Below are 113,653 nucleotides of genomic sequence, written 5' to 3'. Positions count from 1 at the left end.
CGCCGATGACGTCGATCTCTGGCAGTCCTTTATTCATCCGGACGATCTTGCCCGCGCTTTGAAGGCAGATGCATCGCATGTCCGCGGTGAGGCGCCATTCTTCGAAGAGCAGTTCCGCATGCGCCACAAGGATGGACGCTGGATCTGGATTCTCGACAGGGGCCTGGTCACCGAAAGGGATGCCGACGGCAATCCCTTGCGCATGATCGGCACGCATATCGACATCACCGTCCAGAAGGAACAGGAGGCCGAGAAGCTGCTGCTGGGCGAGCGTCTGGCAATTGCCGCGGATAATGGCGGTATCGGTATCTGGGAAATCGATCTCGCGATGCAGCAGGCCACATGGGATCCGTGGATGTACCGGCTTTACGGCGTGGAACCGGATACCAGGGCGCCGCTTGTCGAATTGTGGAATCGCCTAACCCATCCCGACGACATTGAACGGATGAGCAATGCCGTGCGCGAGGCGATCGCAAACGATTCTCTGATGGAAGAGGACTACCGGATCGTCTGGGAAGACGGCTCGGTACACCACCTTCATACCACGGCACGCCTTGTGCGGGACGTCAATGGCGCGCCGCACCGTTTCATCGGCGCCAGCTGGGATGTGACCGAGGAGCGCGAGCTTGGCCTGGCGCTCGCCGGCCAGCACGAGCTGATGCGTGTCACGCTGGATTCAATCGGCGATGCGGTGATCAGTACGGATGACGAGGGCCGGGTACGCTGGCTGAACCCGATTGCGGAGATGATGACCGGGTGGAAGGCGGAGGATGCTGCCGGAAAGCCCTCTGACGAGATCTTCAACATCATCCACGAGGAAACCCGCGAGCGTGCGCTGGATCCGATCCGCGTCTGCCTTGAGCTTGGAGAGGTTGTCGGCCTGCCGGAAGACACCGTACTGATTTCCCGGCACGGAAAGGAGTATGCGGTCGAGGATTCCTGCGCGCCGATCCGGAACGAGGGCGGTGAGGTATTGGGTGCCGTGCTGGTATTTCATGATGTCAGCGAACAGAGACGGCTGGCGCGGGAAATGTCCTATCGCGCAAGCCATGACCAGTTGACCGGCCTGATCAACCGCTCGGAATTCGAGCGTCAGCTCCACGCGGTATCTGAAAATGCCCGCAAGGGCGGCGCGGAAGCAGCGCTCCTCTTCATCGATCTTGACCGGTTCAAGATCATCAATGACAGTTGCGGGCATGCGGTGGGCGATGAAGTGCTCGTCCAGGTCAGCAAGCTGATGAGCGGCGCGATCCGCTCCACCGATTACGTGGCACGGCTTGGCGGTGACGAATTCGCAGCGATCATCGAGAATTGCAGTGCCGAAGCCGCTCAGGTGATCGCCCAGAAGATCTGCGATCTCGTTGCCGATTTCCGGCTTGTGCACGATGGCAAGCAGTACAGCATCGGCGCCAGCATCGGGCTGGTGCGCATCGAGGAAAACTCTCCCAGCATGGCCGCCGTGCTTCAGGCTGCGGATGCCGCCTGCTATGCCGCGAAGGAGGAGGGGCGCAACCGGGTTCATGTCTGGCGCGACCATGACGAGGTCATCAAGTCGAGGGCTGGCCAGACCAGTTGGGTCACCCGCATCGAACGTGCGCTTGAACACGACGGTTTCGTGCTTTACGCCCAGAAGATCGTGCCTTTCGGGCAATCCGGCGAAAAGACCCATGTTGAACTGCTGGTGCGCATGGTGGGCGATCAGGGAGAAGTTATACCGCCAGGCGCATTTCTGCCGGCGGCGGAGCGTTTCAACCTCGCAGCCCGGATCGATCGCTGGGTGTTGTCGCGTGCGCTTGAATGGATGCGCGATGCCGGGGCAGGGCCGAAGAGTTTGGTTTCGGTCAATGTCTCAGGTCAATCTGTCGGCGATCGGGCCTTCCACCGGTTCGCTCTCGATCTGCTGGATGGCATGGATGCGACGTTGCGTGAAAGTCTCTGTCTTGAAATCACCGAGACCTCGGTCATCTCCAATATGGCGGAGGCTATGGAGTTCATACGGGTGCTGCGTGGCCGGGGCGTCAAGATCGCGCTCGACGATTTCGGCGCGGGAACTTCGTCCTTCAGCTACCTCAAGCGCTTCTGTATCGATTTTTTGAAGATTGACGGGCAGTTCACCCAGGGCCTGCTGACAGATCCGGTGGACGAGGCGACGATCCGCTGCTTCGTCGAGATGGCCAAGGTGTTGAAGATCAAGACCGTCGCCGAATACGTTTCGGATGACAGGATTGCCGACCGGCTGAAGGGCATGGGCGTCGATTTCGCGCAGGGCTATGTCTATCACGTTCCCGAACCTGCCTCCGGGGTGGTGCTCTAGCGGCCCGCGCCCCGCTCGTTTTTCATGGTCTTCCATGCCGATGCTCCCTGCCTCGCAAGAGCAAGGAGCTCGTTTGCTGTTGCTTGGTTGCAAAACATCCGTTGTTCTTCCAGCACCGTGACAATTCGCTTGACGGAGCCGGAATTCTGACTAAAAGGTACCGTACCGTACGTTACCCGCTGGAGACGAACGACTTGTCCGACGAAACCGAGATCGATGTCCATTTTTCGCCCCGCCAGCAGGCGGTGCTCGAGCAGGCGCTGCGGCTGCTGGTCGAGGGTGGCGAGAAATCCGTGACGACGGCCGGTATCGCGCGGGCGGCAAGCTGCTCCAAGGAAAGCCTCTACAAATGGTTCGGTGACCGCGACGGCCTTCTGGCCGCCATGGTTGCCTATCAGGCAAGCAAGGTGCGCACATTCGAGAGCGCAGGGCACCGCCTTGATGGTGACGAACTCAAGCGTCATCTGAAGGCCTTCGGCGAGGATCTTCTCGGCGTTCTTGCCGGTGATGTATCGCTCGCTCTGAACAGGCTTGCGATCGGCAGGGTGACGCGCGACGGGCAGAAGCTTGGACGCATGCTGCTCGAGCGCGGACGTGCCCAGATCGACCAACGCGCCCGCGCGCTGCTCGAAGATGGCAGGCGCTCCGGCGTACTGCTGTTCGACAATGGCGATGAAGCCTACCGCGTGCTCTACGGGCTGATCGTCGGCGACAGCCATGTACGGCAGTTGCTGGGCGAGGTGGCGGATCGCGGCATGTTCCAGCGCCGCGCAGAGCGGGCGGTTGAACGTTTCTGGCTGCTGTACGCGGCCAAATGAATGTCGGCCGCTTCAAGCGGCCGTGTGAATTGACGCCGCTTTCGGGCGGTCGATCAGAAGACAGGTTGTCAAGGGAAGGAAAGACAATGCGTGTTTATTACGATCAGGATGCTGATCTCAATCTCATCAAGGGCCGCAAGGTCGCGATCATCGGCTATGGTTCGCAGGGCCGCGCGCATGCGCTGAACCTGAAGGATAGCGGCGCCGAAAACGTCGTCATCGCGCTTCGTGCCGGTTCGGCAACGGCCAAGAAGGCCGAGGCTGACGGCTTCGAAGTCAAGACCGTTGCCGATGCTGCTGCATGGGCCGACGTGATGATGATGGCGACGCCTGACGAGCTGCAGGCCGGCATCTACAACAGCGAGATTGCTCCGCACATTCGCGACGGCGCAGCCATCGCCTTCGCCCACGGCCTCAACGTTCACTTCGGCCTGATCGAAGCCAAGTCGACCGTCGACGTCATCATGATCGCGCCGAAGGGCCCCGGCCACACCGTGCGCGGCGAATACCAGAAGGGCGGTGGCGTTCCCTGCCTCGTTGCCGTTCATCACGATGCTTCCGGCAACGCGCTTGACGTTGCGCTCTCCTACGCCTGCGGCGTTGGCGGCGGCCGTTCGGGCATCATCGAGACGACCTTCCAGGAAGAGTGCGAAACCGACCTCTTCGGCGAACAGGTCGTCCTCTGCGGCGGTCTGGTCGAGCTGATCCGCGCCGGCTTCGAAACCCTGGTCGAAGGCGGCTATGCGCCGGAAATGGCCTATTTCGAGTGCCTGCACGAAGTGAAGCTGATCGTTGACCTGATCTATGAAGGCGGCATCGCCAACATGAACTACTCGATCTCGAACACGGCCGAGTGGGGCGAATACGTCACCGGTCCGCGCATCATCACTGCCGAGACCAAGGCCGAGATGAAGCGCGTTCTGAAGGACATCCAGACCGGCCGCTTTACCGCCGAATGGATGCAGGAATGGCATTCCGGTGGTGCCCGCTTCAAGGCGACCCGCCGCCTCAACGACCATCACCAGATCGAGGAAGTCGGCGAGAAGCTGCGCGGCATGATGCCCTGGATCAAGAAAGGCGCTCTGGTCGACAAGGCGCGCAACTAGAGCATTTCTCTGATACGCGATTGCGAAAAGAAGCCGGAGGGTTCGCCCTCCGGCTTCGTTGTTTCAGACAGTCTGTGCGTCTCGGATCAGCGCTGCTACGGTTATGCCGAGGAACAGCAGCATTGAGGCGAGGGCGAGCAGCGCGCCGATAACGGCCGGAAGCTCGGTTCCCCCGAGATTGGCGATCACGATGCCTGGAATGAGCAGCACGATCGAGAACACCGCCAGTGACACCTGGGCAAGGGCAAGCCGGCGAGCGGCGATCTCCGGATGGGTCTGATAGTAGAGGCCATAGAGCGCCATCGAGACCCAGCCCAGCAGGTTCAGATGCGCATGCGCCGGGGCTAGGCTGTGATCGTGGCTTGCGGCCATGAAAATTCCCATCCCCATGCCGGTCACTGCGGCAAAGGTGGCGAACACAAAGCAATAGGAGGCAAGTCTCTTCATCTTTTTGCTGAGCCTCACGGGTGTTTACGCCTTCGGTGGCGGCAGGAGCGTGATGCCGAAGTTTTCTGCGGCGGCAAAAATGCGCGGCATGTCCGGTTCTCCCATTGCCGGAAACTGCTCGGTTTCCGGCGCAACGGCATCGCCGACGGCGCGGAAGAAGCCTTCATGCTGGCCGGCAGGCAGGTTGATGATCAGCATCCGCGCAACGACTTCGCCCGGATTGCGAAACGCATGGACGTCGCCGGCGCGCACGAACAGGAAGTCACCCTTGCCGCAGATCTTCTGCGTTCCATTCAGCAGGAATTCATACTGTCCCTCTGTCACCAGAAATGCCTCGGCATCTGTCTGGCTGTGCGGCGGAGCGCCGGCGCCGGGTGCTGTCAGGCATTCGGTGATCGAGAACTGGTTGTCAGTATCTGCCGCTCCGGCGCGGAAGGTCAGGAGATTGCCGAGGAAGTGAACAGTTTCGACGGGCGGCTTGTCGCTGTGAAATGCGGTTGAATGTTGCATGGCTAGGCCTTTCGGGTTAGTGATACGGTTGTACTGTAATGAGATTGTCGTCTCATAAAGGAATGGAAATGTCTCGTCAAGCGAAAAGCCACGAACGCGTCAACCAGAAGAAGAGAACCCGCGCTGAACTGCTGCGGGCCGCTCGGGAGCTTTCGGCCGAAGGCAGTTCGCTCGCCATTCCCGATGTTGCCGATCGCGCCGGTATTTCGCGCGCCACGGCCTATCGCTATTTCTCGACGCCGGACGAACTCATGCATGAAATCGCGCTCGACGCGGCGGCGCTTGCAATCCGTGTGCCCGATGATCCTGCGCTCGATGCTGGCGCCAAGCTGGAAATCGTCATCCTCCAGGTGCTGGCGATGCTGGAAGAGCACGAAACCACATTTCGTCACTTCCTGGCTGCGAGGATCGTGGAGAAGGGCGGCAAACGCGGTGGCCGCCGGCTCCATTGGCTTGACGAAACGCTGCGACCGCTCGCCGACGTCCTGCCGCGATCGCTTTATACGCGGCTGCTGCACGCGCTATCGCTCGTGATGGGTATGGAAACCATGGTGGTGATGAAGGATGTCTGCGGGCTTGATGCCAAAGAAAGTGAGGCCGTGATTATCTGGACCGCGCGTGCGATGCTTGGCGCTGCCCTTGAGGAGGCGAGGGACCGTTGAAGCGTTCGCAGGCACCGGGCGTGTCCTGGCCTGAAAAGCGGAGTATGTCATTATGTTGCTGCGATTGCCGTTCTAGGGACCGAAAATTACGCTGGAATGCAACTATTCGCGGTTTTATTGCCGGAAAATAGGTCAGCATTATTGACTTAAATAACGCCCTGTGGTGATGTTCACGGCACTAAAAAGACGTTTGAGGAAACCCCCATGCTTGACTGGGAAGCCATCTATGCCACGCGCGCCAAACGGATGGGCGCGTCTGAAATCCGTGAATTGCTGAAACTGCTGGATCAGCCGGATATCATCTCCTTTGCCGGCGGAATTCCGGACCCGGCACTGTTTCCGGCGGCCGCTTTCCAGAAGGCCTATTCGGACATTCTCGGCAGTTCCGAGGCCGGGCAGGCGCTGCAATATTCCGTCAGCGAAGGCTATGGCCGCCTGCGCGAATGGATCGTGCAGCGCATGAATGCGCGCGGCATCGACGCCGATATCGGCAATATCTTCATCACCTCCGGTTCGCAGCAGGCGCTCGACTATCTCGGCAAGCTGCTGCTGTCGCCCGGCGATACGGCGCTGGTGCAGTGGCCGACCTATCTCGGCGCGCTTCAGGCCTTCAACGCCTATGAACCGCGCTACGACCGGCTGGACCTTTCGCGCAATGCCGCCCCGCAAGACTATGCGACGGCCGCGAAGGACGCCGGAAGCCGGGTCAAGTTCGCCTATCTTTCCGCGGATTTCTCCAACCCGACCGGCGAATGCCTGACCCCCATGGAGCGCGAAAAGCTGCTCGATATGGCCGATGCGCTGGATATCGCCGTGATCGAGGATGCCGCCTACAGGGCTCTGCGTTACGAGGGCGAGCGGCAGCAGACGCTGCTCGCCATCGATTGTGCCCGCTCGGGCGGCATTGAAAAGACCCGTACGCTTTATTGCGGCAGCTTTTCCAAGACCCTGTCGCCCGGTCTGCGCGTCGGCTGGGTTTGCGCGGCGACGCCGGTCATCCGCCGTCTCGTACTTGCCAAGCAGGCTGCCGATCTTCATTCGCCAACCATCAATCAGATGGCGATCGCGCGCGTTGCCGAAGCCGGGTTTGATGCCCAGGCGGAGAAGATCACCGCCGTCTATCGCGAACGTCGGGATGCGATGCTGAATGCACTTTCCGCGCACATGCCGCAAGGGGTGAGCTGGACCAAGCCCGAGGGCGGCATGTTCGTCTGGCTGACCCTGCCAGAACACATCGACAGTGCAGCATTGCTGAAGGAATCGCTGAAGGAAGCCAAGGTCGCCTTCGTTCCCGGCAATGCGTTTTATGCCGATGGCAGCGGCAAGAACCATTTGCGGCTTTCCTTTTCCTGCTCGACGCCGGGTGCGATCGAGGAAGGGATGCGCCGGCTTGGCGCGCTTATCGGCAGCGAACTCGCCGCAGCCGCGTGAATTTCTGCGGGCGCAGGCCTTCGCGGCGGCGCTTTCCAGATATGTCAATCCGAGGACTGGCGGTACCCGCCGGGCCTTTTCCTTCAGGCAAGCGAAGAGCCAGCGTTGCTGTTGTCTGATGCGCTCATCCGCGGGTGTGCCGCATGGACCGCGCCCGAGCATCAAGGCGTGTGCCAGCACGACGGGCATGAGCGGGCGAAAGCGCACTCGGACAGAGACAACTGACGGCGGTTCTCAGAGCGCGCCGCGAGGCGCAGGCGGGCCTCGAACAGTCAGCCATAAAAAAAGGCCGGTCGCTTGGACCGGCCTTTCTGAAATCATCCGCTGAAGATCAGCGCTTGGAGATGTCGACGAAATCGCGTTCGGCAGCGCCGGTGTAGAGCTGGCGCGGACGGCCGATGCGCTGTTCCGGATCCTCGATCATTTCCGCCCACTGCGCGATCCAGCCGACGGTGCGCGCAAGCGCGAACAGAACGGTGAACATGGTGGTGGGGAAGCCCAGCGCCTTCAGCGTGATGCCGGAATAGAAATCGATGTTCGGATAAAGCTTCTTCTCGATGAAGTACTCGTCCGTGAGCGCGATCTTTTCCAGTTCCAGGGCGACGTCGAGGAGCGGATCGTCCTTGATGCCGAGTTCGCCCAGCACTTCATGGCAGGTCTTCTGCATGATCTTGGCGCGCGGATCGTAGTTCTTGTAGACGCGGTGTCCGAAGCCCATCAGGCGGAACGGATCGTCGCGATCCTTGGCGCGCTTGATGTATTCCGGAATGCGGTCGACGGTACCGATTTCCTGCAGCATGTTGAGGGCTGCTTCGTTGGCGCCGCCATGGGCAGGGCCCCAGAGGCACGCAATGCCGGCGGCAATGCAGGCGAACGGGTTCGCGCCCGAAGAGCCGGCCAGGCGAACGGTCGAGGTCGATGCGTTCTGCTCGTGATCGGCATGCAGGATGAAGATGCGGTCAAGCGCGCGCGACAGGATCGGGTTGACCTTGTATTCCTCGCACGGCGTGGCAAAGCACATGTGCAGGAAGTTCGCCGCATAGCCGAGATCGTTGCGCGGATAAACGAAGGGTTCGCCGACGTGATATTTGTAGGCCATGGCCGCGATCGTCGGGATCTTGGCGATCATGCGGATGCTGGCGATCTCGCGCTTGTAGGGATCGGAAATGTCGATCGAGTCGTGATAGAAGGCAGACATGGCTCCAACGGCGCCGCAGATGATGGCCATGGGATGGGCATCACGGCGGAAACCGGTAAAGAGCCTCGTGAGTTGATCGTGGATCATCGTGTGATGCGTCACACGGAAGTCGAAATCCTTCTTCTGCGTCGCTGTCGGCAGTTCACCGAACAGAAGCAGGTAGCAGACTTCGAGGAAGTCGGCATTTTCGGCAAGCTGATCGATCGGATAGCCGCGATGCAGCAGAATGCCGTTGTCGCCGTCGATATAGGTAATCTTGGACTTGCACGATGCCGTGGACGTGAAACCCGGATCGTAGGTGAACATGCCCGACTGCTTGTAAAGCGAAGCAATGTCGAGGACTTTGGGCCCGAATGTGCCCTCTTCGATCGACAGGTCGAATTCCTTGCCGTCGAGGTTGAGTTTTCCAGTTTCCGTCATCCTAATCCTCCAAGTTTCCGGCGCGGACGCGCAATCGAAGCCGATCGAGTTTTTCGTTAGCTATAGGATTGGCAGGATGTTGCCAAGCCAATGGCGCCGCAGGGCTGGTGATGAGTTATATCTGCGTTTAGCAAGTTTTCCGGGGTTTAGAAAAGGAAAATTTTGTCTGTCGGCGCTGCTGCTGCATTGCAATCGATTTACATTGGCCACAACATGCAAAGGTTGTGGGGCGGTGACTGCATATGCAATGGCGCGAAGCGGGCACAGACGAGACCAGAAAGGCGCCGTCGCGCGAGGGGCGCGCGCTTCGGTCGCCCTTTGGCGTGCAAAAGCGCACCCGTCTCTCGCTCTCGAAGCCGCGCGCGTTTCGTGCAGGAAAAGACGGCAGCGGACGGCCCAGCCTGGCAGCGCTCTGGCGCGAGGAACAGGAATTCGGCCGTCTGTTCCTGCTCGCGCCGGTGGCGCTTTCTGCAGGCGTTCTATGGTGGTTTTCGCTGGCCGCGACGCCGCTCTGGTGGGGGCTTGCCCTTTACTGGGGGGCGGCGATGGCCGCTGCCTTGGTTTTTCGTCACGCCCGCCCATTGCTGAAGCTTGCCAGCGCCGGGGCAGCCCTGTTCCTGAGCGGCGCCGGGCTTGCCGCAATCGAGACCGCGCGGCTCGATACGATCATGCTGGATTCGCCGGTCACCACCCACATTCAGGGCCAGGTGGCGGCGCGCGAGCCAACGGCGAGCGGCTGGCGCTACGTGGTGCGGTTGACCGCGACCGATGACCCGGTGATCCGCCGCCCGCCCGCGCGCGCAACGCTGGTTGCCCGCGGCAATTTGCCACCGGTTGCGATCGGTCATGAGATCAGCGGCCTTGCGCGCCTGCAGACGCCATCCGCACCCGTTTTGCCGGGCCTCGTCGATTTCGGCTTTCTCTCCTATTTCGATGGCGTGGGCGCGGTCGGCTTCTTTTATGGTCCGCCCGAAGACAGGGGCAAAATCGCCGCGCCGGGCCGCTTTGCCGCAGCGCGGCTTGCCATTGAGAGAATGCGCGATGCGATCGCCGGGCGCATTCGGGGCGTTCTTTCCGGCGATACGGGCGCCTTCGCGAATGCGATCATCACCGGCGAGCGTCGGGCGCTCAGCGATGAGATGCTGACGGCGCTGCGCAATGCCGGCCTTGCCCACATCATTGCGATTTCTGGGCTGCACATGGCGCTGGCGGCCGGAATCTTCTTCTCCAGCCTCAGGCTTGTGCTTGCGGCATCGCCAAGGGCGGCCGAAGCCCTGCCGACCAAGAAGGTTGCTGCCCTTTTCGCAGTTGGCGCCGCGCTTTTCTATCTGCTGATTTCCGGCATGCAGGTCTCTGCGGAGCGGGCGTTCATCATGCTGGCCGTCATGCTCCTGGCGGCTGTTTTCGACCGGTCCGCGATCAGCCTGCGAAACGTTGCTCTGGCAGCGCTCATCATCTTGATCGCGACGCCCTCCGAAGTGGCGGGGCCCGGGATGCAGATGTCGTTTGCCGCCACGCTCGCCCTGATGGCAGGCTATGGCGCCTGGCAGAGGCGTCCCGTGGCCGCCGGCCCCAGCCGCTTCAAGGCTTTGCGCTGGCTGTGGATCGCGGCATCCGGCATCGCGATCACCGCGCTGATCGGCGGCGTTTCGACAACCCCGTTCGCGGTCCATCATTTTTCCCGCATCGCAGGCTACGGTCTGATCGGCAACCTGCTGGCCATGCCGATCGTCACCCTTGTGGTGATGCCGTCGGGGCTCCTCGCGCTTCTCGCCATGCCACTGAACCTCCACGCTCCCTTCCTGACCGTCATGGGCTGGGGCCTCGAATGGGTGATGGCTGCAGCGATGCTTGTCGATGGACTTGGAGGGGCGGTGACGACCGGTGCGGTCCGTCAGGGATTCCTCCTCTCATTCATTTGCGGATTTCTCCCCCTGGTGCTGTTGCGTACGCGGTTGCGGCTTTTGGGCCTCATTCCGATCGGCGTATCGCTCGTGATGCTCGCATGGCCGAGGAGCCCGCAGCCCTCGCAGATCCTTGTCGACAGCGATGGGGCTCTGGTGGCGCTGATCCTCGGCGAAAGTGCCGCGCTCAATACCGCAAGACCGCCGTCCTTCGTTTACGAGCAGTGGGAAACGGCTCTCAAACTGTCCTCAAGCTTTTCCCCGGAACAACAGCCCGCACTGGAACTGGTGGAGGAGGACAGATTTGCGCGCCTTGGCTCCGAAGACCTCGCGCGGGCTGACAGGATGCTCCGGCAAACCATTGCCGATGCACACGAAATTACAAACAGGTTCCACTGTGTGAAGGACGCATGGTGCTATGCCGAATATCATGGGATCCGGATCGTCACGGTGGAGCGGCCGGCCCTTGCGGGGCTTGGCTGCGACCATGCCGACATCGTCGTCAGCCGCTACCGTCCCGGATTTCAGACATGCCGCTCAGGCGCATTTCTGGTTACGCCGGCAATGCGCAGGCAGCATGGCGCCTTCCGGTTTACGCTGATCGCGCCGCTGCCAATGACGTCACAGGCAGGCCTACCGTTTTCGGAGGAACCAGGCGCAGCGGAACAACGCATCGCTGTCGCACCGGCTCGAACCATGCCTGCAACAGGCCCTTCGCCAAACATCTCGGGCCGCGAAAACACTTCGGGCGGAAATGCTGCAGCCACAGTCGAAATCGAAGGAGAGAAGCCTGGGACGCCTAAAGGGCAAACGCCCACATTTGAACAATCACCGTCGCACCCATCAGCGCCGCCCCAGTCCGATGAACCCCGACCAGCCCCACCTCAATCAGCGCCAAGCCCTGAAGGCAGAGAATCGCGGGCATGCCTTCCGATCACGCTGTCCGTCGAAACCTCGGTGGAGGCGCCGGAGCGGGCCTGGAACCGCCATCGTCTCTACGACTGGCGGTCAGACACCTATCTGCCGCTCATCAGCCTGCCGGCGGAACTCACCTTCAGTGATAGCGGCGGATCAGCCCGACCAGCTTGCCCTGGACCTTGACCTGATTGGCCGCAAAGATCCGGGTTTCATAGGCGGGGTTTGCCGCTTCCAGCGCAATCGACGCGCCCTTGCGGCGGAAACGCTTCAGCGTCGCCTCTTCGTCATTGACGAGTGCGACCACGATATCGCCGGGGGAGGCGGTCGAGATATTGCGGATGATCACGGTGTCGCCATCGAAGATGCCGGCCTCGATCATCGAATCCCCCTGAACTTCAAGCGCATAATGTTCGCCCGTGCCAAGCATTTCGGCCGGAACCGTGATGTGGTGGGTGTTTTCCTGAATGGCCGAGATGGGGACGCCGGCTGCGATCCTGCCCATGACCGGAATGCCGGTTGAACCGCTATCGCTGTTGGCGGCCTGCGCCTTGGGTTCTTCCGGTTTCTTGCCGAGAGAACCCTCGATGACGCTCGGCGAGAAACCGCGGCTGCGCTGCTGGCCGATCACGCTGTCCGGCATGCGCAGAATTTCCAACGCGCGTGCCCGATTGGGAAGCCTGCGGATGAAGCCGCGCTCTTCAAGTGCGGTGATCAGCCGATGAATGCCGGATTTGGAGGCGAGGTCCAGCGCTTCCTTCATCTCGTCGAAAGAAGGCGGGATCCCCGTTTCCTTCATGCGCTCATGGATGAAGTACAACAGTTCCTGTTGCTTGCGTGTCAGCATTTCCTGCCCCTGGCCTTTCGAAACAAATCCAGAACGAACATACATGTTCCTACTGTGTTCCGCAAGTCCCGGCCTGCCGGTCGCACGCGGTGTTTCGGCGGCACTGCGGACGCAGGCAAGCGCGCGGCGGCGGTGCGATCGAGGGGACATGGGACGTACTGAACGAATCGTGCCTCTTGCGGGGTTGATGGGATGGGCTAACGCCGCTTTCTGCGCGGGGCGTAGGGTTTGAGCGGATGGGCATCGTAGATTGTCGGCCGGCCGAGCGCCATGGCGACCACGCGCGATGCCCTGCGATAGTTGAACAGCCCGCCGATGAAAAACAGCAGGCTTCCGACGAGATATTGCCATGCGAGAAAGCCGGTCAGCTGCCGCTCGTCCGCCGGATTTGCAAAACTCCAGAGATAGGGGATCGAAGCGACCGCAAACAGCGCAGAGCCGACCACGAATGTCAGCGCGGTCAGGTTCATCATCTGCAAGGTCACAAGATCATCGGCCTGCACGATCTGGATCACGTTGATCACGGCCCCCACGACGAAAAGGATGCTGCCGGTTATGAAGCAACCGGCGCCTGCGTTGACCATATCGAAGGCGGAGAGGAAGCAGACACTGCCTGCGACGAAGAGAAGCGTGCCGATGACATAGGCCCACGCCGCCCAGAATTCGAGCCGGTCCCAGACGGTTGCTTGCCCTTCGCGCTCGCGGGCGTGGACAAAGACTTCCAGAAGGTCATGTCCGGTGACGAGGAGATAGAGCAGCGACCCGAAGACGAAGATCCACGCACCGAGATCTGCGTAATCGGAGAGCGCGGGAAAGAAGCAGATGCTGCCGAAGATGAACACCGCGCCGCCGAGCTGATAGCAGATTGCGTTGATCGTCTCCCACCGGAAGTTCCTGCGCTCTTCCGGCGCGTCGGCGGCGACATCATGGTCTCGGGGTCGATTGACGAACATATGCGGCATGAGAGGACTGGTCCTTTTTCATGAGCCGGTCGAAGGCGGTGGTTGCTCCGAGTTTGCGGAAGACCACCCGGGAATCGCTTTTCCAGCCTGCAACAGGGCAGCCCCGAATGCCAGCATCGGGCGTTTTGGCGCAAGCGCAACGGCGCCGGCAGCATTTTTGATAGAAAGGCAGTCTGATGAAGAGGGTGGTGAGAGCGCAGGGGTTCGAACCCTGGACCTACTGATTAAAAGTCAGTTGCTCTACCGGCTGAGCTACGCTCTCCCGAGCCGGGTGACCGGCTGAAAGTGGGCGGAACATAGAAAGGGTCTTTCAGAAGGTCAACCCGGAATTTCGGTGCAGTGGCGATAATCCGGCGGTTTTCGGCGCGCGGAAAGGTGATTGGATTTGAACGTCCGTCTGGGCTATGACCGCCGGACGCTTTCCGGGGCATCGCGCTGCTGCCGGGTTCGGGGTGAGGGCGATGCCCTTGTCCGGTAAAATGACGTGTTGGAGCAGGTTTCTTGTCGATCGGCGATATTTCATTTCTCAGTGCGCTTCTCGCAGGCGCCCTGTCCTTTCTTTCGCCCTGCGTGCTGCCGCTGGTGCCTCCTTATCTCTGCTACATGGCCGGCATTTCGATCGACCAGTTCAAGGGCGGGGGCGAGGCGCGCCTGGCGCGTTCCCGCGCGGTCCTGCTGCCGGCATTCTTCTTCACGCTCGGCTTTGCCACCATCTTCGTGGCGCTTGGTGCAGGCGCCTCCAGCATCGGGCAATTGCTGCGCCAGTACATGGACATTCTGTCCAAGGTCGGCGGGGTGATCATCATTTTGATGGGGCTTCACTTCCTCGGCGTTCTGAGGATCTCGCTGCTGTCGCGCGAAGCGCGGTTTCATGGCGGCGGAAAACCCGCCAGCATCACTGGCGCCTATATCATGGGGCTTGCCTTCGCTTTCGGCTGGACGCCCTGCATCGGTCCGGTTCTCGGCGCGATCCTCGCGGTTGCGGCAACGAAGGACACGGTATCGAACGGCGCGGTGCTGCTTGCGGTCTACTCGCTCGGCCTTGCCGTGCCGTTCTGGATTGCCGCATTCTTTTCAGGCGCCTTCATGCGGTTTCTGGCGCGCTTCCGCCGTCACCTCGGCGCGGTCGAAAAAATCATGGGCGTGCTCCTGATTCTCACCGGGGTCGCCTTTCTTTTCGGCTTCATTGCCGATATGGCGATCTGGTTTCAGCAGACCTTCCCGGTTCTCTCCCAGATCGGTTAGCGCTGCGGCAAGCGGACCGGGATCATGGCCGATATTCTAGCGCTGCTCTTTCCATTTTTCGGGCTCATCGCCATCGGCTTCGGCGCGGCGAAGATCTTTCGCCATCCCGAAGAAGGCACGGCCTGGCTGAATATCTTCATCATCTATGCGGCGCTGCCCGCGCTGTTCTTCAAGCTCGTCTCGCGTACTCCGTTCGACCAGCTCACCCGCATCGATTTCGTGTCGATCGATCTGGCGGCGACCTATTGCGTCTTCGGGCTCGTCTTTGCGATCGGCTATTTCTGGAAGAGAAACGGCGTGCGCGAAACCACGATCCAGGCCTTCGCCGGCAGTTATGGCAATATCGGCTATATGGGGCCGGGGCTGGCGCTGCTTGCGCTGGGTGAGGACGCAGCCGTTCCGGTGGCGCTGATCGTCTGTTTCGAAAATGCGCTCCATTTCATGGTTGCGCCCTCGATCATGGCGGCGGCGGGCGGTGGCGGGCGCAAGGTTGTCGGCCAGATCGTGATGCGCGCCTTGCTGCATCCGTTCGTGGTCGCGACCGCGCTCGGCTTTGCCGTGGCCGCCACCGGCTACGGGCCGCCCGAGGCCTTCAACCGGCTGGTGGATTATCTCGCCCAGGCGGCGGCACCCTGCGCGCTGTTTGCCATGGGCGTGACGCTGGCGCTTCGCCCCGTCCGGCGCGTGCCCGCGGAGATCGGCTATATCGTGCCGGTGAAGCTCGTTCTCCACCCGCTTGTCGTCTACCTTTTCATGATGGCCCATGGAGGGTTCGATCCGCTCTGGGTCAAGGCTGCGGTGCTGCTTGCCGCGCTGCCGACGGCGACAAACGTGTTTGTGATCGCCCGCCAGTACGGCATCTGGTACGAGCGCGCCTCCGCGGCGATCCTGATATCGACGCTCTGTTCGGTTCTGACGCTTGCAGCGCTGTTCGCGCTGATCAACACCGATGCCCTGCCGCTCTGAACTCAGCCGGCAAACAGCGCCTTGATCCCGCGCATCGGCTGCACCCCTTCGCGCATGGCGAACTGGCGCAGAGGCGGAACGGCCGAGAGCACGTACAGGCCGGCGGAGCGCGCAAGCTGCGCCGGCAGGAAATCGGCCAGCAGCGAGCGGTTCAGGAGGTCAACGCTTGCCGTGCGGCTCAAGACGTCTGATCTGCGCAGCATGTCGTAACGATCGCCGGTGCGCGACGAGATTTTCCCGCCGTCAATGCCGTCCAGCATGCGCTGAAGCCGCATGATGTCGCGCAGGCTGAGGTTCAGTCCCTGCGCGCCGATCGGCGGAAAGGCGTGGGCTGCCTCGCCCACAAGCGCAACCCGGCCCTTGCCGAAACGGTGCGCGACAAGCGAGGACAGCGGCCATTTCTGCACCTCGCCCTCCACCTTCACTGCGCCCAGCAGAAACTGCATGCGCTCTTCGATGGCGCCGGCAATCTCCTCATTTGTGCGCGCGGCCATCGCCTCCGCCTCCGCCGCATTCATGACCCAGACCAGGCTGGAGCGGTTGGAATCGGGCAGGGGCACCTGCGTAAACGGACCGCCCCGGGTGTGAAACTCGGTCGAGATATCGTCATGGGGCAGGCTGTGCTCGAAATTGAGCACCAGGGCCGATTGCCTGTAATTCCACTGCCCGGTTCCGATCCCGGCGCTTTCGCGCACCCTGGATCCGCGTCCGTCCGCGCCGATCGCAAATTCGGCTTCGAAGCGCTCGCCGGCGGCAAGGGTGACGGCGACGGCGTTTTTTCCGGTCTCGATATTGGCCGCTGCCTGATCGAATGCTGTGATATTTGCTTCGTTGGCGACGGCGTCAGAGAGCTTGCCGACCAGCAGGCTGTTCGGAATATTGTAGCCGAAGGCTTCGAGATCGATTTCCGCCGAGCGGAAGCTGACGGTCGGCGCGCGAAGCAGGCGGCCGGTGCCATCGATGATTCGCATCGTCTTCAGCGGTGCTGCCTGGGGCTTGATGTCCTGCCAGAGGCCAAGGCGGGCGATGAAGGAAATCGAATGATCCATCAGCGCCGTTGTCCGGTGGTCTCCCTTCGTGGGTGCCGGCGCCACAAGCGCAACCCTGCGGCCGGCCCGGGCGAGTGCCAGTGCCGTAATCATGCCGGCGGGTCCGCCGCCGATCACTGCGATTTCAAACTCAGCCATTGTCTTGCCCCATCGTCTGTTGCCATAGGGATATAATGCCGCAAGCTTGTTTCTGCTTCGAAAAATTCTGGAAATTTTCGTTTTTTTTGTGCCGAGCGCATCGTTCTGGTGCATTCTGGCTCAAACTTCGGTAGGCCTTGCGGCACTTGCCGAACAGGGAGGCCGGCGTAAGCCGAAAACGGACGGGATGCGAATGGGATTCTTCAGCCAGCGAAAAGTGCCTTATGCGGAAATCCGGGCGTTTTCCGTCCATATCCTGACGGCGTCTGGTTCTTTTCTGGCGTTTCTGGGCGTTGTCGCTGCCGCCGAAGGCCGATTCGTCTCGATGTTCTGGTGGCTGGGGCTGGCGCTTCTGGTGGACGGGATCGACGGGCCGATCGCGCGCCGCCTGCGGGTCAGCGAGGTTCTGCCAAGCTGGTCGGGCGTCATGCTCGACAATATCATCGACTATGTCACCTATGTCCTGCTGCCGGCCTTCGCCCTTTACCAATCCCACATGATCGGCGAGCCGCTGTCCTTTGTCGCTGCTGCCCTGATCGTCGTCTCCAGCGCGATCTATTATGCCGACAGCGGCATGAAAACCGCCGAGAACTTCTTCTCGGGCTTTCCCGTTGTCTGGAACATGGTGGTGTTTTCCTTCTTCGTCATCGAGCCATCGTCGGCGGTGGCGATGACGATCGTGATCGTGTCAGTCGTGCTGACCTTTGCACCGATCAACTTCCTCCATCCGGTGCGGGTCAAGCGGCTGCGGCCGCTCAATCTGACGGTCTTCGCAATCTGGTGTGCAACCGGTTTCTATGCGCTTCTAGCATCTTTCGAAGCGCCGAAACTGGTGGAGGCGCTGTTCGTTGCAAGCGGTATCTATCTTTATCTGATTGGCGCGGTGCTGCAGTTCCTGCCAAAGCTTGGCGCACGGGCAGCGGCAACGCGGGCGGAGTTCTGAGGCAACAAACTCTTTGGGTAACATCCAAAAATCATTGCGCTTCAAACATGGTTTGTGCTTCATTTGTGCGCAGGACAGGGGACGTCCTATTTTTTAGTCAATCCCGTGGCGGCAGGGATGCTTTTGCATTCGGGTGCAGTGCCGGCGGCCGGAGGGCGGTTTGGACGAAGTAAAGCAACCGGCGGGTGATACGCTTCTGGCGGTCTCCGGTCTCACCAAATATTTTGGTACCTTTGCCGCATGCAACGGCATTGACCTCGAAATCGCGCATGGCGAAATCCACGCCCTGCTCGGCGAAAACGGCGCCGGAAAATCGACTCTCGTCAAGATGCTGTTCGGCGTCCTGGAGCCTTCTGCGGGCCAGATCCTGTGGAAGGGCGAGCCGGTCACGATCGAGGCGCCTGCACATGCCCGCAAGCTCGGCATCGGCATGGTGTTCCAGCATTTCTCGCTGTTCGAGGCGCTGACGGTTGCAGAAAACATCGCGCTCTCGCTCGACCCCGGCATCTCGCTTGCCGAAATTGCGGAGGAATCGCGCAGGCTCTCCGTCGAATACGGACTTCCGCTCGATCCGCGCGCCCATGTGGCCGATCTTTCCGTCGGCGAGCGCCAGCGCATCGAGATCGTTCGCGCGCTGCTGCAGAACCCGAGTCTCATCATTCTCGACGAGCCCACCTCCGTGCTGACGCCGCAGGAAGCGGACCGTCTGTTCGAAACGCTGTTCAAGCTGAAAGCCGAGGGCCGCTCGGTGCTTTATATCTCTCACAGGCTCGAGGAAGTGCAGCGCATCTGCGACAAGGCGACCGTTCTGCGCCACGGCAAGGTGACCGGCGCCTGCATCCCGCGCGATGAGACCGCCGGGTCGCTCGCGCGCATGATGGTCGGCGGCGAGGTGTCTGAGATCAAACGCCCGGAAGCCATGACCACCGGGCGTGCGCTGATCGAGGCCAAGGGGCTCAATGCGCCGGCGCGCACGCCGTTTGCGACGGCGCTGAAGGATATCTATCTGGAGGTGAAGGCTGGCGAGGTTCAGGCGATCGCGGGCGTTGCCGGAAACGGGCAGTCTGAGCTTTTCGATGCGCTCTCCGGCGAATATCCCGTTACGGATGGCCAGAGCGTGCTGATCGACGGCAAGGCCGTCGGCAGCAAGGGGATCAATGTCCGCCGTGCGCTTGGCGCAGCCTTCGTGCCGGAAGAGCGCCATGGCCATGCCGCCGTTACCAGCATGCCGCTTTCCGAAAATCTGGTTCTGGCCCGCAACGAGGCTGAAGCCGATACATTTCTCGCCGGCGGACCGCTGAAGATGATCCGCCGTGCCGTGGCAAAAGCCCGCACCGGCGAGATTTCCGGCTTCATGGATGTCCGCAAGAGCGGAGAGGACCCCGCGGCCGGTTCCCTCTCCGGCGGCAACCTGCAGAAATTCATCGTCGGCCGCGAGCTCGACCGCAAGCCGAAGGTGATCATTGTCAACCAGCCGACCTGGGGCGTGGATGCGGGTGCTGCCGCCCATATCCGCCAGGCGCTGGTCGATCTCGCGCGCGAGGGGTCTGCCGTTCTGGTGATTTCGCAGGATCTGGATGAGATCTTCGAGATCGCGACGCGCATTGCCGTGATCTCCGATGGCCGGCTTTCCGATAGCCATCCCGCCGAAACCATGACGCTGGAACGCATCGGCCTGTTGATGGGCGGCGTTCACGGCGAGGAGACTGCCGATGCGCATTGAGCTTGAAAAGCGTCCCGGCGCATCGCCGGTGTTCTCGCTCCTGTCGCCGGTGATTGCGCTTGCGCTCACCGTTCTGTTCGGCGCGATCATGTTCGCCGCACTCGGCAAGGATCCGCTGGCGGCGCTCTATGAGTTCTTCATTCAGCCTCTGCTCGATTCCTGGTCGCTGAATGAACTGATGATCAAGGCGGCGCCGTTGATCATGATCGCCGTCGGCCTTTCCGTCTGCTACCGCTCGAATATCTGGAACATCGGTGCTGAAGGCCAGTTCACGGTCGGCGCGATCGTCGGGTCGATCGTGCCTGTCTATTTCTACCAGTGGTCTTCGCCGCTGCTTCTGCCGATCATGCTGGTCATGGGCGCCGTTGGCGGCGCGCTCTATGCCGGCATCCCGGCGCTTCTGAAGAACTACTTCAACACCAATGAGATCCTGACCTCTTTGATGCTGGTCTATGTGGCGCAGCTTTTCCTCGACTGGCTGGTGCGCGGTTCCTGGCGCAATCCGGAAGGCTACAACTTTCCGCAGACCCGTGATTTCGTCGATGCGGCAAGATTGCCGGAAATGGTGTCTTCCGGTGCCCATTACGGGTTTGCGCTTGCCATTCTGGCAGCTCTTGCCGTCTGGTTCATGATGCGTTTCACGCTGAAGGGCTTCGAGGTGAACGTCATCGGCCAGTCGCCGCGGGCAGGGCGGTTTGCGGGCTTCTCGTCGCGGCGCATGGTGTGGTTCTGTTTCCTGCTGTCCGGTGGCCTTGCGGGCCTTGCTGGCGTCAGCGAGATATCCGGTGCGCTCGGCTATCTGCAGCCGCAGATTTCGCCCGGCTACGGCTTTACCGCCATCATCGTTGCCTTCCTCGGCAGGCTGAACCCGCTGGGCGCCATCATTTCCGGCCTGGTGCTGGCGCTGACCTATATCGGTGGCGAGGGCGTTCAGTTTACCATGGGCGTCTCCGACAAGGTCACCCGCGTCTTCCAGGGCATGCTGCTGTTCTTCGTGCTCTCCTGCGATACGCTCATTCTTTACAAGATCCGGATCATCTTTTCCGGAAAGCAGGCCGAGGGGAAAGCGTCATGATCGTCGAAGCGATACTGCTGACCATCATCACCGCGTCCACCCCGCTGGTTCTGGCGGCAATCGGCGAACTGGTCTGCGAGCGTGCTGGCGTGCTGAATCTCGGCGTCGAGGGCATGATGGTGATGGGCGCGGTCGGTGCCTTCATGGCGGCTCATGCGACCGGATCGCCCTGGATCGGCATGCTGGCAGGGCTTGTGACGGGTGCCTTGTTTTCGCTGCTGTTCGGTTTTCTCACGCTCACCCTTGTTGCCAATCAGGTGGCCACCGGTCTGGCTTTGACCATTCTGGGGCAGGGGCTTTCGGCCATGATCGGCGAGGGACTTGTCGGCAAGCCGGGCGTGAAAATGCCCTCGCTCGACATCCCGGTGCTCTCGGACATTCCGATCATCGGCCCGCTGCTGTTTGATCAGGATATCTTTTTCTACCTGTCGATCGCGGTCGTTGCCGGCGTCGCATGGTTCCTGTTCAAGACCCGCAAGGGACTGGTCCTGCGTTCGGTCGGCGACAACCATTCCTCCGCCCATGCGCTTGGCATCAATGTCATCGGCATCCGCTATCTTGCGGTCATGTTCGGCGGCGCCTGTGCCGGTCTTGCCGGCGCGCAGCTCTCGCTCGTCTATACACCGCAATGGTCGGAAAACATGGCGGCCGGGCGTGGCTGGATCGCACTGGCCCTGGTGGTGTTTGCCTCCTGGCGGCCCTGGGGCGTGCTTGTGGGGGGCTATCTGTTCGGCGCCGTCACGATCGGCCAGCTTCATGCGCAGGCCTTCGGGATCGCCATTCCCTCCCAGTTCCTCTCGGCACTGCCCTATGTGGTGACCGTGATCGTCCTCGTGATCATCTCCCAGAACCGGCGGATGACGCTTATCAATACGCCCGCAGCACTCGGGAAATCCTTTGTTCCCGACCGCTAGGCGGATTACACTGAAACCTTCAAACCATTAGAGGTGAACGATGAAAACGTTGAAATTCGCACTGGCCGCCTCGGCGGCGATCATGGCCGGTCTTGCAGCCACCGGCGCCAGCGCCCAGGAAGACGTCAAGGCCTGCTTCATCTATGTCGGCTCGGCCACGGACGGTGGCTGGACCCAGGCGCACGACGTGGCCCGCCAGGAGCTTGAAAAGACGCTCGACATTGAAACCGCCTATATCGAAAACGTTCCCGAAGGCCCGGATGCCGAGCGCGCGATCGAGCGCATGGCCCGGTCCGGCTGCAGCATCGTCTTCACCACCTCCTTCGGCTTCATGGAACCGACGCTGAAGGTCGCCGCGAAATATCCGGACGTGAAATTCGAACATGCAACCGGTTTCAAGACCGCCGACAATGTCGCGACCTACAATTCGCGCTTCTATGAAGGCCGCTACATTTCCGGCGTGATCGCAGGCTCGATTTCCGAGTCCGGCATCGGCGGCTATATCGGCTCGTTCCCGATCCCGGAAGTGGTCATGGGCATCGATGCCTTCACGCTCGGCGCGCAGTCCGTCAATCCGGACTTCAAGACCAAGGTCGTCTGGGCCAACACCTGGTTCGACCCCGGCCGCGAAGCCGATGCCGCCAAGGCGCTGATCGACCAGGGCGTGGACGTTCTCGCCCAGCACACCGACACCACCGCGCCGATGCAGATCGCTGCCGAACGCGGCATCAAGGCCTTCGGCCAGGCCTCCGACATGATCGAGGCCGGTCCCGAAACCCAGCTGACGGCGATCATGGACACCTGGGCGCCCTACTACATCAAGCGCGTCAAGGCAGTGCAGGACGGTTCCTGGACATCGGAACAGAGCTGGGATGGCCTCAAGGACGGCATCCTGACGATGGCGCCCTATACCAACATGCCGGACGACGTGAAGAAACTCGCCGAAGAGACCGAAGCGAAGATCAAATCCGGCGAGCTGAAGCCCTTCACCGGTCCAGTGTCCCTGCAGGACGGCACGCCGTTCCTTGCAGAGGGTGAAGTGGCCGATGACGGCACCCTGCTTGGCCTCAATGTTCTGGTTGAAGGCGTGGAAGGCTCGCTGCCGAAGTCCGAGTAATCGCAGCGATTGCTGATGGATCAAGAGAGGCCCGGCGCGATCACCGCCGGGCCTCTTGTGTTTAAAGGGCCGTGCGCGGCGATGCGCACGATCTGGCGCTCTGCCTGATCTCTTTTCACTTCCAATCGTCCGCAACGCACAATAGCCTGAGCTTCCGCAGTCATGACCCGGGTTCATTCGGTTTCCGAAACTCGTTGTCTGAGAATTTGAGAATACGATGCAAACAGGTTCACTCATTCCCTCTGACTGGCCGCCGGAGGGCCGGCTATTTCCTGTCGCCTCTGTCGATATCAAGGTCGAGGACGGCGACAAGGCACAGATCCTCCGGTTCGAGGAGGCGGTCCGGGAAAACTGGGAGCGGGAGGTCGCGGCCAATCCGCATCTCTTCAACGGCCGGCTGATCACGCTGAACGCGGTTTGTCTGGATGACGGGGCGATCACGGCGACGGGCCAGATTGTTCCCTACGCCTATCATCTCTGGTGGCGTCGCCAGGCACCGCGCCCGCCAACCTTTCATTCCTTTGCCATGCCTGTCATCGTGTCTGCGGACGGCGCGATCATGGCGATCCGCATGAGCAGGACCACGGCCAATGCCGGTAAGGTCTACTGCGCTTCGGGCTCTCTGGAAGTCGCCGACATCGTCGACGGCCACGTCGATATCGATGCCAACATGGCGCGCGAGGCGGCAGAGGAAACCGGGCTCGATCTTTCCGCCATGCGCGCCGAGCCGCAATATCACGGCGCACATTTCCAGCAGGCCGTCATGTTTTATCGCTTTTTCCATGCGACGCTTGACGCTGATCGGCTGATTGCCAAAGTGCAGGAACATATGCGTCAGGACGCCGAGCAGGAGATTGACGCGGTGATCGCGATTACAAGGGATAACAGGGACAATTTCGAATATGCCTATTCGATGTTCCCGGTGCTTGACTATTACTTCGGCTGAGGAAAAAAATGACCATGCTCGAATACGCAATCTACGACGTTTTCACGGCGGAACGTTACCAGGGCAATCCGCTTGCGGTCGTCTTCGGAGCGGACGGGCTCAGCGATGACGCGATGCAGACGATCGCGATCGAGTTCAATCTTTCCGAGACGATCTTTCTGCTGGCGCCGGAACACGCCTCGCATTCGGCAAGCGTGCGCATCTTTACGCCGGGCGGAGAGCTGCCCTTTGCCGGTCATCCGACGGTGGGTGCGGCGATTGCCCTGGCAGAGCGCCAGCACGGCATGGACACCGAACGCGACATGGTGACGGTGCTTTCGGAAAAGGTCGGGCCGGTGCGCTGCGCGGTCAAGCTTGTGCCGGGTGCGGTGAGCTTTGCCGAGTTCGATCTGCCGAAGCTCTCCCGCAAGGTGGAAGAGACGATCACGCGTGAAAAGCTCGCCGATTCGCTCGGCATCTCTCCGGGGGATATCGGCTTCGAGAATCACGTGCCGATGATCTGGTCGGCGGGCGTGCCTTTTGCGCTCATACCGGTGCGCAACCTCTCGGTGATGGAGAATATTGCCTACGACAAACGGCTCTGGCTTTCCTTTGCACCGATGGTCGATGGTCTTCCTGTGTGGGCCTATCCCTATACGCGCGGCGGCGTGCGCCATGATGCCCAGTTCCATGTCCGCATGTTTGCCGCTGAAACGATCGAGGAGGATCCGGCGACCGGCTCTGCCGCTGCGGCCTTTTCCGGTGCGATCCAGCATTTCGATGCCCTTGGCGAGGGCTCGCACAGCCTTGTCATCGAGCAGGGCGTGGAGATGGGACGGCCGTCCTATATCCGGCTCAATCTGGAGATCGGCAATACCGGTCACATCAGTGCAGCCCGTATCGGCGGTCAGGCGCTCTGCGTTGCGCGCGGAACTTTGCTTCAGGCTTGAGCTTTCCGGCGGGTGCGTGAGGGCATTTCGGGCTGGTTCGACAGGCAGAAGCGGCTGTCTGTCGACTTCGCATCAGGAAAAGCTGAAAAAATTTGCTGCAGCGCTGGACACGGTCGCGAATCCTCGTTATACGCCCATCCAACGACGCAAACGCGCCGTTCTCGTGGGTGATTAGCTCAGTTGGTAGAGCAGCTGACTCTTAATCAGCGGGTCGTAGGTTCGAACCCTACATCACCCACCATTCTCTTTCTTATCAAATAGATCCGCCTTGGAAGCTTCGCGGTAGGATCGCCGTTGGGATTTGTTTCGGACCGTCGTGATGGCGGTCGGCAGCGTTTCTGCGGGTGAAAAATTTCCGGTCGATTTTTCTCTTTGGAAGCGGCGAACGCTGCAGCATGGATCGCGCACCATGCCTGCTGCAAGCGGTGTGGTTTCCGCGCCGGTTTTCCGTGTCTACGAGCGGCCCTCCGGAGGGGGGCGGCTCGGCGGCCAGAGCGTCTGACGAAGGGCAATTCGGAAGCGTGCCGAGGTCTCAGTCGAGATGCCGCCCGACGGGCGCGCCGCCCTCTTTTGAGGGGGCGAAGGGACTTCGGTAAACTATGCGGCGGTTGCTTACGCAGTACCTGAAACGGCACTCCCGGAAACGCGAGACTGATAAGTCCGGGAGTTCTTTGCCGTGCAACCGTCCGCTGAAACGAGTGATATCGAAAGATCGTTACCGGTTGGTTAGCGGTCGCGCATAAATGCGAGAAAACTCCGAAATCGCACCGGTCACCCACGTAAAAACCGGGTCTTGCAGTTTGTCATTTTCCTGAAGCGGACGTATCGTGGCACGGGTCGGCAGCCGCCGCAATTTCGCCGGGACCGCGGTCCATAGGGGAGGTAAGATCGGAGGAATGACCCACATGAAGCTCAGTCTTGCAGCCTTTCTGCTGGCGACAGCAGGCACCCTTGCCGCAGGTGGCGCGCAGGCGGGCGAGGGGTGTTCCGACGTGACGGTCGCCGAATTGAACTGGCCCTCGGCCGGACTTGCAGCCTGGGTCGACAAGTTGATCATGGAGGCGGGCTACGGCTGCAGCGTCACCTTGATCGAAGGTGACACCAACAGCGCGGTCGACGGCATTGTCGAGGAGGGCGTGCCGCAGATCATTCCCGAATTCTGGTTCGAGAGCATTTCGCCAGCGCTTGAAGAAGCGGTCGCCGACAAGCGTGTGGCCTTCGGCGCGGCGCTTTTGGGCGAAGGCGGGGTCCAGGGCTGGTGGATGCCGAAATTCATCGCCGACGCCAATCCGGGTATCACCACCGTGCAGGACGCGCTGAAGCATCCCGAACTGTTCATGGCGGCAGAAGATGGCGGCAAACCGGCGGTATTCAACTGTCCCGAGGGCTGGGTCTGTCGCGTCTCCACGGAAAACCTGTTTCGTGCGCTCGACGGAGAGGAGAAGGGCTTTGCGCTCTATGATGTGAAGGATGCGTCCGAGCTCGATGACAGCATTCGTCGCGCCTTTGCGGAAAACAAGGGATGGCTCGGCTATTACTGGGCGCCGACGGCGCTTCTCGGCGATCATGACATGGTCAAGCTTTCTTTCGGGGTGGAGTTCAGCAAGCCGCAATGGGACAGCTGCACCATTGTAGAAGGTTGTCCGGATCCGAAGCTCAATGCCTATCCGGTTTCCGCCGTCTACACGCTGATCGACAGCGACATCGTCACCGAGGAGCCCGAGCTGACGGCCTATCTGAATGCGCGCTCCTGGAGCAACAGGACCGTCAGCGAAGTGCTGGCGTGGATGAGTGACGAGAACGCCGACAACGAGGCCGCTGCGCACCATTTTCTGAGTGAATACCCCGATGTCTGGAAGGCGTGGCTTCCGCAAGACATTGCCCGGAAGGTGGAGCAGTCCCTCGAACCGAACGGGTGATTGCGCGGGGCGTCACCGCGCGCTATGATCCTTTCGTGCCGGCGAGGGCGGTGGACAGTCCACGGGGATGGTCTCCGTGTCTATCGTCAGTGTCTTGCGATCAACACAGCGGACGCCTCTATTGATCTACGAATCGTTCGCTTTCGCAATACGTCCGCCCGCCGGCACATTTTCCTGCTCCCTTTCCAGATGGTGACGCCGATGCGTGAGACGACGCTCGTTCTGGGAGGTGCGCGCTCCGGGAAATCGCGTCATGCGGAAATGCTGGCGCGCGCAAGCTGCGGCCCGCACCACTACATTGCCACTGCCGAAATCCGCGATGATGCGGAAATGGCGGCACGCATTGCCAGGCACAGGGCGGAGCGTGGCGGAGGCTGGACGACCCACGAGACGCCGTTCGCGCTTGTGGAGCGTCTTGAGGCGCTCGTTGCGGCGCCATCGCCCGTCGTTGTCCTCGACTGTCTGACCCTGTGGCTCACCAATCTCATCCTGGACGATCGCGATATCGCAGCCGAATCCCGGCGCCTCGCCGGTTTCGTCGCGCGCTGTCCCTACCGGCTGATCATGGTCAGTAATGAGGTTGGACTTTCGATCGTGCCGGACAATGCGCTGGCGCGGCGGTTTCGCGATGAGGCCGGTATCTTGAACCAGACGATCGCAGCCGCGTCCTCAGAGGTAATCTTCATGGCCGCGGGCTTGCCGCTCCACCTTAAAAATGGCTCACAAGCCACTGATACATAGGATTGTTCGGGTCTACGAAAACCTTGATGGCCATTGCCATGCAGGAAACCACCAGCAGCGGCCGGATGATCTTCGCCCCATTCTTCATGGCGAGCTTCGACCCGGTCTGGGCTCCGATAAACTGACCTGCTCCCATCACCAGGCCGACCTTCCAGAGGATGGCGCCGCCGAAGATGAAGACGGCGAAAGCACCGACATTGGTCGAGAGATTCAGGAACTTGGTGCGCGCGGTCGCCTTCAGCAGGCCCAGCCCGCCAAGCGTCACGAAGGCGATCATGAAGAACGATCCGGTTCCGGGGCCAAACAGCCCGTCGTAAAAGCCGATTGCGGGGACAACCAGGACCGCAAACAGCGGCGCGGACAGGCGCTCATGGCGGTCGCTGTCATCAACGCCGCTACGCAGCGCAAAGTAGAGGCCGATTGCGATCAGCAGAAAGGGCAGGGCGGCGCGCAAGGCATCGCCCGAGATCAGCGTCGCGACCAGTGCACCGGCAGCCCCGCCTGCAAAGCCCAGAAGCGCCATCGGCCACTGGGTTCTCGGATCAACCCTGCCAGCGCGGGTATAGGAGATGGTCGCGGACGCCGCGCCGAATATCCCCTGCAGCTTGTTGGTTCCGAGCGCCTGCAAGGGCGGAACGCCGGCAATCAGCAGCACGGGAATGGTGATCAACCCGCCGCCACCTGCAATCGAATCGATGAAACCGGCGATGAAGGCGGCGAGAAACAGGATCAGCAGCAGTTGGATGGTTGCTTCGAACACGCAGATCACCGGTTACAATTGGGTGTGACACCACCGCTGGGACGGGCGGCGTTTCCTTTTTTCTCCGGATCGTGTAGGCCCTTTCTCAACCCGGCGCAAATGCCGTATTTCGATTTATGAGAGCAGGATGCTTTTTCATGCACAAGGTAATTTTCGACACGGATCCCGGTATTGACGATGCGATGGCGCTTCTGTTTCTGGAGCGGCATCCCGATATCGAGCTTCTCGGCATCACGTCTGTCTTTGGCAACGCCTCTGCCGATACCACCACCCGCAATGCGCAGTTCCTGAAGCGCGAATTCGGCATCGGCGCGCCGGTTTCCCGCGGCGCGGACGTGACCTTCGATCCGGCCCGCCCGATGGCGCCCTGGCCGACCTTCGTCCACGGCGTCAACGGTCTCGGTGATATCGACGTGCCGGAGACTGTCGACGATGTGCCGGTCGATCCGCGGCCGGCCTTCCAGTTCATCATCGATACGGTGCGCGAGCATCCGGGCGAGGTCGAGATCGTGGCTGTCGGTCGCATGACCAATCTGGCGATGGCGCTTGCGCGTGACCCGGAAATTGCCGGTCTGGTCAAGCAGGTCGTGGTCATGGGCGGCGCATTCGAGACCAATGGCAATGTCACGCCGGCTGCCGAAGCCAACATCCATGGCGACCCGGAAGCGGCCGATGTCGTGTTCACCGCGCCGTGGAAGGTCGTGATCATCGGCCTCGACGTCACGCTCCAGACCGTGATGACCCGTTCGACGATGAAGGAACTGGCAGCCAAAGGCGGCCCGGCGGTCGAACTGCTCGCCCGGATTTCCGATCCCTATATCGATTTCTACAGCCAGCAGGTTGATGACGGCATGGTGGTGCATGACAGTTGCGCCTGCGCCTATGTCGTCGCGCCGGAGCTTTTCGGCCTGAGGTCGGGCGCGGTGCGCGTCGTCTGCGGCGGGATCGCCGACGGGCTCACGCTCCAGAAGCCTGCGGGCCAGGCCTTCGGTCCGAGCCAGTGGGATGACAGGTCCGAGCAGAAGGTCGCAATGACGATCGAGGCCGAGAAGGTCGTGGATCTGATCGCCAGGACGCTCGTCGCCTGAAACAGGCAGAACACGCGGCCGTTTTCAGCCGATGTGTTTACCTTAATGACAGTATCGCGTTGATTGGCATCCCCGTTACACATACCGTTCTTCAGGGACTTGTGTGTAGCGGGGATTATCATGCGTGCAATACTTCTGGCACTTGCCATATTGCTTGGGGCGTCTTCCGTGGCGGAGGCTGCCCGCAAATCCGGCGACGAGATATTCGAGCCTGGCCAGGTCGTGGCTGCGGTGAGCCTGTCGACCCAGACCATGAAGGTCATCATCGACGGCTATCCGCGCTATGTCTGGCCGGTCTCGACCGGTGCGGGCGGCTATGCGACGCCCTATGGCGTCTATGGCGCGGAATGGTTTTCGAAGAACCATCGCTCGCGCAAATATAACAATGCCCCGATGCCGTATGCGATCTTCTTCCATCATGGCTACGCCGTGCATGGAACGGACCAGCTGTCGCGTCTCGGCAGGCCAGCTTCCCACGGCTGCGTCAGACTTCATCCGGAAAATGCGGCAGTTCTGTTCGATCTTGCGCGCAGCATTGGCGTGGAAAACATGACGGTCGTGATCGGCGACTGACGGCGCGTGCACTTTGCCGCCGTCGGCTGCCGCGCGTCCTTTGATGGCCGCAGATGTCGGAACAGCTCAGTCGTTGCCGGCCGCCGCGTTCAGTCTCTCGATATCCGGCACTCTGACGTGGCGGTTGTTTTCGATGATGACAATCTTCTCATTGCGAAGCTTGGTCATCTGGCGGCTGACGGTCTCGATGGTCAGTCCCAGGAAATCGGCGATGTCGGCGCGCGACAGCGGCAGATCGAAGGTGCAGCCATCTTCGGCCAGCGGATCGATATGGGTCGCGATCAGATGCAGGAAAGAAGCGACCTTTTCCTGTGCCGTCTTGCGGCCGAGCGTCAGCATCCAGTCGCGGGCTTCGTCGAGTTCCTTCAGCGACTGGTCGTAGAGCTTGTGTTCAAGCTCGGGCGACTGGGCAATCAGGCGCTCGAGTGCTGCCCGCGGGAAGGCGCAGATCTCCGTCTCGGTTGCTGCTTCCGCCGTAAGGGCGCTCTCCCGAGAAAACGGACGCCCCATGAAATCGGGTGCAAACTGCAGGCCGACGATCTGCTGACGGCCATCCGCCATCATCTTCGAAAGCTTGACCACGCCGCGCAAGATGTTCGAATAGGCGTCGACGCTCTCGCCCTGGCCGATGACTTCGGCGCCGCCATCGATGGTACGCCTCGAAGAATGCTTGTTGAGCTGCGCCAGCTGCTCCGGAGAAAGGACACCACAAATCCCGCCATGGCGCGCCTCGCAAGCCTTGCAGATCTGCGGGATCTGGCCTTCTTCGACGGAAAGGTGGGGCTTGTTGCTCATGTCATTCTCCCGATCCGCCGGACGCGGATCCCAACTGCTTGAATTGCGAATTCGCAAATGGATGTAGACGGGCGATCCTCTCCCGACAACCGTATTCATGCAAAGTTCGGCGCGTGCGCTCCGATAGTTGATTAAAGTCAAAGCCAGCGCAAGGCCCTCCGTCTAAGCCGGTTCCAAGCTCAAACTCGGAGGGACGCGTCATGACGTCGCAACGCCAATTGCTGCAGAAGTTCTCGGAGCCGGTACCGCGCTACACCAGCTATCCCACCGCGCCGCATTTTCACGAAGGCGTGGACGCGCAGACCGTCAGCACCTGGATTTCGGGTTTGGGGGCTGGCAAGACCCTGTCGCTCTACATCCATATTCCCTATTGCGACCGGCTCTGCTGGTTCTGCGCCTGCCACACCAAGCACACGCTGAAATATGAGCCCTTGGCCGCCTATCTCGAAAGCCTGAAATGCGAGATCGAAACCATGGGCCGGCTGGTGTCACGCGATGTCGTGGTGACCGGGCTCCATTGGGGCGGCGGCTCGCCAACCATGCTGAACCCGGGAGACATGCACCGCCTCATGGGCTGGCTGCGCGCGGCCTTCAATTTCGCCGAGGACGCGGAAATCAGCGTGGAAATGGACCCGAACGACCTCAGCGAGGCAGGCTATGACGCGCTTGCCGAGATCGGCGTTACCCGCGCGAGCCTCGGCGTACAGGATTTCGACCGCAAGGTTCAGGAGACTATCAACCGCCTCCAGACATTCGAACAGACGGCGGACGTGATTGCCGCGATGCGCGCGCGCGGCGTCAAGTCGGTCAATTGCGACCTTCTCTACGGTCTGCCCTATCAAACGATCGACACCATGGCGAAGACGGTCGCTGATATCATTTCGCTGCGGCCCGACCGGATCGCGTTGTTCGGCTATGCCCATGTGCCGTGGATGAAGAAGCATCAGGCGCTGATCCCCCAAGAGGCGCTTCCAGATGCCGACGAGCGCTTCCGCCAGATGAGCCATGCGGCAGCCATGCTTGGCGAGGCGGGCTATGTCGCTATCGGCATCGACCATTTCGCGCTTCCAGGCGATACGCTTGCAAAGGCGCAGCGCGGCGGCAGGCTCCGTCGTAATTTCCAGGGCTATACCGATGAGAGCGCCGATGCGCTGATCGGTCTCGGCGCCTCGTCGATCAGCCAGTTGCCGCAGGGCTACTGGCAGAACATGCCGGCGATCGGCGAATACCGGCGTCAGGCGGAAGCCGGCAAGCTTCCCGTCGTCCGCGGCATCGCGCTCCAGCCCTGCGACCACGTCCGCGCCTTCGTGATCGAGCGAATCATGTGCGCCTATGGTTTTTCGGCCTGCGAATTGAAGAGCCGGTTCGCCGGCGATGCCGATCCGGTAATCGCGGAAGCTGAAGCCTATGCCCGCGCTAATCCCGACCTGTGCCGTTATGACAGGTTCGGATTTCACTTGAAAAATGAGGTTTTTCCCTTCGCCCGCTCTGTTGCTGCGGTTTTCGATACCTATCTTGGGCACGGAAAGGGCCGTCATTCATCTGCGGTCTAAGTCGTAAAAATTGCCCTCTCTCGCCTTGCGGCCATTGGCTTTTCGCCGATCTTTGCCTATGAGGAGGGCTGAATTGAAAGATAAGAGGTATTTGGCGTGAGCGCTACATTTGATAAAGTTGCCGATATCATCGCGGAAACGAGCGAAATCGATCGCGATCAGATTACGCCGGAAAGCAATACGATCGACGATCTCGGCATCGACAGCCTCGATTTTCTCGATATCGTCTTTGCGATCGACAAGGAATTCGGTATCAAGATTCCGCTCGAAAAGTGGACGCAGGACGTCAACGAGGGCAAGGTCGATGCGGATGAGTACTTCATCCTGAAGAATCTCTGCGCCAAGATCGACGAGCTGAGAGCGGCCAAGCAGTCTTAAGGGCAAGATCAGCCCGCCTGGCTTCATCGCGAAACTGTTGCAGGGGCTGGATGCACAATGCTGCTTGAATATTTCCAGATGATCGACCGGATCGTGTCGGCGGATATTTCCGCCGGTACGGTCGTTGCGCGTTCGGTGGTGCCTGAAAAGAGCCCGGTTTTCGAAGGGCATTTTCCGGGCATGCCGCTGGTGCCTGGCGTGCTTTTGATCGAGACGATGGCGCAGGCCTCGGGCATGATGCTGCTCGGCGTCAACAATTGTACGGCCATGCCGTTTCTGATGATGGTCGACAGCGCCAAGCTGCGCGGCTTCGTCGAGCCGAACGCTGTACTCGACATCGAGGCGAGCCTCGAGCACGAGGGCTCCGGCTTTGCGGTGACCAAGGCGAAGATTGCTTCCGACGGAAAGCCGATCGCCAGCGCCCAGCTCAAATTCCGCACCATGTCCTTCGAAGATAATGAACTAGCGCCGATCGTGAAGCGGCGCGCCGAGGAAGTCGGCCTGTTTGCGGCGATCGCCGGGCAGGTCGCTGAAAGGTCCTGAAATGACGAAATCGGCCAATGATGTAGTCGTCACCGGTATCGGTCTTGTTACGAGTTTTGGCGTCGGCCGCGTGCCGCATGTGTCGATGCTGACCGGCGAAAGGCCCGAGATCCGGATCGACAGCGAAATCTGCGCACCCTATCCGGTGCATCCGCTGCCGGAGATCGACTGGAAGGACCAGATCCCGAAGCGCGGTGACCAGCGCCAGATGGAAAACTGGCAGCGTCTCGGCGTTTATGCCGCTGGCCTCGCGCTCGACGATGCCGGCATGAAGGACAGTGAAGAGCTGGTCGCGACGATGGACATGATCGTTGCAGCCGGCGGTGGCGAGCGCGATATCGCCGTCGACACGCTGATCGCCAACGAGGCGCTGCAGCGCAACGACCGCGAGGTTCTGCTCAACGAGAAGCTGACGACCGAACTGCGCCCGACGCTGTTTCTGGCCCAGCTTGCCAATCTCGTCGCCGGCAATATCTCGATCGTCCACAAGGTCGCGGGCTCTTCGCGGACCTTCATGGGCGAGGAGGGTGCCGGCATTTCTGCCGTCGCCACCGCTTACGCCCGCATTCTGGCGGGCCAGTCCACGCATACGCTGGTGGGCGGCTCCTTCATCGCCGAGCGCCGTGACATTCTGCTGATGATGGAATCGTCACACGCGCTTTCGCGCGGTGAATGGGCGCCGCTCTGGGACCGTCCCGAAGACGCCGACGGCGGCATGATCATGGGCACGGCCGGTGCCTTCCTGGTGCTGGAATCGCGTGAACATGCCGAAGCGCGCGGCGCGCATGTCTATGCCGTCCTTGAAGGCGTCGAAGGTGATCGCGGCAAGCGCGACGAGGGCCGTTTCGAAAAGCGCCTTGCGCGCCTGTTTTCTGACGCCGGGTTTGAGGGCAAGGCCGGCGAGGCGGTGTTCTCCGGCGCAACGGGTCTCAGCGAGATCACGGCACGCGAGGCGGGCTTCCTGAAGGAGCATTTTCCGGAAGCGGGACTTCGCGGCTATACCGGTATCACAGGGCACGCCATGGAAGCCAATTTCACGCTCGGTATCGCGCTTGCAGCGCTTGCGCTTGACGGCAAGGCGAAGGTTCCGGTGTTCAACGGCGGCGCCGAGCAGGCAATGTCGGCCCCCGCCGGGAAGATTGCGGTTACCACCGTCGGGCATCAGCGCGGCGAAGGCGTCGCTGTCTTGACCTCTGAGAAATAAGGAAGGACCGGCAGATGACGAATGCCTACACAGATCATCTCGGCCGCCCGCTCGTTGCCGTAACAGGCATGGGCGTGGTGACGTCGCTCGGTCGCGGTATCGAGGACAACTGGAAGAAGCTGACGGCTGGCGTTTCCGGGATCCATGCGATCTCGCGCTTTCCGACGGATCATCTCTCGACGCGGATTGCCGGCACGGTTGATTTCATTCCCTCCGAACCCAATGCCGTTGCCCGCTCCTACGCCTTTGCGGAAGCAACGATCGAGGAGGCCCTTGCGGCCTCCGGCCTTTCCGGCGATTTCGATGCGCCTCTGTTTCTGGCGGCGCCTCCGGTCGAACCCGAATGGTCAATGCGCTTTGCCCTTGCCGACCGATCGGGCCCACCTGCCGAGGAAAACGATGCCTATATCCGCTTTCTCGCCGCGATGCGCGAACGGGGTGATCGTGAATTCCACGAGGCGGTGCTGTTCGGCTCGATTTCGGAACGGATTGCCGACAAGTTCGGCACGCGCGGCTTGCCGGTGACCACGTCCACGGCCTGCGCCTCGGGTGCGACCGCGATCCAGCTTGGCGTCGAGGCGATCCGCCAGGGGCGGACCGAGCGGGCGATGACGGTTGCGACCGATGGTTCGGTCAGCGCCGAATCGCTGGTGCGCTTCTCGCTTCTTTCTGCGCTTTCCACCCAGAACGATCCGCCGGAGAAGGCCTCGAAGCCCTTCAGCAAGGATCGCGATGGTTTCGTGATCGCGGAGGGCGCGGCAACGCTGATCCTCGAATCGCTGTCCTCGGCTGTCGCCCGCGGTGCGAAGGTTTACGGCATCGTGCGCGGCTGCGGCGAAAAGGCCGACCATTTCCACCGCACGCGTTCGTCTCCCGATGGCGCGCCGGCAATTGCCACCATCCGCGCAGCGCTCGATGATGCCGGCCTCGACATTGACGGGATCGATTACATCAACGCCCACGGCACCTCGACGCCGGAAAACGACAAGATGGAATATTCCTCGCTCAATGCCGTGTTCGGCGAGCGGCTGAAGTCCATCCCGCTTTCCTCCAACAAGTCGATGATCGGCCATACGCTGACGGCGGCTGGCGCGGTCGAGGCGGTGTTCTCGTTCCAGTCAATGCTGACGGGCGTGCTGCCGCCGACGATCAATCACGTCAATCCGGATCCGGCGATCGAACTCGACGTGGTGCCGAATGTGAAGCGCGAGGCCGATATCGGCTCCGTGATCTCCAATTCGTTCGGCTTCGGCGGACAGAATGCCTGCCTGGTGATGACGCGCGAGCCGAAGTGACGGGTAGCGCGGCACGTCACCTTTGGCTATAAACGCCGCACGCGAGAACAATACGAAGGAAAACCGATGCGCGCCTTGCAGCTGACCGATGACCGCAAGATCGAACTGCGGGATGTGGCCGAACCGGATGCCCCGGCGCCCGGCGAAGTGACGCTGAAGCTGAAGGCCGTCGCGCTCAACCATATCGATGTCTGGGGATGGCGTGGCATGGCCTTCGCCAAGCGCAAGCTGCCGCTGACCATTGGCGCGGAAGCTTCCGGCGTCGTCGAAGCGATCGGGGCAGGGGTTTCCAACGTCCTGCCCGGCGATCTGGTCGCCATCTACGGGGCGCGGATTTGCGGGCGTTGCAAGGCCTGCCGCGAAGGCCGCGACAATCTCTGCGAGCATGTCGGCGGCGTGCACGGCTTCCACCTCGACGGGTTCGCTCAGGAAAAGATCAACATTCCCGCCCGTCAGCTCGTTGCGGCACCTCCGGGCGTCGATGCGATCGGTGCGGCGCTCGCGCCGGTAACCTTCGGCACTGTCGAGCACATGCTCTTCGATAATGCCAAGCTGCAGCCGGGCGAGACCATTCTCGTCCATGCCGGCGGCTCCGGCATCGGTTCGGCGGCGATCCAGCTTGCCAAGAAGATGGGCTGTACAGTGATCACCACGGTCGGCTCAGAAGACAAGATGGAAAAGGCCCGAGCACTCGGCGCCGATCACGTCATCAATTACCGCGAAGACCGCTTCGAGGGCGTCGTGCGCAAGCTGACGAAGAAGAAAGGCGTCGATGTCGTGTTCGAACATGTCGGCGCCGATACCTGGGCTGGCTCGATGCTGTCGATGAAGCGCGGCGGCCGTCTGGTCACGTGCGGATCGACCTCCGGCGTTTCCACCAATGTCAATCTGATGATGCTGTTCCAGCAGCAGCTGAAGCTTCTCGGCTCGTTCGGCTGCCGCATGGAGAACATGGCCAACGCGATGCAGAAGATGGCGCAGGGCGTGGTTCACCCGGTAATCGATACGCTTGTCGATTTCGACGGCATCGACAAGGCGCTGGAGCGGATGGAATCGCGCCAGATCTTCGGCAAGATCGTGCTTCAGATCGACGCGTGAAAACGGGTTTCGTTGTTGGCGAGGCTGGACTTCGTCGGTAAAAGACAGGCAGCGGCGCATGCGCGTCGCAAACCTGCAATTCTGGGCTGAAGCCGTTGAAGTTATTCATTACCCGCATCGTTCTTAAATCCCGGCAGTATCGCCAGTGGCTCGTTGCCTATCTGATCTTTGCGCTGTTGTCGGTGCTCAAGCTGTTTCCGACGGATGGGTCCATCCGGTTTGCAGACTGGGCGATGCGCAAGATCGGTCCCCATACCGGGCGGCACAAGCTGATTCTCGAAAACCTCCAGAAGGCCTTCCCTGAAAAGGACGCGGCAGAAATCGAACACATTGCGGTGGCAAGCTGGGGCCATATTGGCAGGCTCGCCGCGGAGTATGTGTTTCTCGACGATCTGTTCGATTTCGACCCGAATGCGCCGACGCCCGGCCGAATCGAGGTTGAGGGCGTCGAACGTTTCCTGACCCTGATGGAGCGCAATCAGCCCTTCATCGTCTTTACCGCCCATACCGGCAATTTCGAGCTTCTGCCGGTGGCTGCAGCTTCATTCAATCTGCATGTGTCCGTGCTGTTTCGCCCGCCCAACAACCCGTATATCGCCGAAAAGGTGTTCCGCTTCCGGCGCAAGCGCATGGGCGATCTCGTGCCCTCGCATGCGGGCTCCGCTTTCGCGCTGGCGGGGACGCTGGAAAAGGGCGGCGGCGTCGGCGTGCTGGTGGACCAGAAGTTCAAGCGCGGCACGCAGACGACCTTCTTCGGTCAGCCGGTGCATACCAATCCGTTGCTGGGAAAGCTTGCGCGCCAGTTCGACTGTGCGATCTATCCCGCGCGCTGCATCCGCCTTCCGGGCAACCGTTTTCGTCTGGTGCTGGAGGATGAGATCACGCTTCCCTTGAACGAGAAGGGTGCCATCGACGTGCCGGCCACCGCCCAGATCCTGAACGACAAGGTGGAAAGCTGGGTGCGGGAATATCCCGAGCAGTGGCTGTGGTACCATGATCGATGGAACCGCCGGAAGCCGATTTATTGATCTATCTTACGAGCTTCCTGATTTAATATACTGGAAATACAGGATTTTTTTGCTCTCTGTCGCGCTGTCAGGCGGTCGTCTCCGGTTTGCGCGGTCACTGCGGCGGTTTGAGCCCCGAGACGAACTGACTTTCGAATGCGATATGGCGCCGGAGCATGGTAAACAGGCCGCGCAGCAGATAGCCGGCAGCTTCCTTGTTCACCTCTTCATCGCGCGCAAGCCGTGCCAGCACTTCGCTCGCTTCCTCGGCGACGCAAAGGTCCTCGAAATGCTCGTTCTTGAGCCGCTCGAACGCGCTTGCCGGTGCGGATCGCAACCTGACCGTCGGAAAGACCTGTCGCTCCTCCCGTTGCTGGGCGCGTTCCAATAGCGGGATCAGGGTTTGCGAGAGGCAGCGGCAGCTTTGCCTGTCGACATTGCCGGGCAGCGAATCGGCGACCGCCTCCAGCGCGTCGCAAAGACCGTTGATCGTGTCGTGGGTTGAGGACAGGGCCGAATAGGGCGCCAGGTTTTCGGCCAGGATCGGTTCGCGCACGTCTGTTTCCCATTCTTGCTGTCGTGGGTCGGCCCTCTGCCGTAACGCCCATTGTGGTGCGAAATGTGGGGCTCGTTCATTGACTTGAGTCAACGGAGGCGCGCTTCGGGTCAGCGAGGGGTGGGGACGGAGCGAAAGGCCGCATTTTCCGGGCCTGCGGATGAAATTTGTTCATAAATCTTGAATAGGACTGGTGCAGGATTCGGCTAAAAGCAATGCTTTGAGAAGAGCGGTAGAGACGGAAGGATAATTCATGTCACGCAGTGCATTGGCGATTGTTCTGGCGGCCGGCGACGGGACGCGGATGAAGTCGTCGAAAACGAAGATGTTGCATGACGTGGCAGGCCGTCCGATGGCGGCGCATGTGGTTGATACCGTATCGCGCTCGGGCGTTGATGCCGTGGCGCTGGTGGTCGGGCGCGACGGCGACAAGGTCGCTGCAGCCTGCGCGCTCCCGGGCGTTGCCCTTGAAGCCTTCGAGCAGACCGAGCGGCTTGGAACGGCGCATGCGGTGCTTGCTGCGCGGGAGGCGCTTGCACGCGGCTATGACGATGTGATCGTGACCTATGGCGATACACCGCTTGTGACGGGCGAGACGCTTGCACGCGCCCGGGCAGCCCTTGCCGAGGGCTATGACGTGGTGGTGATCGGCTTCGAAACGGCGGAGCCTGCAGGCTACGGGCGGCTCTTGACGCGCGACGGCGCGCTCTATGCCATCCGCGAGGAAAAGGATGCCAGCGCGGAAGAACGCAAGGTAACGCTGTGCAACAGCGGACTGATGGCCTTCAATGGCCGGCGCGCGCTCGAATTCCTCGACGCGATCGGAAACGACAATGCCAAGCGTGAATTCTATCTGACCGACATCGTCGAGGTTGCGCTTTCCAAGGGCGGCCGGGCCGGCGTGGTGATGGCAGATGCCGATGAGGTTCTGGGCTGCAACAACCGCGCCGAGCTCTCCGAGCTGGAACGCATCTGGCAGACCCGCCGGCGACGCGCGCTGATGCTTGACGGGGTAACCATGATTGCGCCGGAAACCGTGTTCCTGTGCCATGACACCGTCATCGGCGCCGATTGCGTTATCGAGCCCAATGTGGTTTTCGGCCCCGGCGTCGAGATCGGCGAAAGCGTCGTCATTCATGCCTTCAGCCATATCGAGGGCGCGCGGATCGCTGCTGGCAGCACCGTCGGCCCGTTTGCGAGGCTCCGCCCCGGCGCGGTGCTGCATGAAAATGCCAAGGTCGGCAATTTCTGCGAGGTCAAGAACGGCGATATCGGCCCCGGGGCCAAGATCAACCATCTGTCCTATATCGGCGATGCCACGGTGGGCGCGCGCGCCAATATCGGGGCTGGCACCATCACCTGCAATTATGACGGCGTGAACAAGTTCCGCACAGAGATCGGCGCGGACAGTTTCGTCGGTTCCAATTCGTCGCTGGTCGCTCCCGTCAGCATCGGCGCGCAGGCCTATGTCGGCTCCGGCAGCGTGATCACAAGGGATGTGCCGGACAATGCGCTGGCGATTGCGCGTGGCCGCCAGGAAATCAAGGAAGGGCGGGCAGAGCTGTTGCGTGCCCGTTCGCTCGCTATCAAGGCAGCTCGCAAGGGGAGCAAGTAACACATGTGCGGCATTGTAGGGATTGTCGGCGACGCGCCGGTTGCCGAGCGGCTTGTCGACGCACTGAAGCGTCTGGAATATCGCGGTTATGATTCGGCCGGCATTGCCGTGATCGAGAAGTCTGAACTCGTGCGCCGCCGCGCGCCTGGAAAGCTCGAAAACCTGCGTACCGTACTGGCCGCCGATCCGGTGGACGGGCTCACCGGGATCGCCCACACCCGCTGGGCGACCCACGGCGTGCCGAACGAGGCCAATGCCCATCCCCATATCGCCGGTGATGTCGCGGTGGTCCATAACGGCATCATCGAGAATTTCGCAGAACTGCGCGCGGAACTGACCGCGAAGGGAATCGATTTTTCGAGCGACACCGACACGGAGGTGGTCGCCCGGCTTCTCGATGTCTACCGCCGCGAGGGCATGGCGCCGCGCGATGCGATGCTCAGCATGCTCAAAAGGGTCACCGGCGCGTTCGCACTTGTCATCCTGTTCAAGGACCGCCCGGACACGCTGTTTGTCGCACGTTACGGGCCGCCGTTGGCGATCGGCTACGGCGATGACGAGATGTATGTGGGCTCTGACGCGATCGCGCTCGCGCCGCTCGCCCACGGGATTTCCTATCTCGAGGACGGCGACATGGCGATCGTCGACCGCGATGGCGTGCTGTTCTGCGACTTTGCCGGCGAACCGGTGCGCCGCACGCGCCAGCCCCTGCAGCTTTCCTCGATGATGATCGACAAGGGCAATCATCGCCACTTCATGGAAAAGGAAATCTACGATCAGCCGGAGATGATCGCGCATACGCTTGGACGGTATTGCGATTTCGCCAATGGCCGCACCGCCGCGGCCAATGACGGGATAGATTTCGCCGCCGTCTCGCGTGTGACGATCGCGGCTTGCGGCACGGCTTATCTTTCCGGCCTTATCGGCAAGTACTGGATCGAACGCTATGCCCGGCTGCCGGTCGAAATCGATGTTGCATCCGAATTCAGATATCGCGAGTTACCCGTTTCAGATCAGGACCTTGCGCTCTTTATCTCACAATCCGGGGAAACCGCTGATACGCTCGCTTCGCTGCGCTACTGCAAGGAAAAGGGTGCCAGGACCGGCGCGCTCGTCAACGTTACCGGTTCCACGATCGCCCGCGAGGCGGATGCCGTGTTCCCGATCCTGGCGGGGCCGGAGATCTCCGTTGCCTCCACCAAGGCGTTCACATGCCAGCTCGCGCTGATGGCGGCGCTGGCACTGCGTGCCGGCCGCGAGCGCGGCACGCTGACGCTTGAGGACGAGAAGGCGCTGGTGCATGAGCTTTCGGAAGTGCCGCGCCTGATGAGCAGCGTGCTTCATGCGGTCCAGCCGCAGGTGGAAAAGCTTGCGCGCGAGCTGTCGCGTTTCCATCACGTGCTCTACCTCGGCCGGGGAACGAGCTATCCGCTGGCGCTCGAGGGTGCTCTCAAGCTGAAGGAAATCACCTATATCCACGCCGAAGGCTATGCCGCTGGGGAATTGAAGCATGGCCCGATCGCATTGATCGACGAGAACATGCCGGTGATCGTGATCGCTCCCCATGACCGCTTCTTCGAGAAGACCGTCTCGAACATGCAGGAGGTCGCGGCACGCGACGGCAAGATCGTGTTCATCACCGATGAGGCGGGTGCCAAGGCATCGTCTCTGAAGACCATGCAGACCATCGTGCTGCCGGACATGCCGGAGTTCATCGCGCCGCTGGTGTTCTCGCTGCCGATCCAGCTTCTGGCCTATCACACCGCCGTGTTCATGGGCACCGATGCCGACCAGCCGCGCAATCTCGCCAAGGCGGTGACGGTCGAATGATCGTAAGGCGCGAACGCCCTGGGGATGTCGCCGCGATCTATCTGCTGGTCGCGACGGCGTTTTCGGGTTTGCCGCACAGCGATGGCAGCGAAGCCGATATCATCCGCCGCCTGCGCAAGGCCGGCGCGCTGTCGCTGGCGCTTGTCGCGGAAGAGGAGGGGCAGGTCGTTGGCCATGTGGCGTTCTCGCCCGTGGGGCTTTCAGATGGAACGGACGGCTGGTTCGGTCTGGGCCCGCTTGCTGTCGATCCCGCCTTTCAGCGCCGCGGTATCGGCACATCGCTTGTGCTTGGCGGTCTCGAGCTTCTGAGGGATGAAGGCGCGCGCGGCGTTGTGGTGCTGGGCGCGCCAGGCTTCTACCAGCAATTCGGCTTCCGCAGCGAACCAACAATCACACTCGACGGGGCGATGGCCGACAATTTCATGGCGCTCCCCTTCGAGGGTGATCCGCCTGAAGCAAGGGTCGCCTATCACCGCGCATTTTACGGGGAGCTATGATCGTCCCGGCGTGAAGCCCTTTCGGCCTTGAGGTCTGCCAGCACGAAGAGCCTGATGGCGGAAGAAAGATTGACAGATTCATCGCGGCTGACGTCGATTTCGGCAAGAAGACCGGCAAGGCTGGAGCCACGCTCATCGGCAATACGAAGAAGCTCGGAGTAGAATTCGTCTTCAAGGGAAAAGCTGGTGCGGTGGCCGTTGAGGCTCACCGAGCGCTTGCGAATCACGTCTTGTCGTCGCCGCGCTCGCGCCGTCCCTGATCGAACTGGCGCTCGATCTTCTGCCGTTCCAGCTGGTCGCGCTGCTTTTCACCTTTGGTGCGGCCGTGGATCGCGCGGTTTTCGGCGGCCTTTTCCTCAGCCTTGCGGCGCTCGATCCGCTTTTTCTGCTGGCGCAGGTTGAGGATTTCCGCGCTCATCGGCGATCAGTGCTTCTTGCGGAAGGCATCGAGCGATACGACGGAAGCGCCGTCGTCGCTTGCTGCGGCGTCCTTGCCGTCACTGTCATTCTTGGGCGGCTCGGTCGGCGGCTCGTCTTCAAGCTCGAGCGTTGCGACATCGAATTCCAGCTCGAAATTCACCGACGGATCATAGAAACCGACGATCGCATTGAAGGGAATCACCAGCTTTTCCGGTACGTCGGAAAAGGAGAGCCCGATCTCGAACAGGGTATCGGTGATCTTCAGGTCCCAATACTGATGCTGGATGACGATGGTCATCTGCTGGGCGTATTTTTCCTTCAGCGCAGGCGAAATCTTCACGCCCGGAGCGCCGGTCAGGAAGGTGATGAAAAAGTGATGATCGCCAGGCAGGTGACCGGTGGCAGCAACTTCGGCGAGAACCTTGCGTATCATGCCCCGCAGTGCATCCTGTGCCAAGATGTCGTAGCGAATATGATCTTGCGCCATTAAGTCTTCCCACCTGTCGCCCGGTTTATGCGTTTCCCAAAGCCATAAGTCGGCTTTGCCAGAAGCGCAATCATTATGGGGGATTTTGTTCAAATTCAGGTGGAGGCTTCTGTTGCCAGGTGCCTCCGGACCCCGCCTTACAGTGCTACCCGCAAGGACTTAGATTGGGTTTCTGGAACCGCCATTAGGCAGCTACAGCGTAACCCTGAGCGTTGTTGTCATTTGCAACTACACTTGTGACCCGATAACGGTGGTATCATGCCGGGCAAAAGGTCAATCTTTACACTCTTGTCGATCCTATTTCGCCCCCATCAAAATCAGGCCTTCCCGCCTGATCATGGTGGAGGCGCCGGGTACCGCCCCCGGGTCCAATAAGCTTATTGCATTGCCGTTTATCACCATAGCCGGTCAAGCCGGCACGACTGATATAAGTGTTTCAAATGGTTCTGGAAAGGGGCGGGCGCGAGAAATTCCGGCTTATCCCGGAAAGCACGGCGCACTCTAAGCTTTGTGTTTGGACAAAATTCTGATTTAAGCCCTGCCATCTTGTTTCAAAAGCCGGTCCTGTCCAAACTCGCCCGGTCAATGGAGGCACGAATGGCGCGTCACCCCGAATATCAGTATCTCGATCTGCTGGAGCATCTTCTGGAGAAGGGCGATCGCCGCATCGACCGGACCGGCGTCGGCACGCTGTCAGCCTTCGGCGCGATGATGCGGTTCGATCTTTCGGACGGCACGTTTCCCGCCTTCACGACCAAGCGCGTCTACTGGAAGACGGCGATCAAGGAAATGCTGTGGTTCCTGACCGGGCAGACCAATATCCAGTCGCTGCTGAAGGAAAATGTCCGGATCTGGACCGACTGGCCGCTCGACAAGTATCGCAAGGCGACAGGCGAGGACATTTCGCAGGAAGCCTTCGAGGAACGCATTCTCGGCGATGATGCCTTTGCGGAACAATGGGGCGATCTCGGTCCGGTCTACGGCAAGCAGTGGCGCCGCTGGCTCGATGCCGAGGGCAGGGAACACGACCAGATCGCAACCGTGATCGAGGCGCTGAAGCATAACCCCGCAAGCCGGCGCATGCTGTTTCACGCCTGGAACGTTGGCGAACTCGATCAGATGGCGCTGCCACCCTGCCACATGACCTACCAATTCCACACCGCGCAGGCCGGGGATGGAAGGCTGAAGCTCTCGATGCTCCTGTTCCAGCGCAGCCTCGACATCGGCCTTGGCGCACCGTTCAACTGCGCTGCATCGGCGGCGCTTCTGACGATGATGGCCCAGCAGGTGGACATGGTGCCCGGAGATTTGATCTGGGTCGCCGGCGACTACCATCTCTATCTCAACCATCTCGATATGGCCGAAACGCTGATCTCACGCGATCCGCGGCCGTTCCCGAAGCTCCACCTTCGCAGGAAGCCGGACTCAATCGATGGCTATCGGATCGACGATTTCGAGGTGACGGGCTATCAGCCACATGATGCGATCGCGGCGCCTGTCGCCGTATAGCAGCTTGATTCCACAGCGATCCACTCTCGGTGTCATCCTCGGGTTTGACCCGAGGGTCCAGGCGGGTTGTTGCAGCGTGAGAAAAACGCGATGAATCACCGCTGTGCGGTCGTCCGCGAAAGCAAGAGACTCTGAAACCCAGGCCTCATCTGCGTTTCGATCAGCGGCGCGCGGGAAGGCTACCTGCGAAGGCAGCCCCGCATGAAAGGCGGGGCCCCGGCGGCCTTGCCGCAGGCATCAGCGCGCGATGCGCTTTCCCGCTTCATCGAAGAGATGCGTTGCTGCGGTGTCGAAGGTGACGCGGATGGCGGTCCCGGTCTTCAGCGCATGCTGGCCCGCAAGCACGGCCATCACCCGTTCACCTTCCCTGGTCTTGCCGTAAATCACGGTTTCCGTGCCCAGCGCCTCGACGAGCGTGACGGAAAGCTCGAAGCCGGTTTCGCCCTCGGCGGCGATCCTGATGTGCTGCGGGCGGACGCCGAGCGTGACCTTTGCGCCTGAAGCCGGCGGCGCACCGGCAATCGACACCTCGAGCACCTCCTCGCCGAGAAGGTTGACTGTAACGCTTGCTGAATCGGACTTGCTCACGGTTGCCGGCAGGAAGTTCATGGCGGGCGAGCCGATGAAACCCGCCACAAAAAGGTTTGCGGGACTGTTGAAGAGTTCGAGCGGCGTGCCGATCTGCTCGACCACGCCGCCGCGCAGCACAACGATCCTGTCGGCAAGCGTCATGGCCTCGACCTGATCATGGGTCACGTAGATCATCGTCGTCTTCAGCCGGTCGTGGAGCGCCGAAAGCTCGGCGCGCATGTGGACGCGGAGCTCTGCGTCGAGGTTCGACAGCGGTTCGTCGAACAGGAAAACATCCGGATGGCGCACGATGGCGCGGCCGATGGCCACGCGCTGGCGCTGGCCGCCGGAGAGCGCCTTCGGCTTGCGGTCGAGATAGGGCTCGAGCTCCAGCATCCGCGCGGCCTCGCCAACGCGGTCGGCGATCTCCTTCTTGCTGATGCCCGCGAATCTGAGCGCAAAGCCCATATTCTCCTGAACCGTCATGTGCGGATAAAGCGCATAGGTCTGGAAAACCATGGCGATGCCGCGCTTGGCGGGATCTTCATCGGTCATATCCTGGCCGCCGATCGCAAGCGTGCCGTCGGTAATGTCCTCAAGGCCCGCGATCATCCTGAGCAGCGTCGATTTCCCGCAGCCCGACGGACCGACGAAGACGACGAACTCGCCGGATTTTATGTCGAGATCGACCCCCTTGATGACTTCGACGGCGCCGAAGCTCTTACGGATCTTGTTGAGCGAAACATCTGCCATCTCAAACCTCAGCTGATCGTGAAGGTGACGGTGCCATCTGCAAAGGCAGGGCAGCGCGCCGTCAGTGTCAGTGTGCCGGCCGCATCGCCCGCTTCGACGTAAAGGCCTGCGGAGCCGCCCCGGAAACTGGTGATCTCGGGGCCGACAATCCGGCCGTCACCCTCAAGCGACAGCGAAACCGGTTCGTCGAAGAAGGCCATGACGTTGCCGCACTGGTCAAGCGCACGCAGGATCACGCGCACGCAGTCCTTTTCGCCCGCGCGAAGCGCGGTTGCATCCGGCGCGATCTCCATCGTCGTCGGGATCGGATTGCCGGACAGCTTCATGGTCTTGACGGGCTTGCCTTCGATGTAGCCGGTGAGCGTGCCGTCGAACCACTGGCGTCCCCAGTCGCCGAACTCTTCGGCGGAGACATTGGTGGTATCGAGAATGACCGGCGGATGGGCAAGATGCGGATAGGTGGTCCGGTCCGGCTCCACGCGCTTCGGCGCACTGTCGCCCACGGCAAGCTCGATATAATCGCAATTCGTCAGGATGATCAGCGGCAGGACGCCACCGATGTTGCGCTCGCCGCGGGCCCAGAAGGTCACCGGCTGCAGCACCACGCCCTTGTCAGGGTCGCCCTGCGAGGCATAGGCGTAGGCCGCAAACTTCGGCTCGCGGTGCATGTCCATGACACCGTGATAGCAGATCCGGTCACCGGAGCCGAAATCATGATGGGTATTGTAGTCGAACATGCACCAGCCGGTCCCACCCACGATATCCGGGTCGCCGGCGATCGCGTTCATCATCTGCAGATGGCGGGTCACGTGCTCGGCCTGGCGGCTTTCCTGGTCGAAGCGCTTGGTCGGGTACATGTGACCGTTATATTCGGTGATCATGTAGGGCACGTTTTTTGAGAGGCCCGTCACCTGCTTTTGCGACCGCGTGCTGCGGCGGGCCTCGTTTCTGCCCGGCTGCTCTTCGTCACCCAGGACGAAGTCGTTCATGGTGTAGACGTCTTCAAGCAGCTCGCTGTTCTCGATACAGCGCACGCCGCCCGTCTGGCGGGTAGCGTCGAGTTCGTGCGCAAGGCGGTTGGTCTCGGCGTAGAAGTCATGGTCGTCAGCGGATTCGTTGATGCGAACGCCCCAGATGATGATCGAGGGATGGTTCCAGTCGCGGGTGATCATGCGCCGGACGTTTTCGATCGATTCCAGTTTCCAGGCTTCGCCGCCGATATGCTGCCAGCCGGGGATTTCCTCGAACACCAGCAGGCCAATCTCGTCGCAGCGATCAAGGAAGTACTTCGACTGCGGGTAGTGCGAGGTTCTGGCGACATTGCAGGCCAGCTCGTATTTCAGAATATCGGCGTCCTTCTCCTGTCCGCGCCGGCCCATGGCATAGCCGAGATAGGGCCAGCTCTGGTGACGGTTGAGACCGCGCAGTTTCAGGGGGCGGTCGTTCAGGCGGAAGCCGTCGGCGGCGAAGGACACGGTGCGGAAGCCGAAACGGCTTGAAAAGGCATCCGTGCCCGCTTCGGTCTGAAGCGTGACGGAGAGGGTATAGAGCGTCGGGCTGTCGATATCCCACAGCTCAAGACCTTCGAGGCCTTCGATCGACAGCCGGGTCTTCGTCCCGGAGGCCGCCGCCTCGGCGGTGGCGATCTCCTTGCCGTCCGCGTCACTCAGCTTTGCGCGCAGGGTGCCGGCGGTTGCCTCTGTCAGGAAGACATCGGCGGTGACCGTCTTGCGGGCGGAGAGCGCATCCGGCGTCTCGATCTTGACGTTGTCGATGGCCACCGGCGTGGTGATCTTGAGCCAGACATCGCGGTAGATGCCGGCAAAGGTCAGGTAGTCGATGACATTGCCGAAGGGCGGGATCTCGGGGTTCTCGCTGCCGTCGATCTTGACGGTGAGCAGGTTGTCGCCGTCTTGCAGATGGGATCCGATTTCAACCTCGAAGGGCGTATAGCCATCCTTGTGGGCGGCGATCTCGGTTCCGTTGAGATAGACGACGGAATCGGCCATCGCCGCGTCGAAGACGAGCGTCACGCGCTTGCCCGAAAAGGATTCCTCTTTCGCGATCAATTTCTGATAGGTGAAGGCGCGCTGGTAGCATGTCTCGTCGAAATAGTTGAACGGCAGCTCGACGGCGGTGTGCGGCAGGCGCACGGTTTCACCGTCACGCAGCGTGTTGGCGGCTTCTGCATCGAAACCCTCGGAAAACACCCAGCCGGCATTGAAGTTCAGAACTTTACGCATGTGTATGACCTATTTCACGGAGCCAAGCATGCCCTGGACGAACTGGCGTTGCATGGCGAAGAATATGATGAGCGTCGGCAGCGTGGCGAGGATCGTGCCGATCATCACCGTGCCGTAATCGGGATAGTAGGCAGAGGCGAGCGAGGAGACGACGAGCGTGATCGTCTTGGTCTCGTTCGACTGCAGCACGATCAGCGGCCAGAGGTAGTTGTTCCAGTACAGCATGAACACGATGATGAAGGCCGCCGCATAGGTCGAGCGCATCACCGGAAAATAGATGTAGAGGAAGATCTGCCATTCCTTCAGGCCATCGACCTTGGCCGCGTCGCGCAGTTCCGAGGGAAACGCCTTGGTCGCCTGGCGGAAATAAAAGATCGAGAAGGCCCAGGCGATGAAGGGCAGGATGATGGCGATGTGGCTGTCGATGAGGCCGGCCTTCGCGGTCATCATGAACAGCGGGATCATGATCGCCGCAAACGGCACCATCAGCGTCAACAGCACGACCGCATAGACCCGGTCGCGGAATTTCGAGCGGAATACCTCGAAGCCGTAACCGGCAAGCGAGGTTATGGCGAGGGTCAACGCCGTGCCCACGGCTGCGATCTTGATGGAGTTCCACATGATCAGCGCGACATCGACCTGGGCGAAGAACGCCTCGATATTGGTCATCAGCGCCCGGCCGAAGGTGACCTTGCCGATGACGATGTCGGCGGTCGTGTTGGTTGCCCCGATGACCATCCAGAAGAACGGGAACACCGAGATGAAGGCGGCGAGCCCGAGGAAGATGTATTTCAGCGAACCGGACGCGGTCCTGAGCAGGCTGCCCTTTGTCATTTGCGTTCCCTCGCGGCGTAGAACTGCAGGAAGGAGAGGATCGCCACAATCAGCACGATGACGTATGAGACCGTCGCCGCGTAGCCGAAATTCGGCATGAAGCGGAAGGTCAGGTTGTAGATGTAGAGCGAGAGCGTCAGCGTCGCATTTGCCGGGCCGCCCTTGCCCTCGGTCAGATTGTAGACTTCGTCGAAGAGCTGCAGCGTGCCGATGGTGGAGGTAATCGTGGTGAACAGGATCACCGGCTTCAGCATCGGAATGGTGATGTGCAGGAAACGCCGCCAGGCGGGTACGCCGTCGATGCGGGCGGCCTCGTAGATCGACCTGTCGATGTTCTGAAGCGCTGCGAGATAGAAGATCATGTTGTAACCGGTCCAGCGCCAGGTAATGGCGAGGATCACCAGGACCTTTGCCCAGAACGGATCCGTGAACCACTCGATCGGCTGATCGGCGAGACCGATCGCCATCACCGTGCTGTTGACGATGCCATTGGTGGCGAACATGCTCTTGAACAGGATCGAGTAGGCGACCAGCGAGGAGACGCAGGGCAGGAAGATCGCGGTGCGGAAAAGCCCCGCAAACCTGAGCTTGGGGTTGTTGAGCGCGTTTGCGAGGATCAGCGCGAGCATGATCATCACCGGCACCTGGATGACCAGGAAGGTCAGCGTATTGGTCAGCGCCTGCCAGAAGACCGCGTCATACCAGAGCCGCTCGATATTCGAGAAGCCGGCAAATTTCATCATCATGCCGCGTCCGGAGTAGAACGACAGCACCAGCGAGCGGATGATCGGATAGAACATGAAGGCGGCAACGAGCAGCAGCGCTGGTGCTACGAACAGCCAGCCGTTGACGTCGTAAAACCGCTTCAGATTGCCGGGTCTGGATTTAGCCATGGTTAGTCCCAGTTGCAGGCGATGCATGTCGCCGGCCCGTAAAAGTCATGGAGCAAAAGGCGGGGCGGCGTTGCCGCCCCGCGCAGGGCACCTTACTGGATCTGGAACTTAGCCTGATCGTTGATGGCCTTCAGCACTTCATCGACCGGCTTGCCGTCGATCAGCGACTGGAGGTTTGCGGCAACGGCGGTATCAAGCTCGTTGGTAAAGATACCGTAGTCGACGGCCGGGATCTGGTTCAGCCAGTCGGAGAATTTCTGCCAGACCTTTTCGCCGCCGAAGAAGGGATCGGCTTCCTGGTAGGCTTCGCCTTCGCGCGCTGCGAGCAGCGATCCGACAGCGCCGCGCTCGACCAGGATCTTCTGGTAGAATTCGGTGTCCTCGGCGTAGATCGCATTGAGGAAATCGACCGCCTCGTCCTTCACGTCGGAGCTTTCGAGCACATACCAGCTCGAGCCGCCAAGGTTCGACGCATTGCCGGCGCCTTCGACACCGCCAAGCGACGGAATGGGCGCGATGCCCCACTTGCCGGACTGGTCTTCCTGCGCCTTGATCGTGCCGGTGATCCAGACGCCGGTGATGACCGAGGCGACATTGCCGGAGGTGAACGCGTTGACATAATCCGACCAGCCGGTTGCCGGGTAGATCAGGCCTTCCTTGGCAATCTTGGCCTGGGTTTCAAGCGCTGCCTTCAGCGCAGCATTGTCGACGATGTCGAGATCACCGTTCTCGTCGAAATACCAGCTGCCTGCCGACTGCATCATGATGCGGGTCATGCCGCCGTCATTGAGGTCGAGCGTGGTCATCTTGTGGCCGGTCTTGGCTTCGACATCCTTGCCAATCTCGATGAACCGGTCCCAGGTGATGTTCTGCATGTCCTCGGGCTTGTAGCCCGCTTCCTCAAGATAGTCGCGGCGGTAGTACATGCCGGTGACGCCGGTGTCGAAGGGCATGCCGTAGACCTTGCCGTCAACGGTCATGAGCTGCACCTTGTACGGTGCGAAGGCGTCATAATCGACAACGCCGTCCATCGCGGCAAAGGCGCCGGGGAAGGACTGGAGATATTTCTGTGCGCCGTAGTCCTCGATCAGCACGATATCCGGCAGCGCATTGGTCGCGCCGGACGCGAGCGCCGTCTGAAGCTTCTGCTCGACGTCGGCCTTGGCGAAGTCGACGACGTTGAAGGTCGTGTCGGGATGAGACTTGGTGTAGATCTCGCCCGCTTCTTTCATGATCGCGACGTTGAAGTTGGGGTCCCAGCACCAGATGGTGATCTCGCCAGCGAAAGCGGCCGATGCGCCCAGAACACACGCACCCGAAAGAGCCACACCCGTGATGCGGCTCAGAACTCTCTGCTTATCCATTGGTTTTCCTCCCTTTAGGACAAAGTCGCGGCTCTCCCCGCCACTCGATCATCAGCTAACTGCAAATCGGAAAACGTGGCAATAAAAAATTTAGTAAAATACAGGTAAACAAATCAGATTCCTGGCGGATGCCTGCAGCTGTCGCGCCAGATCATCTCGCTCGGGATCGAGACGCGCTTGGTATAATCCCGGCCATTGATCCTTTCGACCAAAAGATCGACAGCGCATTCGCCGATCGATTCGCCAGGAATCTTCATCGTCGACAGGGCAGGGTTGAGAAACTGGGCCACAGGAATGTCGTTGAAGGAGGCGATCGCGATGTCGTCGGGAACGCGAAGTCCGGCCTCGAGCAGGGCCCTGCCGGTTCCAATTGCGATATTGTCATTCGCCGTCAGGATGACATCGGGACGGTCTGTGCGCTCGAGCAGATCGCGGGCGTGTTCATAGCCGACTTCCAGACGCAGGTTCTGGCCGTCATTGCAGTCATTGTTGAGCGCGATGAGGGCCGGGTCGAAGGTGCCGTTCGCCTTCTGCCAGTCGACATAGGCGCGACAGCGGGTTTCGCTGTAGGGCGAGCCGCCACCGCTGATCCGGTCCTCGGCGCCGATAAAGGCGATCCGCTTGTAGCCGGCGGCGGAAAGGCCATCGAGAATCTTCACGGTCGCAACCGCCAGATCGCTGTGAACGCAATCATACTGCTCGTCTGCAGGCAGGAAATCGGCAAATACCACATGCTCGCAGCATTCCGCCAGAAACGCGATTTCCTCCGGCCGGTGCTTGCCGACGGCGATGATGCCAGCAGCGCTTTGCAGTAGGCTCGCGGCATTGGCAAGATCCGAGTGGAAGACCTTCAGGATTTCGCTGTTGTAGAACTGCGATCGCCGCTCGATGCCAAGCCGCACGCCGATATAGTAGGGATCGATCAGCTCCTCGTCGCGGTCGAGGAAATGGACGGTCGCAATCAGCGGAATAGCGGTGCGCGCCGGTGGCCGGCGGATGGGATGCGCCTTCTGGCGCTGCCGGTTGCGCGGGGTGGCATAGTCCAGCGCCTCTGCCGTTTCAATGATCGCCTGTCGCTTCGCCTCGCTGACAGAGAGCGTCGGATCGTAGTTCAGGACGCGCGATACCGTGCCGGCCGAAACGCCGACGGCCTTTGCAATTTCTCGAATTGTGACCATGAATTTCCTCCGCGCATCAAGGGAAACCCGGTGCGCCTGGTAAATTTTTACCTATTCGGCGCAGCGCTGCAAGCTTTTCCTCAAGCAACCCGGACGCCCCGGGGACTTTGACTCCGTAAACAGTTGGCTAATTGTCGGGAATCTGAAACGATCGTGATACAGACTTGAACACCAGTCTGTACTGCAGGGGGCAGGGGATTGAAGGCAAAGCAGAACGAGGAACCGCAGGCGGGTCTGGCGATGATGTCGCTCGCCGCGCTCGGTATCGTCTATGGCGACATCGGCACCAGCCCGCTCTATGCATTTCGCACGGCGCTCGGCTACGTGACCATCGATCAGGCATCCGTGCTTGGCATCCTCTCGATGATCGTCTGGTCGCTGGTGATCGTGGTCTCGATCAAATATCTGCTGATCGTGATGCGCGCCGACAACCATGGCGAGGGCGGCATCCTGGCGCTTCTTGCCCTGATCCAGCCATGGCGCGGCAAGGCGTCCATCGGCAAGAAGTCGCTGCTGGTCATCGGTCTCTTCGGGGCGGCCCTGCTTTACGGGGACGGCATGATCACGCCTGCGATATCGGTGCTGAGCGCCGTCGAGGGGCTGCAGACGATCGAGCCCAGAATCGCGCGGTTCGTTATCCCGATCACCATCGTCATTTTGCTCGCGCTGTTTTCGGTGCAGTGGCGGGGCACGGCAAGCGTGGCAGTGCTGTTCGGGCCGGTCATGCTGCTCTGGTTTGCGGCGATCGCGGCGCTCGGCGTCCTCAATATCGTCCATCATCCGGTCGTGCTGGAGGCGCTCAATCCGGTCTATGCCGTCAAGTTCGGCCTCGCCAAGCCAGCGCTCGCTGGCGTGGTGATGGGCGCGGTGTTTCTGGCCGTCACCGGTTGCGAGGCGCTTTATGCGGATATGGGCCATTTCGGCCGATCGCCGATCAGGCTCGCCTGGTTTGCATGCGTGTTTCCGTGTCTGGTCATCAATTATTTCGGACAAGGCGCCCTTGTTCTGTCCGACAGCGTGCATGCGAGCCAGCCCTTTTATGGACTTGCACCCACGGCCTTGCGCATCCCGCTCCTCGTTCTCGCGACCGCAGCCACGGTGATTGCATCGCAGGCGGTGATTTCGGGCGCTTTCTCGCTCACGCGGCAGGCCGTCCAGCTCGGGCAGTTTCCGCGTATGGAAATCCGCCAGACTTCAGCCGAAGAAACGGGCCAGATCTATGTTCCGACGATCAACCTTGCGCTGGCCATCTGCACGGTGGCGCTTGTGCTTGCCTTCCGCAGCTCGCAAAACCTGGCTGCCGCCTATGGCGTGGCGGTCAGCACGACGATGGTGATCACCACCATCCTGCTCTATTTCGTGATGATCTACCGCTGGCAGTGGAAACTCTGGTACGTGCTGCCGCTGACGCTCTGCCTTGCAGTGATCGATCTGACTTTCCTTGCGGCGAACAGCCTGAAGATCATGGAGGGCGGTTTCTTCCCGCTTGCCGTCGGCGCGCTGGTGTTCGTCATCATGCGCGCCTGGTCCTTCGGCCGGAGACGGATCGTGCGTTTTCTGACCGAGGATGGCATGAACCTCGATGTTTTTCTGGAGGAATTGCGCGGCAAGGATGTCCCGCGGGTGCCGGGTACCGCGGTGTTTCTCACCGCTTCGCTCCCGCGCGTTCCGCGTGCGCTGATGCAGCAGTTCCGACACCTGCCGGTACTCCACGAGCGGGTCATCCTGCTGAATGTGATCAGCGATGAAGTGCCAAGCGTGAACGCGCGCGGGCGGTTCGAGGCGCAGGATCTGGGGCAGAACTTTACCGTGCTGCACCTGCATTATGGGTTCATGCAATCGCCCAATATTCCGGTCGCGCTGCGTCTCTATGCGGAAGTGGATAACAGTCTCGACCTCGAGCAACTCACCTATTTCGTGGGGCACGAGACCATCATTCCGTCGCAGCGGGTGTTCTTCCTGCGCCGCCTGCAGCAGAAGCTGTTCATGTTCCTGGCGCGCAATGCGATGCGCTCGACATCCTTCTACAAGCTTCCGCCGGAAAAGGTTGTCGAGCTTGGCGTGCAGATCAAGCTTTGAGCGCGCGCCGCATCAGAAAGTCGGCCCCGAAAGCCCCAGAACATAAGCCGTGATCGTGAAGTAGAGCAGCAGGCCGGTGAGGTCCACGATCGTGGTCAGTGCCGGTCCGGAAACGACGGCAGGGTCCTGCCTGACCGCGATCGCGGCAAGCGGCAGCATCGCCCCGATGAGGGTTGCAGAGAAGACCTGGGCCGCAAGGGCAATCGCGATCGCAAAGCCGATCGTTTCGAGCGACAGGCCCTGCGGCACATCGGCCGCATTCGAAATCAGCAAGACCTTGAGAAAGGCGAACAGGAACAGCATCGCCGCCATCAGCAGCGACACCCGCGTTTCCCGCCACAGGATCCGCATCGCATCCGGCCATCTGAGATCCCCGCTGCTCAGCACCCTCGTGACCAGACTTGCGGACTGGGTGCCGACATTGCCGCCGGTATCGGCGACCATCGGCATATAGAGCGCGAGGATGACCAGCGCATCGAGCGCATCCTCGTAGATATGAACGACATAGCCGGCGGCAAGACCGGCAATCGCCAGCACCAGAACCCAGGGGAAACGGCGGCGAAAATCGCTCCAGACGGTGTGCTGGAAATAGTCGTCCTGAACCTTGCCGGAAAGACCGGCCCAGCGGTCGGCATCCGCCTGCAACTCGTCCACCAGAAAGGCATGCGCGCGTTCGCCATGGACAACCCCCGCAACTCTCCCCTCCGCATCGAGAACCGGAAGCAGGTCGATATGGCGTTCGTCCATCAGAAAGGCGGCGCGCTCGGCCGTGGTGGCGCCGATCCGGACTGTCTTTGCCTTGCGGTTCATGATCCGCTCGACCGGTTCATCAGCGCCGCTTTTGAGGCAGTCCTGCAGATTGAGGAGCCCGAGAAAGCGCCGCTCGGCATCAACGACGCAGGCGAGCGTGTAGAAGTGGCCTTCTTTCGCGGCAAAACGCTTCGCGGCTTCCGCGCAGGATGTGTCTGGCGCAATCAGCAGCGGATCGGTGTCCGAAATGGCTTCTACGGGTTCGGTTGAAGGCAGGAGAGAGGCCGAGCTGGCAAGATCTGTCATTGATCCGTTTTCTCTTATCGTTGACGGGCAGTGGAACCTATCCGGCGGAGATTACAGTTTTTCGATGATCATCCGTTTGCCGTCACAAGATTGTCCGGAATTCGCTGACGCCGGGGGCGTTGTAGAAGAAGCGGACCTCGGGCACTTTCATGTCGTGTCCAAGAATGACGGCGATATCGTCAAGCACCTGTTCGGTAATGCGCGGCAGGCTGAAGTCGCGTGCCCGCTCGAGCGGTATCCACTGAAGATGCGACAATTCGGCATCCGCGCGTGAAAAGTCGTCCGGATCCGAGCCGAGTTCTTCGGCATCGACGAGGAAGAACCGCGCATCGAAGCGCTTGTGCATGGTGATCGGCGTAATCGCGCGGAAGACGTAGCTGACTGCCGCTGCAGAGGGCACGAAACCGGCAGAGGCAAACCCTTCCCAACCCTTCGGCACCGCGCCGGACCAGGCGCCGCGGCGGCCGAGGATCTGGCCGGTCTCTTCCCACAATTCCCTGATCGCGGCCGCCACCAGCGCCGATGTCAGTTCCGGCGCACCATCGTGCTGGGCAAGGCGTGCGCTGCAGATCGGGTTGAGGTCACCCGAAAGGCGCACCGCGCTGTCTGTCGCATCGACACTGCCGCCGGGAAACACAAAGCGCGAGGGCATGAACGAGGACGATTGCGATCTTTGTCCCATGAGCACGCTGGGCGCTGTCAGCCTGTCGCGAATGACCACAATGCTTGCCGCATCACGCGGCGTCACAATGGACGCTGAAACGTCTTGCTCGATACTCATCTCATCCTCCCGTCTCATCTTACCCTTTCGCTTGCCGGGCCGGCAGCCAAGAAAGTCTGGGGCCGCGACGTGATCGCAGGCGCGCGGCCTACCGGACGCCCGCCATCTGACGCCTTGCCGCATCCCGATAGACCGATGCGGCCTGCCGATCGGGCGCTTCGGTCTTTTCGACATGAACCAGGCATGTATGCGCAGCACAGCCCTGGCCGAAACCCGATGTCGGGATATCAGGGGTGAGTACGTTGGGATTGCCGGCAAGGTCGCAGCCCGTTTGTGGATCTGGGGTGAACCACGCGCCCGTCGGCAGCACGATCACGCCTTGTCGCACATTCTCGGTGAGTTTCGCCGTGGCAAGGCAGGCGCCGCGCGCGTTCGAAAGCCGGACGACGTCTCCTTCCGCGATGCCCCGCTCGGACGCATCGAGCGGGTGGATCGCCGCCTGTTCGCGACCGCCGCGCTTTTCTGCAAGGCTTGCCCTGCCGGTGTCGAGTTGGCTGTGCAGTCGCCCCTTCGGCTGAGACGAGATCAGATGCAGCCGGTCGCCCGCCTCATCGCCAAGCCATTCCATCGGTTCGATCCAGGTCGCATGCGGCGGGCAATCCTCAAGCGCCAGCGTGCCGAGCCTGCGGCTGCCCAGAACGATCTTTCCGGTTTCCGTCGGCAGCCGGGCCTTGTGAGGATCGGCACGAAATTCGGAAAGGTAGACGTGGTTGCCCTTCATTGGGACCGGGACCGCCCCCTCAGACCAGAATGTATCGAAGTCCGGCATCGCTTGGCCGAGCGTGCTCCTCGCATGGTCTGCGGTCAACGCGTAGAGATGGCGCAGCCATCCGTCCTCGTCGCGTCCTTCCGTGAAGGCTTGCTCGACGCCGAGCCTTTGCGCAAGCGCCCGAAAGATTTCGAAATCCGATCGCGATTCGCCCAGTGGTTCGATTGCCTTCTGCATGGCGATGATCATGTTCGAGCGTCTGTGGCCTGCGATGTCGTTGCGCTCAAGAGAGGTCGATGCCGGCAGGATGATGTCGGCCCGCCGCGCGGTCGCGGTCAGCATCGGATCCTGCACGATGATTGTTTCCGGCCGTGTCCAGGCCTCCTGAAGGCGGTTCAGATCCTGGTGGTGATGGAAGGGATTGCCGCCTGCCCAATAGACCAGCCGGATATCCGGGTAGGTGCGGGTCTTGCCGCTATAGGTGTAGGTCTCGCCTGGCTTCAGCAACAGGTCGCTTATCCTCGCCACCGGAATGAAGCTGTTGATGGGCTTGATGCCCTGGCTCATCGCAGGCGACCGTCCGACCCCGATATCGGCGCCGACAGCGCCAAGCGAACCATATCCATAACCAACGCCGCCGCCCGGCAGACCGATCTGGCCGATCAGCGATGCAAGGCCGAGGGCAGCCCAGTATGGCTGCTCTCCGTGGTGGGCACGCTGGAGCGACCAGCTCAGCGTCATGAAACTGCGGGTTTCGGTGAGCTGCCGAGACAGTTGACGGATCCGGTCGGCGGAAAGTCCGGTGATGGAAGCCGCCCACGCGGCGGTCTTGGGCTCTCCGTCGCTTTTTCCTTCAAGATAGGCAAGCAGCTCCTGGGCTCCGCTTGTGTATGTCTCCAGGAAGGCGCGGTCGTGGCGGTTCTCGGCGATGATCTCGCCCGCAAGGCCAAGGAGAAGGGCAGTGTCGGTGTTGGGCTTGATCGGCCACCATTCGGCGCCGACCCAGTCGGGAATGTCGTCACGCACGGGCGAAATGTGGACAATCCGCATGCCCTTGTCGCGCATGCGCGCGAGGTTTTCGGAAAGCGTGTGGACGGAGATGCCCCCGGATTCGTTCTGCGCGGTGCGGGGGCTCAGGGCGCCGAAGACGAGCAGTGTCTCGGTATGGTCGATCAGCGTGTCGAGCGTGCTCGCCTTGCCGCCGCACGCATCCTCGTTGCCAAGCGTGTGGCGCAGGATGACGGGGCCTGCCGCGATCGAATAGGTATCGACATGGCCGGTATAGCCGCCGACAAGGTTCAGCATGCGCTTCAAGAGGGTGGGTGCGTGATGGAAGCGCCCGGCGCTTGTCCATCCGTAGGACCCTGCAAAGATGGATTCGTTGCCGTGTTCGCCCGCGACGCGCCTGATTTCGCCCGACACGAGGTCCAGCGCATCGTCCCAACTGACCGTCACGAAACGGTCGTCGCCCCGCCTGCTGCGGGACGCCGCAGGGCGATCCGATAGCCATGCCTCGCGCACCATCGGCTGCAGGACCCGGTTCTCCGGCTTCGCCCATTCGACGACGGAATGGATGATGTCTGAGGGTTCCGGATCGCCCGGAAAGGGTTCCACGCCGACGATCCTGCCGTTTTCGACCAGAACCGTGTAGGTCCCCCAATGGCTGGCGTGAGAAAAGCGTTCGATCATGTCTCGGGCAACTCCTGTGTCATGCCATCATCGGTCGGTGCCACGGCGACCGGTACTTTCGCACTTACCGATAACCGACTTCTGCGATTGCATCCATGAAAACGTGCCGCGTTTGCCTCGGACAATGACGGCCCACCCGATGCGTCGGCATGGTGGCGAGGCCGACACGGGCCGGCAGTGTGATGAAATGTGAAATATCTCTTCACAACAAAGTGTTCGCCTGCTGACGTCGCGCCGGAAGAGAATGAGTGCGCCCGTGAAATAGTCTGAAAAGCGCTGAAATCTGTCTATGCGCCAAGAGAACAGGTCTGCAATCTCGCCAAAAATCCTGATGCACGCCCACCGCTGCTGTCTGTTCAAGTGCGTAAGCGGTTTGCGATAAGACTTTGTTGCAATCGTTTCAGTTGAGCTAATCTGCATTTTTTGCAAATAATGCTTGTGTAAGAATATTCACTTGCGCCGGAAAACAGCCCTGTCCATAGTCTCTGTTCAGTCCGTCTTTTGGGACCAATAATGAAAAACAAAATTCGTCTCGAACGCTCAAGATTTCTGCTTACGCAGATTTTGCCCGCAGTGGCGCTGACATTGCTTGTCGGCTTCGGTGTGCTCGGTCTGTTGCTCTGGTCTTCCCATACGACCGACCACGCTTCGCGCGATCGTCAGTCGAGGCTTGTCGAACTTGTCGTCTCCAAGCTCCGAGAGGCTGCAGCTCACGATCAGGAGAGCGTGACGGTCTGGGACGATGCAGTCGAGCAGGTTCGGCTGAATGACACCGATTGGATCGATATCAATCTCGGCGCGTGGATGGGCGACTATTTCGGCTTCGACGGCGCCTACGTACTCGGCCCCCGGGACCAGCCCATTTACGCCTACACCAATGGCGGGCGCGCGTCTCCCGAAGCCTTCGAAGCCATCGCGCCGGAGGTTGTCCCGCTTGTGGACGCCTTGCGCTCGAAGATGCGGGCAGGCGATGTCAGCCAGGTGAACGAGATGGTGCTCAGCCCCGGCGTCGCGGACATCGCCGTCATACGGAACAGACCTGCGATCGTGACCGTGAAGCCGATCGTGTCGGATACCGGCAATATCGAGCAGATACCAGGAGAAGAGTATGTCCATGTGTTGGTCAGGTTCGTTGATGGCAGTCTCGTCGAGGAACTGCAGACCGACTACATGTTCGAGGACCTCTATTTCTCGTGGGTCGCCGCCAATGAGCGGGGATTGTCCAGCCAACCGCTGAAATCCGATGGCGGTGCCACGATCGGATATTTCGTCTGGCATCCCTATCAACCCGGTTATGTGATCATTTCCAAGGTCGTGCCGGTGCTGACCGCGGTGATTGTGCTGGCCCTTATCCTCGTGGTCACCTTCCTCGCCCTCAACCGCAAACGCGCGAAACGCCTTGCCGCGAGCGAAGAGCGGATCCGCTACCTTGCGCTTCACGATTCTTTGACTGGCCTGCCAAACAGGACGAGCTTCAATGACCGGGTCGATGAGGCGCTGGCTGAAGCCGGCAATTCAGGGATATCGCTGCTTTACCTCGACCTCGATCGTTTCAAGCAGGTCAACGACACACTCGGTCATTCCGCGGGCGATGCTCTGATTTACGAGTTCGGGCGGCGTCTCGCTGCCCTTGTGGGCGAGGATGACATCGTTGCCCGTTTCGGAGGCGACGAGTTCGCGCTGATGCTGCGCAACTACGCCGACTGTGACGAGATGGAGGGCATCTGTCAGGCGATCATCGATGAGGCACGCCGTCCCTTCGACATTGGGGGAAACAAGGTTTTCGTCGGCGTGAGCGTTGGCGCTTCCGTGGCGCAGGTTGACGGTATGGACCGAACCGAGCTTCTGAGAAAGGCGGATGTCGCGCTCTATTATTCCAAGACCACCGGCCGCGGCCGCTACTCCTTCTTTTCGCAGGCGATGGACCAGGCCTTGAAGCTGCGTCAGCATACCGAGACAGACCTGAGAAAGGCCCTGAGCGAAGAGGGACAGTTGCTGGTCTACTATCAGCCGATCCTGTCGAGCGAAAGCCACAAGACCATTGGTTATGAGGCGCTTCTGCGCTGGCGCCATCCCGAAAACGGCTGGATTTCACCCGAACTCTTCATCCCTATTGCCGAGGACACGGGGCTGATCTCGCAGATCGGCACTCTCGTGATGCGCGAAGCCTGCATTGCCGCCGCGGCCTGGTCCGAAATGACGGTTGCTGTCAATGTATCTGCGGTCGAACTCGGCGATCCAGACTATGCCGCACGGGTGCGGTCCATTCTGGAAGATACTGGCCTTGAGGCGCGCAGGCTCGAGCTTGAAATCACCGAATCGGCTGCGACTGACGAGAACAGCATCGCTGGCGACAATCTCCGCAGCCTTCGCAATATGGGCGTCCGGATCGCGATCGACGATTTCGGCACCGGATTTTCTTCCCTTGGACGCCTCCATTCGCTCAACGTCGACCGTATCAAGATTGACAAGAGTTTTGTCCAAGGTCTCGGTCCGCGCAGTGATGACGAGGCGATCATCCGTGCGATCGTCGATCTGGCGCACGCCAAGGGTCTAAAAACGACGGCCGAGGGGGTCGAAACCAAGGCGCAGGAAGAGCGTCTGGCGCGGATCGGCTGCGATGATCTTCAGGGCTTTCTCTATTCGGTGGCGATACCGCTCTGGGAGGTCAACCGCAGCCTGGTCTTTGGCGCGAAGGAACAGGACCTCTCTTCGCAAACCTCCTGATGGTTCCCCTTTTGATAGGTCTTGCCGCTGCCCGCACTCGCGGTCAGAGGGCTGCGGCTCACAGTCGGCTGCCGCTTGTCCGATTTAAATGCAATATTGGTCTGTTCGCTGGCATGCAAACCGGCCTAGACTTCGCTGCGATGAATATGTGAAGGGAAGTCTCAATGCCGACGCCATCCGCCAAAGCCTATGTGCCTTTCGTCAGCGTCGAAAACATGATGCGGCTGGTGCATAGCATCGGCATCGAGACGATGATGATCGAACTTGTCGAGGCGCTGGAGAAGGATTTCCTGCGCTGGGAGCAGTTCGATAAGACGCCCCGCGTGGCCGCTCATTCCGAAGGTGGCGTTATCGAACTGATGCCGACCTCCGACGGCATCCGCTACGGCTTCAAATATGTGAATGGCCATCCCGACAACAAGCTGACGGGCCACCAGACGGTGACCGCATTCGGGCTGCTCGCCGATGTCGCGACCGGCTACCCGGTTCTTCTGACCGAGATGACGCTTCTGACCGCCATCCGCACGGCAGCGACCTCTGCCATGGTTGCCCGCCATCTAGCGCCGGAGAATGCCGCAACGATGGCGATGATCGGCAATGGCGCGCAGGCCGAATTCCAGGCACTGGCGATGAAGGCCGTCGCCGGCGTCAGGTCGCTCCGGCTCTACGATATCGATCCTGAGGCAACGGAAAAGACGCGCCGCAATCTGGAAGGCAGCGGTCTTTCGGTGACAGCCTGCCGTTCGCCCGAAGACGCGGTGGTGGGGGCCGGGATCGTCACCACCTGCACGGCGGACAAGCAGTATGCCACGATCCTGACGGACAACATGATCGGAGCGGGAATTCATATCAATGCGATCGGCGGCGACTGCCCCGGCAAGACTGAACTCCACCCCGATATCCTTAAGCGCGCGACAACCTTCGTCGAATATCCGCCGCAAACGCGGATCGAGGGCGAGATCCAGCAGATGGGCGATGACTACCCCGTGGTCGAGTTCTGGAAGGTGCTTGCAGGCGGCGAGGCCGGCCGCACGGACGAAAGCCAGATCACCCTGTTCGACAGCGTCGGCTTCGCGATCGAGGATTTTACAGCACTTTGCTACGTCGCGGAGCGGATCAAGGGGACGGGCTTTTTCGAAAACCTCGACATGATCGCAGATCCAGACGACCCGCGCGATCTGTTCGGCATGCTTCAGCGTGGCTAGATCTCTTTCCGCTCGCGCAAGACGCAGTGCGGGTCCGGTGTCAGAGATCCGCATAGCCTCGGGCAAGATGTCTGCCTGGTGCATCTGCTTGAAGACGAGGTCGGCCAGTGCACGACCATAGCGAGGGCAGGGTGATGCCTGCGCGGTCGTCCCCGGATTTCAGAGCGAGAGGGCGCGCTGTTTTATGATATGAGGGGCGCGTTGCCCGCCCTGGAACAGACACCGGAGTTTCATCATGCCGCATCTCGATCTGACCTCACACAGGATCAATTACCGCGTTGATGGCGGGGCCGGGCCGTGGCTGGTGTTCTGCAACTCGCTCGGAACCGATTACACCATGTGGGATGCGCAGGTCGCGGGCCTTGCCGATCATTTCCAGATCCTGCGCTATGACCGCCGCGGCCACGGCGCCTCCGGTGCCCCGCAGGGGCCTTATACGATGGATGATCTCGGAGGCGACGTCCTGGCGCTGATGGACGCACTCGACATCGGGCGCGCGCATTTCTGCGGCTTGTCTATCGGGGGATTGACGGGACAGTGGCTTGCGATCAATGCGCCGGAGCGGTTTGATCGCATGGCCTTTTGCGCAACAGCCGCCCGGATCGGCAGCGCAAACGGCTGGGCCGATCGCATTGCAGCCGTCCGTGCACACGGCGTCGCAAGCTTGGCCGCTGGAACCCGAGAACGCTGGTTCACGCCGGAATTTGCGGTGGAAAACCCGACTGTCGTTGCCGGCATCATCGATCGTTTTGTGGCAACAGATTCAGATGCCTACGCCGCCTGCTGCGCCGCGCTCGCCAAGGCGGATTTTCGCGATGCTCTTTCCGAGATAGCAAACCCCGTGCTCGCCATTGCCGGCGCCGATGACCCCGTCTGCCCGCCTTCCGATCTCGCCGTGATTGCCGATACGGTGCAGGCCGGAAAACTCTGCATTCTCAACGGACGCCACATCGTCAATGTGGGGGCCGCGACCGCCTTCAACGCAGCCCTCGCCGCATTCCTGACCGGACCTGCAGGGTAGCGGCGGAGCAGTGGCGCGTCTGACCGCTCAACCGTTGGGCAGGCGATAATCGGCGGGTCGACTATTGGCGCGTACGAGCCGCATGTTCGGCAGATCGTTGCCCTCCATTTTTCGTGTGCGGTCTTCCGGGCTGAAATGTGCCCATCGTGCCGACAGGCGATCGTGAAGCACCTCTTCCGGAACGTCGATGAACACCGTCTTGTCGAACATCGCCGTCACCGGATGCCAGCGAACGTCGTCGAGAAGAAGATAATTGCCTTCGACGATAATCAGCCGGGCTTCCGGTCCGATAATGCGGGCGCCGGCGCGCGCGATCTCGATTGCGCGATCGAAGACCGGCACGGCAACCTCTTCGCCGTCGTCCTTCTGGATGCGTCGGAGCGCGGACAGGAGCCCGCCGGCGTCGAACGTGTGTGGCGCGCCCTTTCGCGCGAGGTCGCCGCGCGCCTTGAGCACGATATCGTCGTAGTGGAAGCCATCCATGGGAAGGACCTGAACCTTGCCGGGCAGAGTGTCGTTCAGGAGATCGAAGAGCGAATCTGCGACATGGCTTTTGCCTGCGCCGGGCGGACCCGCAAGCGCGACAAGCGTCCGGCGGTCGCCGGTCGCGAGCTGTTGCAGTTCGTCAGCGAGCTCTGCCAGCTCGACCCTCTTTTCCATTGCATTCCTCCCTCGGGAAAACGGCTGTTGTCCGTTTTGTTAATCGTATTCCGGACCCGGATCGTCGATGATCAGCCGGGGCGGCACGACGGAAATCTCGCCCGCCCGCTCTTCTTCGCCGTCGAACCACGCAAAGCAGACCTTGATCAGGTTTTCGACATCCTGACGCAGCATCAGCGTTTTCACCGGCAGGCAGGCCGCGAAGGGGTCCCAGTCGAAGCAGGCCACGCGCACATTGCTGGCGAGATCCGGGCGATCCCGCCAGAACGTCGCAAAACCTTCGAACGCCGTGATCGAGTTGATGAGCATGGCAAGTGGTGGGTTGCCGGGGGTTTCGAACAGGTCTGACAGCGCCTTGTGGGCGGCGACAGGACTATAGCCGCAGCGGACGATGTCGCCATCCCCGGCTGTCAGGTTCTTCTCCTGCATCGCGGCCAGAAAGCCCTTGATACGAAGGTCCGTCGCATATTCGCTTTCGCGCCCGCCGAGAAAGATCGCGCGTGCGTCCGGGGCGAGATCTTCCAGAAGACGGCGCGTCAGGGCGCGCGCGCCGCCGAAATTGTCCGTCACCACCGAAAAGGCGTCGGGACCCGGAAGGTCGACATTGACGCAGCGAACGCCCTTGTTGCGGCATAGGCGATTGATTGAGGACGGGTTTTCGACACCGGCGACCACCAGAAGCTCGACATCCTGCATCACCAGTCTCGCCGCGACCTGACGTTCTATTTCCGGGTCGCGCTGGGTGCTGACGACAATCGGCACCAGACCGCGCGCGCGCGCTTCGCTCTCGAAATTTTCCACCAGTCCGGCAAAGAATCGATTTCGGTGATGGGGAATGATCATGCCCGCAAGCGATGACCGCCCAAGGCGGAGCGCGCGGGCGCGCTGATTGGCCTGGTAGCCGAGCTCTGCGGCGAGCGCGAGCACACGTTCGGCTGTCTCCGGATTCGTGCGGTGCTTTTGCCATGTTCCGTTGAGCACGAAGCTCACGGTCGAAACAGAGGTGCCAGCGGCCTCGGCAAGGTCGCGAATCGTTGGCCTTTTCCTCGTTTTGCTCATGGAGTCATCCGTTTTTCATCATTTCGCTTAGCTGTAGCGTTGCAGGTTGACAATTGCAAAACCGGATTGACACTGCAAGCTAAAAGGATTTAGCTAAGCGCATCCGGCGGAAATAGCGGCAGGAGGCCGAGACCGGATTCGCAGATTTCAACAGGAGGAGAGCCCCATGGCATTGATTTCCATGACCCGTCGCGCGCTATTGGCGGGCGCAGCCACGATGATGACCGTATTTGCCGTTCCGTCAGTTCAGGCGCAGGATCAGACCACGATCGGCGTTGTTGCGAAGATCGGCGGAATTCCGTGGTTCAACGCGATGGAAGCTGGCATCGAGGAAAAGGCTGCTGAGCTCGGCGTGAACGGTTTCATGATCGGCCCGACCAGCGCCGATCCGGCGCTCCAGGTCCGGGCGATCGAAGATCTGATTGCCCAGGGCGTGGATGTGATCGGCGTCGTGCCGAACGATGCTGCCGTGCTGGAGCCGGTCCTGAAGCGCGCCCGCGATCAGGGCATCATCGTTCTGACCCACGAATCGCCCGATCAGCAGAATGTCGACTGGGACTTCGAGCTCGCTTCGGCGGTCGGCTTCGGTGAGGCCTATGGCAAGCAGCTGGGCGAGATGATGGATGGAAAAGGCAAGTATGCCGTATTCGTTGGCGGTCTGACCGTTCCGCTCCACAATGCCTGGGCTGACGCCGCCATCGCCTATATCCAGGAAAACTATCCGGACATGGAAATCGTCGGCGACCGCTACGGCGTTGCCGAAGATGTCGATGCCTCGCGCAAGACCGCGCTCGACCTGATGCGCGCCAATCCGGATCTCGGCGGCATCCTCGGTTTCGGCAGCCAGGGCCCGATCGGCGCGGCCCGTGCCGTGGAAGAACGCCGCAAGGTGGGTGAGGTCGTGGTGCTCGGACCGTTCTCGCCGGGGCAGGGCCGCAAGCTCGTCCATGACGGCGTGCTCTCCGGCGGGTTCATGTGGAACCCGAAGCAGGCCGGGGAGGTGTTCGTGACGCTCGGCACCATGCTGGTGAATGGCGAAAAGATCGAGGCCGGCATGGAGATCGAGGGCCTTGGCGTCATCGATCCCGATGTCGAGGGTCGTGATATCATTGTCGATCAGCTGGTGCAGATCAACAAGGATACCGTGGACGATCTGGCTGGTCTCGGCCTCTAGCAGCAACTGTTGCGCCCGGTGCGGAACGGCATCTGCCGATGCGCCGGGCGCTTGTCCCTTTGATGTTTCTAAAAACCAGGTGGATCCATGACGGACGAGCGAACGCCTTCTCAGGCGCCAGCTGACGAGGGCCCATGCCTGCTGCGCCTCGAGCATATCTCGAAGCGCTTCGGCGGCGTGCAGGCTCTCGATGATGTCAGCTTCAATGTGTGGCCGGGCGAAGTCCTCTGCCTTGCAGGCGAAAATGGCTGCGGGAAATCGACGCTGATCAAAACCGTCAGCGGCGTCCACAAGCCCGAGCCTGGCGGGGTGATGGAATGGGACGGCCAGGACATGAGCGATCTCGATCCTTCCAAGGCCCGCGAAATGGGCATTCAGGTGATCTGGCAGGACCTTGCGCTGTTTCCGGAAATGAGCGTCGCGGAAAACATCGCCTTCGAACGCAATCTTGGCAGCCGGCTGAAATTCGTCAATCACGATGCGATGCGCCGGGAGGCCGCGCGGATCCTCGATCGCCTTGGCGTCTCGATCGACCTCGAGGCAAAGGTCTCCTCGCTTTCGATTGCGAGCCGGCAGCTGGTCGCGGTTGCCCGCGCTCTGATTGCCGATGCGCGTCTGGTGTTCATGGATGAGCCGACGGCGTCGCTTTCACGCCATGAAACCGAAGCGCTGGTTGCCATCGTCCGGCGTCTGTCGGAGCAGGGCGTCGCCGTAGTTTTCGTCAGCCACCGGCTTGCAGAGGTGCTCGATGTCTGCTCCCGGGTCACGGTGCTGCGCGACGGGAAATATGTCGGGACTTACCCGACCGCAGGCATGACCCAGGCGCGTCTGACCGAACTGATGACCGGGCGGAACTTCGATTATGAGGTGCGCGTGCCGCAGGCGCAAACCGCGAAACCGCTGCTGTCTGTGCGCGGCCTTACCCGGCGCGGTGAGTATGAAGGGATCGATCTCGACATCGCACCCGGCGAAGTGGTCGGCCTGACGGGCCGCCTGGGCGCCGGGCGCACCGAGCTTGCGCTCACGCTCTTCGGCCTGAACCATGCCGATGCGGGCGAGATCTCGATGGACGGAGAGCGTCTCCGGATGACATCAAACCGGGATGCGATCCGGGCCGGCATCGCCTATGTCTCGGAAGACCGGCTGTCGCTCGGGCTGATCCAGCCCCAGTCGATCGCGGACAATACCGTGATATCGGTGCTTGACCGGCTTCTCAGCAACCGCCTGCTGTCTCCTTCAAAGAAGAAAACGCTGGTCGATGACTGGATCGGCCGGCTGCGGGTGAAGATCGGCGAGACCACCGATCCTGTTTCAAGCCTTTCGGGCGGCAATCAGCAGCGCATCGTTCTGGCGAAATGGCTCGCGACCAATCCGAAGCTGCTCATCCTCGACAGTCCTACGGTCGGCGTAGACGTTGGCGCGCGCGCCGGCATCTTCGAAATCGTAAGCGACTTGGCCGCCAAGGGCATGGCAATCCTGCTGATCTCCGACGAGACACCGGAAGTCTATTTCAATGCCGACAGGGTCCTCCACATGCGCGACGGCCGCATCGTCGAGACTTTCGTGCCTGCCGAAACGAATATCGATCGTATCGAGGAGGCGGTCCATGCGTAGATATCTGCCCAGACTCACGGGCACGGAAATGTGGCTTTCGGCGGTGATCACGCTGATCGTGATCGGCCTTGCCATTTCCACCGACACCTTCTTCACGCTGGTCAACCTGTTCGACCTTCTGAACTATTCCGCGGTGAACATCATCTTTGCCGCCGGTCTCCTGGTGGTGCTGATTGCAGGCGGCATCGATATCTCCTTTGCCGTCGCCGCTTCGGTCGTCCAGTATCTCGTGGTCACGACGCTGATGCATTTCGGCGGCGGCAACTGGGCCATAGGCTTCGCGCTCGCCATAAGCTTTGGCGCGATGCTGGGCGCCATCAACGCGGCGATGATCTATCACTTCCGGATCATCTCGATCGTCGTCACCATCGCGACCTTCAACCTGTTCTTCGGACTGTTGATGTTCGCGACCGGCGGCGTGTCGATCTACCTGCTGCCGGACTGGATGGTCGACCGGATCGTGCTGTTCGAGCGGGAAACCCCGATGGGGTGGGCCGAGATCACCTTGCCCGTCGCCGTCATGGCGGTGGTCGTGTTTGCGACGTGGCTGTTGCTGCGCCGCCTGAACTTCGGCCGCCAGCTGTTCGCCATGGGCGACAATACCGAAGGCGCCCGCAGGCTCGGCATCAATATCGGCGCGATGCACTATCTTGCCTATTGCTGGCTCGGCGCCTGCGCGGGTGTCGCAGGTCTGATGCAGGCGCATTATGCGCAGGAAGTGGTTCCGAACGCGCTTTACGGGCGGGAGCTTGAGGTTCTGGCTGCGGTTGTGCTCGGTGGCGCGCGCCTTGGCGGCGGTCGCGGGACGCTGCTCGGCGCGGTTCTCGGGCTGGCGCTGATTGCGATCACGCAGAATGGTCTCAACCTCCTCGGCATATCGCCCTACGCCTTCCGCATGATTGTCGGCGCCATCATCCTGATCGCGATCGCAATGTCTGCAGAGACGTTGGGCCTCGTCAGCGAGAAACTGCGCCGTTTCAAGGCAAACACCAGCACGACGGGATCCGGCACATGACACGATCACGCAAACATCTGTTTCCCCGCACGGCTGCCGGCAGCGAAATTCTGGGACTTGTCGTCGTTCTGGTTGCGCTTGTCGGGTTGTTCGGCTCGCTGTCCGACCGGTTCCTCACCGGTGCGACCTTTTCTTCGATTGCATTTCAGCTTCCCGAACTCGGCTTGCTGACGCTGGCGATGTTCATCCCGATCCTTTCGGGTGGCCTCAATCTTGCGATCACCTTTTCGGCCAATATTTCGGGACTGGTGCTTGCCTGGGTGATCACCTGGGGCGGCGGCGCGGAAGCCGGTCCGGCCGTGATGCTGCTTGCTGTCGTGGCCGCACTTGCAAGCGGGGTCATCATCGGCTGGCTGCTCGGTGCCATCATCGCTTATACCGGCGCGCATCCGATCCTGGCATCGCTTGCCATGATGATCTTCCTGCGCGGGCTCGGAGAGTTCCTGACCCGCGGCGGCAGCGTCTCCGGCTTTCCCCCGGCAATCTCGGCGCTCGGTCAGGGGACGCTCTTCGGGATACCTGCACCGCTGATCGTGTTTGCCGCCTGCGTCGGTCTCTGGGCGCTGATCCTCAACCGGACGCGGCTCGGCTTCTCGATCTTCATGCTCGGATCCAATCCGGAAGCCACGCGCTATTCCGGCATCGATACCCGCTTTACCCTGACCATGATCTACGCGCTGTCCGGATTCATGTGCGCGGTGGCGGGCATCATCATGGCGAGCCGCTTCAACTCGGTCCGCGTCGGCCATGGCGAGGCCTATCTGCTGATCACGGTGCTTGCCTGCTTTCTCGGCCGCGTCGATCCTTTCGGCGGGTTCGGGAGGGTCTCGAACGTCGTTCTCGCGCTGATCATCCTGCAGATCATCGGCTCCGGCCTCAACCTTCTCGGCACCAACCAGCATCTGGCGACAGCCCTTTGGGGCGCGATCCTGCTCTCCGTCATGGTGGCGCGCTACCTCTGGTCGCACCGCAGCAGGCTGGGCGCCCTCAGGGCCAGACCTTCACCTTCAACATCGCAGCAAGGAAGACAATAATGAGTATCAGTGGTTTTGGCGTTCATACGGCTATGTGGGCGATGGAATGGAACCGGGACGCGGCCGAGTTTGCCATTCCCGAGGCCGTGAAATACGACATCGACTTTCTCGAGATCACCATGCTTGATCCGGAAGGGGTGGATGCAGCCCATACCCGTGGTCTTCTTGAAAAGCACGAGGTCGAATGCGTGTGCTCGCTCGGCCTTCCGCTGGACCGGCTTCCGACCAACAATCCGGACGGCGCGCTCGAATTCCTTCGGATGGCGATCGACAAGTCATCCGCAATCGGTGCGAAGGCCATGAGCGGCGTCATTTATGGCGGCATCGGCCAACGCACCGGCAAGCGGCCGACCGAGGCGGAATACGATGCCACGGCCCGCGTGGTCGAAAAGGCCGCGGCCTATGCCAAGTCGAAAGGCATGGATTATGGCCTCGAGGCGGTCAATCGCTATGAAAACCATCTGCTGAACACCGCCGAGCAGGCCGTGATGCTGTGCGAGAAGGTCGGCGCCGACAACCTGTTCGTCCATCTCGACACCTACCACATGAACATCGAGGAAAAGGGTATCGCGCAAGGCATTCTCAAGGCGCGCGAGCACCTCAAATATATCCACCTGTCGGCTTCCGACCGTGGAACGCCCGGCCGGGATACGATTGCCTGGGATGAGGTGTTTACCGCGCTCGCGGCGATCGACTTCAAGGGCGGCATGGCGATGGAAAGCTTCATCACCGTTCCGCCGCAGGTCGCCGAGGCCCTTTCGGTGTGGCGCGACGTGGCGCCGGCGCGCGAAGAGGTGCTGACCGACGGGCTCGGTTTCCTGCGGATGAAGGCCAATCAGTACGGCCTGATCTGAGCGTGAAACACCCTGGCTGATCGAACGGAAGGCTCTGCCTCCCGTTCCTTGGGCAGGACGTCTTGCCCGCCTCGAAAGGGCGGGCAGGGCGTGCCTTCGGACGGCGGGCCTTAGATGCATCGCCTCAAGAAAGGCAGTTGCTGCGGCCTGAACTCGCTCCGTCAGATGTGGATCTCGGCGTTCAGAAGAGCCATCGCCGCTTCCTTGACCGCTTCGCTATGCGTCGGATGGGCGTGGCTGGTATAGGCAATGTCTTCCGCCGTTGCCGAAAACTCCATCGCCTGCGCAAGCTGGGCGATCATCGTCCCCGCGAGCGCGCCGACGATATGCGCGCCGAGAATCACCCCGGTATCGCGATGCGCAAGGAGCTTGACGAAACCGGCTGTGGAGTCGTTGGCCTTGGCCCGGCTGTTGGCGGCCATGGGGAACGACGCTTTGCGAAACGGGATTTCGCGCTGGACAAGCGCTTCTTCGTTCATGCCGACCGATGCCGCCTCCGGCAGCGTGTAGATGACGCTCGGGATGAGCGCATGATTGATCGCGCCCGGCAGGCCGGCGAGGCGTTCCGCGACGGCAATCCCTTCATCTGCGGCGCGATGCGCCAGCATGGCACCCGGCGTGACATCGCCAATGGCATAGATGTTCTCCGCCTGCGTCCGGCAGCGGCCATCGACCGGTATGAAACCGCGTTCGTCCACCTTGATCCCGATCGCCTCCAGCCCAAGTCCCGCAGTAACGGGCCTTCGCCCCGTTGCAACCAGCACGGTGTCCGCATCGACTGTCTTTGACGCTCCGGCCTGCGTCAGTTTAATCTCGGCTCGACCGTTGCTGATGCTGACATCTGTGACCGATGCCGAGGTCAACAGCGTCATGCCCTCCCTGTCGAGGATCTTCGCCATCTCGGAACGGACATCGCCGTCCATACCCGGCAGGATCTTTGCTTCGTGTTCAATAACGGTGACCTGCGCGCCCAGGCGTTTCCAGACCGATCCGAGCTCGAGACCGATGACGCCGCCTCCCACCACCACGAGGTGGCCTGGAACACGCGGAAGCGACAAGGCGCCGGTTGAATCGACGATCACGCCCGACGCGTTGTCGACGACGACGCTCTTAATCGCACGCGGAGCCGATCCGGTGGCGATCACGATCGACCTTGCCCTGACGCGCCTGTCGCCGACCGAGACGGTTTTATCGTCCTGAAAGACGGCGCGGCCGGTGAGGCGGGTGACGCCGTTCTTGCGAAACAGAAAGTCGATCCCGCGGGTCAGCGATCCGATGATCTCATCCTTCTTGCCCATCAGCGCTTCGAGATCGACGCTCGCTTCGGTGAGGCGAATGCCGAAATCGGCCATATGTCCGCCGGTTGCTGCCTCATAGAGCGCGGTCGCGTGCAACAGCGCCTTGGACGGTATGCAGCCGACATTCAGGCAGGTGCCGCCCAGCGTCGCGCGCTCGTCCACACAGGCCGTCTTCAACCCGAGCCTTGCAGCGCGGATTGCGCAGGCATAGCCCCCGGGACCAGCGCCGATCACCAGAAGATCGAAATCTTCGCTCATAGCGGCCAGCTTTCCAGCGCGGACACGAATGCCGTGAGCCACTGATTGGTCTGGTGGCCATCGAGTGCGCGGTGATCGATCGTCAGCGAAACGTAGGCCATCGGTCGGATCTGGATCGTGTCGACGCCGTCGGCTTCACGCACCACGACGCGCTTTTCGAGCTTGCCGACGCCCAGGATCGCGGACTGAGGCTGATTGATGATGATCGGCGATGCCAGAAGCGATCCAGATACGCCATGGTTTGAAATCGTGAACGTGCCGCCGCGCATATCGGCCGGCTTGAGCGTATTGGAGCGCGCGCGAACCGTCAGATCCTGAAGCTTTGCAGCGATGCCCGAAAGGGAAAGGTTCTGGGCCTCTCCGATGACCGGAACCACGAGCCCCCTGTCGCCAAGCGCCGTGCCGACGCCGATATTGATGTCACTGAAGACCGCGAGTGCATCCTCGTGCCAGCGGCTGTTGACCTCAGGCACTGCTTTCATCGCCTCGACGCAGGCGGCGATTATATAGGCGGTATAGGAAAGGTTGGTGCCGGCTGCCGAGAACTTCGCCTGGTTCTGCTCCCGGTGGCGCATGATCGCGGTGAAATCCGCTTCGAAGACCGCTGTCACATGCGGTGCGGTCTGGACCGAAGACTGCATGTGCTCGGCAATCGCAAGCCGCATCGGAGAGTGCTTGATCATGGTGGCCGGAGCGTCCGCCGCATCGGGAACCTGACGGGATGCGGCGACAGGTGTCGCCTCGCAAACGCTGCCCGCTTTCTCACGCTCATCAGAGTGCGTGACGTCATCAGGCGCTTCCGCTTTCAGCTTACCGGCGCTTGCGCCGTAGGCCGCATCCATATCTGCCCGCGTGACCCTGCCACCCTTGCCGCTGCCTTCGATCCCCGCCGGATCGATGCCGTATTGCTCGGCCGCGCGCCGGACGGCGGGAGAGTAATGCGTAACATCACGCGGCTGAGCGGCGGCATGAGCTGACGGCTGCTCCTTTGCAGGCGCGGCTTCTGAAAGCCGCAGCCGGCCGAGCACTGCGCCCGGGGCTGCGTCGTCTCCGGTCTGCATCAGGATTTCGGCCAGTATGCCGGCAGCGGGTGCAGGCACTTCCTGGGTTACCTTGTCGGTTTCGAGCTCAACCAGCGGATCGTCATGGCTGACATGGTCGCCGACGGATTTGAGCCAGTTGCGGACAACGGCCCTGGTTCCTTCCTGTTCAATCGGCGCCAGGATATCGATCAAATCGCTCATGATCAGAACTCCACCAGCGCCTGGATCCTCTTGCGGATATTTTCCACCGATGGCACAGCCCAGTCCAGAAGCACGGGATTATGCGGGCTTGGAATATCCGGCATCGTCAGGCGGGAGACCGGGGCGTCGAGGTCCATGAACGCCTCGTCTGCGACCACGGCCGCTATTTCGGCGCCGAAGCCTGCAGTCTTGAGGTCCTCGTGCACGACAAGGCACCGTCTCGTGCGGCGCACCGATGTCAGGACCGCGTCGCGGTCCCAGGGCATAAGGGTGCGCAGGTCGATGATATCGGCGGAAATGTCCTTCGCCGCCTCTTCGCAACGCGGCACCATGGCGCCCCACGTCACGATGGTGATGGCGTCACCCGTTTTGGTGAAGGCGGCCTTGCCGAACGGAAGCGCGTAATCATCTCCGGGGTAGGGCCGGCGTGCCCAGGCGAGATCCAGCATGGCGCGATGTTCGAAGAAGATCACCGGGTCATTGCCGCGCAGTGCGCTGCGCAAAAGCCCGACCGCGTCGGCCGCATTGGAGGGAACCGCGACCTTCCAGCCCGGCTGGTGCACGAAGGCGACCTCATTCGTCTGGCTGTGCCACGGGTCGCCGCATTTGAAGAAGCCGCCCGGCATGCGCAGCACCATGGGCGCTGCAAACCTGTTGTTGGTGCGCCAGCGGATCGTGCCGCAATCATTGATCTGTTCCGTCGCTGGCTCGGCATATTTGCGGAACTGGATTTCCGGCACGGGCATGAGACCAGCAAGCGCCATGCCCACGGCACGGCCTACAATGCCCTCTTCTGAAAGCGACGTGTCAAATACACGCTCAGGTCCGAACCTCTGCTGCAGGCCTAGCGTGACGGCGTGGACGCCGCCCTTCGGCCCGATATCCTCTCCGAAAAGCACCACCCGCTCGTTGATTGACAATTCGTGTTCGAGCGTGCGCCGGATCGCCGTCACCATGTTGATCCGCTGGCCTTCGGTGGACGGGGTTCCGGTTGTCGGGGGCGCTTTGTAGCCATGCCGGACCTGTCCGCCCATGGTCTGCAGATCGGTCTCGAAGAACACGTTGCGGGTCACCGTCTCGGGCCGCGCAGGTGCGCGCGCTTCCGCCTTGTGCCGCGCGGTCTCTGCGGCGGCCTTTGCCTCGGCTTCGGTCGAAAGCCATTCGTCCTCGCTCAAGACTGCCGGAACGATGTGCTCCTTCAATCGCGGCAGCGGATCGCGCGCCCATTCCCGGCGCACCGTCTCTTCGCTCTTGTAGGCCTGCGTATCCTGAAAACTGTGGCCCTGCAGGCGCGGGACTGTAAGCCGCAAGAGCACGGGCGCGCGCTCATCGCGCACCGACTGCACGGCATCGTTGATCAGACGCTGGGCCTCGTGCGGGGCTGCGCCATCACCTTCGAAAATGGTGAGCCCCTTCCATGCCGCAAGATTGGCGGCGATGTTGCCGCCCGGCGTCTGGATCGTGGAGGGAACGGAAATGCCGAATCCGTTGTCCTCGATATAGAACAGCATCGGCAGTTTCTGGGTGGTCGCGATCGTGAGGGCCGACCAGAACCCGTTGGAGGCGACCGAACCGTCGCCGCCGAGGACGACAGCGATGCTGCGCTCATAGTCGCGCCTGCGCATGACTTCGGCGTAATATTTGACCGCCTGCGCCCAGCCCGCCGTCGGCGTATATTGCGCGCCCACGCCGCCGCACATCGGAAGAGCGGACGCTCCGGAAGGGTTCGGGTGGTTGAAGACGACACCGATGTCGCGTCCGTCGGAATAACCGCCGGCGCGTCCCATCGCGGAGCCGAGTGCATCGGCCGGGTCGACGCCGAGCGCGAGAAGGAGCGGGCGGGACCTGTAGTAACCGCAGGCCGCATCATGGGGATCGGTCAGCTGGCTGCCGAGCATGATCTGCGCCATGTCATGGCCGCGCGCGGAGAACTGATAGAGTACCTTCTTTTCCGGCACGAGACTGGTCTCTTCCATCGCATCGAGCGCGCGCGAAAGATGGAGCAGATAGGCGATGCGACGCCAGTCGACAGCCTCATCCGGCCTGTTCCTGACGATCTGTTTGAGCGCTGCAGTTGCCATGATTCCCCTCCCGATGAACATTGATCGAGCTTCAGACTGTCACGTTTCGAGCGGAAATCCCGTTCATTTTCTTCATGATGCGAGCAGCGTGTGATATATTTCTCTTACAAAGAGGGATTACATGATGGAAACATTTCAGCTGGACGCAATCGACCGAAAGATCATCAAGGCGTTGCAGGACGACGCGTCCATCAGTCAGGCAAGTCTTGCCGACCTTGTGGGGGCATCTCCGGCTTCATGCTGGCGGCGGATTAAGGCGCTCGAGGACGCGGGGGTCTTGCGGAAAACAGTCCGGCTTGCAGACCCGGAAAAGGTCGGGCGCGGGCTCAGCGTGTTCTGTCAGGTGCGCATGAAATCGCACGATCCCTCCGCCAGGCGCGACTTCGAGACCTTTGTGCAGAGCTATGAGGACGTGATCGAGTGTTACTCGATGTCGGGCGAATGGGATTATCTGATCAGGGTCGCGGTGGCGGATGTGAAGGAATACGAGAAACTTCTGATGCAGGGGATATTGACGCACAAGGCCGTCGAACACTCGGCCTCGCATTTCGCCCTGAAAACCGTGAAATACACGACCGCCCTGCCGGTTTGAGGTCTAAGGCGTCGCACGCGTGGCGATTTGGAATCTGTCCTAAAGCACGCGATCTTGTCAGCGGCCTGGATTGAAGAGAAGAAGGCGTTGGAGAATCTCCTTCTGTGATGAACAACCCACGCGATGAGCGTTGTCGGCGCGCCTTGTTGCCGGGATATGCGTCAAGCATGATGAAGAGTGAACACGCGTGAAAGACGAGGTGGAAATCCGATGAAAGCCGTTCTGTTCGAAAAATTCCGGGAGCCGCCCAGGCTGGTGAATGTCGCGGATCCGGTGCCTGAAAGCCATGGCGTGGTGCTGAAGGTTGCCGCCACGGGGGTCTGCCGAAGCGACTGGCATGGATGGATGGGGCATGACGCCGATATCGAGCTTCCGCATGTGCCGGGCCATGAGCTTGCCGGCACAATTGCGGCGGTGGGCAGGGATGTTACCCGCTGGAAGATCGGCGACAGGGTCACCGTGCCCTTTATCTGCGGGTGCGGCAGCTGTTCGCAGTGCAATGCCGGCCATCAGCAGGTGTGCCTCGATCAACAGCAACCCGGCTTCACGCATTGGGGCTCCTTCGCCGAGTATGTCGCCATTCACAAGGCGGACCTGAACCTCGTGGCTTTGCCCGAGGACATGGACTTCGCGACCGCTGCAAGTCTTGGATGCCGGTTTGCAACCTCGTTCCGCGCGGTAATCGATCAGGGCAGGGTGCATGCAGGGCAATGGGTGGCGGTCCATGGCTGCGGCGGCGTCGGCCTTTCGGCGGTGATGATCGCAACGGCTGCCGGAGCCAATGTCATCGGTGTCGATCTCGATCCGGCGAAGCTTGATCTTGCCAGAAATCTCGGCGCGGTTGCCGTCATCAACGGCAGGGAAGCCGATGTGCCCTCTGCAATCCGGGACCTGACCGGGGGTGGAGCGCATGTCTCGCTTGATGCGCTCGGCCACCCCGTGACGATGACCAACTCGATCCTCTGCCTGCGTCCCCGCGGAAAGCACATCCAGGTCGGTCTGATGCTTGGCGAACATGCAGCGCCCGCCATCCCGATGCCGAAGATCGTGGGCCAGGAAATCGAAATTCTCGGCTCGCACGGCATGCAGGCGCATCGCTATGGCGCGATGCTGGAGATGATCACCAGCGGCAAGCTCGATCCCGCACGCCTCGTCGGCGATAGGATCGGTCTCGAGGACGCGCCCGAAGCGCTGATGGGCATGGATCGCTTTCAGTCTGTCGGCGCGACGGTCATTACAAGGTTTTGACGGCGCAGCGCGGTCGTCAAGCATGCTTGCGCAAGCGGCGGGAGCATGCTCGGACTTGCGCACAATCACAACATGACCTATACGTCACCACAATGACCTATGTGTCATTGTGGAATCTGTGGGCAGGCGGGTTTGAGTGAGGCCGTTTGCCTGAAAAGCGGAGGAGATGCTGTCATGCGCGTGCTGGTGCCCGTCAAGCGGGTGATCGATTACAATGTGAAGGTGCGGGTGAAGCCGGATGGTTCCGGTCCCGATCTCGCCAACGTCAAGATGTCGATGAACCCTTTCGACGAGATCGCGGTGGAAGAAGCGATCCGGCTGAAGGAGAAGGGCGTCGCCGAAGAGGTGATCGTCGTATCCATCGGCGTTCGTCAGGCGCAGGAAACGCTGCGCACGGCGCTCGCCATGGGGGCTGACCGCGCGATCCTGATCGTCGCCGCGGAAAACGCCGCCACGGACATCGAGCCGCTTGCCGTTGCCAAGCTGCTGAAAGGCGTGATCGATGCCGAAAAGGCAGATCTGGTGATCGCGGGCAAGCAGGCGATCGACAACGACATGAACGCGACCGGCCAGATGTTGGCGGCCCTTCTGGGATGGCCGCAGGCCACCTTTGCCTCGAAAGTCGAGATTTCAGATGGCAAGGCCGAGGTGACGCGCGAAGTCGATGGCGGACTGCAGACGATTTCGGTCGCACTGCCGGCGATCATCACCACGGATCTGCGCCTCAACGAGCCGCGCTACGCCTCGCTTCCCAACATCATGAAGGCGAAGAAGAAACCGCTGGAGGAAAAGACCGCGGCCGATTACGGCGTCGATCTGTCGCCTCGCCTTGAAATCCTGCGCACGCGCGAGCCGGAAGGGCGCAAGGGCGGCATCAAGGTCGCCACCGTCGATGCGCTGATCGAGAAGCTGAAAACCGAAGCGGGGGTATTGTGATGTCCGTTCTGCTGCTTGCCGAAACCAGCGGCAACACACTGGTGCGCGATGCGACCGCGCGCGCGGTCAAGGCTGTCTCCGGCCTCGGCGATGTCACCCTCCTGCTTGCAGGCGCAGGCCTTTCTGCCGCCGCGAACGAGGCGGCATGCATCGAGGGTGTATCGAAGGTGCTGGTTGCCGAAAGCGACGCGCTTTCCCATCGTCTCGCGGAAGCGACTGCCGAACTGATCGTCACGCTTTCCGACGGTTACGACGTCATCGCGGCGCCTGCGACCAGCGATGGCAAGAACATCCTGCCCCGCGTTGCGGCCAGGCTCGACGTGATGATCATCTCCGACGTCACCGCCGTCATCGACGCAGAGACCTTTGATCGGCCGATCTATGCGGGCAATGCGATCCAGACGGTCAAATCGCGCGATCCGGTCCGGGTCGTCACCATCCGCACCTCGGGTTTCGAGGCTGCGGGCGAGGGCGCTGCGGCGCCTGTCGAACAGGCAGGCGCACCGGACGCAACGGTCGCTTCCGAATGGGTCGCCGACAAGGTGGCCGAAAACGACCGGCCCGAACTGACGTCCGCGCGCATCGTGGTTTCCGGGGGTCGCGGCGTCGGCTCGTCCGAACAGTTTGCGATCATCGAGAAGCTTGCGGACAAGCTTGGCGCAGCCGTCGGTGCCTCGCGTGCGGCCGTCGATTCGGGCTATGCGCCGAACGACTGGCAGGTCGGCCAGACCGGCAAGGTCGTGGCGCCGGATCTCTACATCGCCTGCGGCATTTCCGGCGCGATCCAGCATCTGGCCGGCATGAAGGACAGCAAGGTGATCGTCGCGATCAACAAGGACGAGGAAGCGCCGATCTTCCAGATTGCCGATTATGGCCTCGTCGCCGACCTCTTCGATGCCGTTCCGGAACTGACCGAAAAGCTCTGAATCTCCAGCGACATGCCGGCCGGAGCGATGGTTCCGGCCGGCTTTGCTTTGTCCGGATGGCGTCAGAGCCGCGCGCAGGCCGCCCGGTATTCCGCATCAAGCCGGTCAACGAGCGCTCCGACCGACGGAATGTCGTCAATCGCCCCGATCCCCTGACCGGCCGACCAGACCGTCTTCCAGGCCTTGGCTTCCGATCCGAGATCCATGGCCTGATGGGCAGGCAGGTCGTCTGGGTCGAGCCCTGCCGCAACAATGCTGGGCTTCAAAAAATTGGCGGGAACGCCTGAAATTGCTGGCGTGTAGATTATATCGGCAGCGCTTCCATCAACGATCATCCGCTTGTGGCCCTCCGGCGCGATCGCTTCCTCCGTGGCGAGGAAGCGGGTGCCGATATAGGCGAAATCCGCGCCGAGCGCGCGGGCGGCTGCGATGTGCGCGCCGGTGGAGATGGCGCCGGAGAGCGCGATCGGTCCCGAAAAGAACGAGCGGATTTCCGAGACAAGCGCAAACGGGCTCAGCGTCCCGGCGTGCCCTCCGGCCCCGGCCGCCACGGCAATGATGCCGTCGACGCCTGCCTCCACCGCCTTTTCCGCATGGCGCCGGTTGGTGACATCGTGAAACACCAGCCCGCCATAGGAATGCACGGCATCCACCAGTTCCCTGACCGCGCCGAGCGAGGTGATCACCAGCGGCACCTTGTGCCGGATGGTGATCTCCAGGTCTGCCTGGAGCCGGGCATTGGTTTTGTGCACGATCAGGTTCACGCCGTAAGGCGCGGCATTGTCGTCATCGTCAAGCGCTCCCGCGATCTCGTCCAGCCAGAGGGCAAAGCCGTCGCTCGTGCGCTGGTTGAGTGCGGGAAAGGTGCCGCAGATGCCGGCGCGGCAGCAGGCGGTCACGAGTTGCGGCCCGGAGGCCAGAAACATCGGGGCGGCGATCACCGGCAGACGCAGGCGCGCCGGAAGCGATGTCGTGTTCAACATGAGTTTCCTCCTCCTCGGATATCTCAGACCACGGGGTCAGGCTGTTTGGCGGCCCTTGCGCGCTCCTCCGGCGACATCAGCAGGGCATAGTCTTCGGGCAATGGCGGACTTTCGGGAAGCGGCGCGAAGGCGGACAGCATATCGGCGGAGGAAAGCTTCCTGCCATCCTTCAGCATCACGGCGCGAACCGTCGCGGTTACCGCGACCTCGCCCTTGTGAGGGCCGCTCAGCGCAATGACCTTGTGTTCCATGAACAGCGATGTCTCGGTCCACCCCGCAAGCCGCGTTTCAAGCGTGAAGCGCTGGAACGCGCCAAGCGAACGGCGATAGCGCGCGTTTACGCCTGTGAGCACCGGCTGCCACTTTTCGCGGACCATCTTCATGCCAATTCCGGTGCGGAACAAAAGATCCATTCGCCCTATATCCATGAAGGCCAGATATCTGCCATTATTCACGTGGAAGTTGAGGTCGAGGTCCTGCGGCCAGACGCGAAGGGTAATGGAGGACATGTCATCCACACCATGGATGGAAGGTTGAAACCGCGCCTTGGCAAGCGTGCTGATCAGTCTTCCCCAAACATACATGACGTGTCCCAAACCCTTCCGGTGAAACGATATTCCATATTCTGCCAGCGCGCTGCTCGAAGCGGCAACATCAGTCTTGAATAAGGTGACGTATACGTATATATGATATCGTAATGGGCATGTCGAAGGAAAATTGCGCGTGTTAGAGCCTTGAGGAGGGTGTCGCGCAAGAAGGAGGAGACGTGGAAGAGGTGTTGAATAGCGCTGCCGCCGGAGATGGCGCCGATGAGCTGAAGGCCGGTACGCTGACGGCTTTGCTCGAAGAATCCGTTGCGCGTTTCGCTGACAAGGACGCGATCGAGTTCTTTGATCGTGTCTGGACCTATGGCGAAATCAATGCACGGATCGACAGTTTCGCCGCAGGCCTTGCCAGCATCGGTGTCGGCAAGGGCACGCGCGTCGGCCTCTGCTTTCCCAACTGCCCCTATTCCGTGATCAGCTTTTTTGCGGTTCTGAAAGCTGGCGGCATCGTCGTCAATTTCAATCCGCTCTATACCGGCCGCGAGATCCGCGACCAGATCCGGGATTCCGGAACCGAGATCATGATCACCCTTGATCTCGATGCGGTCTACAAAAACCTCGGCTCCGTCGTTGCCGATACCGGCTTGAAACAGGTCATCGTCTGTCCGATGGCAAACGCGCTGCCGAAGGTGAAGGGGCTTCTGTTCCGGTTGTTCAAGCGGTCCGACCTCGCGCATATCCCCGATGATGAGCGTCATATCCGCTTCGACGCACTGATGGAAAAGAGCAAGGGCCGAAGTACTCCGAAAATTGAGATCGCTCCCTCCGACATTGCCGTCCTGCAATATACCGGCGGGACCACGGGCGTCCCGAAAGGGGCCATGCTCTCCCACGGTGCGCTGGTTGCCAATGCACGCCAGCTGATCGCGCAGAGCGACCAGAGCGGACTGTTGGTGGCCGGCAGCGAAATGGTGATGTGCGTCCTACCTTTCTTCCACGTCTTCGCCATGACCGTCTGCATGCTCTACGCCGTTCAGATCGGCGCTTCGATGCTTTTGGTCCCGCGCTTCAACCGCGATGAACTGATCCCGCTGATGGAGCGCCGCAAGCCGACGCTGTTTCCGGCGGTTCCGACGATCTACGGCGCGATCAACAGCGTCGCCCAGACCCGGAAGATCGATCTGTCCTCTTTGAAGATCTGCATCTCGGGCGGTGCGCCGCTTCCCTCCGAAGTGCATGCCGATTTCGAGAAGCTGACGGGGTGCCGGCTTGCCGAAGGCTACGGCCTGACGGAATGTTCGCCCGTGGTCTCCGTCAATCCGCTCGACGGACGCTCGGGCCGCCCAGGCTCTGCCGGCCTGCCGATGCCGGGCACCATTCTGGAAATCCGCGATTCGGAAAATCCCGCCGTTGTGCTGCCCACGGGGGAAAAGGGCGAACTCTGGGTGCGTGGGCCGCAGGTGATGTCCGGTTACTGGAACCGTCCGGAAGAAACGGCCCATGTCCTCAGGGATGGCGCACTGCGCACCGGCGATGTCGGCTATCTCGATCAGGACGGCTATCTTTATCTGGTCGACCGGCTGAAGGACCTGATCATCTGCTCGGGCTACAACGTCTACCCCCGCGTCATCGAGGAAGCGCTTTACGAGCACGAAGCGGTGGCCGAGGCAATCGTGATCGGGGTGTCCGACAGCTATCGCGGCGAGCGGCCGAAAGCCTTCGTTTCGCTGCGCAAGGACGCAAAGGTCACCGTCGAGGAACTCCATGCGTTTCTGGTTCCGCGCCTCTCGAAGATCGAAATGCCGCGCGATATCGAAATCCGCGACACCTTGCCGAAAACCATGATCGGCAAGCTTTCGAAGAAGGAATTGATCGAGGAAGAACGAAAAGCGTCGTCTCATGCCGAAAAGGTGAATGCCGGGAAGGCCGATGGTCATGTTGACGCATAGGACAGGGGACCGCTATGGTGAAACGTTCAGGAAAGAGAAGGTTTTACGTGGCGGATCAGTTTTTCACCGTGACCCAGTTGGCGGAAGAGCTTGGGCTCACGCCCAGGGCGCTGCGGTTTTACGAAACCAAGGGTTTGATCAATCCGGGCCGGGCCGGGAAGACGCGGATCTACACGCAGCGCGACCGCGCGCGGCTGATCCTGATTCTGCGCGGGAAACGGCTCGGTTTCTCGCTGGAGGAGATCAAGGAGTTTCTGGATCTCTACAAGGCGGATCATACCCAGCAGGAACAGCTTCGCACGCTTCTTCGCGCCGTTCACGAGCGGATTCATCTGCTGGAGGAACAGAAGGTTGCGATCGATCTTACCCTTTCGGAGTTGAAGACGGTGGTACGCGAAACCGAGGAGCGGCTGGCAGAGACCAGCGGCCGGCTCGCAAGCTAGGCTTCTCTTGCCGCAAGCCGGGACATCCGCATTCGTGTGCGCACAAGAACAGCAAACGGGCACCCGTTGATTTCCAACGCGGAACCGTTTCACGCCGGGCATGGCTGCAAAACCTGTCGGGCCATTTCAGGGTCAGTGAAGAATTCCCATCGGTTGGGCGCATGCCGGTTTCGGCATGGCGCGGTCCGGATGGCTTTTCGTCGGGGCCGGCATTCCGTCCGGTCTCTTTCAAACGTTCATGCATGACGCGCCTGCCTGAAGGGCAGGGTGCATCTTGTGTTTTATCTCCAAATCAAATCATCGCGTTTTTCGGGAGGATGTCATGACCAACGTCGTCATCGCGGGCTATCAGCGCTCGCCTTTCACACTTGCAACCAAGGGCGAAATGGCCCGTGTCCGTCCGGATGATCTGGCAGCCCAGGTGGTGCGCGGGCTGGTCGAAAAGACCGGCGTGAAGCCTGAAGATATCGAGGACCTGATCCTTGGCTGCGCCTTTCCGGAAGCCGAGCAGGGCTTCAACCTTGCCCGTCTCGTGGTGTTGATGGCGGAACTGCCGAAATCGGTCGGCGGGGTCACTGTCAACCGCTTCTGCGGCTCCTCCATGCAGTCCATCCACATGGCAGCCGGCCAGATCCAGCTTGGCGCGGGCGAAGCCTTCATCTGCGCGGGCGTTGAGAGCATGAGCCGCGTGCCGATGACCGGCTTCAATCCGCTGCCCAACCCTGCGCTCTACGCCAAGGATCCAGGCGCCTATATCGGCATGGGCGACACGGCGGAAAACGTCGCGACCAGATGGCAGATCTCCCGCAAGGAACAGGAAGCCTTCGCCGCAAAGAGCCACGAAAAGGCTGCTGCCGCACGCGCGGAAGGCCGGCTGAAGGACGAGATCGTTCCGATCAGCATAAAGGGCGGCTCGGTCTCGGAAGATGGCTGCATCCGTCCGGAAACGACGGAAGAGGTTCTCGCCGGCCTGAAGCCCGCCTTCTCCAAGGATGGCTCGGTGACCGCCGGCACGTCTTCGCCGCTCACCGACGGCGCGTCTGCCGTACTGGTGTGCTCGGAAGAGTATGCATCGAAGAACGGCCTGACGCCGCTTGCCCGCCTGACCTCTGTCGGCATCAGCGGCTGCGACCCTGAAATCATGGGCATCGGCCCGGTCGGCGCGAGCCGCAAGGCGCTGGCACGCGCCGGCATTGATGTCGGCGCCCTCGACGTGATCGAATTGAACGAGGCCTTCGCCAGCCAGTCGCTCGCCTGCATCCGCGATCTTGGTTTGCCTGCGGATCGGGTGAATATCGATGGCGGGGCAATCGCCCTTGGCCACCCGCTTGGCGCCACCGGCGCACGCATCGTCGGCAAGGCGGCGTCGCTGTTGCAGCGCGAGGGCGGCAAGTATGCACTTGCTACCCAGTGCATCGGCGGCGGACAGGGCATCGCAACCATACTGGAGCGTGTCTGATGTCTGAGAACGGATTTGAGATCAACACCGTCGCCGTCATCGGCGCCGGCGTGATGGGATCGGGCATTGCAGCCCAGGTGGCCAATGCCGGCCACAAGGTGCTGCTGCTCGATATCGTGCCGGAAGGTGCATCCAACCGCAGCGTGATCGCGGAAACCGCGGTCGCGAAGATGAAAAAGGCCGATCCGGCGCCGTTCATGTCGAAGCGGGCGATGAGGCTCGTTGAAACCGGCAATATCGAGGACGATCTCGACAAGCTTGCAGGCGTCGACTGGATCATCGAGGTCGTTGTCGAGAAGCTCGAGGTCAAGAAGGCGCTTTATCGCAAGATCGATGCGGTGCGCCGGACGGGCACCGCGATTTCGTCGAACACGTCGACCATTCCGCTTGCCCAGCTTGTTGAAGGCATGCCGGAGGCGTTCGTCCGTGATTTCATGATCACCCATTTCTTCAATCCGCCGCGCTACATGCGGCTGATGGAACTGGTGACGGGTCCGGCCACGGATGCGGGACTTGCGGCTGCCGTGACCGATTTTGCCGATCGCAAGCTCGGCAAGAGCGTCGTCCTGTGCAACGACCGCCCCGGCTTCGTCGCCAACCGGCTCGGCGTCACCTGGATCCAGCTCGGCGTTCTCAAGGCCATCGAAGAGGGGCTGACGGTCGAAGAGGCAGATGCGGTGATGGGCAAGCCGTTCGGCATTCCGAAAACCGGCATTTTCGGCCTGATCGATCTCGTCGGCCTCGACCTGATGCCGCATATCGGTGCCAGCCTGAAGAGCTCGCTTCCTGAAGGCGACATGTTTCACGCGACCAACCGTGATCTTCCGCTTGTCAACAAGATGATTGCCGACGGTTATACCGGCCGCAAGGGCAAGGGCGGTTTCTACCGGCTGAACCGCGAGGGCGGCCAGAAGATAAAGGAGGCGATCGAGCTCGACAGTGGCCGGTACCGCACATCCGCCAAGGCAGAAAGCGGTGCGCTGAAGGCTGCGCGCAAGCCGCGCCAGGTTATGGAGATCAAGGGGCCGATCGGGCGCTACGCCTTCGGCGTCATGGCCAATACGCTCTCTTATGCGGCAAGCCTCGTCGGTGACGCTGCCGATGACATCGCTGCGATCGATGAGGTGATGCGGCTTGGCTATAACTGGCGCTGGGGACCGTTCGAACTGATCGACATGATCGGTGCGCCGTGGCTCGTCTCCAGGATGCGTGAGGAAAATATTCCTGTTCCGGAACTCCTCGAAAAGGTCGGCGATCGCACCTTCTACCGGATCGAGGACGGCAAGCGTCAGGCGCTCCAGTCGGATGGCAGCTACCGCGATATCGAGCGTCCCGAAGGCGTGCTGATGCTTGAAGACATCAAGCGCGTCAGCGAGCCCTTGCTCAAGAACGGTTCGGCCTCGCTCTGGGATATCGGTGACGGCGTCGTCTGCTTCGAATTCACTTCGAAGGCAAACGCCATGGACGAACAGATCATGGCGCTGCTCGACAAGACGATTTCGCTCGTCAAGAAACGCTACAAGGCGCTCGTCATTTACAACGAGGGCACCAACTTCTCCGTTGGCGCCAATCTCGGCCTCGCGCTCTTCGCCGCCAATATTGCGGCCTGGGGCGAGATCGAGAAACTGGTGAGCGCCGGCCAGCAGACCTACACCAAGATGAAATACGCACCTTTCCCCGTGGTCGCGGCACCCTCCGGCATGGCGCTTGGCGGCGGCTGCGAGATCGTACTCCACGCCGATGCGGTGCAGGCCCATGCCGAAACCTATATCGGCCTTGTCGAATGCGGCGTCGGGCTTGTGCCCGCCTGGGGCGGTTGCCGGGAAATGCTGACCCGCTGGCAGAACAATCCGGCAGCCCCCAAGGGCCCGATGCCCGCTACGGCCAAGGTATTCGAGATGCTCTCGACCGCAACGGTAGCGAAATCGGCCGACGAGGCGAAGGATCTTCTGTTCCTGCGCAAGGATGATAGCGTCACGATGAACCGCTACCGGCTTCTGGCGGATGCCAAGGCCAAGGCGCTCGCCATGGTCGAAGGCTATCAGCCGCCCGAACCGCAGGAGATCGTTCTGCCTGGACCGTCCGGAAAGATCGCGCTCGAAATGGCTGCCGAAGGCTTTGCACGGCGCGGCATCGCCACGCCGCACGACCTGACGGTCGCGCGCGAACTGGCAACGGTTCTGACCGGCGGCGATACCGATATCGTCGACAGGATGGATGAGGAGTCCATCCTCGAACTGGAGCATGACAGCTTCATGCGCCTGGTGAGGAACACGAAGACGCTCGACCGGTTCGAGAGCATCATCGAAACCGGCAAACCCTTGAGAAACTGAAGAGAAGGACGCAAACCATGCACGTCTACCATGCACCCATAAGGGATATGCGTTTCGTTCTGCAGGAACTGATCGGCATCAGCGATTATCCCGATATCCCTGGTCTCGAGGAAGTTTCGCCGGATCTGGCGGACGCCATCCTGGAGGAGGCCGGCCGGTTCTGTACCGACGTGCTGCTGCCGCTCAACGCACCCGGCGATGAAGAGGGCTGCGTACTGGAAAACGGCGTCGTGCGCACCCCGAAAGGCTTCAAGGAAGCCTACAAGGCCTTTGCGGAAGCGGGCTGGACGGCGATGGCATCCGATCCCGAATGGGGCGGGCAGGGGTTGCCGGAATCGATCAACAAGCTGGTCGAAGAGATGAGCTGCGCCGCCAACCTCTCCTTCGGCCTCTATCCGGGCCTCACCCATGGCGCCTATCAGGCGATCGTCGACCACGCGAGCGAGGATCTGAAGCAGACCTATCTGCCGAAGATGGTCGAAGGCACCTGGTCCGGCACGATGTGCCTGACGGAAGCCCATTGCGGGACCGATCTCGGCCTCTTGAGAACCCGGGCGGAACCGCAGGCAGACGGCTCCTACAAGGTCACCGGCTCGAAGATCTTCATCTCCGCCGGCGAGCATGACCTGACAGAAAACATCATCCATCTGGTGCTGGCTCGCCTTCCCGATGCGCCGAAGGGCGTGAAGGGCATCAGCCTGTTCCTGGTGCCGAAGTTCCTTCCGAATGCCGATGGCACGCCGGGCCAGCGCAACGGCGTCACCTGCTCGGGCATCGAGCACAAGATGGGCATCAAGGCGTCCGCCACCTGCCAGATGTCGTTTGATGAGGCCACCGGCTGGCTGGTTGGCGAGCCGCACAAGGGCATGCGCGCCATGTTTACGATGATGAACAGCGAGCGGCTGTCCGTCGGCATTCAGGGTCTTGGCGCGGGCGAAGCGGCCTATCAGGGCGCTGTTGCCTATGCGAAGGAGCGGCTTCAGGGGCGCTCGCTTGCAGGCACCAAGCACCCCGACAAGCCCGCCGATCCGATCATCGTGCATCCCGATGTCCGGCGCATGTTGATGACGATGCGGGCCAATACCGAGGGCTGCCGCGCGCTTGGCGGCTGGGTGGCGCGCAACCTCGACATGATGAAGCACCACCCCGATCCGGACAAGCGGAAGGAAGCGGAAGACTTCACCGCCCTGATGACGCCGATCGTCAAGGCGCTGTTCACCGATCTCGGTTTCGAGACTGCCTCCATCGGCATGCAGGTCTATGGCGGTCACGGCTTCATTCGCGATCATGGCATGGAGCAATATGTCCGCGACAGCCGCATCTCGATGATCTACGAAGGCACCAACGGCATTCAGGCGCTCGATCTCGTCGGCCGCAAGATGCCGGCGCATATGGGCCGCTATCTGCGCGCCTTCTTCCACCCGGTGCTGGAGGAGATTGACGCCGCCGTCGATGACGACCGCCTGTCCGACCTCGTCCAGCCACTCTCGAAGGCCTTTGGCGGGCTGCAGCTCTGCACAGCCGAGATTGCGCAGAAGAGCCTGAAAGATCCGGAAGAGGCGGGTGCTGCGGCAACCGAGTATCTGCGTCTCTTCGGTCTCGTCGCGCTTGGCGTGATGTGGCTGCGTTCTGCCAAGGTCGCCCATGAGGCGCTTGACAAGGGCGCGGAGGATCCGGAGTTCTACAAGGCGAAGCTCGTCACGGCTGATTTCTACATGACCCGCATCCTGCCGCAGGCCGCTGGCCTGGTTGCCGCGATCCGCTCTGGCAAGTCCGCGATGATGGCGCTTGACGAGATGGCGTTTTGATGGCGGTTCGCGATACGGGAGACTTATGGAATGGCTGAAATCGATACGCTGATTGCCGCGATGGAAGACAAATCGGATGCGCTCGAGGACCTCGGTTACCGGGTCCGCTTCGACATGAAGGATGGCGGATCGATCCTGCTTGATGCGACGGACGGAAATGTCGAGATCGAGCAGGATGAGACGGGCGAGGCGGAGGCCGATACCGTCCTCATCCTGTCATCCGACAATCTCGAAAAGCTGATCAACGGCAAGCTCAACCCGATGCTGGCCTTTTCGACCGGCCGTTTGAAAGTGCGGGGCTCGCAAGGGGTTGCGCTGAAACTCGCCAGCCTTCTCGAAGAGGCCTCCTAGGCCCATCTGAAACACGAAAGGCCGCACCGGTTTTCCGGCGCGGCCTTTATGCTGCTCGTCAAGCCGCAGCGTCTGAGGTTGCCACGCACGACAACCCACCCACAGGGGTCATGCTCGGACTTGATCCGAGCATCCAGGCGGCTCAACAGATTGTTTTCAAATCTTGTTGCAGACACTGGGCGTTCTGCCTGGATCCTCGTGTCAGGCACGAGGATGACCCGCGTTTAAGGGCGGTTTGGTAGCAAACAGAAGGCAGCGTCTGTTTGGGGGCGCTGCCTGGATCCTGCGCGACCGGCCTTGCCTTGCGGCGCCCGGTCGTCTTTTTGTCTTCTATTTCGTTCGCCGCCAGGTCTGGCTCTTGCAGATCACGCCGCCCATAACACAGCCCGAAAGCTTCAGCGTATTGGGATCGGTGAGTTCCATCTTGCCGGTATAGGTCTTGCCGTTTTCGAAATTGTAGAGCTTGCCTTTCCAGGCATTGTTGCCGTCGGGCGCGAGACCGGAAAGCATCTGCGTCCCGACAAGCGGGCGGCTGCGCCTGGAAGCGTCAGGGTTGTTCTCGTCGTTCGAAGGCGTCTTCTGCCAGACGATGGTGCCGCAGTAATTGCTGCCGCAAGGGGCGATCTGAACCTGCGTCTTGCCGCTTTCCGTCAGCCATCTGCCATCGGGTGATGCAGCGGCGGCCATGGTGGCCGTCATCAGCCCAGCTGCGAGCGCTGCGCCAAAAAATGCTCTCATGCTGAAATTCCTCCCTTTCGTTGCCCATGGAACGGCCTTGACGCGATCTCCTCCAGACCCGAAAAGGCCGTGCCGCCTCCGGTGATGGACCGGAGGCGGCCGCTATCGTCAGAAGCGGTAGCGCAGGCTGGCCGATACGATATCAACATGCGCATCGACATCGCCGAAGAAGGCAAGGCCGGCATAATGCGGGTTGTTGGCATCGATCTGGATGTTGGTATCGCCCGTCGTGAAGATGTGCTCATAGGCAAGATCGAGCGACAGCTTGTCGTTCCAGTTGTAGGTGCCGCCAACGGCTGCGTGGATGCGATCGCTGTCGGGGAGGCGCAGGTCGCGGTTCGTGACCGAAATCGGCGACCATTCGTAGCCGAGACCACCGCGAACCGTGAACTTCTCGTTCCAGGCATATTCGAGGCCGACCGAGACGTAGTAGCCGTCATCATATTCGAAGGGCAGATCCGTCAGTTGCATGCCCTTGGTGAAACCTGCGGTGCCATAGACCGGGAATTCATCAAACACGCTCCAGTGGGTCCACTCGAAGCCGGCATTCAGTGTGAGCTGATCGGTGATCTTCTGGCTCAGGCCGACGGTGATCTGGTCGGGCAGGGTGATGTCGGTCGTAACCGGATAGGAACCCGCAGGAAGCGGCGCCATCATGGCCCCGAGATCGAGCGTGCCATCAAGGCTCTGCTTGATCTGCGAACGGTAGCCGACACCGATGACGGTGCCTTCCATCGGCGTCAGCGTGAAGCCGAGATTGAAGCCGACACCCCAGGAATCACCCTGCAGTTCGGCAGACGGCGCATTGGGGAAGGGGCTCATAGCCTGCGTCAGGCGGGTCTCGAAATACATCGCCTCGATACCGCCACCGATGGCGAGCCAGTCATTCACCTTCCAGGCGATGGTCGGGTTGATGTCGTAGCTGACCACTTCCGAGGTACGGGCATAGATCTGGCCCGAATAGTTGAAGGGGTTCTTGGTTTTCAGGCCGAACGGGGCGTTGAAGCCCAGGCCGATCCAGACATCCGGCGTGATCTGGTAGCTCGCATAGCCGGCAGGCAGTACCGCGTCCATCCCCATGTCGCCGGTCGAGCCGGTTCCGCCGAGCAGCAGCAGCGCAGGCGCTGTGCCACTCGTCGGCGTAATGTCGGAATATGGAAAGATGCCGGAAATGTCGGCTTCCACCTGGAAGCCCTCGAAGGCCGCCATGGTTGCCGGGTTCCAGTACATCGAGCCGATGCCGGCCTGTCCCGCCGCAGCGCCGGCAAAGGCCTGGCCCTGTCCAAGCGCGCTCTGCTCGCGCAGCCCAAACGAACCGGCAGAGGCCGACCCCGCAGTCAAGATCGTGGCCGCACCCAAAAGCAGGATATTCATTCGGCTGGTCATGTTCATCGCTTGCTCCTCCTCACGCGAACTGAAGCGCATCGCGCCCCTTCATCCCAATTGGAAAGATAGCTGACGTTTAGGTAATGCAATATCCTTTTAAGGAACCATGCATATAAATTTTCCGCATGCGTGGCGAATAGGCCACAGGCTCTGGGGCGAAGCCATTCCGCCTGCACATTCCGCACAGCCTCTCTGAGGTCGCCGAAGGCAGCCCGGAGGCGAGACACTTGAAGTTTCTGCGCACAATAATATATAGCCTGCTAACGAATAGCCCACTAACGGATATCAAGTCAGCAATGCCCGATTCCTCGACCGAATTGCAGATCGCCTTTATCGAAGCGCTTGGCGTGACCAGCCGCAAGATGCGGACGCTTTATGATGCCCGCGTTTCGGCGCTCGGTCTGACTTTTTCCCGCGCCCGTGTCCTGACGCTTCTTGCCCGCCATGGCAGCCTCAATCAGAGCGCGCTTGCCGGCGAGCTTGACCTCGAGAAGCCGACACTGGTGCGCACGCTCGACCGGATGGCTGCGCTCGATCTGATCGAGCGCGTTACCGATCCCGATGATCGCCGGGTCAATCTCGTGCAACTGCGTCCGCATGGAAAGGCGATGGCCGAAAGGCTTATGGAAGAACGCGCGGGTTTCATCGGCGCCTTCTTCGTGCCGGAGGACGAGGCAGCACTGAAGCAGGCAACCGCGCTGCTGCAGGCGATCGTTGCGCGGATCGAGCGGATGGAGATCGAGCCATGAGTTCCATCCAGACCCTGGAGGCCGAGCAGGGAAAGCAAAGCGAGGCGCCCGCAGCGCCGTCCCAGCACGCTCCGCTCTATCCCGGCGCGCCACCGGCTCAGCCGCCGAAACCGCTGCCGCAGCTTCTGCTTTACATGTGCGCCGCAACCGTGATCGGGATCACCCAGGCCCTCGGCATGTCCTTCATCTCGGTGTCGATCCAGCAGATTGCCGGACCGCTGAAGGCAACCACGACCGAAGCGACCTGGATGCTTGCGGCTTATCTCGTGCCCAATGCCAGCCTCACGCTGATGCTCTTTAAGATGCGCCAGCAATTCGGTTTGCGCCGGTTCGCCGAGGTTTCGATTGTCCTCTATGTGCTGGTCAATCTCTGCCATCTTTGGATTGACAATTACCAAGCGGCAATCGTCATGCGCTTCTTCGCCGGCGTTGCCGCAGCGCCCATGTCGTCGATCGCTATCCTCTACATGCTGGAGGGACTTCCGCGTGAAAAGAAGCTCTCGATCGGCATCTCGTCGGCGATGACGGTCATTTCCCTCGGCACGCCGCTTGCCGGGCTGATGGCGCCTGTTCTTCTGGATTATGGCGGCTTGCAGAGGCTTTACATTTTCGAGATCGGGCTCGCCCTGGTCTCGCTCGCGCTGATCTACAAGCTGCCGCTGGTTTCCGGCGAGCGGGTGAAGGTGATCAGCCGCAATGACCTCATTGCCTTCGGCTTCCTGTTTGTCGGCATGGGTGCGCTGACGGTGGCGCTGACCGTCGGGCGGCTCTACTGGTGGACGGAAAAGCCCTGGATCGGCTGGCTCATGGTGGTCGGCGTCGCATCGCTGACGATCATGGTGCTGATGGAAACGCATCGCGAAAACCCGCTGGTCGACATCAAGTGGATCACCTCGGCCGAGATCATCCATTTCACCGGCGCTCTTCTGATCTTCCGGATCATCCTTTCGGAACAATCGAGCGGCGCGCGCGGCTTCTTCATGATGCTCGGCCTGAGCAACGAGCAGCTGCGCGGCCTCTATATCGTGATGATCGTGGCAACGATCGCAGCCGGCGTCACCTGTGCGGCATTGATAAAGCCGGGCAGGGTCGCAGCCATGCACGGCTTCGCTCTGGTGTTGCTGATCATCGGAACATGGCTCGACAGTCAGGCCACCAGCCTCACCCGTCCCGAGCAGATGTATCTGAGCCAGACGCTGATTGCCTTTGCTGCGGGCCTCTATCTGCCGCCGGCAATGCTGATCGGCTTCATGGCCGCCTTGAAGCGCGGGCCGAGTTACATCCTGAGCTTCATCATCGTGTTTCTGACGACCCAGCGCGTCGGCGGTATCCTCGGCTCCGCGCTGTTCGGCAGTTTCGTCACCTGGCGGGAGCAGATCCATTCCGCCGCGCTTGCCAAGGACATTACCGGCGGCGATCCGCTGGTGAGCCAGCGCCTTGCACAGCTTGCCGGCGCCTACGGTCAGTCCATCGGCGATGTCGCCCTGCGCAAGGCTGAGGGCGCCATGCTGTTTGCAAGCCAAGTGCGCCAGCAGGCCTACGTCCTCGCCTACAACGACGCCTTCCGATTTACGAGCCTGCTCGCTTGCGTGGCGCTCGCCGTTCTCATCATCGATGTTGCTTTCGAGCGGTGGGAAAACGGGCGTGCCGCCGCCGAGGGACTGGCCGCCTGAACCACAAGAAGATCAAGATCATGACACGCATATTCCGCTCTCTCTCCGCCTATCTTACACTTGCCATCGGCATCGGCGGCATCGTGACCCTGCTGTTTGCCTGGAACCTTCCGCCCTTTGACGGCGCAACGGAACGCACCGATGACGCCTATATCCAGGGACAGGTGACGCTGCTTTCGCCGCAACTCTCCGCGCTCGTGGCAGATGTTCCTGTGACCGACTTCCAGCCGGTGAAGGAGGGCGACCTGCTCGTGCGCCTCGACGATCGCATCTACCGCGAGCAGCTTGCCCAGGCCGAAGCGAGCCTGAAGGCGGCGCAGGCGGCTCTTGATGCGAATGCCCAGGCACAGAAGACCGCGCAGGCAAATATCGGTTCTGCCGAAGCCGGTGTTGCGAGCGCCAAGGCAAGCCTGGAGAACGCCCAATCCCAATGGGAGCGCATCGAGCGGCTGAAAGCCAAGGAGCTTTCAACCGGAACCGACATTGACAAGGCGCGGGCAACGCTCGATCAGGCGAAATCCGCGCTGGATCAGGCCAGTGCCGGCGTCGAGGTTGCGAAAGAGGCGTTGCAGACCACGATCGTCAATCGCCGCTCGCTGGAGGCGAATGTTGCGGCGTCCGAGGCTTCCCGCGCGCTTGCCCAGATCAACCTGGACAACACCCGGATCACCGCACCGCGTGACGGGACGCTCGGCCAGGTAAAGGCGCGCGAGGGACAATATGTGTCGCCCGGAACGCAGCTTGTCGCGCTCGTGCCCGACAATCGCTGGGTGATCGCCAATTACAAGGAAACCCAGCTTGACGGTCTGAAGCAGGGGCAGAAAGTGACGTTCACGGTTGATGCGCTGGACGGCGAGACCTTCACCGGACGTATCGAGAGCTTCTCGCCCGCCTCGGGATCGCAGTTCTCGGTCATCACGCCGGACAATGCGACGGGCAATTTCACCAAGGTCGCCCAGCGGGTTCCGGTCCGGATCGCCATCGACCCCGGACAGCCCGACCTCGACAAGCTGGTGCCCGGCCTTTCGGTGGTCACCCGAATCGAGGCCCAGAATGGCTGATGGAGATGACAGAGGTTCCGGCGCGCCATTTCAGCGCGCCGGCAACCCGACAGAAGGGGCACGGGAGGTTTCCTAGCCTGCAGGCCAGCTCACCCCACGCGCCGGCCAAATCTCAGCCGCGAGGGCCGCGTACACCTGACGCCGACGCCACATGGCGTTGCCAGTAGGCATGAAGCGCCGGCACGTCTCCGGACGTCAGGATCGGCATTGCTGCTTTCAACTGTTGATCCGTCCAGTCCCACCAGGCCATCTCGATCAGACGCGCGATATCGGCGGCCTCGAACCTGTCGCGGATCTTGCGCGCGGGGTTTCCGCCGATGATCGCATAAGGCTCGACATTGCGGGTCACGAGCGACCGCGTGCCGATCACCGCGCCGTCGCCAATGGTGACGCCCGGCATGACGATCGCTTCCGATCCGATCCAGACATCATTGCCGATGATCGTGTCTCCGGCTGGTTCGTAGCCGTTTCGCGCACCGGAAAATGAGTCGACCTCGCTCATCCAGAAGAATGGAAACGTGCTGATCCAGTCACTCCGGTGGCCCTGGTTGCCGGCCATGATGAAGGCGGCGCCCGAGCCGATCGAGCAAAAGCTGCCGATCACAAGTCTGTCGAGGCCCTCATCGGGCGGGAGGAAACGGGCGCAATCGTCAAAACCGTGACCGTGGTAGTAACCGGAATAATAGCTGTATCGGCCTACCGTGATGTTCGGGTTCTTGACCTGACGGTCGAGGGGGATGCCCTTGAACGGGCTTTCAAAGAAGTTGCTCATGAAATCTACCAGTCAATCTCAGCCTTGGCAGGCTGTCATGTCCTGCGCGCAGAACACACGCATTCTTGAGCCGGCACATTCAGTGCCAGCGGCAAGGCTTCTCGCGATCAAACGCGGAAGCAGATTCAGATGGTACAATCCGCAGACTTCATGCCTCGATCATGCATCCGCGCCACCGCGGAAGGCAAGCGCGTTCTCACGCGCGGCGTGGAGCATTCGCCATGCGAAGGGCGATGGTAGCGTTGAAAGAGATGTGCCGCCGGCATTGAAACAATCTAACATTGCATAAAAATGTAAGTCTTTACTTTCACCGCAAGGGTTGACGTCTGCCGCTCACGTTCTATTTCTGGGCTTGAGTTTTCGGGGGCATGGCATCGATGAGGCGCAAGGGCCTTGTTTTAACAGTTGTTTGTTCTGCTCTCGTGATGCTCACGGCGAGCCCCCTCCTTGCGAGCGGGCGTTCGCCGATCCAGACTGTCGCGCCGCCGCGCAATGCAACCGGAGAAGCCTATCTCGAAGCCGTTAGAGGGCGCGGACTTCAGACCAACATCAAGTATATCGCGCCCGAAGGCGAACATGCTGATGCGTCGGATACAGAAGAGCCCAGCGAGATTGCCGAGCTCGGCTCCACGAAACCCATCGGCTGGGCGATTGTCGCGATCATTGCTGGTCTGCTGCTCTTCCTGCTCTATCGGTCGCGCAATACGCTGGCGGAACTTGCAGGTCCGCGCAACAATGCCCGCTTGCCCGCATCGGCAGCGCCGGAACCGCTTGAACCCGCAGTGATAGATCACGGACTGATCGAGCGTCTTCGCTCCGAGCCTGACCCCAGGAAGGGGCTTCGCCTGGTGCTGCAGCGCTTCCTGGCGCTCGCCGCCCAGGAAAGCAGCATCCCGGTCAAGCGCAGCCTGACGACGCGCGAGATCATGGCGCGGCTTCCCGGCAGCTTCGGCCATCGCGAGACCCTGGAGACCCTTGCCAGGGAGGTGGAACGCGTGGTCTTCGGCGGGCATGAGATCGAAGCGGCGCAGTACCAGCATTGCCTCGACCTGGCGGCGCCGTTTCTGAAGAGGACCGGAGCATGAGTGAGGTGAAGCAGACGACAGCCGGCTCATCAACCCCGCTTGCGGTCATGGCGGTCATCGTGATCGGCGCCCTGTCTCTGATGTTTTTCCTGGGAAAGGCCGATATCGAACGCAGCGCGATCGGAACGGCGGGGCTGGCGATCTGGCTCGAGGGGCAAGATGTGTCTGTCGATCATGACGCGCCGGTCGAGATCGCAGGCGAGAAAACGCCGATCCTTCGCATCCTTCCGCTGTATGATCCCTATCTCACCATCGGGCGCGGCGATGATGACGAACGCGAAGCATCAGCCCAGCGTTTGACGTTCAGGAAGATGCCGCTTGAGGTGTTCACGTCGAAGATCGAAAGCGCCGATACGCTGGTCGTGCTGCCGAAATGGCGAAGCGACATGGTTTCGACCGGCAAGGCCGATCGCGGTGCTCTCATTGCGGATGCGCAGATGACGGTTTTCGGAATATGGCGCGGGCCTTCCGTGCGAACGCTGGACGGCCTGTTGGCCGAGACCGCGGTCCTGGACCAGGATGGCGCGTCGCTCGGACAGGCCGCGCTCTATGCGCCGCGCGTCCTCAGCGAGGGCATGAATGAAATCTGTGAGCCACTGCTGACCCTTGGTGACGAGGGAACGCTTCTTGCCAGGTGCGACGATGTCTATGAGGACGGCGTCAGCTTCTATCTGCTGTCCGATCCCGATCTTCTCGACAATCACGGGCTTGCCAATGGCGACAATGCCAGCATCGCAACGGAGATGATCCGCGATCTTGCCGCTGGCCGTCCCGTCTATATCGATCCCACGACCTATGCGAATGTCACCGACACGTCGGGCGTCGATCCTCATGAGCGCTCGCTCGCCGATCTCGGGCGTTTCTTCGGCTATCCATTCTCGCTCTTCTGGCTCGGCGCCGGGCTGACCGTGCTGCTTGCGCTCTGGCGCGGCAGCCGCCGTTTTGGTGAGCCGCTTGAGAGCGAGGGAATGGCTGTCATCGGCTCGAAGTCCCAGACGATTTCGGCCTCGTCCCGCCTGCTGCGACTTTCGGGCAGCCAGAGCGATCTGGTGGCTGCCTATGTCAGGGCCCGCATGGAACTGCTGAACGCCGTCGTCCTGGGGCCCTCGCGCCGCGCTTCCGGCACGGTTGCGCAAGACATCATGACCCGGGTCTCGCGACGCGCGCCCGAAACCGGCGCGCGGCTTGCCACGGCCTATGCGGCGGTGACCGACCCCGAGCTCGATCCCCACCGGCGCCTTTCGGCGCTGACACCTTTCGAAAAAGCGGTTCAGGAGACCCTTGATGAATTTGGACATGCTTCGCGCCCTTCGTGACCGGCTGACCGGCGAAATTGAAAAAGCGGTGCAGGGGCAGGGGCCGATCGTCGAGCTTCTGCTGATTGCGCTGTTCGCGCGTGGCCACGCCCTGCTGGAAGGCCCGCCCGGAACCGCCAAGACACTGCTTGCCCGCAGTGTCGCTGCCGCGCTCTCGCTCGATTTCAAGCGCATCCAGTTCACCCCGGACCTGATGCCCGGCGATGTCACCGGGTCGAACATCTTCGACTTCGATACCCGCCGGTTCGAGCTCGTCAAGGGGCCGATCTTCACCGACATCCTGCTCACCGACGAGATCAACCGCGCACCGCCAAAGACCCAGGCAGCCCTTCTGCAGGTCATGAGCGAGCGGCAGGCGACGATCGACGGCGTCGATCATGCGGTGGGCGATGTTTTCTTCGTGATCGGCACGCAGAACCCCATCGAACAGCAGGGCACCTATCCATTGCCAGAGGCACAGCTCGACCGCTTCCTGTTCAAGCTGGTGATCGACCATCCGGACGAGGATGCGGAATTCGCCATCCTGCAACGCCATGCCAATCAGGGGCTCGATGCCCATGTGCGCCAGGCAGCCATCACGCCGGTGGCCGGGATCGACGAGATCCGGGCAGGGCAGGCGGTGATCGACGCGATACGTCTCGACGAGACGATCCTGCGCTACGTACTGTCGCTTGCGCGTTCGACCCGCGAGGATACCGATATTGCTCACGGCGTTTCGACCCGCGCGGCCGATGCCCTGTGTGGCGCGGTGCGCGCAAGGGCCGCGCTGGACGGCCGCGACTACGCCATTCCGGACGACGTGAAGAGCCTGTTCATCCCCGTCATGCGCCACCGGATCGTCCTCAGCCCTTCGGCCGAAATCGAAGGCCGGACCCAGAAGAGCGTGCTTGAGGCCATTCTCGACAGAACAGAAGCGCCGCGCTGATGCGTCCATCCGTCCTGCTTCTGGTTCTTGCATGCGGCGTGACGGCCTTCTCCGTCGCGGCGATCGCGCTGCCGGCCATTCCGCCGCTGTCGATGGCGGTGGCCTGGGCCGCCTTGTGCCTTGCCGTGATCGCGGATGCGGTGATCACACCCGGCGGACGCCGTTTCGCGCTGCACTTCTCCGGCGCTCATGAGGTTTTTGTCGGGGAAGCGGCACGCTTCACGCTCCGTCTTGACGCCATTGGCGGTCGTTACTCCGTGCGTCATGCCGTTGCGCGGCTGCGCTGGCCAGAGGGTGTGAGCGGACCGACCGATATCGTGCTCGCCGCCCAAGGCCAAAGCCACGCGCTGGCCGATTTTACAGCGCGCGCGACAAAGCGCGGCAGGTGGCGGATCGCTATGATTTCAGTTCTGCGCGCAAGCAGGCTGGGCCTCATCGAATTTATCGAGAACCATCTACAGGATATTGAAATATCTGTTGTTCCCAATATCCGGTCGATTACTTCAGGAGAGCTCGATACCGAGATCGCCTCAATGGAATTCGGGGAGCGGGCGACCAGCATACATGGCGAAGGATCGGAGTTTCACCAGCTGCGCGAATTCGTGGCCGGCATGGATACGCGCACGATCGACTACAAGCGCAGCGCGCGCCACGGCGCACTGGTGGCGCGGCAGATGCAGGCCGAGCGCAACCATTCCATCGTGCTTGCGCTCGACAACGGCCATCTGATGCGCGAGGAGGTGGACGGCCTCGCCAAGATCGACCACATGATCAATGCCGGTCTCGCCCTTGCCTGGGCAGGCATCCTCGGCGGTGACCGCGTCGGCCTCTATGCCTTCGATGCGCGTCCGCGCCTGTTCGTGCCGCCTATGGACGGCCGGCGTGCCTTTGCGCAGCTGCGGTCCCATACGGCTTCGCTCGAGTACCGGCTGGTGGAGACCAATCATACGCTGGCGCTGAGCCATCTGCATCAGCGCCTTTCCCGTCGAAGCCTTGTGGTGGTGTTTTCCGATTTCGTCGACACCACGACCGCGGAGCTTCTGCTCGAAAACGTGCAGGTCTTGAACCGGCATCACGTGGTGATCTTCGTCACGCTGCGCGATCCGCTTCTGGAGCGCTATCATCGCCGGCAGTCTGACAATATCGCCATGGTCGCCGAGACGGTTGCCGCCGCCGATCTTGAGCGCGAGCGCCGCCGGGTGCTGGATAGTCTGCTGCGGCTCGGTGTCTTCGTGATCGAGACGACGCCGGGCGGTCTCAGGCCTGAGCTTCTCTCCACCTACATGACCATTCGTTCGCGGGAGCTGATATGAGCCTTTCCGGTGAAACCATCCGATCGAGCCGGTTTCGCAGCGAACGCGAAGGCGACTGGCTGCGGCTTCTCGCAATCGTCGACCAGGCCGAACGGCGCGGCGTCAAGAGCCTTGCCTTCGAAGATGCCCGCGATCTCGTGACGCTCTATCGCCAGGCCGTGAACGCCTTGTCCGTTGCACGCGAGATTTCGCTTGATTCCGCCATCATCGAATTTCTGGAGAGTTTGAGCGCCCGGGCCTATCTGGTGGTTTACGCCCCGCGCGCGAGTGTCGCGGGCGTTCTCTCCCGGTTCTTCACGCATGGTGCGCCGAACGCGTTCCGCCGTTCGGCATTGGAAATCATGATCGCCTTCGCGCTGCTTGCGCTCGGCACGCTGGCAGCGTTCCTGCTGGTGCACAATGATCCGACTTGGTTTTATGCGATCGTGCCGGAGGACATGGCGCAAGGACGCGGACCGCAGGCAAGCGCCGACGCGCTGCGGCGCGTGATCTACGATGACGAGCCTGCCGCCCTCGATCAGCTGGGTCTGTTTGCGACCTATCTGTTTTCCAACAATACCCGTGTTGCGATCTTCTCCTTCGTGCTCGGCATCATGGCCTGTGTGCCCAGTTCGCTGCTGGTGCTGTTCAACGGCGCCATGCTTGGTGCGCTTGTCAGCATCTATGTTGAAAAGGACATGGGGTTCGATCTTTTCGCCTGGCTCTCGATCCATGGCGTCACCGAGCTTTCCGCCATCGCGATTGCCACGGCGGGAGGCTTCCGGCTGGGCCGGGCAGTGCTCTTTCCCGGCGACAGGACCAGAAAGGCGGCATTGGCCGCCGCAGGCTTCGATGCCGCGAAGCTTGCCGTGCTGGCCGCCATCATGCTGCTTGCCGCCGGCCTTCTTGAGGGATTTGGGCGACAGCTGGTTACGTCCGCGCCGTGGCGCGTCGCCATCGGCTGGGGCATCGGCGCGCTCTGGTTCTCCTGGCTGATGTTTGCCGGACGCGACGCAACGCAAGCGCTCGCCGCTGATGGTGGGGCAAGCCTCAAGCGCAACGGCGCTTCGGAGCTCTCATCATGAACACGGCCGCGAACACGAAACGCGTCAAGCCATCGAAAGAAGAGCGGCGTTCTCTTGCCATCATTCCCCCGGAAGGCGTTCCGCTCACGCTCCGGACGGCGAGCCTTTCGGTGCGGGCAAGCGCCCAGATCGTCGATGTCATCATCACCCTCATCGCGAGCGCCTTGGTGCTGCTGACGCTGGGTCTGCTCGGTTCCTTCGACTTCGCAACCGCCCAGGCCGTCGCATCGCTGGTGTTTCTGCTGATCGGAACGCCCTATTACGTGATCGCCGAACTGCTCGCCAATGGCCGCACGCCCGGAAAGCGCCTGCTCGGCATCCGCGTCGTCTCTGCCGATGGGCAGGGATTGTCCGTTCATCAGATCGTGGTGCGCAACCTGATGAAGGAGATCGAAATCTTCACCCCGCTTGTGGTCTTGCTCACGGCGTCCATAACGAGCCCGATCGAGCCTGTGGTCGCATTCATATGGTTCATCATCGTGATGATCATTCCGATCGCCTCGGGGAAGAACCAGCGGCTCGGCGACATCATTGCGGGCACTGCAGTGATCTCGAACCCATCGTCAGCGCTGTTGCCGGATCTTGCAAATGCGCGCGTCGATGCTCGCGAGCGTTTCGTGTTCACGCCCCAGCAGATGGATCTCTACGGCGCTTACGAATTGCAGGTGCTCGAGCGCCTGCTGCGCGGTGCGAGAAACGAGATGACCAGTAGCCGTCTCGCCGATGTGGCGATGCGCATCCGCCGCAAGATCGGCTACGAGGAAACCGTCGCGCCGCATGAGGAAGAAACCTTCCTGCACGCCTTTTACACCGCCCAGCGTGGCTATCTGGAGCAGAAGAAGCTGTTTGGCGAGGCGCGGGCCGACAAGCGCCATGCCGACACGCCTTCGGACACCGGTTGATTTCGCAATCGGACGACTTTTTCATCCCGACCGTCTGCCGGTCACATGTTCATTCACCGAAAACTTAAAGGAGCAGAAACAAGATGACTTCACTCGATACAGCGCCAATCAAGCCCGCATTCGGGGTCGGAGAACGGATCGGGGAGACCTTTTCCGTTCTGCGCCAGCGCTTCATGACCTTCGTGCTCCTGGCCGCAGTGCCGGGCATCGTCGTTCAGCTGATCTCCCTGGCTGCGGGGCTTGGCGTCGGCGATGATATGTTTACGGACGAAACGAGCGCGGTTGCCGGAACGGCATCGATCGTCACCATCGTGATTTTCGCCTTCCTTATCCCGATCCTCGTCTATTCGGTGATGACCGGGATGATGGTGATGGCGGCCTATGATACGAAAACGGGTCGTTCGGTGCGCCTTGGCGCCTATGTCAGCGCGGCAATCAAGCGCTCGCCGATGCTCGCGATCGTGACCATCATCGTGACCTTCGGCATCAGTATCGCATCCGTGTTTTTCCTTGTGCCGGGCCTGTGGCTTGCAGGCGTCTGGTCCGTCTGCGTGCCGGTGGTGATGATGGAATCGCGTGGCCTCGGCGCGCTCTCGCGCAGTGCAGAACTGACCAAGGAATATCGCTGGCCGCTCGTAGGCTTCGTCGTCGTTACCTACATCATCATCATGGTGATCACCACGCTTGTGACGCTCGCCTTTACGGTGCTGCCGTTGCCCGCGCTTGTCATCGCGATCCTGATGGGTCTGATCAACGGCGTGACCACCGCCCTGCTGTCGATTGCGGTTTCTGTCGCCTATGCGCGGCTGCGCGACATCAAGGAAGGCGTCGGATACGCCGATCTCGCAGAGGTCTTTGATTGATCGAAGCGTGGAAGGCTTGAGAAAAGGCGGAAGGCCGCTCCAATCATGGAGCGGCCTTTTTCATTTCGTCAGGCGCGGTCTTTGTGCTTCAATGATTGCACGACGAGTAGCGACTGGAGGGGGCACTACCGCTCGAACGGCTCGCCAAGCGATGCAATGCCGTTGAGTTTCAGCAGGCGCCGGTCGGCGGAGATGATGCCGAGCACGATGATGGTCACGATATAGGGCAGGGCGGAGAGCAGCTGCGAGGGGAGCCCGACGCCTTCGGCCTGCGCCGCAAGGCTCATCAGCGAGACGAGGCCGAACATGCAGGCGCCGAGGAAGACACGACCCGTCAGCCACGTTCCGAAAACCACAAGGGCGATTGCGATCCAGCCGCGACCGGCGATCATGCCGTCGGCCCACAGCGGCGTGTAGATGGTCGAGGCATAGGCGCCGGCAAAGCCTGCCATCGCGCCGCCGAAGGCGATCGTCGCGACCCGCACCGCAATCACCGGAAAGCCGATCGCATGCGCCGCCTTCGGGTTTTCGCCGACCGCGCGCACGATCAGGCCCGTCTTTGTGCGGTTCAGCATGTACCAGACGCCAAGCGTTGCCAGCAGCGACAGCCACACGACGATATCCTGGCTGAACAGCCCGCCCACAACCGGAAGCTCGGACAAGCCGGGTATTGCGATCTTGGGAAGGCCCTTGATCGTCAGGCTTTCATAGGTCTTGCCGAACAGAGCGGAAAGACCCTGGCCGAGAATGCCGATGGCAAGGCCGGTTGCCACCTGATTGGCCCTGAAGCCCAGAATGACGAAGGCAAAGATGAGCGACAGCAGCGCGCTGACGACACCCGCTGCCAGAAAGCCGATCAGGTGGCTCCCGCTGTGATAGACGACGATGAAGGCAATCACGGCGCCAAGCGCCATCAGGCCTTCAAGACCGAGGTTGAGAACGCCGGAACGTTCCGCGACCAGTTCGCCGAGGGCCGCGAGCAGGAACGGCGTTGCGGCTGCGAGCATGCCGGCAATGATGAATTCGATCGCGCTCATGCCGCCCTCCGTCGATGGTTGGCCGGCCATTCCAGCCGGTAGCGCACGAAGGCTACGGCGACCAGATAGGAGAGCAGCAGGCTGCCCTGAAACACCCGAACGGCCGCTACCGGCAGGTTGGCAGACACCATGGCGTTGTCGCCGCCGATATAGAGCGCTGCCATGAACAGCGAAGAAAAGATGATGCCGATCGGGTGAAGGCCGCCGAGATAGGCGACGATGATGGCAGCATAGCCGTATCCGGTGGCGATCGAGCGCTGGAGCTGGCCGATGGGGCCGGCCACCTCCGCTGCCCCTGCAAGTCCCGCCGCAAAGCCCCCGATCAGCAACGACAGCCAGATGGCGCTCTTTTCCGAGAATCCGGCATAGCCCGCCGCCTTTGGCGCAAGGCCGCCCACCTGAAGCTTGTAGCCCATGAAGCTTTTCTGCATGAACACGAAGGCTGCAGCCGAAAAAGCGAGCGCCAGCAGAAGCGAAATGTTGACCCGTGTACCGGGGATCAAGGTCGGCACCATGGCGTCGTACTGGAACATCACCGATTGCGGGAAGTTGAAGCCGTTCGGATCCTTCCACGGGCCCAGCAACAGGTAATAGAGTAGCTGAAGCGCGACGAGGCTCAGCATCAGCGAGACCAGGATCTCGTTGGCGTTGAGCCTTGCACGCCAGAAGGCCGTGATGGAAGCCCAGAGAGCGCCGCCGATGGCGCCCAGAACAAGCATCAACGGCCAGATCCAGAACCCCGTCGCCATTGGAAACCAGACCGGGATCGACGAGGCGAAGATCGCACCGAGAATGAACTGACCTTCCGCGCCGATGTTGAACACCTTCGCCCGGAAACCGATTGCGAGCCCCTGCGCAATCAGCAGAAGCGGCCCGGTCTTGAGGAGCACTTCGGAAAACGAAGTCCAGGAGATGAAGGGTTCGAGCAGCATCGCGTAGACGACCGCGCCCGGATCGCGGCCCATCACCACGTATAGGCCGAGGTTGAGCACGATCGCGGCAAGAAGTGCCAGCGGCGGGGCAAGCAGCGTCGCCTTCAGCGATGCCTGTTCGCGACGCACGAGGCTTGGCAGAAAGGAAAGGGCCGGAGCACTCATGACGCGCGTTTTCCTGTTTCCGAGCCGATCATGTAACGGCCGACATCTTCCGGTCTGGTATCACGCGTCACCAGCGGCGGGCTCAGCCTTCCATGGTGCAGCACCTGGATATGGTCCGTCAGCTGGAACAGCTCTTCCAGCTCCTCCGAGATGACGAGGATCGCCATGCCGGCATTTCTGAGTTCGATGAGGCGCTGGCGGATCGCGGTCGCCGCGCCGATATCGACGCCCCAGGTGGGCTGGGCGACGAACAGCAGCTTTGGGTGAAGCATGATCTCGCGCCCGACGATGAATTTCTGCAGGTTGCCGCCCGACAGCGCGCCAGCCTCGGCCTCGGGGCCGGGGGTGCGGACGTCGTATTCCGCGATGCAGGCGCGGGCAAAACCTTCTGCGCTCTTGCGGTTGATCATGCCCTTCCGGACAAGACCGTGCCGGTGGGCCGTCAGAATGCCGTTGAGCGAGAGCGACAGTTCGGGCACCGCACCGCGGCCAAGCCGCTCTTCCGGGACAAAGGCGAAGCCGAGCCTTCGGCGGGCTGAGACGCTCATCTGGCCGACATCCTGTCCCATCATGAAGATCCGGTCCGGCGTCTTGAGCCTGGTCTCGCCGGAAATCAGGGCGGCAAGCTCTGCCTGGCCATTGCCGGAAATGCCGGCGATGCCGAGAATTTCACCGCCGCGCACCGACAGCGTGATCCGTTCAAGGGAGACCCCAAACGGGTCTTCGGGCGCATAGTCGAGGCCGATCAGCTCGAGCTGCTTGTCACCCTCATCCACGGGTTCGGCAGGAACGGGCTCTGGAATGTCGCGGCCGATCATCATGCGCGCCAGCGTGTGCTCGTCATGATCGCGGGGATCGAGATGGCCGGTCACGCGACCGGCGCGCAGGATCGTGGCGCGGTCGCAGATCGCCTGGATTTCCTCCAGCTTGTGCGAGATCAGCAGGATAGACACGCCGCCGTCGCGCAGCCTCCGAAGCGTTTCGAAGAGACGCGTGACCGCCTGCGGCGGTAGCACTGAGGTCGGCTCATCGAGAATGAGCAGCTTCGGATCCGTCATCAGGCAGCGGATGATCTCGACCCGCTGCCGCTCGCCGACCGAGAGCGCGTGGACATGGGCGAAGGGGTCAACCTCCAGACCGAATTCCTGGCCGAGGGCGCGCATGCGTTCGGCAAGCGCGCTCTTGGTGCCGGACATGACCAGCTGGATGTTCTCGACGACCGTCAGCGTCTCGAACAGGGAGAAATGCTGAAACACCATACCGATGCCCTGCCGGCGGGCGACCGCCGGCGAGGCAAGCGTGATCGGCTGACCGTTCCACGCCATGCTGCCCTCATCAGGCTGCTCGACGCCATAGATCAGCTTCATCAGCGTGGACTTTCCGGCTCCATTTTCGCCCAGGATCGCGTGGATCGAGCGCGGCGCGACGGAAAGGTCTATGTCCTGATTGGCGCGGACCTGACCGTAGCTTTTCGAGATACCGGAAAGCGAAAGGAGCGGTGTCTCCATTCTCCCCGCGCCTTATTGCGGCAGCGGCGTGGTGACGCCCTTCACATGCCAGTCCATGGCGACGATCTCCTCGTCGGTCATGGTCTTGCCCGCCGCCACGCCTTCGCTGTCATCGGCCTTCATGATCGGACCGGTGAAGGGCGAGAAACTGCCATCGGCGATCTTGGCTTCCGTCTCGGTGATCGTTGTCATGACGTCGGCGGGGATATCGCTGCTGACGTCAACAACTTCAACCACCTTGTCAGCCATGCCGAGGAAGGCATTGGCGCCCTTGAAAGTTCCGTTCATGTGAGCCTCGACCTGCGACAGGAAATAGGGCGACCAGTCGGTGGCGACGCAGCCGAGATACATCTTCGGCGCATAGCTCTTCATCGAGGAGTTGAGGTTGAAGGCGTAAACGCCGGCCTCCTCGCAGGCCGAGATCACCGAAGGCGTATCCTGGGCGTTGGAGAAGATCACGTCGCAGCCCTTGGCGATCAGCGCCTTGGCGGCATCCTGTTCCTGAGCCGGATCGAACCAGGAGTTGACCCAGACGACCGAGACTTCCACATCCGGATTGACGGCCTGTGCGCCGAGCGTGAAGGCGTTGATCGAGGTGATGAGCTCCGGAATGGCAAAGGCCGAAACCGAGCCCAGCTTGCCGGTTTTAGAAACGGCGGCAGCGGCCATGCCGAGCAGGTAGGTGCCCTGGAAATATTTCGCGGCAAACGGCGAGAAGTTCGGCGCGACCATGTAGCCCGACGCGTGCAGCACGCTGACCTTCGGGTTGCGGCGGGCGATCTGGAAGGCGCCGTTCTGGTATCCGAAGGAACCGGCGATGAGGAAGTTGTTCCCGTCGGCCACCGCCTTGTTCATGATCCGGTCGGCATCCGGGCCCTCGGCAATGTTCTCGAGCACCGTCACCTTGACCTTGTCGCCATAGGCCTCCTTCACCGGCTCGAGACCGGCTGAAAGCGCGTGGCCCCAGCCCACGTCGCCGATCGGGGAGGGTACGACGAGCGTGATGCCGAGCGGTTCGTCGGCTGCAAAGGCGCGGGCGCCCATGGCACCGGCAAGGCCAGTGGCAGCTGCGGCCTGGATCAAGGTTCTGCGTGTAATCTTCGTCATGGTCTACGTTCCCTGGGAGGTTGCTTTTCACATTTCAATTCGGGCGAGCGCCTGTTCGGCATCCGCAAAGAGCTTTCGTTCGTCGAGCCCGGCGAATGCGCCGTCCTGCCAGACGATCCTGCCATTGATCATCGTCATGTCCGTTGCCATGCCGATGCCGACACGGGGGATCAGGCTGAGCGGATCATGGCGCGTGCCGACATAGTCCATCCGGCGGCTATCGATCACGAAGAGGTCGGCGGCCATGCCGGGCGCGAGCCGACCGATATCCTTGCGGCCAAGCAGGCTCGCGCCGCCGGTCGTCGCGTACGCCAGGAAATCGGCAGGGGGCGGCACGGGATCGGCGCGCGTCGAAGACACCAGGCATTGCAGCATGTAGGCAGAATGCAGGCAGTGCATCAGGTTGGAATTGTCGTTGGACGCAGCGCCGTCGCAGCCGAGCCCGATGCGCAGGCCGAGCGCGTCCATCGCCGGAATATCGGTGACCTGTTCACCGACCAGATAGACCGGTTCCGGGCAGTGAGAAACGCCTGTGCCGCTTGCCGCCATCGTCGCAAGCTCATCGCGCGTGAGTTCCCAGCAATGGGCATAGAAGGTATCGGGACCGGCAAAACCCATCTCTTCCAGATAGTCCACCGTGCGCAGGCCGTGACGGGCCCTCATGACCTCGCTTTCGCCTTCGCCCACATGGGTATGAAGGAAAACGCCGCGGTCGCGGGCAAGGCGCACCGATTCGACGAAGGTTTCGCGGTAGCTGTTGACAGGCTGGCAGGGCGACACGACCACCTGACGCATGCTGAAGGGCGCGCTGTCATGATAGGCGTCGATCAGACGTTCGCAATCGCCGATGAAGGCGTCCGTCGTCTCCAGCATCTCGTCGGGAATGGTGGAGCCTTCGGATTTCGGCAGGCTGTTGCCGCCACGGCCGGCATGAAACCGCATGCCGAGCAGATCGGCGGCCTCGAACTGCCTGTCGATCAGACGTTTTCCGGCATGGCGCGGGAAGTTATACTGGTGATCGAAGGCGGTGGTGCAGCCATGCTTGATCAGCTCGGCCATGGCGGTGACGGAGGAGTGATAGAAGCTTTCCTCATCCAGTCGCGCAAACACGGGATAGATCCGGTCAAGCCATTCGATCACAGCAAGTTTGGTCCAGTCGAGATCAGCGCGATTACGCACGAAGCACTGGAAAAAATGGTGGTGCGTGTTGATCAGCCCCGGATAGACGAACCAGCCATCGGCGTCGATCGCGGTAACACCGGCGGGCATGCCGTGCGCGCCGAGATCAGTTCCGATGGCCTTCACGGCCGGTCCATCGGTCAGGAGGTCGACATTACGCCGGACTGCCGGACCATCGCCCTCGTCGACAACCACAGCCGCGCAGTTTTTCAGAAGATAACCAGCCATTTCAGGCCTCCTCTGCTTTCTGGTGCGGATCCGGCTTCAATTCGTGCAGGCGGTGAATGCCCGGCATTTCGATGAAGGCGTCGAGGGCGCGCAGCGCACGCATCCAGCGGCGGATGTTGGGATAAGGGTCAAGCGCTATGTTCCCGTCGGGCGCAAGCGCGACATAAGGAAAGCAGGCAATATCGGCGATGGTCGGACGGTCCGCGGCAAGAAAGGCCATGCCGCGTTCGCGCTGCTCGAAAAGGCCCAGTTCCAGCTCCCGCAGGGCGGCGATCCCGCCGGCCGTCATGCGATCAATATCGCCATCGACATTCAGCATGCGGTAAAGCCGTGCGCCGCCGAGATGCACGGTGAGGCGGGGCGAGAAAGACAGCCACTGCTGCACCCGGGCAGCTTCAGTGGCATCGCCTTCGCGCGGCAGCCAATCGGGCGCAGCACCCGCCGCGATATAGGCGAGCATGGCGGAGGATTCCGTCAGCAGAAGGTCGCCATCTTCGAGGATCGGCAGGGTCCCTGCCGGGTTGAGCGCCAGCATTTGTGGCTGGCGATGCTCGCGGCCCGGATGAAAATCCACTGCCTTGAGGTCGAGCGGCACGCCTGCAAGGGCGGCCATCAGGCGGACCTTGTAGCAGCTTGGTGAGAGAATGTAGTCGTAGAGTTTCATTGCGCTACCAATTGCGCGCCATAGGTATAGTTGTGACGCTTCAGCCACCGCCTGTAGGCGATCGAGGTCATGTCGGCGCGGGTCGGAATTTCCTTGCCGGGATCAAGCGGAAGGCGGGCGGGAAGCTGATTTTCCAGGATCGAGCGGTCCTGCAGGAAAATCATCTGCTGGAACTGGATGAGGTCGGTCATCGACGACTGATCGTCGAAAAGCGCCATCCAGGGCCAGACGTCGCAGATCTCCTCGGACAGCGGCTGCACGAAGAGCGCGATCACATCCCATTCGCCGGGACGCGGCGGGCTCGACTTGTAGAGCACGGAACAGGTGGGCGCGGGAACGCGGTACATGTAATCGGTGTCGATGCCGCCGCTTGCCGACTTCGCGGCCTGAGGCTGATAGAATTTCACCTGGGTCGCCCAGACCTCATCGGCATCCTCGCGGATTTCCACCTTGTAGTTCTGCACTTCGGTATGCGGTTCCGCACCGAGAATATCGGTGTGGACGAAGGGAAAATGCGCGATATCGAGGAAGTTCTCGACCGCCCTGAGCGGCGAACAGCGTACCCTTACAACGCCGACATCAACCAGCCGTCGATCCGGATCATCAGCCTCGGGGATGGCGAAGACGTCCTTTTCAGGCGCGCCGAGCGATGTCCAGACATGGCCGTAGCGGATCTGGACGGGCAAAGCGCGGCCATCATTGGTGGTGACGCTGACTGTTTCCGCGCCATCACGGGTAACGGTGATTGGCTCGTCCATCAGCATGGTCTCGCGTCGATCGAGCCCGTTGAAGAGCGCCACGGGATACCATTCGTCACGCATCGGGTTCATCACGCGGCTCCCTTCATGAGACCGGTTTCGGCATTGCGCCGCAGCGCCTCCGCTGCGCGCGATGCGGCGATCCGCGAAGCGCCGTCTGCATCTGCCTCAACAAGCACATGCACGACGGTCTCACCGTTTTCGCAGTGACCGATCAGCGCGTTGAGCGCTGTCATGTGCAGCAGACCCTCGGCATTGGCCTTCACGCCCGCAGCCGCTTCGATCGCTTCGATGGTGGCCTGAATGCTGATCGTCCGAACGGGAGACTTGCCTTCAAGCCGGGGCGGACTGCCGGTAGCGCCGCGGCGCCCGATCCAGATCACGCCGTCCTGTTCGACCACCGGATAGGTCTCCACCCTGATGGTCTTCGGCGGTTCGAGGTCCGGATGCGCGGGGATCGCCAGACATTGTCCGTCGTTTCCGTAGCGCCATCCGTGATAGATGCAGGAAAGCGCCTCTCCCCGGACGAACCCGTGAGAGAGCCGCATGCCGCGATGCGGACATCGGTCATCAGAAGCGGTGAGCCGACTGGACGCGCTCCGCCACAATGCGAGATCGCCTTCAGCGCTCCTCACCGGCATTGCAGTGGCCGCCGACAAATCTGCGGAAAGGGCCGCTGGCGTCCACTCTTTATGGAATTGCATTGACGGGCTTTCTTATTGTCTTTCTTGAACTGCCGGCACAAAACCCGGGCTGGCCGACCCACCGGCGGCAAACAGGTTTGCACAGCAATTATGCATTGGCAAGATTGTGCAAAATTAGTGCAGGGTTATTTGCGGCTCGAATGCCTTCATACATGTGATGCAAGCGCGCTGGTCTCTTGTCAGGGCTGCGCAGGCGTCGACGGCATTTCGTTGAGCGGCACGCTTTCGATCTCCTCCACCCAGATATCGATCGGACCGAGAGAGCAGGCCATTTCCATGGCATCGATCAAGGCCTGCGGTCCCTGCAGTGCCAGTTCGATTCGGGTTTCCGTCGCCGTCAGGATTTCATTCTCCAGCCCGAGTTTTCCGGCATGCCGCTCCATCCAGGGCAGAAAGCTCTCTCCGGCGAAACGGCCGTGCATCGTGAATTTCTGGGTCAGGACAGGTTGGGTCAATGCGCGATCTCGCAGCAAAACGGTGTTGGCCAGGCCAGCTTTAAGGTCGATGCGGGTCTGCGTAAAGCACCAAGGCGGCTTTCGTCGCGCGCTGCGCTATCCCGACCGGGGATAAAGGTCGCAGGCGTTGGACCTCGGATCACCGATATGACAGCATGGACCGGAATGGCGGCCAGAGGGAGCCGGTCGCAGGCAATCATTAAGTGGTGAGAATGAACGAGATCGATATCGTGCTGGTAGCAGCCGTGGCACAAAACGGCGTGATCGGAAGGGAAGGCGACATGCCATGGCGGCTTGCTTCGGATTTCAGGCGTTTCCGCCAGATCACCATGGGCAAACCCCAGGTGATGGGCCGCAAGACCTTCGCCTCAATCGGAAAACCGCTTCCCGGCCGCACCAATATTATTGTCTCGCGTGATCCCGAACTTTCGATCGAAGGATGCCTCACGGCGAACTCGCTCGAGGATGCCCTGTCGCTCGCCCGCGCGGACGCTAGCGCAAAGGGCGTCGACGAGATCTGCATCCAGGGGGGCGGCGAGATCTACCGCCAGGCGATTCGACTGGCAGACCGATTGCGCATCACCCATGTGGAGACAGAGCTTCAGGGCGATACGGTTTTCCCCGAAATCGACCCGGACGTTTGGGAGGCGACAGAGGAAGAGCGGGTGCCTGCCGGCGAGAAAGATGACTATCCGACGCGGTATGTGGTCTACGAACGCCGCCGTTGAACATGATTTTACTGCGAAAACCCCTTGGCAGGCACGGATCGCGTTGAAAGCGACTGTCCGCGTCCCTATAACGGAACAAACGCCTTGGGCGTAAAGGGGATCGCGCCTTGCGATCCAGAGGAAACAAACAAGTAAGAGGTGTGGATGCCCTGGAGCAATCAGAATGGCGGCGGTCCCTGGGGTGGCGGCGGCGGCGGAGATAGTCAGGGTCCGTGGGGTCAGGGTCCGAAGCGGCCTTCCGGCGGAAACGGCGGCGGCGGCAATGGCGGCCCGCCTGATATCGAGGATTTCTTCCGCAAGGGGCAGGATCAGTTCAAGGGCATGTTCCCTGGCGGTTTCAGCATCGGCCTCGTGGCCATTATCGTTCTGGTCGTTGCGGCCTTCTGGGTGATGCAGTCGGTCTACACCATCCAGCCCGACCAGCGCGGCGTCGAACTGCGCCTCGGCAAGCCCAAGCAGGAGATTGCCGGCCCCGGCCTGCACCTGATGCTGTGGCCGATCGACCAGGTCGATACCGTCAACATTACCGAGCAGCAGCTCAATATCGGCTCGGGCAACTCCACGCGCTCCGGGATCATGCTGACCGGCGACCAGAATATCGTTGATATCGAGTTCGCGGTTCTGTTTTCCGTGACCGACCCCGAAGCCTATCTCTTCAACGTCGAAAATCCGATCCAGACGCTGCAGCAGGTCTCCGAAAGCGCCATGCGCGAAGTCGTGAGCTCACGCCCGGCTCAGGACGTGTTCCGAGACGATCGCGAAGGCATCTCGCTTGACGTGAAGGACATCATTCAGTCGACCCTCGATGGCTACGGCGCAGGCATCACCATCAATGCCGTGTCGATCGAGGAAGCAGCGCCGCCGTCGGAAGTGGCAGATGCCTTTGACGAGGTCCAGCGCGCCGAGCAGGACGAGGACCGTTATCTCG

The 113,653-nt window shown here is 61.4% G+C and carries 101 protein-coding genes, 2 tRNA genes and 1 other RNA gene (2 of these 104 cut by a window edge); 62 read left to right on the top strand and 42 right to left on the bottom strand.

The window, feature by feature from the left end; genetic code table 11:
- The 3 genes from HPQ62_RS03985 to ilvC form a co-directional block, all read left to right on the top strand.
- A protein-coding gene (locus tag HPQ62_RS03985) for a PAS domain-containing protein (RefSeq protein WP_174801180.1) crosses the window boundary here: on the top strand, positions 1-2,314 show its 3' portion. Its footprint begins 1,772 nt before the window's first position; 2,314 of the gene's 4,086 nt are visible here — the last part of the coding sequence; the start codon falls outside the window, past its left edge; it ends in the stop codon at positions 2,312-2,314.
- 194 nt (positions 2,315-2,508) lie between these two features.
- Positions 2,509-3,132, top strand: coding sequence for a TetR/AcrR family transcriptional regulator (locus HPQ62_RS03980; protein WP_174801179.1), 624 nt, complete (start codon positions 2,509-2,511; stop codon positions 3,130-3,132).
- An 86-nt stretch (positions 3,133-3,218) separates the two neighbouring features.
- Entirely contained in the window at positions 3,219-4,238 is a 1,020-nt protein-coding gene (gene ilvC / locus HPQ62_RS03975) for a ketol-acid reductoisomerase (protein WP_174801178.1), read from the top strand.
- 63 nt (positions 4,239-4,301) lie between these two features.
- Here ilvC and HPQ62_RS03970 read toward each other — a convergent pair whose 3' ends face one another.
- Both HPQ62_RS03970 and HPQ62_RS03965 read right to left on the bottom strand, forming a co-directional pair.
- A complete protein-coding gene (locus tag HPQ62_RS03970) occupies positions 4,302-4,685 on the bottom strand; it encodes a hypothetical protein (protein ID WP_174801177.1) in 384 nt (127 codons plus the stop codon).
- 24 nt (positions 4,686-4,709) lie between these two features.
- Entirely contained in the window at positions 4,710-5,195 is a 486-nt protein-coding gene (locus HPQ62_RS03965; protein ID WP_174801176.1) for a cupin domain-containing protein, read from the bottom strand.
- Between the two features lie 68 nt (positions 5,196-5,263).
- On the opposite strand from HPQ62_RS03965, the gene HPQ62_RS03960 reads away from it, so the two are divergent.
- Together HPQ62_RS03960 and HPQ62_RS03955 are read left to right on the top strand one after the other, a co-directional pair.
- A complete protein-coding gene (locus HPQ62_RS03960; RefSeq protein WP_174801175.1) occupies positions 5,264-5,857 on the top strand; it encodes a TetR/AcrR family transcriptional regulator in 594 nt (197 codons plus the stop codon).
- 204 nt (positions 5,858-6,061) lie between these two features.
- Positions 6,062-7,288, top strand: a complete 1,227-nt coding sequence (locus HPQ62_RS03955; RefSeq protein WP_174801174.1) for an aminotransferase-like domain-containing protein — start codon at positions 6,062-6,064, stop codon at positions 7,286-7,288.
- A gap of 331 nt (positions 7,289-7,619) precedes the next feature.
- Here the strand turns inward: HPQ62_RS03955 and gltA are convergent, their stop codons facing one another.
- Positions 7,620-8,906 (bottom strand): citrate synthase, encoded by a 1,287-nt coding sequence (gltA, locus tag HPQ62_RS03950; RefSeq protein ID WP_174801173.1) that lies wholly within the window; start codon positions 8,904-8,906, stop codon positions 7,620-7,622.
- Between the two features lie 242 nt (positions 8,907-9,148).
- Here gltA and HPQ62_RS03945 point away from each other — a divergent pair, with 242 nt between their 5' ends.
- Positions 9,149-11,911 carry a ComEC/Rec2 family competence protein gene (locus HPQ62_RS03945; RefSeq protein ID WP_174801172.1) on the top strand — a complete coding sequence of 921 codons (2,763 nt, stop codon included), beginning with the start codon at positions 9,149-9,151 and terminating at the stop codon, positions 11,909-11,911.
- On the opposite strand, the gene lexA is transcribed toward HPQ62_RS03945, so the two are convergent.
- The 3 genes from lexA to HPQ62_RS03930 all read right to left on the bottom strand — a co-directional run bounded on the left by lexA (position 11,865) and on the right by HPQ62_RS03930 (position 13,796).
- Positions 11,865-12,572, bottom strand: a complete 708-nt coding sequence (gene lexA / locus HPQ62_RS03940; RefSeq protein ID WP_174801171.1) for a transcriptional repressor LexA — start codon at positions 12,570-12,572, stop codon at positions 11,865-11,867. The two genes, HPQ62_RS03945 and lexA, sit on opposite strands and share 47 nt — an antisense overlap.
- Positions 12,573-12,769: 197 nt before the next feature.
- Positions 12,770-13,534 (bottom strand): YrhK family protein, encoded by a 765-nt coding sequence (locus HPQ62_RS03935; protein ID WP_174801170.1) that lies wholly within the window; start codon positions 13,532-13,534, stop codon positions 12,770-12,772.
- 186 nt (positions 13,535-13,720) lie between these two features.
- A tRNA-Lys gene (locus tag HPQ62_RS03930) sits at positions 13,721-13,796 on the bottom strand.
- A gap of 239 nt (positions 13,797-14,035) precedes the next feature.
- Here HPQ62_RS03930 and HPQ62_RS03925 point away from each other — a divergent pair.
- The gene (locus HPQ62_RS03925) at positions 14,036-14,779 is read left to right on the top strand and encodes a cytochrome c biogenesis CcdA family protein (RefSeq protein ID WP_174801169.1); all 744 of its coding nucleotides are present in this window, start codon (positions 14,036-14,038) and stop codon (positions 14,777-14,779) included.
- 24 nt (positions 14,780-14,803) lie between these two features.
- On the top strand, positions 14,804-15,745 hold the full coding sequence (locus HPQ62_RS03920; RefSeq protein ID WP_174801168.1) for an AEC family transporter: 942 nt from the start codon (positions 14,804-14,806) through the stop codon (positions 15,743-15,745).
- A gap of 2 nt (positions 15,746-15,747) precedes the next feature.
- Here the strand turns inward: HPQ62_RS03920 and HPQ62_RS03915 are convergent, their stop codons facing one another.
- Positions 15,748-16,932 carry a UbiH/UbiF family hydroxylase gene (locus HPQ62_RS03915; RefSeq protein ID WP_174801167.1) on the bottom strand — a complete coding sequence of 395 codons (1,185 nt, stop codon included), beginning with the start codon at positions 16,930-16,932 and terminating at the stop codon, positions 15,748-15,750.
- Positions 16,933-17,125: 193 nt separating this feature from the next.
- Here HPQ62_RS03915 and pcsA point away from each other — a divergent pair, with 193 nt between their 5' ends.
- From pcsA to cobU, 10 genes are all read left to right on the top strand, one after another.
- Entirely contained in the window at positions 17,126-17,875 is a 750-nt protein-coding gene (gene pcsA, locus HPQ62_RS03910; RefSeq protein ID WP_174801166.1) for a phosphatidylcholine synthase, read from the top strand.
- Positions 17,876-18,035: 160 nt separating this feature from the next.
- The gene (locus HPQ62_RS03905; RefSeq protein WP_174801165.1) at positions 18,036-19,598 is read left to right on the top strand and encodes an ABC transporter ATP-binding protein; all 1,563 of its coding nucleotides are present in this window, start codon (positions 18,036-18,038) and stop codon (positions 19,596-19,598) included.
- Positions 19,588-20,673, top strand: coding sequence for an ABC transporter permease (locus HPQ62_RS03900; RefSeq protein ID WP_174801164.1), 1,086 nt, complete (start codon positions 19,588-19,590; stop codon positions 20,671-20,673). Before HPQ62_RS03905 ends, HPQ62_RS03900 begins: the two co-directional genes overlap by 11 nt.
- Entirely contained in the window at positions 20,670-21,587 is a 918-nt protein-coding gene (locus HPQ62_RS03895; protein WP_174801163.1) for an ABC transporter permease, read from the top strand. Before HPQ62_RS03900 ends, HPQ62_RS03895 begins: the two co-directional genes overlap by 4 nt.
- Before the next feature lie 40 nt (positions 21,588-21,627).
- Positions 21,628-22,704: a BMP family ABC transporter substrate-binding protein gene (locus HPQ62_RS03890; protein WP_174801162.1), complete on the top strand. Its 1,077-nt coding sequence runs from the start codon at positions 21,628-21,630 to the stop codon at positions 22,702-22,704.
- Positions 22,705-22,921: 217 nt separating this feature from the next.
- Positions 22,922-23,650, top strand: a complete 729-nt coding sequence (locus HPQ62_RS03885) for an NUDIX hydrolase (protein WP_174801161.1) — start codon at positions 22,922-22,924, stop codon at positions 23,648-23,650.
- Between the two features lie 14 nt (positions 23,651-23,664).
- Positions 23,665-24,579: a PhzF family phenazine biosynthesis protein gene (locus tag HPQ62_RS03880; RefSeq protein ID WP_174801434.1), complete on the top strand. Its 915-nt coding sequence runs from the start codon at positions 23,665-23,667 to the stop codon at positions 24,577-24,579.
- A 165-nt stretch (positions 24,580-24,744) separates the two neighbouring features.
- A tRNA-Lys gene (locus HPQ62_RS03875) sits at positions 24,745-24,820 on the top strand.
- Between the two features lie 664 nt (positions 24,821-25,484).
- Entirely contained in the window at positions 25,485-26,498 is a 1,014-nt protein-coding gene (locus HPQ62_RS03870; protein ID WP_174801160.1) for a glycine betaine ABC transporter substrate-binding protein, read from the top strand.
- Between the two features lie 201 nt (positions 26,499-26,699).
- A complete protein-coding gene (gene cobU / locus HPQ62_RS03865; RefSeq protein WP_174801159.1) occupies positions 26,700-27,239 on the top strand; it encodes a bifunctional adenosylcobinamide kinase/adenosylcobinamide-phosphate guanylyltransferase in 540 nt (179 codons plus the stop codon).
- Here cobU and HPQ62_RS03860 read toward each other — a convergent pair.
- Positions 27,208-27,999, bottom strand: coding sequence for a TSUP family transporter (locus tag HPQ62_RS03860; RefSeq protein ID WP_174801158.1), 792 nt, complete (start codon positions 27,997-27,999; stop codon positions 27,208-27,210). The genes cobU and HPQ62_RS03860 overlap by 32 nt on opposite strands.
- A gap of 137 nt (positions 28,000-28,136) precedes the next feature.
- Between HPQ62_RS03860 and HPQ62_RS03855 the strand changes: the two genes are divergently transcribed.
- Positions 28,137-29,087, top strand: a complete 951-nt coding sequence (locus tag HPQ62_RS03855; protein ID WP_174801157.1) for a nucleoside hydrolase — start codon at positions 28,137-28,139, stop codon at positions 29,085-29,087.
- Positions 29,088-29,207: 120 nt separating this feature from the next.
- Positions 29,208-29,660 (top strand): L,D-transpeptidase, encoded by a 453-nt coding sequence (locus HPQ62_RS03850; protein ID WP_174801156.1) that lies wholly within the window; start codon positions 29,208-29,210, stop codon positions 29,658-29,660.
- 66 nt (positions 29,661-29,726) lie between these two features.
- Here the strand turns inward: HPQ62_RS03850 and HPQ62_RS03845 are convergent, their stop codons facing one another.
- Positions 29,727-30,455: a Crp/Fnr family transcriptional regulator gene (locus HPQ62_RS03845; protein WP_174801155.1), complete on the bottom strand. Its 729-nt coding sequence runs from the start codon at positions 30,453-30,455 to the stop codon at positions 29,727-29,729.
- A 200-nt stretch (positions 30,456-30,655) separates the two neighbouring features.
- Between HPQ62_RS03845 and hemN the strand changes: the two genes are divergently transcribed.
- The 7 genes from hemN to HPQ62_RS03810 all read left to right on the top strand — a co-directional run bounded on the left by hemN (position 30,656) and on the right by HPQ62_RS03810 (position 37,554).
- On the top strand, positions 30,656-32,008 hold the full coding sequence (gene hemN, locus HPQ62_RS03840; RefSeq protein ID WP_174801154.1) for an oxygen-independent coproporphyrinogen III oxidase: 1,353 nt from the start codon (positions 30,656-30,658) through the stop codon (positions 32,006-32,008).
- Between the two features lie 96 nt (positions 32,009-32,104).
- Positions 32,105-32,386: an acyl carrier protein gene (locus tag HPQ62_RS03835; RefSeq protein ID WP_018063117.1), complete on the top strand. Its 282-nt coding sequence runs from the start codon at positions 32,105-32,107 to the stop codon at positions 32,384-32,386.
- A 57-nt stretch (positions 32,387-32,443) separates the two neighbouring features.
- A complete protein-coding gene (locus tag HPQ62_RS03830) occupies positions 32,444-32,929 on the top strand; it encodes a 3-hydroxyacyl-ACP dehydratase FabZ family protein (protein WP_174801153.1) in 486 nt (161 codons plus the stop codon).
- A gap of 1 nt (position 32,930) precedes the next feature.
- The gene (locus HPQ62_RS03825) at positions 32,931-34,133 is read left to right on the top strand and encodes a beta-ketoacyl-ACP synthase (protein ID WP_174801152.1); all 1,203 of its coding nucleotides are present in this window, start codon (positions 32,931-32,933) and stop codon (positions 34,131-34,133) included.
- Positions 34,134-34,147: 14 nt separating this feature from the next.
- Entirely contained in the window at positions 34,148-35,428 is a 1,281-nt protein-coding gene (locus HPQ62_RS03820) for a beta-ketoacyl-ACP synthase (RefSeq protein WP_174801151.1), read from the top strand.
- A 66-nt stretch (positions 35,429-35,494) separates the two neighbouring features.
- Positions 35,495-36,526: a zinc-binding dehydrogenase gene (locus HPQ62_RS03815; protein ID WP_174801150.1), complete on the top strand. Its 1,032-nt coding sequence runs from the start codon at positions 35,495-35,497 to the stop codon at positions 36,524-36,526.
- A gap of 95 nt (positions 36,527-36,621) precedes the next feature.
- Entirely contained in the window at positions 36,622-37,554 is a 933-nt protein-coding gene (locus tag HPQ62_RS03810; protein WP_174801149.1) for a lipid A biosynthesis lauroyl acyltransferase, read from the top strand.
- A 94-nt stretch (positions 37,555-37,648) separates the two neighbouring features.
- Here HPQ62_RS03810 and HPQ62_RS03805 read toward each other — a convergent pair whose 3' ends face one another.
- The gene (locus tag HPQ62_RS03805) at positions 37,649-38,089 is read right to left on the bottom strand and encodes a hemerythrin domain-containing protein (protein ID WP_174801148.1); all 441 of its coding nucleotides are present in this window, start codon (positions 38,087-38,089) and stop codon (positions 37,649-37,651) included.
- 253 nt (positions 38,090-38,342) lie between these two features.
- Between HPQ62_RS03805 and glmU the strand changes: the two genes are divergently transcribed.
- The 3 genes from glmU to HPQ62_RS03790 are packed head-to-tail and all read left to right on the top strand — an operon-like array spanning position 38,343 to position 42,031.
- Positions 38,343-39,704, top strand: coding sequence for a bifunctional UDP-N-acetylglucosamine diphosphorylase/glucosamine-1-phosphate N-acetyltransferase GlmU (gene glmU, locus HPQ62_RS03800; protein WP_174801147.1), 1,362 nt, complete (start codon positions 38,343-38,345; stop codon positions 39,702-39,704).
- A 3-nt stretch (positions 39,705-39,707) separates the two neighbouring features.
- Positions 39,708-41,534, top strand: a complete 1,827-nt coding sequence (glmS, locus tag HPQ62_RS03795; RefSeq protein ID WP_174801146.1) for a glutamine--fructose-6-phosphate transaminase (isomerizing) — start codon at positions 39,708-39,710, stop codon at positions 41,532-41,534.
- Positions 41,531-42,031 carry a GNAT family N-acetyltransferase gene (locus HPQ62_RS03790; protein ID WP_174801145.1) on the top strand — a complete coding sequence of 167 codons (501 nt, stop codon included), beginning with the start codon at positions 41,531-41,533 and terminating at the stop codon, positions 42,029-42,031. Before glmS ends, HPQ62_RS03790 begins: the two co-directional genes overlap by 4 nt.
- Here HPQ62_RS03790 and HPQ62_RS03785 read toward each other — a convergent pair.
- The 4 genes from HPQ62_RS03785 to ssrA form a co-directional block, all read right to left on the bottom strand.
- Positions 42,016-42,258, bottom strand: a complete 243-nt coding sequence (locus tag HPQ62_RS03785) for a ribbon-helix-helix domain-containing protein (protein ID WP_174801144.1) — start codon at positions 42,256-42,258, stop codon at positions 42,016-42,018. The two genes, HPQ62_RS03790 and HPQ62_RS03785, sit on opposite strands and share 16 nt — an antisense overlap.
- Positions 42,255-42,449, bottom strand: coding sequence for a DUF4169 family protein (locus HPQ62_RS03780; RefSeq protein WP_174801143.1), 195 nt, complete (start codon positions 42,447-42,449; stop codon positions 42,255-42,257). Before HPQ62_RS03780 ends, HPQ62_RS03785 begins: the two co-directional genes overlap by 4 nt.
- Positions 42,450-42,455: 6 nt before the next feature.
- A complete protein-coding gene (locus tag HPQ62_RS03775) occupies positions 42,456-42,938 on the bottom strand; it encodes an SspB family protein (protein ID WP_174801142.1) in 483 nt (160 codons plus the stop codon).
- Positions 42,939-43,036: 98 nt separating this feature from the next.
- Positions 43,037-43,395, bottom strand: a transfer-messenger RNA (tmRNA) gene (gene ssrA, locus HPQ62_RS03770).
- Positions 43,396-43,535: 140 nt separating this feature from the next.
- Between ssrA and thyA the strand changes: the two genes are divergently transcribed.
- Complete coding sequence (thyA, locus tag HPQ62_RS03765) at positions 43,536-44,447, top strand: thymidylate synthase (RefSeq protein ID WP_174801141.1); 912 nt, start codon at positions 43,536-43,538, stop codon at positions 44,445-44,447.
- Positions 44,448-44,684: 237 nt separating this feature from the next.
- Here the strand turns inward: thyA and HPQ62_RS03760 are convergent, their stop codons facing one another.
- The 6 genes from HPQ62_RS03760 to HPQ62_RS03735 all read right to left on the bottom strand — a co-directional run bounded on the left by HPQ62_RS03760 (position 44,685) and on the right by HPQ62_RS03735 (position 52,282).
- Positions 44,685-45,770, bottom strand: a complete 1,086-nt coding sequence (locus HPQ62_RS03760) for an ABC transporter ATP-binding protein (protein ID WP_174801140.1) — start codon at positions 45,768-45,770, stop codon at positions 44,685-44,687.
- Between the two features lie 8 nt (positions 45,771-45,778).
- Complete coding sequence (locus HPQ62_RS03755; RefSeq protein WP_174801139.1) at positions 45,779-48,013, bottom strand: glycoside hydrolase family 2 protein; 2,235 nt, start codon at positions 48,011-48,013, stop codon at positions 45,779-45,781.
- A 9-nt stretch (positions 48,014-48,022) separates the two neighbouring features.
- Entirely contained in the window at positions 48,023-48,847 is an 825-nt protein-coding gene (locus HPQ62_RS03750) for a carbohydrate ABC transporter permease (RefSeq protein ID WP_174801138.1), read from the bottom strand.
- Entirely contained in the window at positions 48,844-49,740 is an 897-nt protein-coding gene (locus HPQ62_RS03745) for a carbohydrate ABC transporter permease (RefSeq protein WP_174801137.1), read from the bottom strand. Before HPQ62_RS03745 ends, HPQ62_RS03750 begins: the two co-directional genes overlap by 4 nt.
- A gap of 92 nt (positions 49,741-49,832) precedes the next feature.
- Positions 49,833-51,104, bottom strand: a complete 1,272-nt coding sequence (locus tag HPQ62_RS03740) for an ABC transporter substrate-binding protein (protein ID WP_174801136.1) — start codon at positions 51,102-51,104, stop codon at positions 49,833-49,835.
- Between the two features lie 113 nt (positions 51,105-51,217).
- Positions 51,218-52,282, bottom strand: a complete 1,065-nt coding sequence (locus tag HPQ62_RS03735) for a LacI family DNA-binding transcriptional regulator (RefSeq protein WP_174801135.1) — start codon at positions 52,280-52,282, stop codon at positions 51,218-51,220.
- Positions 52,283-52,480: 198 nt separating this feature from the next.
- Between HPQ62_RS03735 and HPQ62_RS03730 the strand changes: the two genes are divergently transcribed.
- Complete coding sequence (locus HPQ62_RS03730) at positions 52,481-54,361, top strand: potassium transporter Kup (protein ID WP_244629536.1); 1,881 nt, start codon at positions 52,481-52,483, stop codon at positions 54,359-54,361.
- A 12-nt stretch (positions 54,362-54,373) separates the two neighbouring features.
- On the opposite strand, the gene HPQ62_RS03725 is transcribed toward HPQ62_RS03730, so the two are convergent.
- The 3 genes from HPQ62_RS03725 to HPQ62_RS03715 form a co-directional block, all read right to left on the bottom strand.
- Positions 54,374-55,417, bottom strand: a complete 1,044-nt coding sequence (locus HPQ62_RS03725; RefSeq protein ID WP_174801134.1) for a magnesium transporter — start codon at positions 55,415-55,417, stop codon at positions 54,374-54,376.
- 82 nt (positions 55,418-55,499) lie between these two features.
- Positions 55,500-56,198, bottom strand: a complete 699-nt coding sequence (locus tag HPQ62_RS03720; RefSeq protein WP_174801133.1) for an NUDIX hydrolase — start codon at positions 56,196-56,198, stop codon at positions 55,500-55,502.
- 88 nt (positions 56,199-56,286) lie between these two features.
- On the bottom strand, positions 56,287-58,596 hold the full coding sequence (locus HPQ62_RS03715; RefSeq protein WP_174801132.1) for a molybdopterin-dependent oxidoreductase: 2,310 nt from the start codon (positions 58,594-58,596) through the stop codon (positions 56,287-56,289).
- A gap of 513 nt (positions 58,597-59,109) precedes the next feature.
- Here HPQ62_RS03715 and HPQ62_RS03710 point away from each other — a divergent pair.
- The 3 genes from HPQ62_RS03710 to pcaD all read left to right on the top strand — a co-directional run bounded on the left by HPQ62_RS03710 (position 59,110) and on the right by pcaD (position 63,549).
- Positions 59,110-61,323, top strand: coding sequence for a putative bifunctional diguanylate cyclase/phosphodiesterase (locus tag HPQ62_RS03710; RefSeq protein WP_174801131.1), 2,214 nt, complete (start codon positions 59,110-59,112; stop codon positions 61,321-61,323).
- A gap of 164 nt (positions 61,324-61,487) precedes the next feature.
- A complete protein-coding gene (locus HPQ62_RS03705) occupies positions 61,488-62,528 on the top strand; it encodes an ornithine cyclodeaminase (RefSeq protein WP_174801130.1) in 1,041 nt (346 codons plus the stop codon).
- A gap of 235 nt (positions 62,529-62,763) precedes the next feature.
- Positions 62,764-63,549 carry a 3-oxoadipate enol-lactonase gene (pcaD, locus tag HPQ62_RS03700; RefSeq protein ID WP_174801129.1) on the top strand — a complete coding sequence of 262 codons (786 nt, stop codon included), beginning with the start codon at positions 62,764-62,766 and terminating at the stop codon, positions 63,547-63,549.
- Positions 63,550-63,576: 27 nt separating this feature from the next.
- On the opposite strand, the gene HPQ62_RS03695 is transcribed toward pcaD, so the two are convergent.
- Together HPQ62_RS03695 and HPQ62_RS03690 are read right to left on the bottom strand one after the other, a co-directional pair.
- The gene (locus HPQ62_RS03695) at positions 63,577-64,209 is read right to left on the bottom strand and encodes a nucleoside/nucleotide kinase family protein (RefSeq protein WP_174801128.1); all 633 of its coding nucleotides are present in this window, start codon (positions 64,207-64,209) and stop codon (positions 63,577-63,579) included.
- 39 nt (positions 64,210-64,248) lie between these two features.
- Positions 64,249-65,268: a substrate-binding domain-containing protein gene (locus HPQ62_RS03690; protein ID WP_174801127.1), complete on the bottom strand. Its 1,020-nt coding sequence runs from the start codon at positions 65,266-65,268 to the stop codon at positions 64,249-64,251.
- A 181-nt stretch (positions 65,269-65,449) separates the two neighbouring features.
- On the opposite strand from HPQ62_RS03690, the gene HPQ62_RS03685 reads away from it, so the two are divergent.
- The 5 genes from HPQ62_RS03685 (at position 65,450) to HPQ62_RS03665 (ending at position 70,959) form a co-directional block, all read left to right on the top strand.
- Entirely contained in the window at positions 65,450-66,442 is a 993-nt protein-coding gene (locus tag HPQ62_RS03685; protein ID WP_174801432.1) for a substrate-binding domain-containing protein, read from the top strand.
- 87 nt (positions 66,443-66,529) lie between these two features.
- Positions 66,530-68,056 carry a sugar ABC transporter ATP-binding protein gene (locus HPQ62_RS03680; protein WP_174801126.1) on the top strand — a complete coding sequence of 509 codons (1,527 nt, stop codon included), beginning with the start codon at positions 66,530-66,532 and terminating at the stop codon, positions 68,054-68,056.
- Positions 68,049-69,071, top strand: a complete 1,023-nt coding sequence (locus HPQ62_RS03675; RefSeq protein ID WP_174801125.1) for an ABC transporter permease — start codon at positions 68,049-68,051, stop codon at positions 69,069-69,071. Before HPQ62_RS03680 ends, HPQ62_RS03675 begins: the two co-directional genes overlap by 8 nt.
- A complete protein-coding gene (locus tag HPQ62_RS03670) occupies positions 69,068-70,105 on the top strand; it encodes an ABC transporter permease (protein WP_174801124.1) in 1,038 nt (345 codons plus the stop codon). The genes HPQ62_RS03675 and HPQ62_RS03670 overlap by 4 nt, the downstream gene beginning before the upstream one ends.
- Positions 70,105-70,959, top strand: a complete 855-nt coding sequence (locus tag HPQ62_RS03665; RefSeq protein WP_174801123.1) for a sugar phosphate isomerase/epimerase family protein — start codon at positions 70,105-70,107, stop codon at positions 70,957-70,959. Before HPQ62_RS03670 ends, HPQ62_RS03665 begins: the two co-directional genes overlap by 1 nt.
- Positions 70,960-71,120: 161 nt before the next feature.
- On the opposite strand, the gene lpdA is transcribed toward HPQ62_RS03665, so the two are convergent.
- From lpdA to HPQ62_RS03650, 3 genes are read right to left on the bottom strand one after another with little or no spacing between them, the layout of a single operon-like run.
- The gene (gene lpdA, locus HPQ62_RS03660) at positions 71,121-72,515 is read right to left on the bottom strand and encodes a dihydrolipoyl dehydrogenase (protein WP_174801122.1); all 1,395 of its coding nucleotides are present in this window, start codon (positions 72,513-72,515) and stop codon (positions 71,121-71,123) included.
- Positions 72,512-73,759 carry a dihydrolipoamide acetyltransferase family protein gene (locus tag HPQ62_RS03655; protein ID WP_174801121.1) on the bottom strand — a complete coding sequence of 416 codons (1,248 nt, stop codon included), beginning with the start codon at positions 73,757-73,759 and terminating at the stop codon, positions 72,512-72,514. The genes lpdA and HPQ62_RS03655 overlap by 4 nt, the downstream gene beginning before the upstream one ends.
- Before the next feature lie 2 nt (positions 73,760-73,761).
- Positions 73,762-75,840: a transketolase C-terminal domain-containing protein gene (locus tag HPQ62_RS03650; protein ID WP_174801120.1), complete on the bottom strand. Its 2,079-nt coding sequence runs from the start codon at positions 75,838-75,840 to the stop codon at positions 73,762-73,764.
- Positions 75,841-75,961: 121 nt separating this feature from the next.
- Here HPQ62_RS03650 and HPQ62_RS03645 point away from each other — a divergent pair, with 121 nt between their 5' ends.
- The 4 genes from HPQ62_RS03645 to HPQ62_RS03630 all read left to right on the top strand — a co-directional run bounded on the left by HPQ62_RS03645 (position 75,962) and on the right by HPQ62_RS03630 (position 79,542).
- A complete protein-coding gene (locus HPQ62_RS03645; RefSeq protein WP_174801119.1) occupies positions 75,962-76,432 on the top strand; it encodes an Lrp/AsnC family transcriptional regulator in 471 nt (156 codons plus the stop codon).
- Positions 76,433-76,642: 210 nt separating this feature from the next.
- The gene (locus tag HPQ62_RS03640) at positions 76,643-77,680 is read left to right on the top strand and encodes a zinc-dependent alcohol dehydrogenase family protein (protein WP_174801118.1); all 1,038 of its coding nucleotides are present in this window, start codon (positions 76,643-76,645) and stop codon (positions 77,678-77,680) included.
- Positions 77,681-77,854: 174 nt separating this feature from the next.
- On the top strand, positions 77,855-78,616 hold the full coding sequence (locus HPQ62_RS03635; protein ID WP_174801117.1) for an electron transfer flavoprotein subunit beta/FixA family protein: 762 nt from the start codon (positions 77,855-77,857) through the stop codon (positions 78,614-78,616).
- Entirely contained in the window at positions 78,616-79,542 is a 927-nt protein-coding gene (locus HPQ62_RS03630; protein WP_174801116.1) for an electron transfer flavoprotein subunit alpha/FixB family protein, read from the top strand. Before HPQ62_RS03635 ends, HPQ62_RS03630 begins: the two co-directional genes overlap by 1 nt.
- A gap of 62 nt (positions 79,543-79,604) precedes the next feature.
- Here HPQ62_RS03630 and HPQ62_RS03625 read toward each other — a convergent pair whose 3' ends face one another.
- Together HPQ62_RS03625 and HPQ62_RS03620 are read right to left on the bottom strand one after the other, a co-directional pair.
- On the bottom strand, positions 79,605-80,525 hold the full coding sequence (locus HPQ62_RS03625) for an NAD(P)H-dependent flavin oxidoreductase (protein ID WP_174801115.1): 921 nt from the start codon (positions 80,523-80,525) through the stop codon (positions 79,605-79,607).
- 23 nt (positions 80,526-80,548) lie between these two features.
- Complete coding sequence (locus tag HPQ62_RS03620; RefSeq protein WP_174801114.1) at positions 80,549-81,109, bottom strand: acyl-CoA thioesterase; 561 nt, start codon at positions 81,107-81,109, stop codon at positions 80,549-80,551.
- 182 nt (positions 81,110-81,291) lie between these two features.
- On the opposite strand from HPQ62_RS03620, the gene HPQ62_RS03615 reads away from it, so the two are divergent.
- The 6 genes from HPQ62_RS03615 (at position 81,292) to HPQ62_RS03590 (ending at position 89,413) form a co-directional block, all read left to right on the top strand.
- Positions 81,292-83,019, top strand: coding sequence for an AMP-binding protein (locus HPQ62_RS03615; RefSeq protein WP_174801113.1), 1,728 nt, complete (start codon positions 81,292-81,294; stop codon positions 83,017-83,019).
- Positions 83,020-83,066: 47 nt separating this feature from the next.
- On the top strand, positions 83,067-83,462 hold the full coding sequence (locus HPQ62_RS03610) for a MerR family transcriptional regulator (RefSeq protein ID WP_342343669.1): 396 nt from the start codon (positions 83,067-83,069) through the stop codon (positions 83,460-83,462).
- Positions 83,463-83,784: 322 nt separating this feature from the next.
- Entirely contained in the window at positions 83,785-84,921 is a 1,137-nt protein-coding gene (locus HPQ62_RS03605; RefSeq protein WP_174801111.1) for a thiolase family protein, read from the top strand.
- Positions 84,921-87,254 (top strand): 3-hydroxyacyl-CoA dehydrogenase/enoyl-CoA hydratase family protein, encoded by a 2,334-nt coding sequence (locus HPQ62_RS03600; RefSeq protein WP_174801110.1) that lies wholly within the window; start codon positions 84,921-84,923, stop codon positions 87,252-87,254. Before HPQ62_RS03605 ends, HPQ62_RS03600 begins: the two co-directional genes overlap by 1 nt.
- Before the next feature lie 17 nt (positions 87,255-87,271).
- A complete protein-coding gene (locus HPQ62_RS03595; RefSeq protein WP_174801109.1) occupies positions 87,272-89,062 on the top strand; it encodes an acyl-CoA dehydrogenase C-terminal domain-containing protein in 1,791 nt (596 codons plus the stop codon).
- Positions 89,063-89,092: 30 nt separating this feature from the next.
- Entirely contained in the window at positions 89,093-89,413 is a 321-nt protein-coding gene (locus HPQ62_RS03590) for an SCP2 sterol-binding domain-containing protein (protein ID WP_174801108.1), read from the top strand.
- Between the two features lie 330 nt (positions 89,414-89,743).
- On the opposite strand, the gene HPQ62_RS03585 is transcribed toward HPQ62_RS03590, so the two are convergent.
- Both HPQ62_RS03585 and HPQ62_RS03580 read right to left on the bottom strand, forming a co-directional pair.
- Positions 89,744-90,151 carry a DUF2147 domain-containing protein gene (locus HPQ62_RS03585; RefSeq protein WP_174801107.1) on the bottom strand — a complete coding sequence of 136 codons (408 nt, stop codon included), beginning with the start codon at positions 90,149-90,151 and terminating at the stop codon, positions 89,744-89,746.
- A 108-nt stretch (positions 90,152-90,259) separates the two neighbouring features.
- A complete protein-coding gene (locus tag HPQ62_RS03580; RefSeq protein ID WP_244629535.1) occupies positions 90,260-91,543 on the bottom strand; it encodes an OmpP1/FadL family transporter in 1,284 nt (427 codons plus the stop codon).
- A gap of 290 nt (positions 91,544-91,833) precedes the next feature.
- Here HPQ62_RS03580 and HPQ62_RS03575 point away from each other — a divergent pair, with 290 nt between their 5' ends.
- From HPQ62_RS03575 to HPQ62_RS03565, 3 genes are read left to right on the top strand one after another with little or no spacing between them, the layout of a single operon-like run.
- Complete coding sequence (locus HPQ62_RS03575) at positions 91,834-92,286, top strand: MarR family winged helix-turn-helix transcriptional regulator (RefSeq protein ID WP_174801106.1); 453 nt, start codon at positions 91,834-91,836, stop codon at positions 92,284-92,286.
- A complete protein-coding gene (locus tag HPQ62_RS03570; RefSeq protein ID WP_174801105.1) occupies positions 92,283-93,959 on the top strand; it encodes an efflux MFS transporter permease in 1,677 nt (558 codons plus the stop codon). The genes HPQ62_RS03575 and HPQ62_RS03570 overlap by 4 nt, the downstream gene beginning before the upstream one ends.
- Before the next feature lie 20 nt (positions 93,960-93,979).
- Positions 93,980-95,020 carry an HlyD family secretion protein gene (locus HPQ62_RS03565; RefSeq protein ID WP_174801104.1) on the top strand — a complete coding sequence of 347 codons (1,041 nt, stop codon included), beginning with the start codon at positions 93,980-93,982 and terminating at the stop codon, positions 95,018-95,020.
- Positions 95,021-95,132: 112 nt separating this feature from the next.
- Here HPQ62_RS03565 and catB read toward each other — a convergent pair whose 3' ends face one another.
- Positions 95,133-95,792, bottom strand: coding sequence for a type B chloramphenicol O-acetyltransferase (gene catB / locus HPQ62_RS03560; protein WP_174801103.1), 660 nt, complete (start codon positions 95,790-95,792; stop codon positions 95,133-95,135).
- A gap of 425 nt (positions 95,793-96,217) precedes the next feature.
- Here catB and HPQ62_RS03555 point away from each other — a divergent pair, with 425 nt between their 5' ends.
- From HPQ62_RS03555 to HPQ62_RS03525, 7 genes are all read left to right on the top strand, one after another.
- The gene (locus HPQ62_RS03555; RefSeq protein WP_174801102.1) at positions 96,218-96,877 is read left to right on the top strand and encodes a DUF4129 domain-containing protein; all 660 of its coding nucleotides are present in this window, start codon (positions 96,218-96,220) and stop codon (positions 96,875-96,877) included.
- Complete coding sequence (locus tag HPQ62_RS03550; RefSeq protein WP_174801101.1) at positions 96,874-98,193, top strand: hypothetical protein; 1,320 nt, start codon at positions 96,874-96,876, stop codon at positions 98,191-98,193. The genes HPQ62_RS03555 and HPQ62_RS03550 overlap by 4 nt, the downstream gene beginning before the upstream one ends.
- The gene (locus HPQ62_RS03545) at positions 98,162-99,118 is read left to right on the top strand and encodes an AAA family ATPase (RefSeq protein ID WP_174801100.1); all 957 of its coding nucleotides are present in this window, start codon (positions 98,162-98,164) and stop codon (positions 99,116-99,118) included. Before HPQ62_RS03550 ends, HPQ62_RS03545 begins: the two co-directional genes overlap by 32 nt.
- Positions 99,118-100,431: a DUF58 domain-containing protein gene (locus HPQ62_RS03540; protein ID WP_174801099.1), complete on the top strand. Its 1,314-nt coding sequence runs from the start codon at positions 99,118-99,120 to the stop codon at positions 100,429-100,431. The genes HPQ62_RS03545 and HPQ62_RS03540 overlap by 1 nt, the downstream gene beginning before the upstream one ends.
- Positions 100,428-101,495 (top strand): stage II sporulation protein M, encoded by a 1,068-nt coding sequence (locus HPQ62_RS03535; protein ID WP_174801098.1) that lies wholly within the window; start codon positions 100,428-100,430, stop codon positions 101,493-101,495. Before HPQ62_RS03540 ends, HPQ62_RS03535 begins: the two co-directional genes overlap by 4 nt.
- Positions 101,492-102,397, top strand: coding sequence for an RDD family protein (locus HPQ62_RS03530; RefSeq protein ID WP_174801097.1), 906 nt, complete (start codon positions 101,492-101,494; stop codon positions 102,395-102,397). The genes HPQ62_RS03535 and HPQ62_RS03530 overlap by 4 nt, the downstream gene beginning before the upstream one ends.
- 83 nt (positions 102,398-102,480) lie before the next feature.
- On the top strand, positions 102,481-103,260 hold the full coding sequence (locus HPQ62_RS03525) for a hypothetical protein (RefSeq protein WP_174801096.1): 780 nt from the start codon (positions 102,481-102,483) through the stop codon (positions 103,258-103,260).
- Between the two features lie 125 nt (positions 103,261-103,385).
- Here the strand turns inward: HPQ62_RS03525 and HPQ62_RS03520 are convergent, their stop codons facing one another.
- From HPQ62_RS03520 to HPQ62_RS03480, 9 genes are all read right to left on the bottom strand, one after another.
- On the bottom strand, positions 103,386-104,297 hold the full coding sequence (locus HPQ62_RS03520) for an ABC transporter permease (RefSeq protein ID WP_174801095.1): 912 nt from the start codon (positions 104,295-104,297) through the stop codon (positions 103,386-103,388).
- A complete protein-coding gene (locus tag HPQ62_RS03515) occupies positions 104,294-105,394 on the bottom strand; it encodes an ABC transporter permease (protein ID WP_174801094.1) in 1,101 nt (366 codons plus the stop codon). Before HPQ62_RS03515 ends, HPQ62_RS03520 begins: the two co-directional genes overlap by 4 nt.
- Complete coding sequence (locus HPQ62_RS03510) at positions 105,391-106,902, bottom strand: ABC transporter ATP-binding protein (RefSeq protein WP_174801093.1); 1,512 nt, start codon at positions 106,900-106,902, stop codon at positions 105,391-105,393. Before HPQ62_RS03510 ends, HPQ62_RS03515 begins: the two co-directional genes overlap by 4 nt.
- Before the next feature lie 12 nt (positions 106,903-106,914).
- The gene (locus tag HPQ62_RS03505; protein WP_174801092.1) at positions 106,915-108,009 is read right to left on the bottom strand and encodes a BMP family ABC transporter substrate-binding protein; all 1,095 of its coding nucleotides are present in this window, start codon (positions 108,007-108,009) and stop codon (positions 106,915-106,917) included.
- Positions 108,010-108,036: 27 nt separating this feature from the next.
- A complete protein-coding gene (locus HPQ62_RS03500) occupies positions 108,037-109,416 on the bottom strand; it encodes an amidohydrolase (RefSeq protein WP_174801091.1) in 1,380 nt (459 codons plus the stop codon).
- 1 nt (position 109,417) lies between these two features.
- Entirely contained in the window at positions 109,418-110,080 is a 663-nt protein-coding gene (locus HPQ62_RS03495) for a glutathione S-transferase family protein (protein ID WP_174801090.1), read from the bottom strand.
- The gene (locus tag HPQ62_RS03490; protein WP_174801089.1) at positions 110,077-110,910 is read right to left on the bottom strand and encodes an aromatic ring-hydroxylating oxygenase subunit alpha; all 834 of its coding nucleotides are present in this window, start codon (positions 110,908-110,910) and stop codon (positions 110,077-110,079) included. Before HPQ62_RS03490 ends, HPQ62_RS03495 begins: the two co-directional genes overlap by 4 nt.
- On the bottom strand, positions 110,910-111,542 hold the full coding sequence (locus HPQ62_RS03485) for a Rieske 2Fe-2S domain-containing protein (RefSeq protein WP_174801088.1): 633 nt from the start codon (positions 111,540-111,542) through the stop codon (positions 110,910-110,912). Before HPQ62_RS03485 ends, HPQ62_RS03490 begins: the two co-directional genes overlap by 1 nt.
- Positions 111,543-111,721: 179 nt before the next feature.
- Positions 111,722-111,997 carry an acylphosphatase gene (locus HPQ62_RS03480; RefSeq protein ID WP_174801087.1) on the bottom strand — a complete coding sequence of 92 codons (276 nt, stop codon included), beginning with the start codon at positions 111,995-111,997 and terminating at the stop codon, positions 111,722-111,724.
- Between the two features lie 212 nt (positions 111,998-112,209).
- Here HPQ62_RS03480 and HPQ62_RS03475 point away from each other — a divergent pair, with 212 nt between their 5' ends.
- Both HPQ62_RS03475 and hflK read left to right on the top strand, forming a co-directional pair.
- Positions 112,210-112,725 carry a dihydrofolate reductase gene (locus tag HPQ62_RS03475; RefSeq protein ID WP_174801086.1) on the top strand — a complete coding sequence of 172 codons (516 nt, stop codon included), beginning with the start codon at positions 112,210-112,212 and terminating at the stop codon, positions 112,723-112,725.
- A gap of 144 nt (positions 112,726-112,869) precedes the next feature.
- A protein-coding gene (gene hflK, locus HPQ62_RS03470; RefSeq protein ID WP_174801085.1) for an FtsH protease activity modulator HflK crosses the window boundary here: on the top strand, positions 112,870-113,653 show its 5' portion. 371 nt of this gene lie beyond the right edge of the window; 784 of the gene's 1,155 nt are visible here — the first part of the coding sequence; the start codon lies at positions 112,870-112,872; its stop codon lies beyond the right edge, outside the window.

Source organism: Martelella limonii (assembly GCF_013344475.1).
In the GTDB taxonomy this organism is placed as follows: Bacteria; Pseudomonadota; Alphaproteobacteria; order Rhizobiales; family Rhizobiaceae; genus Martelella; species Martelella limonii.
The sequence above is the reverse complement of the archived record's forward strand: the minus strand, read 5'-3'. Positions and strand labels throughout refer to the sequence as shown.

What these genes read in the sequence shown, in the direction of transcription:
- ilvC (WP_174801178.1), top strand. Translation starts at nt 3,219, where the DNA reads ATGCGTGTTTATTACGATCAGGATGCTGATCTCAATCTCATCAAGGGC.
- HPQ62_RS03970 (WP_174801177.1), bottom strand. Translation starts at nt 4,685, where the DNA reads ATGAAGAGACTTGCCTCCTATTGCTTTGTGTTCGCCACCTTTGCCGCA.
- HPQ62_RS03965 (WP_174801176.1), bottom strand. Translation starts at nt 5,195, where the DNA reads ATGCAACATTCAACCGCATTTCACAGCGACAAGCCGCCCGTCGAAACT.
- HPQ62_RS03960 (WP_174801175.1), top strand. Translation starts at nt 5,264, where the DNA reads ATGTCTCGTCAAGCGAAAAGCCACGAACGCGTCAACCAGAAGAAGAGA.
- HPQ62_RS03955 (WP_174801174.1), top strand. Translation starts at nt 6,062, where the DNA reads ATGCTTGACTGGGAAGCCATCTATGCCACGCGCGCCAAACGGATGGGC.
- gltA (WP_174801173.1), bottom strand. Translation starts at nt 8,906, where the DNA reads ATGACGGAAACTGGAAAACTCAACCTCGACGGCAAGGAATTCGACCTG.
- HPQ62_RS03945 (WP_174801172.1), top strand. Translation starts at nt 9,149, where the DNA reads ATGCAATGGCGCGAAGCGGGCACAGACGAGACCAGAAAGGCGCCGTCG.
- lexA (WP_174801171.1), bottom strand. Translation starts at nt 12,572, where the DNA reads ATGCTGACACGCAAGCAACAGGAACTGTTGTACTTCATCCATGAGCGC.
- HPQ62_RS03935 (WP_174801170.1), bottom strand. Translation starts at nt 13,534, where the DNA reads ATGCCGCATATGTTCGTCAATCGACCCCGAGACCATGATGTCGCCGCC.
- HPQ62_RS03920 (WP_174801168.1), top strand. Translation starts at nt 14,804, where the DNA reads ATGGCCGATATTCTAGCGCTGCTCTTTCCATTTTTCGGGCTCATCGCC.
- HPQ62_RS03915 (WP_174801167.1), bottom strand. Translation starts at nt 16,932, where the DNA reads ATGGCTGAGTTTGAAATCGCAGTGATCGGCGGCGGACCCGCCGGCATG.
- pcsA (WP_174801166.1), top strand. Translation starts at nt 17,126, where the DNA reads ATGGGATTCTTCAGCCAGCGAAAAGTGCCTTATGCGGAAATCCGGGCG.
- HPQ62_RS03900 (WP_174801164.1), top strand. Translation starts at nt 19,588, where the DNA reads ATGCGCATTGAGCTTGAAAAGCGTCCCGGCGCATCGCCGGTGTTCTCG.
- HPQ62_RS03895 (WP_174801163.1), top strand. Translation starts at nt 20,670, where the DNA reads ATGATCGTCGAAGCGATACTGCTGACCATCATCACCGCGTCCACCCCG.
- HPQ62_RS03890 (WP_174801162.1), top strand. Translation starts at nt 21,628, where the DNA reads ATGAAAACGTTGAAATTCGCACTGGCCGCCTCGGCGGCGATCATGGCC.
- HPQ62_RS03885 (WP_174801161.1), top strand. Translation starts at nt 22,922, where the DNA reads ATGCAAACAGGTTCACTCATTCCCTCTGACTGGCCGCCGGAGGGCCGG.
- HPQ62_RS03880 (WP_174801434.1), top strand. Translation starts at nt 23,665, where the DNA reads ATGCTCGAATACGCAATCTACGACGTTTTCACGGCGGAACGTTACCAG.
- HPQ62_RS03870 (WP_174801160.1), top strand. Translation starts at nt 25,485, where the DNA reads ATGAAGCTCAGTCTTGCAGCCTTTCTGCTGGCGACAGCAGGCACCCTT.
- cobU (WP_174801159.1), top strand. Translation starts at nt 26,700, where the DNA reads ATGCGTGAGACGACGCTCGTTCTGGGAGGTGCGCGCTCCGGGAAATCG.
- HPQ62_RS03855 (WP_174801157.1), top strand. Translation starts at nt 28,137, where the DNA reads ATGCACAAGGTAATTTTCGACACGGATCCCGGTATTGACGATGCGATG.
- HPQ62_RS03850 (WP_174801156.1), top strand. Translation starts at nt 29,208, where the DNA reads ATGCGTGCAATACTTCTGGCACTTGCCATATTGCTTGGGGCGTCTTCC.
- HPQ62_RS03845 (WP_174801155.1), bottom strand. Translation starts at nt 30,455, where the DNA reads ATGAGCAACAAGCCCCACCTTTCCGTCGAAGAAGGCCAGATCCCGCAG.
- hemN (WP_174801154.1), top strand. Translation starts at nt 30,656, where the DNA reads ATGACGTCGCAACGCCAATTGCTGCAGAAGTTCTCGGAGCCGGTACCG.
- HPQ62_RS03830 (WP_174801153.1), top strand. Translation starts at nt 32,444, where the DNA reads ATGCTGCTTGAATATTTCCAGATGATCGACCGGATCGTGTCGGCGGAT.
- HPQ62_RS03825 (WP_174801152.1), top strand. Translation starts at nt 32,931, where the DNA reads ATGACGAAATCGGCCAATGATGTAGTCGTCACCGGTATCGGTCTTGTT.
- HPQ62_RS03820 (WP_174801151.1), top strand. Translation starts at nt 34,148, where the DNA reads ATGACGAATGCCTACACAGATCATCTCGGCCGCCCGCTCGTTGCCGTA.
- HPQ62_RS03815 (WP_174801150.1), top strand. Translation starts at nt 35,495, where the DNA reads ATGCGCGCCTTGCAGCTGACCGATGACCGCAAGATCGAACTGCGGGAT.
- glmU (WP_174801147.1), top strand. Translation starts at nt 38,343, where the DNA reads ATGTCACGCAGTGCATTGGCGATTGTTCTGGCGGCCGGCGACGGGACG.
- glmS (WP_174801146.1), top strand. Translation starts at nt 39,708, where the DNA reads ATGTGCGGCATTGTAGGGATTGTCGGCGACGCGCCGGTTGCCGAGCGG.
- HPQ62_RS03790 (WP_174801145.1), top strand. Translation starts at nt 41,531, where the DNA reads ATGATCGTAAGGCGCGAACGCCCTGGGGATGTCGCCGCGATCTATCTG.
- HPQ62_RS03780 (WP_174801143.1), bottom strand. Translation starts at nt 42,449, where the DNA reads ATGAGCGCGGAAATCCTCAACCTGCGCCAGCAGAAAAAGCGGATCGAG.
- HPQ62_RS03775 (WP_174801142.1), bottom strand. Translation starts at nt 42,938, where the DNA reads ATGGCGCAAGATCATATTCGCTACGACATCTTGGCACAGGATGCACTG.
- thyA (WP_174801141.1), top strand. Translation starts at nt 43,536, where the DNA reads ATGGCGCGTCACCCCGAATATCAGTATCTCGATCTGCTGGAGCATCTT.
- HPQ62_RS03760 (WP_174801140.1), bottom strand. Translation starts at nt 45,770, where the DNA reads ATGGCAGATGTTTCGCTCAACAAGATCCGTAAGAGCTTCGGCGCCGTC.
- HPQ62_RS03755 (WP_174801139.1), bottom strand. Translation starts at nt 48,013, where the DNA reads ATGCGTAAAGTTCTGAACTTCAATGCCGGCTGGGTGTTTTCCGAGGGT.
- HPQ62_RS03750 (WP_174801138.1), bottom strand. Translation starts at nt 48,847, where the DNA reads ATGACAAAGGGCAGCCTGCTCAGGACCGCGTCCGGTTCGCTGAAATAC.
- HPQ62_RS03745 (WP_174801137.1), bottom strand. Translation starts at nt 49,740, where the DNA reads ATGGCTAAATCCAGACCCGGCAATCTGAAGCGGTTTTACGACGTCAAC.
- HPQ62_RS03740 (WP_174801136.1), bottom strand. Translation starts at nt 51,104, where the DNA reads ATGGATAAGCAGAGAGTTCTGAGCCGCATCACGGGTGTGGCTCTTTCG.
- HPQ62_RS03735 (WP_174801135.1), bottom strand. Translation starts at nt 52,282, where the DNA reads ATGGTCACAATTCGAGAAATTGCAAAGGCCGTCGGCGTTTCGGCCGGC.
- HPQ62_RS03725 (WP_174801134.1), bottom strand. Translation starts at nt 55,417, where the DNA reads ATGACAGATCTTGCCAGCTCGGCCTCTCTCCTGCCTTCAACCGAACCC.
- HPQ62_RS03720 (WP_174801133.1), bottom strand. Translation starts at nt 56,198, where the DNA reads ATGAGTATCGAGCAAGACGTTTCAGCGTCCATTGTGACGCCGCGTGAT.
- HPQ62_RS03715 (WP_174801132.1), bottom strand. Translation starts at nt 58,596, where the DNA reads ATGATCGAACGCTTTTCTCACGCCAGCCATTGGGGGACCTACACGGTT.
- HPQ62_RS03710 (WP_174801131.1), top strand. Translation starts at nt 59,110, where the DNA reads ATGAAAAACAAAATTCGTCTCGAACGCTCAAGATTTCTGCTTACGCAG.
- HPQ62_RS03705 (WP_174801130.1), top strand. Translation starts at nt 61,488, where the DNA reads ATGCCGACGCCATCCGCCAAAGCCTATGTGCCTTTCGTCAGCGTCGAA.
- pcaD (WP_174801129.1), top strand. Translation starts at nt 62,764, where the DNA reads ATGCCGCATCTCGATCTGACCTCACACAGGATCAATTACCGCGTTGAT.
- HPQ62_RS03695 (WP_174801128.1), bottom strand. Translation starts at nt 64,209, where the DNA reads ATGGAAAAGAGGGTCGAGCTGGCAGAGCTCGCTGACGAACTGCAACAG.
- HPQ62_RS03690 (WP_174801127.1), bottom strand. Translation starts at nt 65,268, where the DNA reads ATGAGCAAAACGAGGAAAAGGCCAACGATTCGCGACCTTGCCGAGGCC.
- HPQ62_RS03685 (WP_174801432.1), top strand. Translation starts at nt 65,450, where the DNA reads ATGACCCGTCGCGCGCTATTGGCGGGCGCAGCCACGATGATGACCGTA.
- HPQ62_RS03680 (WP_174801126.1), top strand. Translation starts at nt 66,530, where the DNA reads ATGACGGACGAGCGAACGCCTTCTCAGGCGCCAGCTGACGAGGGCCCA.
- HPQ62_RS03675 (WP_174801125.1), top strand. Translation starts at nt 68,049, where the DNA reads ATGCGTAGATATCTGCCCAGACTCACGGGCACGGAAATGTGGCTTTCG.
- HPQ62_RS03670 (WP_174801124.1), top strand. Translation starts at nt 69,068, where the DNA reads ATGACACGATCACGCAAACATCTGTTTCCCCGCACGGCTGCCGGCAGC.
- HPQ62_RS03665 (WP_174801123.1), top strand. Translation starts at nt 70,105, where the DNA reads ATGAGTATCAGTGGTTTTGGCGTTCATACGGCTATGTGGGCGATGGAA.
- lpdA (WP_174801122.1), bottom strand. Translation starts at nt 72,515, where the DNA reads ATGAGCGAAGATTTCGATCTTCTGGTGATCGGCGCTGGTCCCGGGGGC.
- HPQ62_RS03655 (WP_174801121.1), bottom strand. Translation starts at nt 73,759, where the DNA reads ATGAGCGATTTGATCGATATCCTGGCGCCGATTGAACAGGAAGGAACC.
- HPQ62_RS03650 (WP_174801120.1), bottom strand. Translation starts at nt 75,840, where the DNA reads ATGGCAACTGCAGCGCTCAAACAGATCGTCAGGAACAGGCCGGATGAG.
- HPQ62_RS03645 (WP_174801119.1), top strand. Translation starts at nt 75,962, where the DNA reads ATGATGGAAACATTTCAGCTGGACGCAATCGACCGAAAGATCATCAAG.
- HPQ62_RS03640 (WP_174801118.1), top strand. Translation starts at nt 76,643, where the DNA reads ATGAAAGCCGTTCTGTTCGAAAAATTCCGGGAGCCGCCCAGGCTGGTG.
- HPQ62_RS03635 (WP_174801117.1), top strand. Translation starts at nt 77,855, where the DNA reads ATGCGCGTGCTGGTGCCCGTCAAGCGGGTGATCGATTACAATGTGAAG.
- HPQ62_RS03630 (WP_174801116.1), top strand. Translation starts at nt 78,616, where the DNA reads ATGTCCGTTCTGCTGCTTGCCGAAACCAGCGGCAACACACTGGTGCGC.
- HPQ62_RS03625 (WP_174801115.1), bottom strand. Translation starts at nt 80,525, where the DNA reads ATGTTGAACACGACATCGCTTCCGGCGCGCCTGCGTCTGCCGGTGATC.
- HPQ62_RS03620 (WP_174801114.1), bottom strand. Translation starts at nt 81,109, where the DNA reads ATGTATGTTTGGGGAAGACTGATCAGCACGCTTGCCAAGGCGCGGTTT.
- HPQ62_RS03605 (WP_174801111.1), top strand. Translation starts at nt 83,785, where the DNA reads ATGACCAACGTCGTCATCGCGGGCTATCAGCGCTCGCCTTTCACACTT.
- HPQ62_RS03600 (WP_174801110.1), top strand. Translation starts at nt 84,921, where the DNA reads ATGTCTGAGAACGGATTTGAGATCAACACCGTCGCCGTCATCGGCGCC.
- HPQ62_RS03595 (WP_174801109.1), top strand. Translation starts at nt 87,272, where the DNA reads ATGCACGTCTACCATGCACCCATAAGGGATATGCGTTTCGTTCTGCAG.
- HPQ62_RS03590 (WP_174801108.1), top strand. Translation starts at nt 89,093, where the DNA reads ATGGCTGAAATCGATACGCTGATTGCCGCGATGGAAGACAAATCGGAT.
- HPQ62_RS03585 (WP_174801107.1), bottom strand. Translation starts at nt 90,151, where the DNA reads ATGAGAGCATTTTTTGGCGCAGCGCTCGCAGCTGGGCTGATGACGGCC.
- HPQ62_RS03580 (WP_244629535.1), bottom strand. Translation starts at nt 91,543, where the DNA reads ATGAACATGACCAGCCGAATGAATATCCTGCTTTTGGGTGCGGCCACG.
- HPQ62_RS03575 (WP_174801106.1), top strand. Translation starts at nt 91,834, where the DNA reads ATGCCCGATTCCTCGACCGAATTGCAGATCGCCTTTATCGAAGCGCTT.
- HPQ62_RS03570 (WP_174801105.1), top strand. Translation starts at nt 92,283, where the DNA reads ATGAGTTCCATCCAGACCCTGGAGGCCGAGCAGGGAAAGCAAAGCGAG.
- HPQ62_RS03565 (WP_174801104.1), top strand. Translation starts at nt 93,980, where the DNA reads ATGACACGCATATTCCGCTCTCTCTCCGCCTATCTTACACTTGCCATC.
- catB (WP_174801103.1), bottom strand. Translation starts at nt 95,792, where the DNA reads ATGAGCAACTTCTTTGAAAGCCCGTTCAAGGGCATCCCCCTCGACCGT.
- HPQ62_RS03555 (WP_174801102.1), top strand. Translation starts at nt 96,218, where the DNA reads ATGCTCACGGCGAGCCCCCTCCTTGCGAGCGGGCGTTCGCCGATCCAG.
- HPQ62_RS03550 (WP_174801101.1), top strand. Translation starts at nt 96,874, where the DNA reads ATGAGTGAGGTGAAGCAGACGACAGCCGGCTCATCAACCCCGCTTGCG.
- HPQ62_RS03545 (WP_174801100.1), top strand. Translation starts at nt 98,162, where the DNA reads ATGAATTTGGACATGCTTCGCGCCCTTCGTGACCGGCTGACCGGCGAA.
- HPQ62_RS03540 (WP_174801099.1), top strand. Translation starts at nt 99,118, where the DNA reads ATGCGTCCATCCGTCCTGCTTCTGGTTCTTGCATGCGGCGTGACGGCC.
- HPQ62_RS03535 (WP_174801098.1), top strand. Translation starts at nt 100,428, where the DNA reads ATGAGCCTTTCCGGTGAAACCATCCGATCGAGCCGGTTTCGCAGCGAA.
- HPQ62_RS03530 (WP_174801097.1), top strand. Translation starts at nt 101,492, where the DNA reads ATGAACACGGCCGCGAACACGAAACGCGTCAAGCCATCGAAAGAAGAG.
- HPQ62_RS03525 (WP_174801096.1), top strand. Translation starts at nt 102,481, where the DNA reads ATGACTTCACTCGATACAGCGCCAATCAAGCCCGCATTCGGGGTCGGA.
- HPQ62_RS03520 (WP_174801095.1), bottom strand. Translation starts at nt 104,297, where the DNA reads ATGAGCGCGATCGAATTCATCATTGCCGGCATGCTCGCAGCCGCAACG.
- HPQ62_RS03515 (WP_174801094.1), bottom strand. Translation starts at nt 105,394, where the DNA reads ATGAGTGCTCCGGCCCTTTCCTTTCTGCCAAGCCTCGTGCGTCGCGAA.
- HPQ62_RS03510 (WP_174801093.1), bottom strand. Translation starts at nt 106,902, where the DNA reads ATGGAGACACCGCTCCTTTCGCTTTCCGGTATCTCGAAAAGCTACGGT.
- HPQ62_RS03505 (WP_174801092.1), bottom strand. Translation starts at nt 108,009, where the DNA reads ATGACGAAGATTACACGCAGAACCTTGATCCAGGCCGCAGCTGCCACT.
- HPQ62_RS03500 (WP_174801091.1), bottom strand. Translation starts at nt 109,416, where the DNA reads ATGGCTGGTTATCTTCTGAAAAACTGCGCGGCTGTGGTTGTCGACGAG.
- HPQ62_RS03495 (WP_174801090.1), bottom strand. Translation starts at nt 110,080, where the DNA reads ATGAAACTCTACGACTACATTCTCTCACCAAGCTGCTACAAGGTCCGC.
- HPQ62_RS03490 (WP_174801089.1), bottom strand. Translation starts at nt 110,910, where the DNA reads ATGAACCCGATGCGTGACGAATGGTATCCCGTGGCGCTCTTCAACGGG.
- HPQ62_RS03485 (WP_174801088.1), bottom strand. Translation starts at nt 111,542, where the DNA reads ATGCAATTCCATAAAGAGTGGACGCCAGCGGCCCTTTCCGCAGATTTG.
- HPQ62_RS03475 (WP_174801086.1), top strand. Translation starts at nt 112,210, where the DNA reads ATGAACGAGATCGATATCGTGCTGGTAGCAGCCGTGGCACAAAACGGC.